General features: G+C 23.4%; 143 protein-coding genes, 3 rRNA genes, 1 other RNA gene and 1 pseudogene (2 of these 148 cut by a window edge). 83 read left to right on the forward strand and 65 right to left on the reverse strand.

Annotated features, from left to right (window positions below):
* Positions 1-145: the 3' portion of a hypothetical protein gene (locus AAHM89_RS08150; RefSeq protein ID WP_339047170.1), read on the forward strand. The gene continues 71 nt to the left of window position 1, outside the view; only the last 145 of its 216 coding nucleotides appear in the window; its start codon lies beyond the left edge, outside the window; it ends in the stop codon at positions 143-145.
* A 23-nt stretch (positions 146-168) separates the two neighbouring features.
* Complete coding sequence (locus tag AAHM89_RS08155) at positions 169-576, forward strand: transposase family protein (RefSeq protein WP_339045908.1); 408 nt, start codon at positions 169-171, stop codon at positions 574-576.
* A 201-nt stretch (positions 577-777) separates the two neighbouring features.
* On the opposite strand, the gene AAHM89_RS08160 is transcribed toward AAHM89_RS08155, so the two are convergent.
* From AAHM89_RS08160 to AAHM89_RS08240, 17 genes are all read right to left on the reverse strand, one after another.
* Positions 778-1,299 (reverse strand): hypothetical protein, encoded by a 522-nt coding sequence (locus AAHM89_RS08160; RefSeq protein ID WP_342266026.1) that lies wholly within the window; start codon positions 1,297-1,299, stop codon positions 778-780.
* 598 nt (positions 1,300-1,897) lie between these two features.
* Complete coding sequence (locus tag AAHM89_RS08165) at positions 1,898-2,452, reverse strand: hypothetical protein (protein ID WP_342266027.1); 555 nt, start codon at positions 2,450-2,452, stop codon at positions 1,898-1,900.
* Between the two features lie 152 nt (positions 2,453-2,604).
* On the reverse strand, positions 2,605-3,411 hold the full coding sequence (locus tag AAHM89_RS08170; protein WP_252320132.1) for an SDR family NAD(P)-dependent oxidoreductase: 807 nt from the start codon (positions 3,409-3,411) through the stop codon (positions 2,605-2,607).
* A 23-nt stretch (positions 3,412-3,434) separates the two neighbouring features.
* Positions 3,435-4,076 (reverse strand): CDP-diacylglycerol--glycerol-3-phosphate 3-phosphatidyltransferase, encoded by a 642-nt coding sequence (pgsA, locus tag AAHM89_RS08175; RefSeq protein ID WP_342266028.1) that lies wholly within the window; start codon positions 4,074-4,076, stop codon positions 3,435-3,437.
* 210 nt (positions 4,077-4,286) lie between these two features.
* Complete coding sequence (locus AAHM89_RS08180) at positions 4,287-6,170, reverse strand: VirD4-like conjugal transfer protein, CD1115 family (protein WP_281749401.1); 1,884 nt, start codon at positions 6,168-6,170, stop codon at positions 4,287-4,289.
* Between the two features lie 45 nt (positions 6,171-6,215).
* Entirely contained in the window at positions 6,216-6,344 is a 129-nt protein-coding gene (locus AAHM89_RS08185) for a hypothetical protein (RefSeq protein WP_255495888.1), read from the reverse strand.
* A 34-nt stretch (positions 6,345-6,378) separates the two neighbouring features.
* The gene (locus AAHM89_RS08190; protein ID WP_342257287.1) at positions 6,379-7,737 is read right to left on the reverse strand and encodes an Mbov_0396 family ICE element transmembrane protein; all 1,359 of its coding nucleotides are present in this window, start codon (positions 7,735-7,737) and stop codon (positions 6,379-6,381) included.
* A 58-nt stretch (positions 7,738-7,795) separates the two neighbouring features.
* A complete protein-coding gene (locus AAHM89_RS08195) occupies positions 7,796-8,095 on the reverse strand; it encodes a hypothetical protein (protein ID WP_342266029.1) in 300 nt (99 codons plus the stop codon).
* Positions 8,096-8,462: 367 nt separating this feature from the next.
* Positions 8,463-11,063 (reverse strand): Mbov_0397 family ICE element conjugal transfer ATPase, encoded by a 2,601-nt coding sequence (locus tag AAHM89_RS08200; RefSeq protein ID WP_342266030.1) that lies wholly within the window; start codon positions 11,061-11,063, stop codon positions 8,463-8,465.
* 67 nt (positions 11,064-11,130) lie between these two features.
* Entirely contained in the window at positions 11,131-11,382 is a 252-nt protein-coding gene (locus tag AAHM89_RS08205) for a hypothetical protein (RefSeq protein ID WP_174480064.1), read from the reverse strand.
* Between the two features lie 331 nt (positions 11,383-11,713).
* Positions 11,714-13,069, reverse strand: coding sequence for a signal recognition particle protein (gene ffh / locus AAHM89_RS08210; protein ID WP_342266031.1), 1,356 nt, complete (start codon positions 13,067-13,069; stop codon positions 11,714-11,716).
* Between the two features lie 142 nt (positions 13,070-13,211).
* Positions 13,212-14,789, reverse strand: a complete 1,578-nt coding sequence (gene rny, locus AAHM89_RS08215; protein WP_342266032.1) for a ribonuclease Y — start codon at positions 14,787-14,789, stop codon at positions 13,212-13,214.
* A gap of 153 nt (positions 14,790-14,942) precedes the next feature.
* Complete coding sequence (locus AAHM89_RS08220; protein ID WP_342267302.1) at positions 14,943-15,398, reverse strand: recombinase RecA; 456 nt, start codon at positions 15,396-15,398, stop codon at positions 14,943-14,945.
* A 4-nt stretch (positions 15,399-15,402) separates the two neighbouring features.
* Positions 15,403-15,930, reverse strand: coding sequence for an AAA family ATPase (locus AAHM89_RS08225; RefSeq protein ID WP_342266033.1), 528 nt, complete (start codon positions 15,928-15,930; stop codon positions 15,403-15,405).
* Positions 15,931-15,983: 53 nt separating this feature from the next.
* Positions 15,984-16,445 (reverse strand): CinA family protein, encoded by a 462-nt coding sequence (locus AAHM89_RS08230; protein ID WP_342266034.1) that lies wholly within the window; start codon positions 16,443-16,445, stop codon positions 15,984-15,986.
* 48 nt (positions 16,446-16,493) lie between these two features.
* An RNA gene (gene rnpB / locus AAHM89_RS08235) (RNase P RNA component class B) lies at positions 16,494-16,844 on the reverse strand.
* A gap of 29 nt (positions 16,845-16,873) precedes the next feature.
* On the reverse strand, positions 16,874-17,191 hold the full coding sequence (locus AAHM89_RS08240; protein WP_342266035.1) for a DivIVA domain-containing protein: 318 nt from the start codon (positions 17,189-17,191) through the stop codon (positions 16,874-16,876).
* Positions 17,192-17,267: 76 nt separating this feature from the next.
* Here AAHM89_RS08240 and AAHM89_RS08245 point away from each other — a divergent pair, with 76 nt between their 5' ends.
* Entirely contained in the window at positions 17,268-17,597 is a 330-nt protein-coding gene (locus AAHM89_RS08245; RefSeq protein WP_342266036.1) for a Holliday junction resolvase RecU, read from the forward strand.
* A 127-nt stretch (positions 17,598-17,724) separates the two neighbouring features.
* On the opposite strand, the gene AAHM89_RS08250 is transcribed toward AAHM89_RS08245, so the two are convergent.
* The gene (locus tag AAHM89_RS08250; RefSeq protein WP_252320859.1) at positions 17,725-18,039 is read right to left on the reverse strand and encodes an HU family DNA-binding protein; all 315 of its coding nucleotides are present in this window, start codon (positions 18,037-18,039) and stop codon (positions 17,725-17,727) included.
* Positions 18,040-18,329: 290 nt separating this feature from the next.
* On the opposite strand from AAHM89_RS08250, the gene AAHM89_RS08255 reads away from it, so the two are divergent.
* The 3 genes from AAHM89_RS08255 to AAHM89_RS08265 all read left to right on the forward strand — a co-directional run bounded on the left by AAHM89_RS08255 (position 18,330) and on the right by AAHM89_RS08265 (position 19,998).
* A complete protein-coding gene (locus AAHM89_RS08255) occupies positions 18,330-19,271 on the forward strand; it encodes a rolling circle replication-associated protein (protein ID WP_342266037.1) in 942 nt (313 codons plus the stop codon).
* A 219-nt stretch (positions 19,272-19,490) separates the two neighbouring features.
* The gene (locus tag AAHM89_RS08260) at positions 19,491-19,766 is read left to right on the forward strand and encodes a hypothetical protein (RefSeq protein WP_281748222.1); all 276 of its coding nucleotides are present in this window, start codon (positions 19,491-19,493) and stop codon (positions 19,764-19,766) included.
* 58 nt (positions 19,767-19,824) lie between these two features.
* Entirely contained in the window at positions 19,825-19,998 is a 174-nt protein-coding gene (locus AAHM89_RS08265; RefSeq protein WP_342266038.1) for a hypothetical protein, read from the forward strand.
* A gap of 4 nt (positions 19,999-20,002) precedes the next feature.
* Here the strand turns inward: AAHM89_RS08265 and AAHM89_RS08270 are convergent, their stop codons facing one another.
* Positions 20,003-20,980, reverse strand: coding sequence for an IS3 family transposase (locus AAHM89_RS08270; RefSeq protein WP_342265776.1), 978 nt, complete (start codon positions 20,978-20,980; stop codon positions 20,003-20,005).
* Positions 20,981-21,091: 111 nt separating this feature from the next.
* On the opposite strand from AAHM89_RS08270, the gene AAHM89_RS08275 reads away from it, so the two are divergent.
* The 17 genes from AAHM89_RS08275 (at position 21,092) to AAHM89_RS08355 (ending at position 27,874) form a co-directional block, all read left to right on the forward strand.
* Entirely contained in the window at positions 21,092-21,508 is a 417-nt protein-coding gene (locus AAHM89_RS08275) for a hypothetical protein (RefSeq protein ID WP_342266039.1), read from the forward strand.
* A gap of 11 nt (positions 21,509-21,519) precedes the next feature.
* Positions 21,520-22,056 carry a hypothetical protein gene (locus tag AAHM89_RS08280; RefSeq protein ID WP_342266040.1) on the forward strand — a complete coding sequence of 179 codons (537 nt, stop codon included), beginning with the start codon at positions 21,520-21,522 and terminating at the stop codon, positions 22,054-22,056.
* A gap of 465 nt (positions 22,057-22,521) precedes the next feature.
* Positions 22,522-23,013: a hypothetical protein gene (locus tag AAHM89_RS08285; RefSeq protein WP_342265952.1), complete on the forward strand. Its 492-nt coding sequence runs from the start codon at positions 22,522-22,524 to the stop codon at positions 23,011-23,013.
* 134 nt (positions 23,014-23,147) lie between these two features.
* Positions 23,148-23,306 carry a hypothetical protein gene (locus tag AAHM89_RS08290; RefSeq protein ID WP_342265953.1) on the forward strand — a complete coding sequence of 53 codons (159 nt, stop codon included), beginning with the start codon at positions 23,148-23,150 and terminating at the stop codon, positions 23,304-23,306.
* Positions 23,296-23,478, forward strand: a complete 183-nt coding sequence (locus AAHM89_RS08295; protein ID WP_342265954.1) for a hypothetical protein — start codon at positions 23,296-23,298, stop codon at positions 23,476-23,478. Before AAHM89_RS08290 ends, AAHM89_RS08295 begins: the two co-directional genes overlap by 11 nt.
* Positions 23,479-23,480: 2 nt before the next feature.
* Complete coding sequence (locus AAHM89_RS08300; RefSeq protein ID WP_342265955.1) at positions 23,481-23,690, forward strand: hypothetical protein; 210 nt, start codon at positions 23,481-23,483, stop codon at positions 23,688-23,690.
* A gap of 15 nt (positions 23,691-23,705) precedes the next feature.
* Positions 23,706-23,885, forward strand: a complete 180-nt coding sequence (locus AAHM89_RS08305; protein ID WP_342265956.1) for a hypothetical protein — start codon at positions 23,706-23,708, stop codon at positions 23,883-23,885.
* Positions 23,885-24,655, forward strand: coding sequence for an ERF family protein (locus tag AAHM89_RS08310; protein ID WP_342265957.1), 771 nt, complete (start codon positions 23,885-23,887; stop codon positions 24,653-24,655). The genes AAHM89_RS08305 and AAHM89_RS08310 overlap by 1 nt, the downstream gene beginning before the upstream one ends.
* Positions 24,656-24,759: 104 nt before the next feature.
* Positions 24,760-24,927 carry a hypothetical protein gene (locus AAHM89_RS08315; RefSeq protein WP_342265958.1) on the forward strand — a complete coding sequence of 56 codons (168 nt, stop codon included), beginning with the start codon at positions 24,760-24,762 and terminating at the stop codon, positions 24,925-24,927.
* Positions 24,920-25,198, forward strand: coding sequence for a hypothetical protein (locus tag AAHM89_RS08320; RefSeq protein WP_342265959.1), 279 nt, complete (start codon positions 24,920-24,922; stop codon positions 25,196-25,198). The genes AAHM89_RS08315 and AAHM89_RS08320 overlap by 8 nt, the downstream gene beginning before the upstream one ends.
* A 2-nt stretch (positions 25,199-25,200) precedes the next feature.
* The gene (locus AAHM89_RS08325) at positions 25,201-25,803 is read left to right on the forward strand and encodes a hypothetical protein (protein ID WP_342265960.1); all 603 of its coding nucleotides are present in this window, start codon (positions 25,201-25,203) and stop codon (positions 25,801-25,803) included.
* Entirely contained in the window at positions 25,803-25,964 is a 162-nt protein-coding gene (locus tag AAHM89_RS08330) for a hypothetical protein (RefSeq protein ID WP_342266041.1), read from the forward strand. The genes AAHM89_RS08325 and AAHM89_RS08330 overlap by 1 nt, the downstream gene beginning before the upstream one ends.
* A complete protein-coding gene (locus AAHM89_RS08335; RefSeq protein ID WP_342265961.1) occupies positions 25,964-26,134 on the forward strand; it encodes a hypothetical protein in 171 nt (56 codons plus the stop codon). Before AAHM89_RS08330 ends, AAHM89_RS08335 begins: the two co-directional genes overlap by 1 nt.
* A complete protein-coding gene (locus AAHM89_RS08340) occupies positions 26,134-26,316 on the forward strand; it encodes a hypothetical protein (RefSeq protein WP_339047164.1) in 183 nt (60 codons plus the stop codon). Before AAHM89_RS08335 ends, AAHM89_RS08340 begins: the two co-directional genes overlap by 1 nt.
* A 3-nt stretch (positions 26,317-26,319) precedes the next feature.
* Positions 26,320-26,604: a hypothetical protein gene (locus AAHM89_RS08345; protein ID WP_342265962.1), complete on the forward strand. Its 285-nt coding sequence runs from the start codon at positions 26,320-26,322 to the stop codon at positions 26,602-26,604.
* A 3-nt stretch (positions 26,605-26,607) separates the two neighbouring features.
* Positions 26,608-26,874, forward strand: coding sequence for a hypothetical protein (locus tag AAHM89_RS08350; protein WP_342265963.1), 267 nt, complete (start codon positions 26,608-26,610; stop codon positions 26,872-26,874).
* Between the two features lie 145 nt (positions 26,875-27,019).
* Positions 27,020-27,874, forward strand: coding sequence for a DUF3800 domain-containing protein (locus tag AAHM89_RS08355; RefSeq protein WP_342265964.1), 855 nt, complete (start codon positions 27,020-27,022; stop codon positions 27,872-27,874).
* A gap of 79 nt (positions 27,875-27,953) precedes the next feature.
* Here the strand turns inward: AAHM89_RS08355 and AAHM89_RS08360 are convergent, their stop codons facing one another.
* Entirely contained in the window at positions 27,954-28,403 is a 450-nt protein-coding gene (locus tag AAHM89_RS08360; RefSeq protein ID WP_342266042.1) for a hypothetical protein, read from the reverse strand.
* A 46-nt stretch (positions 28,404-28,449) separates the two neighbouring features.
* A complete protein-coding gene (locus AAHM89_RS08365) occupies positions 28,450-29,487 on the reverse strand; it encodes a hypothetical protein (protein ID WP_342266043.1) in 1,038 nt (345 codons plus the stop codon).
* A 104-nt stretch (positions 29,488-29,591) separates the two neighbouring features.
* Here AAHM89_RS08365 and AAHM89_RS08370 point away from each other — a divergent pair, with 104 nt between their 5' ends.
* A complete protein-coding gene (locus tag AAHM89_RS08370; protein ID WP_342265776.1) occupies positions 29,592-30,569 on the forward strand; it encodes an IS3 family transposase in 978 nt (325 codons plus the stop codon).
* 27 nt (positions 30,570-30,596) lie between these two features.
* Here AAHM89_RS08370 and AAHM89_RS08375 read toward each other — a convergent pair whose 3' ends face one another.
* The 12 genes from AAHM89_RS08375 to AAHM89_RS08430 form a co-directional block, all read right to left on the reverse strand.
* Positions 30,597-32,549 (reverse strand): hypothetical protein, encoded by a 1,953-nt coding sequence (locus AAHM89_RS08375; protein WP_342266044.1) that lies wholly within the window; start codon positions 32,547-32,549, stop codon positions 30,597-30,599.
* Positions 32,479-33,840 carry a hypothetical protein gene (locus AAHM89_RS08380; protein ID WP_342265966.1) on the reverse strand — a complete coding sequence of 454 codons (1,362 nt, stop codon included), beginning with the start codon at positions 33,838-33,840 and terminating at the stop codon, positions 32,479-32,481. Before AAHM89_RS08380 ends, AAHM89_RS08375 begins: the two co-directional genes overlap by 71 nt.
* Before the next feature lie 11 nt (positions 33,841-33,851).
* On the reverse strand, positions 33,852-35,312 hold the full coding sequence (locus AAHM89_RS08385) for a phage terminase large subunit (protein WP_342265967.1): 1,461 nt from the start codon (positions 35,310-35,312) through the stop codon (positions 33,852-33,854).
* A 4-nt stretch (positions 35,313-35,316) separates the two neighbouring features.
* Positions 35,317-36,984 (reverse strand): hypothetical protein, encoded by a 1,668-nt coding sequence (locus AAHM89_RS08390; RefSeq protein WP_342265968.1) that lies wholly within the window; start codon positions 36,982-36,984, stop codon positions 35,317-35,319.
* Positions 36,985-37,027: 43 nt separating this feature from the next.
* The gene (locus AAHM89_RS08395) at positions 37,028-37,378 is read right to left on the reverse strand and encodes a hypothetical protein (protein ID WP_342265969.1); all 351 of its coding nucleotides are present in this window, start codon (positions 37,376-37,378) and stop codon (positions 37,028-37,030) included.
* Positions 37,379-37,381: 3 nt separating this feature from the next.
* Positions 37,382-37,861: a hypothetical protein gene (locus AAHM89_RS08400; RefSeq protein ID WP_342265970.1), complete on the reverse strand. Its 480-nt coding sequence runs from the start codon at positions 37,859-37,861 to the stop codon at positions 37,382-37,384.
* A gap of 8 nt (positions 37,862-37,869) precedes the next feature.
* Positions 37,870-38,781: a hypothetical protein gene (locus AAHM89_RS08405; RefSeq protein ID WP_342265971.1), complete on the reverse strand. Its 912-nt coding sequence runs from the start codon at positions 38,779-38,781 to the stop codon at positions 37,870-37,872.
* Positions 38,781-39,617, reverse strand: a complete 837-nt coding sequence (locus AAHM89_RS08410; RefSeq protein WP_342265972.1) for a hypothetical protein — start codon at positions 39,615-39,617, stop codon at positions 38,781-38,783. The genes AAHM89_RS08405 and AAHM89_RS08410 overlap by 1 nt, the downstream gene beginning before the upstream one ends.
* The gene (locus AAHM89_RS08415; protein WP_342265973.1) at positions 39,580-39,873 is read right to left on the reverse strand and encodes a hypothetical protein; all 294 of its coding nucleotides are present in this window, start codon (positions 39,871-39,873) and stop codon (positions 39,580-39,582) included. Before AAHM89_RS08415 ends, AAHM89_RS08410 begins: the two co-directional genes overlap by 38 nt.
* Before the next feature lie 2 nt (positions 39,874-39,875).
* Entirely contained in the window at positions 39,876-41,192 is a 1,317-nt protein-coding gene (locus AAHM89_RS08420) for a hypothetical protein (protein WP_342266045.1), read from the reverse strand.
* A gap of 14 nt (positions 41,193-41,206) precedes the next feature.
* Positions 41,207-41,740 (reverse strand): hypothetical protein, encoded by a 534-nt coding sequence (locus tag AAHM89_RS08425; RefSeq protein ID WP_342265976.1) that lies wholly within the window; start codon positions 41,738-41,740, stop codon positions 41,207-41,209.
* Between the two features lie 147 nt (positions 41,741-41,887).
* Positions 41,888-42,268 carry a hypothetical protein gene (locus tag AAHM89_RS08430; protein WP_342266046.1) on the reverse strand — a complete coding sequence of 127 codons (381 nt, stop codon included), beginning with the start codon at positions 42,266-42,268 and terminating at the stop codon, positions 41,888-41,890.
* A 98-nt stretch (positions 42,269-42,366) separates the two neighbouring features.
* Between AAHM89_RS08430 and AAHM89_RS08435 the strand changes: the two genes are divergently transcribed.
* From AAHM89_RS08435 to AAHM89_RS08460, 6 genes and pseudogenes are all read left to right on the forward strand, one after another.
* Positions 42,367-43,554, forward strand: a complete 1,188-nt coding sequence (locus AAHM89_RS08435) for an Mbov_0401 family ICE element transposase-like protein (RefSeq protein ID WP_342266047.1) — start codon at positions 42,367-42,369, stop codon at positions 43,552-43,554.
* 171 nt (positions 43,555-43,725) lie between these two features.
* The gene (locus AAHM89_RS08440) at positions 43,726-44,157 is read left to right on the forward strand and encodes a hypothetical protein (protein ID WP_342266048.1); all 432 of its coding nucleotides are present in this window, start codon (positions 43,726-43,728) and stop codon (positions 44,155-44,157) included.
* A 414-nt stretch (positions 44,158-44,571) separates the two neighbouring features.
* Positions 44,572-44,952 carry a RidA family protein gene (locus AAHM89_RS08445; protein ID WP_252320861.1) on the forward strand — a complete coding sequence of 127 codons (381 nt, stop codon included), beginning with the start codon at positions 44,572-44,574 and terminating at the stop codon, positions 44,950-44,952.
* A 617-nt stretch (positions 44,953-45,569) separates the two neighbouring features.
* The gene (locus AAHM89_RS08450; RefSeq protein WP_342266049.1) at positions 45,570-46,067 is read left to right on the forward strand and encodes a hypothetical protein; all 498 of its coding nucleotides are present in this window, start codon (positions 45,570-45,572) and stop codon (positions 46,065-46,067) included.
* Between the two features lie 78 nt (positions 46,068-46,145).
* A complete protein-coding gene (locus tag AAHM89_RS08455; RefSeq protein WP_342266050.1) occupies positions 46,146-46,796 on the forward strand; it encodes a hypothetical protein in 651 nt (216 codons plus the stop codon).
* Positions 46,797-47,896: 1,100 nt separating this feature from the next.
* Positions 47,897-49,094 (forward strand): annotated as a pseudogene (locus tag AAHM89_RS08460) (trans-sulfuration enzyme family protein).
* Positions 49,095-49,158: 64 nt separating this feature from the next.
* Here AAHM89_RS08460 and AAHM89_RS08465 read toward each other — a convergent pair.
* From AAHM89_RS08465 to tsaB, 4 genes are all read right to left on the reverse strand, one after another.
* On the reverse strand, positions 49,159-50,106 hold the full coding sequence (locus AAHM89_RS08465) for a type I phosphomannose isomerase catalytic subunit (RefSeq protein ID WP_342266051.1): 948 nt from the start codon (positions 50,104-50,106) through the stop codon (positions 49,159-49,161).
* Positions 50,107-50,139: 33 nt separating this feature from the next.
* Entirely contained in the window at positions 50,140-52,245 is a 2,106-nt protein-coding gene (locus AAHM89_RS08470; protein ID WP_342266052.1) for a fructose-specific PTS transporter subunit EIIC, read from the reverse strand.
* An 83-nt stretch (positions 52,246-52,328) separates the two neighbouring features.
* A complete protein-coding gene (locus tag AAHM89_RS08475; RefSeq protein ID WP_252320354.1) occupies positions 52,329-53,171 on the reverse strand; it encodes a MurR/RpiR family transcriptional regulator in 843 nt (280 codons plus the stop codon).
* A gap of 50 nt (positions 53,172-53,221) precedes the next feature.
* On the reverse strand, positions 53,222-53,803 hold the full coding sequence (gene tsaB, locus AAHM89_RS08480; protein WP_252320355.1) for a tRNA (adenosine(37)-N6)-threonylcarbamoyltransferase complex dimerization subunit type 1 TsaB: 582 nt from the start codon (positions 53,801-53,803) through the stop codon (positions 53,222-53,224).
* 212 nt (positions 53,804-54,015) lie between these two features.
* On the opposite strand from tsaB, the gene AAHM89_RS08485 reads away from it, so the two are divergent.
* Positions 54,016-54,729 (forward strand): hypothetical protein, encoded by a 714-nt coding sequence (locus tag AAHM89_RS08485; protein WP_338988448.1) that lies wholly within the window; start codon positions 54,016-54,018, stop codon positions 54,727-54,729.
* A gap of 429 nt (positions 54,730-55,158) precedes the next feature.
* On the opposite strand, the gene AAHM89_RS08490 is transcribed toward AAHM89_RS08485, so the two are convergent.
* Positions 55,159-56,784 (reverse strand): hypothetical protein, encoded by a 1,626-nt coding sequence (locus AAHM89_RS08490; protein ID WP_342266053.1) that lies wholly within the window; start codon positions 56,782-56,784, stop codon positions 55,159-55,161.
* A gap of 765 nt (positions 56,785-57,549) precedes the next feature.
* On the opposite strand from AAHM89_RS08490, the gene AAHM89_RS08495 reads away from it, so the two are divergent.
* On the forward strand, positions 57,550-57,687 hold the full coding sequence (locus AAHM89_RS08495) for a hypothetical protein (protein WP_342266054.1): 138 nt from the start codon (positions 57,550-57,552) through the stop codon (positions 57,685-57,687).
* On the opposite strand, the gene AAHM89_RS08500 is transcribed toward AAHM89_RS08495, so the two are convergent.
* On the reverse strand, positions 57,684-58,661 hold the full coding sequence (locus AAHM89_RS08500; protein WP_342265776.1) for an IS3 family transposase: 978 nt from the start codon (positions 58,659-58,661) through the stop codon (positions 57,684-57,686). The genes AAHM89_RS08495 and AAHM89_RS08500 overlap by 4 nt on opposite strands.
* Positions 58,662-58,858: 197 nt before the next feature.
* Between AAHM89_RS08500 and AAHM89_RS08505 the strand changes: the two genes are divergently transcribed.
* The 12 genes from AAHM89_RS08505 to AAHM89_RS08560 all read left to right on the forward strand — a co-directional run bounded on the left by AAHM89_RS08505 (position 58,859) and on the right by AAHM89_RS08560 (position 66,515).
* Positions 58,859-59,020 carry a hypothetical protein gene (locus AAHM89_RS08505; RefSeq protein WP_338978831.1) on the forward strand — a complete coding sequence of 54 codons (162 nt, stop codon included), beginning with the start codon at positions 58,859-58,861 and terminating at the stop codon, positions 59,018-59,020.
* On the forward strand, positions 59,020-59,256 hold the full coding sequence (locus AAHM89_RS08510; RefSeq protein WP_174480108.1) for a hypothetical protein: 237 nt from the start codon (positions 59,020-59,022) through the stop codon (positions 59,254-59,256). Before AAHM89_RS08505 ends, AAHM89_RS08510 begins: the two co-directional genes overlap by 1 nt.
* Positions 59,257-59,267: 11 nt before the next feature.
* Positions 59,268-60,092 (forward strand): hypothetical protein, encoded by an 825-nt coding sequence (locus AAHM89_RS08515; protein WP_342266055.1) that lies wholly within the window; start codon positions 59,268-59,270, stop codon positions 60,090-60,092.
* A gap of 16 nt (positions 60,093-60,108) precedes the next feature.
* Positions 60,109-60,267 (forward strand): hypothetical protein, encoded by a 159-nt coding sequence (locus tag AAHM89_RS08520; protein ID WP_174480221.1) that lies wholly within the window; start codon positions 60,109-60,111, stop codon positions 60,265-60,267.
* A 35-nt stretch (positions 60,268-60,302) separates the two neighbouring features.
* Positions 60,303-60,491 (forward strand): hypothetical protein, encoded by a 189-nt coding sequence (locus tag AAHM89_RS08525; protein ID WP_174481134.1) that lies wholly within the window; start codon positions 60,303-60,305, stop codon positions 60,489-60,491.
* Between the two features lies 1 nt (position 60,492).
* The gene (locus AAHM89_RS08530; protein WP_281748210.1) at positions 60,493-60,678 is read left to right on the forward strand and encodes a hypothetical protein; all 186 of its coding nucleotides are present in this window, start codon (positions 60,493-60,495) and stop codon (positions 60,676-60,678) included.
* Positions 60,679-60,695: 17 nt separating this feature from the next.
* Entirely contained in the window at positions 60,696-61,070 is a 375-nt protein-coding gene (locus AAHM89_RS08535) for a hypothetical protein (protein ID WP_342266056.1), read from the forward strand.
* A 348-nt stretch (positions 61,071-61,418) separates the two neighbouring features.
* Positions 61,419-62,273 (forward strand): hypothetical protein, encoded by an 855-nt coding sequence (locus tag AAHM89_RS08540; RefSeq protein ID WP_342266057.1) that lies wholly within the window; start codon positions 61,419-61,421, stop codon positions 62,271-62,273.
* A 14-nt stretch (positions 62,274-62,287) separates the two neighbouring features.
* Positions 62,288-63,277 carry a hypothetical protein gene (locus tag AAHM89_RS08545; protein WP_342266058.1) on the forward strand — a complete coding sequence of 330 codons (990 nt, stop codon included), beginning with the start codon at positions 62,288-62,290 and terminating at the stop codon, positions 63,275-63,277.
* A 145-nt stretch (positions 63,278-63,422) separates the two neighbouring features.
* Positions 63,423-63,986, forward strand: coding sequence for a hypothetical protein (locus tag AAHM89_RS08550; protein ID WP_342266059.1), 564 nt, complete (start codon positions 63,423-63,425; stop codon positions 63,984-63,986).
* Between the two features lie 3 nt (positions 63,987-63,989).
* A complete protein-coding gene (locus AAHM89_RS08555) occupies positions 63,990-65,429 on the forward strand; it encodes a hypothetical protein (RefSeq protein WP_342266060.1) in 1,440 nt (479 codons plus the stop codon).
* Positions 65,430-65,537: 108 nt separating this feature from the next.
* Complete coding sequence (locus AAHM89_RS08560; protein WP_342265776.1) at positions 65,538-66,515, forward strand: IS3 family transposase; 978 nt, start codon at positions 65,538-65,540, stop codon at positions 66,513-66,515.
* A 4-nt stretch (positions 66,516-66,519) separates the two neighbouring features.
* Here the strand turns inward: AAHM89_RS08560 and AAHM89_RS08565 are convergent, their stop codons facing one another.
* Positions 66,520-67,191, reverse strand: coding sequence for a hypothetical protein (locus tag AAHM89_RS08565; protein WP_342266061.1), 672 nt, complete (start codon positions 67,189-67,191; stop codon positions 66,520-66,522).
* Between the two features lie 484 nt (positions 67,192-67,675).
* On the opposite strand from AAHM89_RS08565, the gene AAHM89_RS08570 reads away from it, so the two are divergent.
* The 7 genes from AAHM89_RS08570 (at position 67,676) to AAHM89_RS08600 (ending at position 74,421) form a co-directional block, all read left to right on the forward strand.
* Positions 67,676-67,858: a hypothetical protein gene (locus AAHM89_RS08570; RefSeq protein WP_342266062.1), complete on the forward strand. Its 183-nt coding sequence runs from the start codon at positions 67,676-67,678 to the stop codon at positions 67,856-67,858.
* Between the two features lie 87 nt (positions 67,859-67,945).
* Positions 67,946-68,923 (forward strand): IS3 family transposase, encoded by a 978-nt coding sequence (locus AAHM89_RS08575; protein ID WP_342265776.1) that lies wholly within the window; start codon positions 67,946-67,948, stop codon positions 68,921-68,923.
* 972 nt (positions 68,924-69,895) lie between these two features.
* Positions 69,896-70,018 carry a hypothetical protein gene (locus AAHM89_RS08580; RefSeq protein WP_342266063.1) on the forward strand — a complete coding sequence of 41 codons (123 nt, stop codon included), beginning with the start codon at positions 69,896-69,898 and terminating at the stop codon, positions 70,016-70,018.
* Between the two features lie 17 nt (positions 70,019-70,035).
* The gene (locus AAHM89_RS08585; RefSeq protein ID WP_342266064.1) at positions 70,036-71,277 is read left to right on the forward strand and encodes a hypothetical protein; all 1,242 of its coding nucleotides are present in this window, start codon (positions 70,036-70,038) and stop codon (positions 71,275-71,277) included.
* On the forward strand, positions 71,228-72,082 hold the full coding sequence (locus AAHM89_RS08590) for a hypothetical protein (RefSeq protein WP_342266065.1): 855 nt from the start codon (positions 71,228-71,230) through the stop codon (positions 72,080-72,082). Before AAHM89_RS08585 ends, AAHM89_RS08590 begins: the two co-directional genes overlap by 50 nt.
* 100 nt (positions 72,083-72,182) lie before the next feature.
* Complete coding sequence (locus AAHM89_RS08595; RefSeq protein WP_342265776.1) at positions 72,183-73,160, forward strand: IS3 family transposase; 978 nt, start codon at positions 72,183-72,185, stop codon at positions 73,158-73,160.
* A gap of 361 nt (positions 73,161-73,521) precedes the next feature.
* On the forward strand, positions 73,522-74,421 hold the full coding sequence (locus AAHM89_RS08600) for a hypothetical protein (protein WP_342266066.1): 900 nt from the start codon (positions 73,522-73,524) through the stop codon (positions 74,419-74,421).
* Here AAHM89_RS08600 and AAHM89_RS08605 read toward each other — a convergent pair.
* Positions 74,394-74,735, reverse strand: a complete 342-nt coding sequence (locus AAHM89_RS08605; protein WP_342266067.1) for a hypothetical protein — start codon at positions 74,733-74,735, stop codon at positions 74,394-74,396. The genes AAHM89_RS08600 and AAHM89_RS08605 overlap by 28 nt on opposite strands.
* Positions 74,736-75,212: 477 nt before the next feature.
* Between AAHM89_RS08605 and AAHM89_RS08610 the strand changes: the two genes are divergently transcribed.
* The 3 genes from AAHM89_RS08610 (at position 75,213) to AAHM89_RS08620 (ending at position 76,930) form a co-directional block, all read left to right on the forward strand.
* Positions 75,213-75,443 (forward strand): hypothetical protein, encoded by a 231-nt coding sequence (locus tag AAHM89_RS08610; protein ID WP_342266068.1) that lies wholly within the window; start codon positions 75,213-75,215, stop codon positions 75,441-75,443.
* Positions 75,398-76,114, forward strand: a complete 717-nt coding sequence (locus AAHM89_RS08615; RefSeq protein ID WP_342266069.1) for a DDE-type integrase/transposase/recombinase — start codon at positions 75,398-75,400, stop codon at positions 76,112-76,114. The genes AAHM89_RS08610 and AAHM89_RS08615 overlap by 46 nt, the downstream gene beginning before the upstream one ends.
* Positions 76,115-76,609: 495 nt before the next feature.
* Positions 76,610-76,930, forward strand: coding sequence for a hypothetical protein (locus AAHM89_RS08620; RefSeq protein ID WP_342266070.1), 321 nt, complete (start codon positions 76,610-76,612; stop codon positions 76,928-76,930).
* Between the two features lie 322 nt (positions 76,931-77,252).
* Here AAHM89_RS08620 and AAHM89_RS08625 read toward each other — a convergent pair whose 3' ends face one another.
* From AAHM89_RS08625 to AAHM89_RS08645, 5 genes are all read right to left on the reverse strand, one after another.
* On the reverse strand, positions 77,253-77,405 hold the full coding sequence (locus AAHM89_RS08625; RefSeq protein ID WP_342266071.1) for a hypothetical protein: 153 nt from the start codon (positions 77,403-77,405) through the stop codon (positions 77,253-77,255).
* 32 nt (positions 77,406-77,437) lie between these two features.
* Complete coding sequence (locus AAHM89_RS08630) at positions 77,438-77,608, reverse strand: hypothetical protein (RefSeq protein ID WP_342266072.1); 171 nt, start codon at positions 77,606-77,608, stop codon at positions 77,438-77,440.
* Positions 77,609-77,710: 102 nt separating this feature from the next.
* Positions 77,711-77,817: ribosomal RNA gene (gene rrf / locus AAHM89_RS08635) — 5S ribosomal RNA — on the reverse strand.
* A gap of 82 nt (positions 77,818-77,899) precedes the next feature.
* A 23S ribosomal RNA gene (locus AAHM89_RS08640) occupies positions 77,900-80,837 on the reverse strand.
* A gap of 192 nt (positions 80,838-81,029) precedes the next feature.
* Positions 81,030-82,551 (reverse strand): 16S ribosomal RNA (locus AAHM89_RS08645).
* Together the 16S, 23S and 5S rRNA genes form the textbook arrangement of a ribosomal RNA operon.
* 914 nt (positions 82,552-83,465) lie before the next feature.
* Between AAHM89_RS08645 and AAHM89_RS08650 the strand changes: the two genes are divergently transcribed.
* The 7 genes from AAHM89_RS08650 to AAHM89_RS08680 all read left to right on the forward strand — a co-directional run bounded on the left by AAHM89_RS08650 (position 83,466) and on the right by AAHM89_RS08680 (position 86,408).
* Positions 83,466-83,717: a hypothetical protein gene (locus tag AAHM89_RS08650; RefSeq protein WP_342266073.1), complete on the forward strand. Its 252-nt coding sequence runs from the start codon at positions 83,466-83,468 to the stop codon at positions 83,715-83,717.
* Between the two features lie 168 nt (positions 83,718-83,885).
* Positions 83,886-84,053 carry a hypothetical protein gene (locus AAHM89_RS08655; RefSeq protein ID WP_342266074.1) on the forward strand — a complete coding sequence of 56 codons (168 nt, stop codon included), beginning with the start codon at positions 83,886-83,888 and terminating at the stop codon, positions 84,051-84,053.
* A gap of 83 nt (positions 84,054-84,136) precedes the next feature.
* Positions 84,137-84,403, forward strand: coding sequence for a hypothetical protein (locus AAHM89_RS08660; protein WP_342266075.1), 267 nt, complete (start codon positions 84,137-84,139; stop codon positions 84,401-84,403).
* Positions 84,346-84,561, forward strand: coding sequence for a hypothetical protein (locus tag AAHM89_RS08665; protein WP_342266076.1), 216 nt, complete (start codon positions 84,346-84,348; stop codon positions 84,559-84,561). The genes AAHM89_RS08660 and AAHM89_RS08665 overlap by 58 nt, the downstream gene beginning before the upstream one ends.
* 23 nt (positions 84,562-84,584) lie before the next feature.
* Positions 84,585-84,878, forward strand: a complete 294-nt coding sequence (locus tag AAHM89_RS08670; RefSeq protein WP_342266077.1) for a transposase family protein — start codon at positions 84,585-84,587, stop codon at positions 84,876-84,878.
* Positions 84,879-85,188: 310 nt separating this feature from the next.
* A complete protein-coding gene (locus AAHM89_RS08675; protein ID WP_342266078.1) occupies positions 85,189-85,530 on the forward strand; it encodes a hypothetical protein in 342 nt (113 codons plus the stop codon).
* A gap of 2 nt (positions 85,531-85,532) precedes the next feature.
* Entirely contained in the window at positions 85,533-86,408 is an 876-nt protein-coding gene (locus AAHM89_RS08680; RefSeq protein ID WP_342266079.1) for a hypothetical protein, read from the forward strand.
* A gap of 148 nt (positions 86,409-86,556) precedes the next feature.
* Here AAHM89_RS08680 and AAHM89_RS08685 read toward each other — a convergent pair whose 3' ends face one another.
* The 4 genes from AAHM89_RS08685 to AAHM89_RS08700 all read right to left on the reverse strand — a co-directional run bounded on the left by AAHM89_RS08685 (position 86,557) and on the right by AAHM89_RS08700 (position 90,043).
* A complete protein-coding gene (locus AAHM89_RS08685; protein ID WP_342265776.1) occupies positions 86,557-87,534 on the reverse strand; it encodes an IS3 family transposase in 978 nt (325 codons plus the stop codon).
* 100 nt (positions 87,535-87,634) lie between these two features.
* Positions 87,635-87,784, reverse strand: a complete 150-nt coding sequence (locus tag AAHM89_RS08690) for a hypothetical protein (protein ID WP_342266080.1) — start codon at positions 87,782-87,784, stop codon at positions 87,635-87,637.
* Positions 87,785-87,903: 119 nt separating this feature from the next.
* Positions 87,904-88,185 carry a hypothetical protein gene (locus AAHM89_RS08695; RefSeq protein ID WP_342265946.1) on the reverse strand — a complete coding sequence of 94 codons (282 nt, stop codon included), beginning with the start codon at positions 88,183-88,185 and terminating at the stop codon, positions 87,904-87,906.
* Positions 88,186-88,336: 151 nt separating this feature from the next.
* Entirely contained in the window at positions 88,337-90,043 is a 1,707-nt protein-coding gene (locus AAHM89_RS08700) for a hypothetical protein (protein WP_342266081.1), read from the reverse strand.
* A gap of 65 nt (positions 90,044-90,108) precedes the next feature.
* On the opposite strand from AAHM89_RS08700, the gene AAHM89_RS08705 reads away from it, so the two are divergent.
* The 14 genes from AAHM89_RS08705 (at position 90,109) to AAHM89_RS08770 (ending at position 95,005) form a co-directional block, all read left to right on the forward strand.
* The gene (locus AAHM89_RS08705) at positions 90,109-90,381 is read left to right on the forward strand and encodes a hypothetical protein (protein ID WP_342266082.1); all 273 of its coding nucleotides are present in this window, start codon (positions 90,109-90,111) and stop codon (positions 90,379-90,381) included.
* 354 nt (positions 90,382-90,735) lie between these two features.
* Positions 90,736-90,948, forward strand: a complete 213-nt coding sequence (locus tag AAHM89_RS08710; RefSeq protein WP_174480025.1) for a hypothetical protein — start codon at positions 90,736-90,738, stop codon at positions 90,946-90,948.
* Positions 90,949-90,963: 15 nt separating this feature from the next.
* Positions 90,964-91,131, forward strand: a complete 168-nt coding sequence (locus AAHM89_RS08715) for a hypothetical protein (RefSeq protein WP_342266083.1) — start codon at positions 90,964-90,966, stop codon at positions 91,129-91,131.
* Between the two features lie 17 nt (positions 91,132-91,148).
* Positions 91,149-91,271 (forward strand): hypothetical protein, encoded by a 123-nt coding sequence (locus AAHM89_RS08720; RefSeq protein ID WP_342266084.1) that lies wholly within the window; start codon positions 91,149-91,151, stop codon positions 91,269-91,271.
* Positions 91,264-91,920, forward strand: a complete 657-nt coding sequence (locus AAHM89_RS08725) for a PD-(D/E)XK nuclease family protein (RefSeq protein ID WP_342266085.1) — start codon at positions 91,264-91,266, stop codon at positions 91,918-91,920. The genes AAHM89_RS08720 and AAHM89_RS08725 overlap by 8 nt, the downstream gene beginning before the upstream one ends.
* Positions 91,910-92,134 (forward strand): hypothetical protein, encoded by a 225-nt coding sequence (locus AAHM89_RS08730; RefSeq protein WP_174480767.1) that lies wholly within the window; start codon positions 91,910-91,912, stop codon positions 92,132-92,134. Before AAHM89_RS08725 ends, AAHM89_RS08730 begins: the two co-directional genes overlap by 11 nt.
* Positions 92,127-92,318 (forward strand): hypothetical protein, encoded by a 192-nt coding sequence (locus AAHM89_RS08735; RefSeq protein WP_338977522.1) that lies wholly within the window; start codon positions 92,127-92,129, stop codon positions 92,316-92,318. The genes AAHM89_RS08730 and AAHM89_RS08735 overlap by 8 nt, the downstream gene beginning before the upstream one ends.
* A 9-nt stretch (positions 92,319-92,327) precedes the next feature.
* Positions 92,328-92,456 (forward strand): hypothetical protein, encoded by a 129-nt coding sequence (locus AAHM89_RS08740; protein WP_255495922.1) that lies wholly within the window; start codon positions 92,328-92,330, stop codon positions 92,454-92,456.
* Entirely contained in the window at positions 92,449-93,273 is an 825-nt protein-coding gene (locus AAHM89_RS08745; RefSeq protein ID WP_342265891.1) for a RecT family recombinase, read from the forward strand. Before AAHM89_RS08740 ends, AAHM89_RS08745 begins: the two co-directional genes overlap by 8 nt.
* Before the next feature lie 15 nt (positions 93,274-93,288).
* Complete coding sequence (locus tag AAHM89_RS08750) at positions 93,289-93,471, forward strand: hypothetical protein (RefSeq protein WP_342266086.1); 183 nt, start codon at positions 93,289-93,291, stop codon at positions 93,469-93,471.
* Between the two features lie 63 nt (positions 93,472-93,534).
* Positions 93,535-93,675, forward strand: a complete 141-nt coding sequence (locus AAHM89_RS08755) for a hypothetical protein (protein ID WP_342266087.1) — start codon at positions 93,535-93,537, stop codon at positions 93,673-93,675.
* A 70-nt stretch (positions 93,676-93,745) separates the two neighbouring features.
* Positions 93,746-93,901, forward strand: a complete 156-nt coding sequence (locus tag AAHM89_RS08760) for a hypothetical protein (RefSeq protein WP_342266088.1) — start codon at positions 93,746-93,748, stop codon at positions 93,899-93,901.
* 14 nt (positions 93,902-93,915) lie between these two features.
* On the forward strand, positions 93,916-94,173 hold the full coding sequence (locus AAHM89_RS08765) for a hypothetical protein (protein ID WP_342266089.1): 258 nt from the start codon (positions 93,916-93,918) through the stop codon (positions 94,171-94,173).
* A 4-nt stretch (positions 94,174-94,177) separates the two neighbouring features.
* Complete coding sequence (locus tag AAHM89_RS08770) at positions 94,178-95,005, forward strand: hypothetical protein (protein WP_342266090.1); 828 nt, start codon at positions 94,178-94,180, stop codon at positions 95,003-95,005.
* A 37-nt stretch (positions 95,006-95,042) separates the two neighbouring features.
* On the opposite strand, the gene AAHM89_RS08775 is transcribed toward AAHM89_RS08770, so the two are convergent.
* The 12 genes from AAHM89_RS08775 to AAHM89_RS08830 form a co-directional block, all read right to left on the reverse strand.
* Complete coding sequence (locus tag AAHM89_RS08775; RefSeq protein ID WP_342265895.1) at positions 95,043-95,249, reverse strand: hypothetical protein; 207 nt, start codon at positions 95,247-95,249, stop codon at positions 95,043-95,045.
* Between the two features lie 17 nt (positions 95,250-95,266).
* Positions 95,267-95,389: a hypothetical protein gene (locus AAHM89_RS08780; RefSeq protein WP_338973392.1), complete on the reverse strand. Its 123-nt coding sequence runs from the start codon at positions 95,387-95,389 to the stop codon at positions 95,267-95,269.
* A 4-nt stretch (positions 95,390-95,393) separates the two neighbouring features.
* Complete coding sequence (locus tag AAHM89_RS08785; protein WP_342266091.1) at positions 95,394-97,139, reverse strand: hypothetical protein; 1,746 nt, start codon at positions 97,137-97,139, stop codon at positions 95,394-95,396.
* Positions 97,123-97,905, reverse strand: coding sequence for a hypothetical protein (locus tag AAHM89_RS08790; RefSeq protein WP_342265897.1), 783 nt, complete (start codon positions 97,903-97,905; stop codon positions 97,123-97,125). The genes AAHM89_RS08785 and AAHM89_RS08790 overlap by 17 nt, the downstream gene beginning before the upstream one ends.
* Positions 97,906-97,910: 5 nt before the next feature.
* On the reverse strand, positions 97,911-99,101 hold the full coding sequence (locus AAHM89_RS08795) for a hypothetical protein (protein ID WP_342265898.1): 1,191 nt from the start codon (positions 99,099-99,101) through the stop codon (positions 97,911-97,913).
* 2 nt (positions 99,102-99,103) lie between these two features.
* Complete coding sequence (locus AAHM89_RS08800; RefSeq protein WP_342265899.1) at positions 99,104-99,310, reverse strand: hypothetical protein; 207 nt, start codon at positions 99,308-99,310, stop codon at positions 99,104-99,106.
* 2 nt (positions 99,311-99,312) lie between these two features.
* Entirely contained in the window at positions 99,313-99,807 is a 495-nt protein-coding gene (locus tag AAHM89_RS08805; RefSeq protein ID WP_342266092.1) for a hypothetical protein, read from the reverse strand.
* A 16-nt stretch (positions 99,808-99,823) separates the two neighbouring features.
* Positions 99,824-102,652 carry a hypothetical protein gene (locus AAHM89_RS08810; protein ID WP_342266093.1) on the reverse strand — a complete coding sequence of 943 codons (2,829 nt, stop codon included), beginning with the start codon at positions 102,650-102,652 and terminating at the stop codon, positions 99,824-99,826.
* Complete coding sequence (locus AAHM89_RS08815; RefSeq protein ID WP_342265903.1) at positions 102,621-103,970, reverse strand: phage portal protein; 1,350 nt, start codon at positions 103,968-103,970, stop codon at positions 102,621-102,623. The genes AAHM89_RS08810 and AAHM89_RS08815 overlap by 32 nt, the downstream gene beginning before the upstream one ends.
* 3 nt (positions 103,971-103,973) lie before the next feature.
* Positions 103,974-105,326 (reverse strand): phage terminase large subunit, encoded by a 1,353-nt coding sequence (locus tag AAHM89_RS08820; protein WP_342266094.1) that lies wholly within the window; start codon positions 105,324-105,326, stop codon positions 103,974-103,976.
* On the reverse strand, positions 105,320-105,715 hold the full coding sequence (locus AAHM89_RS08825) for a terminase small subunit (protein ID WP_174480004.1): 396 nt from the start codon (positions 105,713-105,715) through the stop codon (positions 105,320-105,322). Before AAHM89_RS08825 ends, AAHM89_RS08820 begins: the two co-directional genes overlap by 7 nt.
* Positions 105,716-105,875: 160 nt before the next feature.
* A complete protein-coding gene (locus tag AAHM89_RS08830) occupies positions 105,876-106,151 on the reverse strand; it encodes a hypothetical protein (protein WP_342266095.1) in 276 nt (91 codons plus the stop codon).
* Positions 106,152-106,377: 226 nt separating this feature from the next.
* Here AAHM89_RS08830 and AAHM89_RS08835 point away from each other — a divergent pair, with 226 nt between their 5' ends.
* The 7 genes from AAHM89_RS08835 to AAHM89_RS08865 all read left to right on the forward strand — a co-directional run bounded on the left by AAHM89_RS08835 (position 106,378) and on the right by AAHM89_RS08865 (position 110,916).
* Positions 106,378-107,526 carry an Mbov_0401 family ICE element transposase-like protein gene (locus tag AAHM89_RS08835; RefSeq protein ID WP_342266096.1) on the forward strand — a complete coding sequence of 383 codons (1,149 nt, stop codon included), beginning with the start codon at positions 106,378-106,380 and terminating at the stop codon, positions 107,524-107,526.
* Positions 107,527-107,715: 189 nt separating this feature from the next.
* A complete protein-coding gene (locus AAHM89_RS08840) occupies positions 107,716-108,390 on the forward strand; it encodes an Mbov_0401 family ICE element transposase-like protein (protein ID WP_342266097.1) in 675 nt (224 codons plus the stop codon).
* 87 nt (positions 108,391-108,477) lie between these two features.
* Positions 108,478-108,627, forward strand: coding sequence for a hypothetical protein (locus AAHM89_RS08845; RefSeq protein ID WP_339047194.1), 150 nt, complete (start codon positions 108,478-108,480; stop codon positions 108,625-108,627).
* Positions 108,628-108,638: 11 nt separating this feature from the next.
* A complete protein-coding gene (locus AAHM89_RS08850; protein ID WP_342266098.1) occupies positions 108,639-108,914 on the forward strand; it encodes a hypothetical protein in 276 nt (91 codons plus the stop codon).
* Positions 108,915-108,988: 74 nt separating this feature from the next.
* Positions 108,989-109,966 carry an IS3 family transposase gene (locus tag AAHM89_RS08855; RefSeq protein ID WP_342265776.1) on the forward strand — a complete coding sequence of 326 codons (978 nt, stop codon included), beginning with the start codon at positions 108,989-108,991 and terminating at the stop codon, positions 109,964-109,966.
* Positions 109,967-110,058: 92 nt separating this feature from the next.
* Positions 110,059-110,466 (forward strand): transposase family protein, encoded by a 408-nt coding sequence (locus AAHM89_RS08860; protein ID WP_342266099.1) that lies wholly within the window; start codon positions 110,059-110,061, stop codon positions 110,464-110,466.
* Positions 110,467-110,661: 195 nt separating this feature from the next.
* Positions 110,662-110,916, forward strand: a complete 255-nt coding sequence (locus tag AAHM89_RS08865; protein WP_342266100.1) for a hypothetical protein — start codon at positions 110,662-110,664, stop codon at positions 110,914-110,916.
* Positions 110,917-111,170: 254 nt separating this feature from the next.
* Here the strand turns inward: AAHM89_RS08865 and AAHM89_RS08870 are convergent, their stop codons facing one another.
* The 3 genes from AAHM89_RS08870 to AAHM89_RS08880 all read right to left on the reverse strand — a co-directional run bounded on the left by AAHM89_RS08870 (position 111,171) and on the right by AAHM89_RS08880 (position 114,899).
* Positions 111,171-114,191 carry a DEAD/DEAH box helicase family protein gene (locus AAHM89_RS08870; protein ID WP_342266101.1) on the reverse strand — a complete coding sequence of 1,007 codons (3,021 nt, stop codon included), beginning with the start codon at positions 114,189-114,191 and terminating at the stop codon, positions 111,171-111,173.
* A gap of 172 nt (positions 114,192-114,363) precedes the next feature.
* Positions 114,364-114,573 (reverse strand): 50S ribosomal protein L32, encoded by a 210-nt coding sequence (gene rpmF, locus AAHM89_RS08875; protein ID WP_281747878.1) that lies wholly within the window; start codon positions 114,571-114,573, stop codon positions 114,364-114,366.
* Positions 114,574-114,752: 179 nt separating this feature from the next.
* Positions 114,753-114,899 (reverse strand): hypothetical protein, encoded by a 147-nt coding sequence (locus AAHM89_RS08880; RefSeq protein ID WP_338959612.1) that lies wholly within the window; start codon positions 114,897-114,899, stop codon positions 114,753-114,755.
* 337 nt (positions 114,900-115,236) lie between these two features.
* Between AAHM89_RS08880 and AAHM89_RS08885 the strand changes: the two genes are divergently transcribed.
* Positions 115,237-115,343 carry the start of a hypothetical protein gene (locus AAHM89_RS08885; RefSeq protein ID WP_338959615.1) on the forward strand. The gene runs 334 nt beyond the window's last position, so only the first 107 of its 441 coding nucleotides appear in the window; its start codon is at positions 115,237-115,239; its stop codon lies beyond the right edge, outside the window.

Genomic DNA, 115,343 nt, shown 5'->3' on the forward strand with positions numbered 1-115,343 from the left:
TAACCACAAAGATTACCAATTTTTAAAAGAAAGATATAAATTAAAAATTGATAAAAAACAAGAAAATTCAAATGAATTTCAATTTTATTTAATTGATTCAACTGAGATTGAAATTGAAAGACCAACTAAAAAAAACTACAGTTAGAATATTTTTCTGGTAAAAGTTGAATGTATTCTATAAAATTTCAAATTGTATATGATTTTTTTAATAAAAAAATTGTTGATATTTTTGCTGATAATGGTAAAGTGCATGATTTTCAAATATTAAAAAATTCAAATCTTGAATTTTCAGAAAAAACAATAATTATTGGTGATTTAGGATATCAAGGTATACAAAATATTTATAAAAATACAATAATACCAATTAAAAGAACTAAAAATAAAAAATTAACTAAACAAGAAAGAAAATACAATAAGATTGTATCTAAAATTAGAATTAAAGTTGAACATGTCTTTGCTTGATTGAAAAGATTCAAAATTTTAGTAAATAAATGTAGAAAATCTAAATTTAGACTTATGTACTTAAGATTTAACTTACTTTGTGAAATTTTTAATAAAATAAAACCATTAAAATAAAAAAAATATTAAAAATATTTTTTTAAAATTTAAATTTTTATCGAGTTAATATAAAAATATTATTAACAATTTTTTGTTTAAAATGTAAACTCATTTTTTAAACTATTTTTTCAAAAAATATTTATTTCTATATTCAATAACACTAAATAGTTTTAAAACAATTTTATTGACAATTAATTAAATTTAATTACGGAATATGTCCTAAGTATTGTCACTATAACTTACAATTTTATTATTTAAATTTAAATTTTTATTAATACCAATATTGGCAATTGTATTAAGACTTGATATTGGTAATGTTTTTACTCTAAAAGATAAATCATAAATTTCAGTTTCATTTAAGACACGAAGTTCTCCGTTGATTAAGTATTCATCACCAATTCTAAAGTTTTTAATTCAAGTTGCACGATTAAGATCAGCATAACTAATATCTTCCTCGCGAAAACTTAAAATAGAATTATTATTAGATTTTTTCAATTTAATAATAGATAAGTTATCACCTAATAAGCCTAGGCTTTGCTCATGTTGTTCAATTGAATTTCTAATAATAGGAATTATTAAACATTTTTGATCAGGAGTTTGTGTTCAAATGATAACTGTTTCAAGTTTGCAACCATTACAATATTGATAATTACAATTTATATTTTCACATCTAGTTTCGTTAGTTGTTTTTGTTAATGGCACATTAGCAAAATAAATGCCACAATTTATAATATTCTGCATTTAATAAACCTCATTTTCTAAAGTTTTAATAATACTTTTACTATAAACAAACTTAATTACCATAAAAGAGTAAATTTGACCTTAAACTTAATACTTTTAAATTATAATGATATAAATTTTAAAATGTTTTTAATTATTAGTCTGTATAAATTTTGGTTTAAGGGTAAGTGGGAATATTAATTTATGAAATTGGAATAGATATTAAATTGAGTTTTTAAACTAAATTAAAGACTCATATCAATAAATTAAAATACAAAACCCTTACATGAAAATTACTCATATAAGGGCATAAAGCCAAATTTACAATTTTAAATTAATTAAACTGATGTTTTGTCCTAAAGTTTTAGGACAAATATAATAATAACAAATTTAAACCAAATTACAATAGAATCTCATACTGTATATAATATATTTTGATTAATCATTATTATAAATTATTATTAATGCTTTAATTAATTTTATAATATAAATATTATTTATTTTATTATAATTATTTTATTTTAAAAAACAAAAAAATAAATAAAAGCAGTACTTAAATACTACTTTTATAATATAATTTCTCTAATTAAGTTAAAAAAATAATATTTTAAACTATAAATTAAAATTCATGCAAATTTAACTTTAAACTAGTAGTAAAATAACCTCTCACAAACTGAGTATCTTTTTCATTATTTGCTGTAACCGTTTCAACACTAACAAATTTAAAAATAAATGCTTTTTGATTTCAATCATAATCGTAACTAACTGTTTGCTGAACTTTATTCATATTTCCTTCATGTGAAATACTATTATCAATAAACTTTGTATCACTAGATACAATAACTGAATTCTTACTTTGATCATTATAATAATAATCTTTTCCATTTATATGAAAATCGACATGACTTTTTATATCAGTTAATTCTATATATTTTAATTTTGAAGGATCACTAAAAAGAACAATAACATTTTTTTCAAAAGTTTTAACTGTAGTTTCTCCATTATCAGCAAAAATAGGGTATTCAACAATATCAATTGGTTGTATTACATCATGTAAATTATCAACATTTATTAAATTGTAATTTTTTACATATGAATTTAATATCGAAGAAGTTGAAAATATTGATGCTGCTGATAATGCTATTGTTGTTAACATTGATAAATATTTTTTCATAAATAACACCTCTTTTTTAATAACTTTTTAAAATCTTAAGAAGTTGGATACATCATAAACCTTTCTTTTAAAGAAAACAATTAAAAAACATTTATAATAAATAAATGTTTTTTAATAATTTTTAGGATTAAAATAAAAAATGAAATTCATTATTAGCGATTTTTTTGATAATTATATACTAACTTAAGTACTGTTTTTAAAGGTAATATTCTAATAATAGTTCTTGTAATTTTATTAGAAATTCCTGTAATAATAAAACTTTTTCTTTTTGTTTTTAAGGCTGTTTGTAAAGACTTTTTAGCATAAGTTTCAGTATCTAAAACTGGTAATAATGAACTATAATGTTCTTTATTTCCTTTACCATTACTACTACGATTTCAAAATTCAGTTTTTAATGGACCTGGACAAATTGTAATTACTCTTACTTTACTTTTTGCTCTTTTTAATTCATAATTAACTGCAACACCTAAACTTCAAACATATGATTTAGAAGCATAATAACTAGCAAAAACAGGACCTGGACTAAAAGCTGCCATACTTCCAATATTAATAACACGACCATAATTATTTTTACTAAAACGTTGAACAAATAACTTTGTTAAAATATGTAAACAAGAAATATTTAAATTAATCATATTTAATTCTTGTTCTAACATACTATCTGCAAATGTTCCTCAAACACCATAACCAGCATTATTAATAACTACTGTTACATTTAATTCTTTTGATAACTCAAATAATTTATAAATATTTTTTAAATCAGATAAATCTAAATCATAATTTTTAACTTGTAAGTGTGGATACTTATCTGCTAATTCTAATATTTTTTTACTATCACGTGATACCCCTAATACGTGATAACCTTGTGCTAATAATGCTTGACAGTAATAATATCCCAATCCTTTAGACGCTCCTGTAACTACTGCTCACTGATTCAAAACAATTACTTTATTTATCATTTATATTAATACTCCTTTTATTTTTAGATATTAAACATTTTTTTACTATTTGAACTAATATAATTATAAGCACTAAAAATACTTAATACTGTAGCAACGTACATTGGTATCATTACTAATTGATTAATTAAACCATATTGATTATTATTACTATGACCATTAACACTACCATTTAAAAATCGTCAATTAATAAAAAATAAAATTGTAATTCCTAACATTTGTAATGCTGCCTTTATTCTACCATATTTATCAGCAGCCATTACTGTACCTTTAGTAGCCAAAATTTGACGAACTACATCAATAATAAAATCACGTAATACCAAAATAATTACCATTCAAACCGGAATTATAGTAGCACATGCCATTACAATTAAAACACCATTAGTTAAAAGTTTATCTGCAATTGAATCAAAAAATTTACCAAAAGTTGTTACCTGATTAAATTTTCTTGCTCATCATCCATCAATAAAATCACTAATGGCAGCAATAATAAATAAAATTGCTGCTATTAACCAACTAATCGGTAAACTATAACTATTAATATTAATACTTGTTATTCAAAGATGATAAAAATTATCATTATCTATTGGACCGATAATCATTAAACTAACAATAATTGGGACTAATATTAATCTTATTAAAGAAATAATATTGGGAACATTCATATTTAAAATCCTTTCATATAAGTTTATTTATAATATTTAACATTATTATGTACTTACCTTTTTTAACATAATTTATAAAAAGTAAAACTTATATTTTTGATCTATTCATGAAATAAGTATATCGTTATTTTCTATATCTATCAATAATATACATTTATATATTAAAATAAATATTCTTTTATATACAATTTCTTAACTATTGTTTATTTTTTATTTTTCTGATTTTTCTCTTTCGGCAGCAGCTTGTGGATTTTTTCTTTTCTCAATATAATAGAATAAACCAATATAACTTAAATAATAATCTTTATTAAAATCAATTAAACGTGAAGCATTTGTAACAGTTGCTTGTCCTGCTGGTTTACTTCCTCATTCATAAAACGGAATTAAACGTGTTTTTGCTGGATTATGTTTTGCTAAAAAAATAACAGCAGTATCAAAATCTAATTTCATTAACTCACTACCTGTAATTAATTTTTTACCTTGTAATGATGAATTAATATTATCAGCTTTTTTATCTTTATTACCAGAATGGCTATAATTAATAATTGTTTTTTCACCGAACATATCTGAATATTTATTAGCAGTTTGTAAATCCATAGTTTGCAAAAAAGTATGCAAAATACAGTTATTAAAAATAGTTTCTGCTGTTTCTTTACCATATTTTTGTGTTAATTGTTGTAAATCTTGCATAATCATCATGAAAAAAATATTACGACTTCGTGCAACAGTAATCATTTGTGCCATACTAGCAATCGTTGGTATATTACCAAACTCATCAAATAAAAAGTATAAAGGACGTGGTAATTTAATATCAGGTAAAGTACTTGCATAACGAATTGTATTTTTATATAACTGTGCAATAAACATTGATACAAAAGCATTACGTTCATTACTTTCATCAGGAACAACTAAGAAAACAGCACTTGGTTTTTTTACAATTTCATCTAAATTTATATCATTACTACAACTAATATTTCGCGTCACTGGATCAGTAAATAAACGTAATCCATTAGCAACCATTTGACTAATTGATCCCGCAGTTTCTTCAGCACCTTCTAATGCACCTAAACCAATTTGACGAGCTAAACTATGAGTTGGCATTTTTTTTAGAATTTCAACATATCGTTGACGATTAGTAGCAACAATAGCAGCATTTGACATACTAAAGTATTTTAAAGGAACATCAGGTTGATCTTCAAGTTGTTCTAGCATAAATAACATAATTGATTTGACAACTTGCATCGCTGATTGATTTCAAAATTTTTGTTTTGGATCTGATTCAGGAAATAAAGCTTCAACAATATCATTAATTCATGATAATGCCATTGATTCATAAGTAATTGATTCATTTAAAGGATTATTTTCTTTTTTTAAACGCATTGATTCTACATAAAAATCATATACTTTAACAAAAGGATTTCATGAATTAGATACTGATGTATCACGTAAATTAATAACATAAACATCGTAACCATTATCTTTTAATATTTTAGAATGATTTTGAAATAATTCTCCTTTTGGGTCAGTAATAACCATTGATGGTTTAATTTTCGATTGGGCATTTAAATATATAGTTGGAATAACTAATTTTTGAGTTTTACCACTTCCTGTTCCCCCAATTACAATATTATGAGCATCAGACTTAATATTAAATTGGACACCACCAATTTTAGTCTTTGTTGTTTGAACAACAATACCGTAATCATTTTCAACAGTTTTTGATAAAGGAAAGGTATTAGCAATTTCAGTGGGTGTTAATCAAGCAGCAGATCCATACACTTTATTTTTTGAATCACGTAAAAAGCGACTTTTATTATGAGTTTCACGATAAATTTTATATTTATGAATCATAAAGTAAGATAATAAAACTGAAAATTCAATAAGAAATAGAATTAAAAATATTAATCAATAATTAATAACATCCTGTATTAAAAATTTAAGTGTAAATGGTTGTTGATTATCTCCACTATGAGAAAACATGTTACGAACAAAGACTAAAGCATAAACTAATAAAGTATTTATTAATACTAAAAAGGGTATAACAATTATAATTACTGCTGGTAGTACTCATTTTTTTTGACGAATAAATTTCATTTTTATGTTCCTTTATTTTTTATATATTTTATAATAATTTATATTTTACCCATATTGGGAAATAACACCAGCAATACCTGATATTATTAATAATAAAATACCAATAGTTACATTACGTCTTCAACGATAACTTTTTTTCTTTTTAAATTCATTTTTTGTTTTTTTAAATTTCATGATTATTTCTCCAAGATTTTAATATTTTACTTTTTTATTCATCAGGATCTCCTCTTCTTGCATTCTTTCTAGTGTTATTTAAATTTACAAAAGGTTCAACAAAAGCACCCTTAGCCATATTATTTAATCCAACAAAAGGGCTTTTTAAATTATTTTTTGTATCTTGTCATTTAGTACCTTGATCATGAGAATTTTGAAATTTACCAATTCCTTTAGCAACTCCTTTAGTACCTTTACCTAAATAACCTGTTATACCATTTTTTAATAGTCCATTTGCTTTCTTTTGACTACCATCAGGATTTCTTCCATCTTTAGCACCACCAAATGCAATTTGTTTCCCAAGTTTTAATGCACCAGCACCACCTGCTGCAAGGCTAGCAAAAGTCCGAGCTTTACCCATAATATTTCCAGCAATAGCTGCTCCATTAGAATCAATAGCACTTTGTACACCTAAGTTTTGTGTTACTAAGTGATTAATAATTTTTTGAGTTCTTAAACAACTAATAGCACCGGCTGTACAAAATAACGTATATAAAACTTGTTTTTCAAGTCAACTAAAATTAGTATTATTAGTAATATCTAATATTGCCTTTGGTAATATTTGAAGGAAGATATAAATAGGTAACATCGTTCCTGGACCAATAATAAACTTACCTATTACCATTTCTTTTCAAACACCCAATCTTTTTCCTTGATCAACAGGCATCATAGAAGCAACAATTGGTGATATTGAAAATAAAAGTAATAAATCAATAATTCTTTCAACCAATGTCATTGATGCAACAAATAATACATATAAAGTAAATCACACCGCAATAATTTCAAGAATAAAGTTTCAATGTTTTAATTGAGAAATAGGTGGCATTGAATAAACACCAGGATCATGCTGAGCAGCATTAGCATCCGGAGCACCAATACCTCATAATAAATCAGCTAAACTAGCATTTTTTCCTAAAGCTGTAATTTGTAAAACTGCCAATAATCCTGTTATTAAATAATTTATAGTACTCATAAAAAATGGAATGAAAACAATTACTAAAAAAGCTAAAAATGTATTTTTTATAGCTTTACCTAATTTTTCTCTAATTGTATGTGTTTCAGTAAATTGAATAATAATTAATTGCATAATAAACATAATAAGTATTACGCCAATTGAAACAATTGCTAATGCTGAAAAAAATACTGGTAAATTTTTACTATTAAGTGGATCTTTAGTAAAATCTCCAAAAACTAAATTAGTTATCGCATCAGTTGTTAAATAATCAAATATGCCGCCATGACCATGATTAGGTGATCTCAATAAAATATCAATTAAATATAATGGTCCTTGAATGAAAATAAGTCAAGGTATAAATAATAAAGCTCCTAGTATAATATCTGTTAGTCAATCCATATTTTCATCTCTTTTCTCTTCATAACTTAATATTAAGTTAATATATAACTTTCTTTAGTTAGCTAGGAAGAATATTTGGATTACCATCAAAAGCTTGCACAAGAGCAATTATTATTGCTGATGCAGTAATGCCAATAATTGGTGCAATTAATGTATACATAAACGCTTTTTTAATCTCACTTCTACGTTGTGGATCATCACCAGCGGCCGCTAAATCTTTTGCCAATATAATTATTTTAAAAACACTAAATGCAATTAAAGCAGCAATTAGCAATCCTGCAACTGCCGAAACATAAGGTTTTGCTACATCAATGATTTTATTTATATCAGGTCCATCTGATAGATAATTAAAAATCATAAGTTTTTCCTCCTTAAATAATAAAAAAATAAAATTATTTACTAATCAAAATTGTTTATAAAGCATGAATTTATCTAATAATATAATAAGCCCTATTTTACTCCTTAAAGAGATAAATTAGGACTTACAGTCAAATTCATATGTTATAAATAATGTTGATACACTTTAATTATAGTTGGTTTTAAAATAAAGTAAATAAAAATTTTCAATTTTATCAACTTATTTTTTATTGTTTTATAAAATTTTTTATTTAAATAAAATCATATTAATAAAACTTATAAGTTTTATTAATATGAAAGTATCTTTATATTTAATTTAAAATAAATTAACAATTATTGATGAAATCGATAATGTATAAAAAAATATACTAATTTTCAATTTCTTTATTTTTTATATTTTTAATTGCTTGTGTTTCAGCATCACTAACATTAATATTTAAACACATACGATATAAACTAGAAATAGCAAAAAGACATTCACCAACTTTAGCACGAGCAATAAAATCAGTTTCATTAGCAGAAATGCCACCATATGAAGAATACAATTCATTTAATGCCGCTAAATCATGAGGTTGTAAGTTTAATACTTTTAAATATTGACTTGAGTTAATAATAGCAGTAGTATATTTTTTAATTTCTTCAGAACCAAGAAAATCGTTAATATTTTGTGTAATAATATTTATCATACCTGTATACTTACGAATTCTCTTAACAATTTGATACATAAATAATAATGCTGCCGGAAATTCTTTATCAATAAGTAAATGGGCTTCATCAATAGTAATTGAAATTCATTGTTGTTTATTATTAATTTCATTATCATTTTTATTTTTTCGTACTTCATTTTCAATATATTTCAAAATTAAAAACATTTGAGCGTTAACTAAACGTTTATTCCCTGATTGCGTTAAAGTATATAAATCATAAACTTGTAATAAACTACTGCTATTAATATTAGTATGAGCATTTCATAAATTAGCATCAGTACCACCAGTTGCAAATCTTGATAATATAATTAGTAAATTTTTTAATTCATTTTTACTTCTAATCTCTTCTTCTTTAACCATATCAGATTCAATAATATCATATAAATCTTGAAAAATTGGAAATTGATTTGGTTTTAATAAATGAATTTTTGTTCGAGAAGTAATACCAAATTTTTCATACATTAAATTTACATAAATCATTAATAAACTTGATTCATTTCTCGTTAATCCACCAGTAGCAACGTTTAAAAATTGTTCTAAGAATTGCATATGTGGTGCTAAAATATCACGAGTATTATTATCATTAGTATTATCATCACTCAGTGCCAATGTAATTTGAAATGGATTAATATTGCCAGAAGAACCGTCACCAACATCAATTCAACTTCCATCATGATAATTACATAAATCGTGATATTCACGTTCAGGATCAATAACAATTACTTTATGACCAAGCATAATTTGATAATTTACTTCTTTTTTAGAAGTATAAGATTTTCCTGAACCACTAGTACCAATAATTAATTGATTATGATTTTTACGAGTACTACTTTTAGTTCTTTGATCAAAAAATACTTTATTACCACTTTCATTAAATCCAAGAAACAGTCCTTGTTTATCATTTAATTCTTGATTTAAAAAAGGAAAACTAGCACCTATTGTTAAACATGGCATTTCGTGACCTGTTTCTTTAAATCAATCAGCACTATCTGGCATTACTGATAAAAAAGCTTCTAATTGACGATAATATAATTTATCAAACTTCATATTATTGTTTTTTATTTCGTATTCGGCAGTACTAATATTTTGCTTAAGTTGCTTACGATCAGCACCATTAATTAATAAATACATATTAGTATTAAATATTTTTTCACCACCACCAGCAATTTGATCTAATAATTCATTTAATGATTGATAATGATAATCATAATCTCTTCGTTCTGATAATGATTTTGTCATAAAATTTAAAGTTGCTAAATTTTGCATAGCTTTATTCAATTGTTTTTTAGCACTTTCTTCACTGATACTATTAAAAGTAAAGATTAAACTAGTATTCGGAATATTTACTAAATTTGCTAATCAGACTGCTGAAACTTCAAATGGATAATCATATATGTTATAAACAGTTTGAAAACAATTAGCAAATTCTAAATTATTCTTATGAACTAATAATTCTTTAATCGCTAAATCATTAGTTAAATCTTTACTTTTAACAGTTTCTTCTTTTTTTGTAGTAAACATTTCTTCTAACGAAGCATTTTCATTAGAATTTATTAATTTACTATAAACAACCATCATTTCAAAACAATTAATATCACTAGCTTTAACACCGCTACGACTGATATAATTTTTAAAAGCATTTACTTCTTCTTTTAATTTTTCTTGATTTGATGAATAAAAAAATAAGTAAAAAAATGGTTGCGTCATTTCATTTTGATTTTGAATTTCATTATTAGCATTAATTGCTGATATCATTTGAAATTTTCTTGCTAATTTTGCTTTTTCACTAATATTTTCTAAATCAATTTTTTCGAGTTGTTCTTTATAAAAATTAGTTTGTGCAGTTATATCTAAAGGCATATCAATCTTTATTAAAGACATAGAAATATTAATAATTTTAAAAGCTGCAGCTAAATCTTTAATTTTATTTGAGGCTTCTTCATTAGATAATAATGTAATATTAAAACCCTCCAATAATAAAGCTCTAGTATAATTTGTATTTTTCACATTTAATTGCATCACATTCTTACTAATAATTTTTTTAAATGGTACTAAAATTTGTGAATTTTTTTCAGATTTATAATAACGATTTTTACTATGAAATTTAAATCATAATAAAATAATTTCTCATCCTTTTTTTCTTGGCTGTCAATAAAAAGTAAGCGGAATAGTAGCACAACCAACTAAAATAACAGCTAATATTTTAAAAATAATATCAATTTGCAACAATAAAATAATAATTGAAGCAAATCCAACTACCATTAAAATAATTAATAAATCAATTAAACCAACACTTCTCCAAATTTGTAATTTTACAAATTTAATAGTTTTAGGAATTAAAAATTTCATTTATCTTTTCTTTTGAAATTTCATTAGAATTTAGCGCTGAATTTGGTTTACTGTTTATTTTCTCTATCTTTATACTATTAACACGCTTCTTAAAGCCACAACGACTGCAATTAACTTGAATATTTATTCCTTCTAAGTAATCAGCTATCAAAATTACTCTACCACATCGATAGCAAGCAAAAGAATTTTGTGGCTTTTGAGCTAATCGAACAGATGTATACGTATCTTTCATAATCATTGTCTCCTAACTGAATTTAATTTGTTTACTAAACACAATTCAAAGTTATCTTGTTCCCTAAATATTATTAAGCAACTGAAAAAGAAAAAATAAATTTTTGCTATATTTTTAATTTAAAATAACCCACTATTTAAACACTATTTTCTTTTTAAAATCTAGTTTTACTTTAAAAAATAAATTAAATTTTTAAAAACAAAGAAGAAAATTTAAAAAAATTTTAATAAAATAATATCTATAAAAACTCAAGAAATCAAAGTTTTATACATTTCTTGAGTTAAATAAATTTTAACAAATTAACAAAAAATAACAAATTTTTTTTATTTTTCTAACTTTTTATTAACTTATCTAATCTTGGAATATTTGGCATTTCTCCTTTTTTAATCTGACCAGCAATTTGATCCATAACTTTTTTAGTTTTTTCAAATTGGTTTAGCACTTTATTTAATTCTTTTTCTGAACGACCTGAGCCTTTTAATACTCTTGCTTTTCTAGTTGGATAACGTAAAATTTGTGGCTTTTCACGTTCTTGAGCAGTTGTTGAAGCAATAATATATTCTGCTATTTTTAAATCAGTTTCAGCATCACTAATTTTAGCATCACTAATTTTAGCAGACATACCAGGAATCATTTTTACAAGTGAGCCCAATTTACCCATTTTTTGAATTTGCTTCATTTGATTAACAAGGTCATTCAAATCAAATTGACCTAACATCATTCTATTCATAGTTTCTTCAACATCACGAGTTGAAACTATACTTTCGGCCTTCTCCATTAATGTAGTAAGATCACCCATTCCTAAAATACGTTCTGCCATTCTTTCTGGATAAAAAACCTCTAAATCAGTTACCTTTTCACCCATTCCTAAGAACTTAACAGGAATCTTTGTTAAATAAGAAATTGAAAGAGCTGAACCACCCTTAGCAGTACCATCTAATTTAGTGATTATACTTCCAGTAATAGGAATAGTATTATTAAACTCAATAGCAACATTAATTATATCTTGTCCTGCCATACCATCACAAACAAGTAAAACTTCTTTTGGTGAAGTAATTTTTCTTATTTCTGCTAGTTCTTGCATTAATTTTTCATCAATGTGTAATCTTCCAGCTGTATCAATTAATATTACATCAAACTTATTTTTATTAGCATATATTTGAGCATTTTTAACAATATTAGTAGGAGTTTCATTTTTTTGGGAAAAAACTTCAATATTCAATTGTTTTCCTAAAACTTTTAATTGTTCAACAGCAGCTGGACGATAAATATCTCCTGCAACTAGTAAACATTTTTTTTGATATTTATCTGTTAACAACTTTGCTAGTTTAGATATTGTTGTTGTTTTACCAGAACCTTGTAAACCAACTATCATAATAACAGTAGGATTAGTAGATAAATCTAATTCAACATTCTTAGTACCCATAATCTTTGTTAATTCATCATGAATAATTTTAATTAACATTTCTTTTTGATCTAAGCCTTCTTTAATAAATTCACCTTTTGCTTTATTAATAATTTCATTAGTTAAAGTTTTAACCACTCTAAAATTAACGTCAGCCTCTAACAAAATTAATCTAAATTCTTTAATTGTTGCTTCCATATTTTCCATGGTTAAAGTTTTTTTACTTAAATTTTTTTCTAATGTTTTTTGTACTTTTTTTGACATAATGTCAGCAAAACTCATATTTATATTCTCCTCTATTTTTAAGACTATATTATTTTAACACTAAAATAATAATGAAAAAATAAATTAAACATAAAAAAATAAATATTTTAATTAACAAATTATATATTTTATAAAGTTAAAAAGAGAACCTAAGGGTTCTCTAAAAATTAATTAATTCTGTTGCTCTTACTTCACGAATAACAGTAATATGAATATCGCCTGGTATTGTAATCATTTGTTCTAATTTTTGTTTTAAGTTTCTTGCTAATATATGAGCATCAAAATCATTAATAACTTTAGGATCAACAATAACTCTAATTTGTCTTCCTGCCTGAACAGCATATGCTTTTTCTACGCCTTTAACAGATTTACACAAATCTTCAATTTCTTTAATTCTAGTTATAAATTCTTCTAATGAATTATTTCTTGAACCAGGTCTAGCTGCTGATAATGTATCAGCAGCTGAAACTAAAGAAGAATAAACATTATCTTTTGCAACATCACCATGATGAGAATGAATAGCATTAATAATAATATCACTTTCACCATATTTTTTTGCTAAAATCACACCATTATAAACATGTGAACCTTCTAATTCATAATCAGCAGCTTTACCAATATCATGTAATAAACCAGCACGTTTTGCAATATTAACATCTAAACCCAATTCAGCTGCCATTGCTCCTGCAAGTTTGGCAACTTCAAAGGAATGCAATAAAACATTTTGACCATAACTTGTACGATATTTTAATCTTCCAATATAAGATACTAACTCTGGTTCAAAACCAGTTAATTTTAACTCATCAATAATTTTTTTACCATCAACTTTAAAACCTTCATTTAATTCCTGCTCATGAAATCTCAAGATTTCTTCAATTCTAATTGGATGAATTCTTCCATCTTTAACTAAATCTTCTAAAGCTCTAGTTGCAATTTCTCTTCTGATCGGATTAAATGAAGAAATTTGAATTGTTTCTGGCGTATCATCAATGATAATATCTACACCTGCTGTTAACTCAAAAGATTTAATATTTCTACCCTCTTTACCAATAATTCTGCCTTTCATTTCTTCATTAGGTAACTTAACATATGATACTGACTTATCAACAATAAAATTACTTGCATAACGTTCTATTGCTTCACTAACAATATTATTGGCTAACTCTTTAGATTGAAGTTTAATATTATATTCATGATTTTTAATAATTTTATTAAATTCTAATGATAATTTTTCTTTTAATTTACTAAACAATTCATCTTTTGCTTCATTTCGACTCATACCAGAAATTTTTTCTAATTCCATAATAATTTGATCAATTTTTTGATGATATTCTAATTTAACATTTTTTACAATTTCACGTTGATGATAAAGATTTTGTGTTTGTGTTTCAATTATTTCTTCACGTTCACTTAATTTGCGTTCTCTTTTATTTAAAAGTTTCTCATATTCTAAATTTTGTTCTTTACGATATTCAATCTCTAAATACAAATCTTTTTTCATTTTACTTATTTCAATTTTTGCATCGACTCTTGAGGATTGAATTAATTTTTGAGATTCTTTTTCTCTCTTTAAAATATTAGTAAAACTTTGTTGTTCTTTAATTTTTAAATACATTTTTCTAATTAGAAATCCAGCAATTATCCCTACTATCATTGCTAGAAAAATTGATATACCTACTCACATTCCAAACTGTTGACTACTTATATTTGATAATATAGCTAACATATTTTTTTCCATTTATATTTCTCTCCTTGCTGTAAAACACCTACAAGAAAAAGAATCCTTACACTCAAAAACTTAAATAAAATTAAAATTTTATATTTTTCTTCTTTAATATCTACAGACAAATAAGTAGGATAATAATCCTACATTAATTTTAGCATGTTTTTTTTAAAACTTGATTCGTTCCTTAATTTGTTCTAAAAGAAAAGTATTTGTTTCTAAACTTTCTTTTGCTTTTATTTTTCCTTGTCCTAATTTTACATCTTCATAAGTGTATCAGCCACCAGATTTATTAATAACTTCCTTCTCAACAACAATTGTAATGATTTCACTAATTTTTGAAAATCCTTCTTCAAAACAAAAATCAAGACTTGCTGTTTTAAATGGTGGTGCTACTTTATTTTTTACAACTTTTATTTTTATTTTATGACCAATTATTTGATTACTTTTGATTAATTGTTCACCTTTACGTACTTCTAGTCTAATTGTACTATAAAAACGTAATGCTTTTCCTCCGGGTGTTATTTCAGGATTACCATATATAATACCAACTTTTTCTCGAATTTGATTAATAAATAAAACAATACAATTAGTTTTTGCGATACTTCCACTAATTTTTCGTAATGCTTTATTTAGACATTAATCGCGCTTGAGCACCAATTGTTTGATCATTCATATCACCATCAAGTTCAATTTGTGGAACTAATGCTGCTACTGAATCAACAACAATCATATCTAAAGTTTCTGATTTAACAAGAATATCTAGTATTTCTAATGCTTGTTCTCCTGAATCTGGTTGTGTAATTAATAAACGACTAATATCAACACCTAATTTTTGACTATACTGACGATCTAATGCATGTTCAGCATCTATAAATGCTATTCTACCATTTTGTTTTTGAACTTCTGCTAAAGCCATTAATGCTAATGTAGTTTTACCTGCCGATTCTGGTCCATAAACTTCAATAATACGACCTTTTGGAAAACCTTTAACACCTAAAATATCATCTAATAATATACTTCCTGAACTAATAACTTCAATATCGCCAATACTACTATCACTTAGTAACATAATAGCACCTTTGCCAAATTCTTTTTCAATTTGCTTAATGGCCTTTTCTAATAATTGCTCTTTTTCTTTAATGTTTATTTCCATAAAATCACCCTACAAAATATTAATAACTCTGTAAGATAATTCCTTTTTAAAATTTAAAAACTTAATAAAATTTTTTTTAAAATAACTACTGCTTTTGCTACTATAGTTGTTCTAATTTCGTTTCTATTACCTGAAATATTTAACACTTCACATCAAACATTATCATTGATAACAATACCTACATATACTAAACCAACCGGTTTATTTTCTAGAGCATTAGGTCCTGCATTTCCAGTAAAACTAATAGCAATATTTGTTTTTAAAATTTTTTGTGCATTTAAAGCCATTTCTATAGCACATTGTTTACTTATTACACCATATTTTTCAATGGTTGTTTTTTTAATTTTAACAATATTGATTTTTGATTCATTAGTATACGTTATAAAACCACCACTAAAATATTTAGAAGCACCAGCAATACTAGTAATCTCTTGAGCAAAAAGTCCACCAGTAATACTTTCACAACAACTAATTCTAAAATTAAATTTATCTAATAAAACTAAAAGTTCAGTCATTTTTAAACCTTCAATCAAATAATTTACAATACAAAAAAAGAATAAAAAAATCATAAGCCACGTTCTGTTCTTGCTTCTTGCAAGTGCTAACCATTTATCTACTATTGTAAACAATAGTTCGGTTTATTATTCATTTCTAATAAACCAATGCCCCTACCTAAATTTGGGTTTCTCGCTTGTGGGGTTTATCTCGTTCCAGCTTTTAAGTTTCCTTAAAACTCGTCTCTATGACACTTTTATAGACTAGAACCTTATTTAATAAAAAACTTAGGTTTTTGTCAGCCGTCAGAATTACTGCTTAGAGTTATTGTTTTCTCTAACACAAACATTACTTTCATCACAGAAAGTGCGAGCGTGGACTTTCCTCTACATACTTAATGCAGCGATTAGCTCATTTTTTATTCTTTTAGAAAAAAATTATAACATATTTATTCTTCATGTACAATACTTTCTAATTTGCTTAACCTCGTAATAATATCAACATTTTCTACACCTTTTTCTTCTAATTTTTGTTTTTCTTGTTTTAAAACTAAAATTTGTGTTTTTAAATCATCAATTTCTTTAAGTAACTTGTAATTATTATTTTCTAAAATTGCATTTTGCTTTTTTAGTTTATTTACAAATTCTTCTAGTATTTCATAATTAGTAGCTACTAAATCAAGAAATAAATCTACTTCTTTAGAATCATAGCCTTTATAATCAACAGTAAATTCTTTATCTATAATATCCTTTTTACAAATATTCATACTTATACCTCCTTTAATTAAAAGGAAAACTATTCCAAAGTTAGTAATATTCTATATGTAAGGGGGAATTAAAATAATGTTTTATGCTAACCGTGGAATGTTTCTTGAAACTATAATTAATTATACTATTGAAATTATAAATAATGAAAAACAAGCACTAATTTTTAAACAAAATCCATCAATTTTATATCAAAGCAATAAAATTTTTAAAGAAAAAAGTAATGTTGATTATCATGGAGTTTATCATGGTAAATATTTGTGTTTTGAAGCAAAAAGTACTAAGTCTTTAACATTACCATGAAATAATTTTAAAAAACATCAACTTGAATACTTAGAAAATGCTTTTTATCTTAATGCTATTAGTTTTGTTATTATTTATTTTTCAGAACATAATGCCTTTTTTTAGTTTTTTGAGAAAAATTAAAATTTTTAAAAGTTCAAAAAAAAGCACTGACATATAAAAAAGTAGAACAAAATGGATATAAATTAGAAATTATATATCCATTTTATCTTGATTTTTTAAAATTTTTAATTTAAGAAGCTAAAGTTTCTGTTTGTTGATTAGTATGTTTTTTAAATTCAGAACTCGCTTTAAATTTAGGTGCTTTAGAAGCACTAATTACAATAGATTCACCAGTTTGGGGATTACGACCTGTTCTTGCTTCACGAATAATAGTTTCAAATATTCCAAATTTTGGTATATTAATTTTACCACCATTTGCAACTTCAACTTTTATCTCTTCAAAAAATAAATCAATAATATTAGTCGCTAAGGCAATTGTGACGTCAGACTTTTGCGCCACTATCTTAATAATTTCTGTCTTTGTTTTAGAATTACTTTTTGCCATAAAAAATTTCCTCCTAATGTTTTAAGAATTATAATTATAATGTCTATTATAGATATTATAATAACTACGTTATCTTCAAACCAATTTAAAAATGTTACTGGTCTGTAATCAAATTATATAGTAACATTTTATAAAGTGAACCATAAAATGTATTTTTTTTTCTAAAAAAATGATAAAATTATTTGAATTAAGTAACGTTTTTGTTTATGTTTGATTTTATAATTTTTTATGTTAAGATTATTTTATTAAATAAATATATGAAATTATTAATAAAGTTCGGAGTTTTATATATGCAACAAGATTTTTATATTAAAAAAATTTTCTATGCTTGTTATGTGAAAAATGTAGTATTACCTATTTCATTTTTGAATAATATTGGAAATAAGAAAGGTAAATCTTATGTTGGTAATAAACAAAAATTAAGAAATAGTACAGTTCGTACTAAAACTAATTTAATTCAAAAAGCATTACATAATTTTTATAATAGTAAGATGTTAAGTTTTGTTACTTTAACTTATAGTAATAATATGCAAGATGTTAAAAAAGCAAAGAAAGATATTCGTTTATTTTTTATTAAATTAAAGAAATGATGAAATGACCCTAAACGTTTTGAACATTTGGGAGAATTAAAATATTTTTATGTTTATGAATATCAAGAACGTGGAGCTATACATTTTCATATAATTTTTAATAGAAAGATACATAAAAGTATGTTAGCAGAATGATGAAGTCATGGTTTTAATGATTTAAGAGTTGTTCGTAAAGGTACAAATGAGTTTGTTATTAAATATTTAGGTAAATATGTTACCAAATCATTAGATGATGCTAAATCTTTAAATCAAGAGGATGTTGGTATAAAAGCATATGCTTTTAGTCGTAATTGTAAAAATCCTATTGTAGTTCGTGGTGTTAAGAAATTAACAATTGGAGATATAATTAAAGCAAGTTTTAATGCAACAAATGTGTTTTATTTTAAAACTCAAAGAGATAGTAATGGTGATACGGTTATGATTGGTGGTATTATTGAAAGTACTGTTGTAAATGATTATTTTAAAGAGTATGAAGATTATGAACGATATGTATATTTAAGTGCTTTATCATATAAGAATTATTTACGGACTAGCGAGATTGGTTATTTAATTCAAAGAGATAAAGATGTTTTGACTTGGGTTAATAAAGTTTTTGGTGATAAAGTTGAAAAAATAGATTTTAGGAAAAAAGTTTTACATTAGAAAAAAAATTAATTTTTCTATAATTTTACTTGTATATATATATATATATATATATAATGGTTAATGGATATTAGTAATTACCGAACTTTTTACTAATATCTATTTTTTTATTTTAATTGTATTTTTTAAATTTTATGTTATATTTATAATTAAGATAATTAATACCCATTATCTTAATCTAGCGTTAGTTCGCTTAAAGTTCGGAGGTTAAGTTTTTTTATGTTTAAAGTTCAATTAGTTAATATTGAAAAAGGGCGTATTATTCCCGATAAAAATAATAAAGGTCAAACATTGAAGTTTGATGTTTTGAAATTTGTAGAAATAAATAAACAAACGAGTGTACCAACTGGTCAAACACGTGATAAATGATATAATCCAGAATTTGCTAGTGATTTTAATAATTGTTTATCTACTGTTGATTTAAAAGTTGGTAATTTTTATTCACTTGAACTTGATTTAAGCGGTAATATTAAAAAACTTTCTAATTGAAAATAGTTATTTATTAAAAAGGTAATTTTAAATAATTATTAATATGTTAGGAGTTAATTAAATTATGGCTAAAAATGATAATTGTTCATGTGAACAAGCATTTCATTTAGCGATTTATATATGCAAACTTTGTGACCAAGTTATTTGTCCTAAAAAAGTTTTACAAAACTTATATACTAAAAAATATTATTGTCCAAATGGTGGTTGGCCCTTAATTACTGGACCATTTTTGATATAAAATTCTAAATTTTAATTTGTAAAATTGGTGGTTTTAGAAATTTAGAATGTATTCTTTCATAATTATAAAACATAACATATTGATTTACATCATTTATAGCTTCATTGATGGATAAATATTGATTTGATCCTTTAGGTAGTCATTCTTGAGATAAATGAGAAAATCAGTTTTCAGATAATACATTACCACCAATATCATAAGGTTGTTTTTTGCTTAAAATTATTTGTTTATCCTCTGCTCATTTTGTGATATCCTGACAATAAAATTCGTTGGCGTTATCTGAATGTAAAATAACATTTTTTACTTGATTTCAAGAAAATTGTTTGTTGATTTTTTCAAGAGCAGGAAGAATTAAATCCTGATATGATTTATTAGGAGCAATATTATAACTAACAACATTATTTGAATAAAAATCAATAATTACAAAAAGATATAATCATCCTTCTTTAGTATTTATTTGTTTAGTGTCCATTGATCAAATTTGATTTGAAGAGGTTGTACTTTTATAATCTTTGTTTACTTTATCCATTGTAGGTATTCACTTATTTGGATTTTTTTTGTTTTTAGGATAGTTATTTTTAGTTTGTTTTAATCCTTGAATATTGTGTTCTTTCATAATTTTTCGCATTTGTTTTATTGATAATTCTATATTTAAAATGATATTTTTTTCTTGTTTTAATCACTCTTTAAAAGCTGAAAAAATTCTTAAATATCCATAAATTCTGCCTTTTCTTGTAGAATGAAATTCGATTAAAAGTTGGCATATTTTTTGATATTTATGATTGCATTTAATAATATGATTTTCTTCTTTTTTAATAGGTTTTTGTTTATTTTTTAAAAAGTAATATGTTGATCTGTTTAATTGAAGATATTGACATAGGTTTCTAATTGAATATTGATTTTTACAATCATCAATAATTTTAATTTTTTCTTTGATATTTAATTTGTTAATTACTAATGCTATTTGTTTAATTTTATCCATTAATAAAAATCCTTTCAGGTTAAAATTAGTGTTAATTATATAACACAATTGTTTTTAGAATACATTCAGGTTTTTTAAATTAATGGTCTAGTAAAAAGGGCTAAGTGGCCTATGCCTATTCGTGTTCCAAATTTAAGACATTTAACAGTATTTTTTGATGTTCATGGGGAATCAACTAGACCAACTTTTTCACCACAATTAAATTTTGGTCAAATTAATATTTTTTCAAGTGAGAAAGTAACACCAGTTCCACCAAATAGTCCTTTTAACCCTGAATATGAGCGTGTTAGTTGATATGATGTTTTTGGTCATTTGCGTAATGCTTTTAGATGAGTACTTTATGGTGTTGTTGGTAAGGTTTTACCAGTTGAACCATTAAGAGAGTTTTTTACTAAACTTGATGGATTATTGAGACGTATTTTTGATGATACTATTAGTTCTGTTTTAAATGTTGATTTTACTAGTGGTTTAGAACAAGTTTTAACTTTATGAGTATTTTTAAAAGCAGTTGGATTTTTAGTTGGTTAAGAGTTGAAATAATGCCTTGATATGGTTATTTACTTTTAGGAGTTATATTATTAATAATACTTTATCCATTTTTAATAACTAGAAAAAATATAAAGATATTACAACGTGTAGGTAGTTATATTATTTCAGCACCACCACGTACTGGTAAATCTGCCCTTGCTTGTTGTTTAGCACAAAAACATAAAGGTAGAGTAGTAAGTCCTATTCCTATTAAAGTGCGTAATGAGTATAGTTATCGTTGTTCTTATGATGATGTTTTTAAATTTAATCAATTAAATAGTAATTATGCTTTTAAAGAGAATGATATGCTTGTTTTTGATGAATTAGGTTTAAAAATTAATAGTAATGATTTATCACCCGAATTTAAAGAAACACAAGAAAGTTTAGGAATGTTTTGTAAATTGATAGGTCATAATTTTAATGGAATTATGTATATGATTGAACAACACCCCGATAGAATACCAAAACAAGCACGTGAAAAAGTAGAATATATTGTTCAAGTTAAAAGAATGCGTATTTTATTATGGACGTATTGCAACCTTAGTTAGATTTAATAAAAATATAAATGAGAGATAAAACTCTCATTTTTTAATTGTTAAATAAAAAAACTTTAAAACTCTCGTAGATAGTCTAATTGTGAGTACTAAATGTAAATACTACTACATGAGTATAAAAGAGTAATTTATTTATTTTTATTGAATTGTTATTGTATGAAATTGAAATTAAATTTGTATAGAAATGCAATAACCATAAACCCTGTTCTTTAATTATTAATAAATTATTACACATAAGGGGGGTTATATATTACATACATACCTCATCAATAATATCATAACATAAATAAATTAATTATTAAATATAATTTTTTATTTACGTATATGTGCTTCACTCATCAAGAGTGAAAGCACAATATATTACGTATACGTATTAATAAAAATATATATATATAAGCCTTTTATCACTGTAGGTGATAAGGCTTATACGTAAAAATACGTATTAGAAAGGAATATTATATGCCAAATATTAGTTTAGATTTAAAAACTAAAATACAAGAATCAACTAATGGTGGAATATTATTAGAAATTGGTGAATATGAAACATGATTTCCTAAACAATATACTAGTATTGACGAAAATAATAAAAAAATAGCATTAAAAATATTTGAAAATTTTGATTATAAATTAGGTAAAAATTCAATTACAGAAAATATGAAAAGTATTAAAGGTAGTGAAGTTTTAAAATATATAAAAAATATTCCAGATATTACTACAAATGAAAATGAATTAATATCTTGTGAATTTTATGAACAATATAATGGTTATTATATTTTTACAAATGATAAAAATCAAGAATGTTTTAAATATAACATTACATGAGAACAAGATATGAAAAGTTTTAAAATAAATAATCCATATAATGATAATGATTTAGCAATAAATTATATTGTTACACCAATGAAAGATATAAATACTCATAATGAAAAAATATTTTATTTAAAGTATTAAAGGAAATTAATATGTTATTAAATGTTGAAAAAATAGAATTAATAAAAAAATTATGTAATGAAAAATTACTTAAAAATAAAAAATATATTGAAATACAAGAAATATTAAAAATTATAGAAAGAGAGTAATTAATTATGTTGAATTTAAAAGAAGATAAAAGAATATATTTAAAATATGAAGAAATTGAAAAAATATTTGGTTCATGTGATATATGTAATAAAAATTCATCATTTGCAAATAGAACTTGTAATAAATGTTTTTATAAATTAATAGGTGAAAAAAATGAAATGTAATATACATAATGAAAAATATATATGATTTTCTGAATTAGAAAAAACATATTATTGTAATAAATGTATTGATGAAATGATTGAAGAAGATATGTATTTAACATCAAATAATTGAGATTACTTATATGAATATTATATTAATGAATTACAATTAGAAAATTTTAAAGGAGTGTAAATATGAATAGATTAGAATTACAAAATGCAAGAAAATTAATAGAAAAATTTGAAGAATTACAAGAAGAATTTAATAGTAAATATGAAAATAGTTTAGATGTTAGAATTGATGATGATTATGAATTAAACATTAGTAATGATTATTTTACATATGAAGATGTAAATAAATTAGAACAAGCAATTATTGATTATAAAAGAATTTTTAAAGGTTAAAGGAGATAAATAAATATGGTAGCAGCAGCACTTAAAAAACATGAAGATAAATTATTAATTAAAAATTTAAAAATTCGTCTTACTAAAAATGATCATTATGAATTAAAAACATATTGTTATGAAAGAAATATAACTATGAATGATTTTGTAAGGGATTTAATAAAAAATGCAATAAATAGAAAGAGTGATAAATAATGAATAATTTATATAAAAAAATACTTAAATTACAATTAGAAATTGGTAGTACACCTAAAAATGGTTTTAATACTCATGGTAATTATAAATATTGATTATTAAGTGATATTTTTAATAAATTAAAAGGACTATGTAGAGAACTAAATATACTTATTTTACATTCAGATAATTCAGAAAATATGAATATAAATAAAATAGAAAATATTAAAGAATTTATGGATAAAAATAATAATAAAATACAAAATGTAACAAAAGAAATAGAAGTTTCATATCAAAAAAAATATTCAATTATTGATTTAGATAATATAGAATTTAGAGAAGATTTTAATATTTTTGCTTGTGCTAAAAATACAGATATAGCAAAAGCAAAAGGTAGTGCAGAAACTTATGCTTATAGATATTTTTTAATGAATTTACTTTTATTAAGTGAAGATGAACTTGACCCAGATAATGATAATGTTAATTTAATTCAAAATAATAAACAACAAAATAATTATATTAATAATAATGTAAAAATACAAAATGAAAAATGAGAACCAAGTGAAAAACAATTAGATTATTTTGAAAAATATATGATTACAAATACAGTTTTATTTGATGAATGTATAAGAGAAGATATGGAAAGATTAAATCCAAATAATAATAAAGATTTTTTAATATTAATGGGTGAAAATTATTTAAAAACTTTATTTGATAAATTTAAAGAAATTCGTGAAAGATTTAAAAATTTAAAAAATAATAATAAAAGTGAATATAGAAATTATGAATAAATGTAAATATTGTAATAAAAGAATTTGATTAACTAATTATTGATGTATGAATTGTTTAAAAATATTAGTTATAAATTTAAATAAAAAAAAGGAGAAAAAATAATATGAATAAAGAAAAATTAATTAGTTGACTAAATATAATTTTAGATAGTGATATAGAACAATATAATAAAGAAAAAGACATATATTATTTAAATAAATTAAGAGGTTCAATTGATTTTATTAAAATTTTAATTAATAAAATAAAATGTGGAGAGTTTGATAATGAATAAAGAAAATTACTATATATTTACATATAAAGAATGTCAATTATTAGAAGAGAAATATAAATTAGATTTTCCTTATTATGTTGGTAATAAATTAAGAAGTGAATGTGATGAGTGTAAAAGTATTACTGATAATGATGTATTAGATTGAATTAATGAAGAAATGGCAAAAGTTGAAAATTTATTAAAAAAATATAAAAATAAAAAAATGTTAAAAGGTTATTATTTAGGATTAGAAAAAGCAAAATCTTATTTTGTTTGTAGAGAGGGACAATAATAATGAATAATTATTTACTTTCAATTGACCCAAGTATTAAAAATACTGGATTTACATTATGAGAAAAACAATGATATCAAAATGATATTAAATCTTATCCTACTTATTTTAGATGAAAACCAATATTAATTAAAAGTTATAGTTTTAAAAAATATAGTACTGGAGTTGAAATTAGTAAATCAGATTATATTTATAATAATAACTTTAATTATTTAATACTTAATCAAATAGAAAAAGAATTAGATTTTCAATTAGGAAGTAAAAATTCAAAATCCAACTTTAATCTAATTATAGAACGTGGTACTTTTCATAGTAAAAATGGTATTGGTTATGAAACACAAGAACATTTAAGAGGTTTTATTGCTGGTCAATTTAATAAATTAATAACAAAAGATATGTTAATAAGTCCAAGTGAATGAAAGAAATGATATAAAGAAAATTATAAAAATATAGAAATAAATTATAATAATTGAAAAAAAGAATATTCTTTAATATTAGTTAAAGATTTAATTACTTTTAATAATTGAAATATAACAATATCAAATCATGATGAAGCAGATAGTTTATTAATTGGTTGATATTATTTAAATAAGGAGAATAAATAATGAAATGTTTACTGTGTGAAAAAAGAGCAGTAGGAAGTCGAAAAATTATGAAATTAGAAGCATATAGTAACGATAATTTTTCATTTAACTTATATTTTTGTAAAAAACATTTAGAAAAAGAATTAAATATGAATGGTATAAAAATTAAGGAGAATAAATAATGTTTATGAATTTTAAATTAAAAAAAATAACAAAAATTAATAAATTATTAGATGAAAGAGCTTCTTTTTTACATATGTATTTACTTTATAGTAATGAACAAATAAAAAAAGATGTAACTATTATTTATTTAAATAATTATTTAAATAAATTAAATAAGGAAGTAAAATAATGCAAAAACAAAAACAAGAAAAAGTATTACTTAAATGTATTGTTAAAGATTGTAATAGTAAAGTATTAGTTACTTTAAAAATTGGAAATATAGAAGATAGTGCTGTTCAATTTTTTAATATGTGTTATTTTCATAAAAAACAATTTAAAAATAAAATAAAAGAAATTAAAAATAAGGAGTAAATAATGAATTTATGAGACTTTTTAAAATATAGTGATAAATATAATGTTTTTAAAATATTTACTGAAGATAAAGAAATATATTTTTCATGAAATGGTGGAAATAGTGAATTAGATGATGACCGTACTTTATTAGGTTATGAATTAGCAGACTGAAAAGTATTATCATATAAGTTAGACCCAGATAGTTTAGAAATTGAAGTATTTGTTGCACCAGATAATCAATTAATGCAAAATTATAATCATTTTCCAAAAACAAAAGAAGAAAGATTAAATTATAATAAGGAGTAAATAATGATAATGATAAATTGTACAATAGATGAATTTTTAAATAAATGAAAAAAAGAAAAACATTATGATGTAAGTGTTGGTCATTTTTCAGGTGAAGGAGATTTTACTTTAAATTTTAAAGATTTGCATATTGACAAAAATAATATTGAAGAATTTGAAGAATTATTAAATGATTATAATATTAATAGAAAAATTTGAGAAAAAATAGAAAAATGTAAACAATGTCATCATCATAATTCTCAAATAGAAATTAATGATGATGATGAATAAAATAATTAAATAATCTATATTTAATATAGAAAATATGATATAATTAATAAAGAGAAATTACTCATTCCTAAATAATTTCTCTTTTTTATTTTTTTTGATTTATAATATTATTAACAAATAAAAAAATGGGAATGAGTTTTTATTTATGAGTAATAATAATATAAATGAATATTGATTATATTTAGATGATAGTGGTAAATTTCTTAATAAAAGCGATAAACATGTAATTTATGGTGGTATTATTTTTAATAATAAAAATAAAAGAAATAATTTTATTAAAAGTTTTATTGAAGCAAAAAAGAAAGTAACAAAAAAATCTGAAATAAAAGGAGATGATATTGCTAAAAAATATATTAAATTTAAAAAAAGTCCTTATAAAAAAGCAGATATAGAAAATTTAATTAGTAAATACAAAATAATAGATAATTTATTTTGCGTTTGAACATGCAAAAAAGATTTAATTTTACCAACTTCAGATGAAGAACATGCAAAATTAAAAAATAATGAATTAATTGCTTTATTAATAAAAAAATTAATTGAAAATAAAACTATATTACCTAATTCAAATATAAATTTATATATTGATGATATTTATACACAACCTATTCAAGAAATAGATGCAATTAATTTAAAATCATATCTAAATAAAAATTATTCAAAAAATGGAATAATTAGATTTTTAAGAACAAAAAATATAATCATTAATAAAGTAAAATACTTAGATTCTAAAATATATAATTGTATACAGGCATGTGATATTATTGCAAATTTTTGTAATAAATATTTAAATAAACATAAAGACGCAAAACAATTATTAAATATATTTGAAAATTTTGAATTTAATATAATTGCTTGTAAGTTTCCGGTAATTATATATAATAATAGTATATTAGATATAAAATGCTGTTGGTCAGAGTCTAGTCAGGTAAATACTACTGGAAATAAAGTTGCTGGTGTGTTCTTAGAGAGCAGGCAAGCTGCCCAACAAGATAAGGAATAATTTTTATTCCTTTTTCTTTTTATATAAAAAAAGTTACCTAAATGGTAACTTTTTAATTAGATTATGGGGTAATATTATTTTATGTTTTTCCCGAAAAAGAATTTACAATAATATTAAAGTAAGGAGAACCATTTTTAGAAACATTAATATTAGCGTTTTTAATAACAGTATTAGATAATTTATCTTTTATTTCTTTTTCTGTAGAATTTTCATTAAGTTTATATACATCTAAAATTTGTTTTAAATTATTATTATTGTTTATAACAAAATAAACATATTTTGCTTTTTCATAAAGAGAATTTATATCATCCGGTATAGATGTTTTTCCAATAATATTTTTTTTGTCAATTTTAAAGAAAATAAAAGGTGATTTTTTATCAAATGTTTCAATATTAATTCCTTTAATTTCACTAAAAGATATATCATATTTTTGTGGTAAAACATCTGGATTATTATTACAAGCGATTATACTAGCACCAGATGTACTTGATAAAATTATTGCTGTTAAAATTCTAATTCATTTTTTCATGAAATTACTCACCTACTTATCTTATTAATGGTTTTATTATAGCATATTATCTAGGATTAAATACTATTTTTGAAATAGTTAATTTATAGTATTTATAATATCTTATATATTGTGTTATTGGTCTTACAATATCTTTTTCACTAAAAAGTGCAAGTTCTAATTGCATGATATTTGGAAATAATTGAACAATTAAATTAAATTCTTTATCATAAAAATCACAAAATCCTAACATTGTATCTTTTTTATTTTCCATACTTTGTGCAACAATATAGTCATCAATTTTAGATTGCATATAAGTATTTTCAATACTATATAAATTATATTCGTTTCTATCAATTTCTAATCCTATCTTACCATTACCTCAGTATCCAGCATATAATCCTTGATGATATCCTTGATATGTTATTTTATTATCTTCATAATATTTTAACTTTAATGGTTTATTGTATATTGATAATTCTTTTAATTCTCTTGAAAAAACAAAAGTTTGAGATTTAGATGGATTAAAGTTTTCTGTTGTAGAACAACTACTTAATTCAAGATTAAATCATTCTTCTGTTTCATATTCATAACTTAAATATACATCTACACTTTTATAATATCTTTTTAAATCATTAAAAGTTTTAATTAATAATGTAGGGTCTAAATAATCTTTAAAATTAATATTTACTTCTAATGGTTTAATTTTAGATACTACATTTTCTACTCATTTATTATAATCTCATATTAATTTATCTTTTGTATGATTAAATATATGTGTTTGGGGTATATTAACTTCTATACTTGGATTTTTTGGAATTATTACAATTTGTTTTGCTATATTTTGTGGACTTGGTGGTAATATTTTTGCTGGATATGAAAATGTAGTTTCTTCACTTTCTTCATATTCATCATGATTTAATTTATATAAAGTTGTTCAATTAAAAGCATTACCAGTTAAATAACCCATATTATTATATCTAAACTGAGCAACTGATATTTCATTATAATCACCTTGATAAGTAAAAGGATTATCACTATAAAATGTATGTCTTTCTTCACCTTGATGTAATGATTGAGTTACAATTGTATCAATAATAGCCACTTAGCCCTTTTTACTAGACCATTAATTTAAAAAACCTGAATGTATTCTAAAAACAATTGTGTTATATAATTAACACTAATTTTAACCTGAAAGGATTTTTATTAATGGATAAAATTAAACAAATAGCATTAGTAATTAACAAATTAAATATCAAAGAAAAAATTAAAATTATTGATGATTGTAAAAATCAATATTCAATTAGAAACCTATGTCAATATCTTCAATTAAACAGATCAACATATTACTTTTTAAAAAATAAACAAAAACCTATTAAAAAAGAAGAAAATCATATTATTAAATGCAATCATAAATATCAAAAAATATGCCAACTTTTAATCGAATTTCATTCTACAAGAAAAGGCAGAATTTATGGATATTTAAGAATTTTTTCAGCTTTTAAAGAGTGATTAAAACAAGAAAAAAATATCATTTTAAATATAGAATTATCAATAAAACAAATGCGAAAAATTATGAAAGAACACAATATTCAAGGATTAAAACAAACTAAAAATAACTATCCTAAAAACAAAAAAAATCCAAATAAGTGAATACCTACAATGGATAAAGTAAACAAAGATTATAAAAGTACAACCTCTTCAAATCAAATTTGATCAATGGACACTAAACAAATAAATACTAAAGAAGGATGATTATATCTTTTTGTAATTATTGATTTTTATTCAAATAATGTTGTTAGTTATAATATTGCTCCTAATAAATCATATCAGGATTTAATTCTTCCTGCTCTTGAAAAAATCAACAAACAATTTTCTTGAAATCAAGTAAAAAATGTTATTTTACATTCAGATAACGCCAACGAATTTTATTGTCAGGATATCACAAAATGAGCAGAGGATAAACAAATAATTTTAAGCAAAAAACAACCTTATGATATTGGTGGTAATGTATTATCTGAAAACTGATTTTCTCATTTATCTCAAGAATGACTACCTAAAGGATCAAATCAATATTTATCCATCAATGAAGCTATAAATGATGTAAATCAATATGTTATGTTTTATAATTATGAAAGAATACATTCTAAATTTCTAAAACCACCAATTTTACAAATTAAAATTTAGAATTTTATATCAAAAATGGTCCAGTAATTAAGGGCCAACCACCATATAAGCATAATTTGAACCATCAATAACTCCATTTGATGTTGGATTTCATTGACAATTAGTATCTTCATTTGTAAATGGTGAAGCAATATCTAAAAACTCTGTATCTTCTGCTAAAATATAAACTTTATTATTTTTCTTTTGTGATAAATCAACTGTACTTATTTGTTCTTTTGTAGTTAATTTCTGACCAGTAGTAGGGTCTCATGGATAAACACTTACTCTATCACTTAATTTCATTGTCATAGCAGTTGTTGAAACATTTGCACCTAATAATTTACCAATAGTAAAATCATTATCATTTGTAAATGCATTTAATGGAATTAAACCACCATTACCAATAATACTTTCTAAATTACTTGTAAAAAATGCACTCATAAAACCATTAAAATATAACATTTTTTTATATTGTTGAGCATTTTGAGTAATAACTCAACTACTTCATATACCTAATGTTAAAGCATTTAATAATTTACCAATTAAAGGAATATCACTTAAAGCAAAAGGTAATCATTGTTGACTATCATAAGGCATTTGTATTAATGAACTAAATACTACACTATTAAAATTTAATATTGCAGACATATATTTTTGACTTATTTTTGAATAATCTACAGTTGGACTTCCTATAATTAAATGTGTATCTGGGTCTTTATATTTAAAATTACTACTCATATCTACATTATAATTACCAGTTAAATTATTTATATTTCATTCACTATCTCAAAAGAATTTTGCTTCTCCTACTGATGTACCATTACTTAATCTTGCTTTATCTTTATCAAATGATAACATACCTTTAAAATCTTTTGTTACAAATAAATTATCTTGAAAATTTAATGAAGTTTTTAATCATTCTGTAAAATTTTTAAAATTAGTAAATCCAGTTGGTTTTGCGTCCATTATATTATAAAATGTTGTTTCTGGATGACTACTTGTAGTTATTTTATCATTTATTCCAGCAATTAAACCACCATTATTTTTAATATTAGTTGTAGATTTTTCATTATTACCAGCAATAAATAATCTTCTTGAAGCAAATACTTTACTTTCAAATATTTCTTCATTATTTTGTTGTATTGGTTCTTGACCTTGAATTATTGGTCTTCCATAATAATAACAACTAGAAAGTAATTCTAATCCATATGATTGTCTATGACTATATCTTACTCCTATATCACGCATTAAAGTACGATTTAAAGTTACTTTTCCTTGTTGAATAGTAGGGAAAGCATAACCACTACCCGGGCTTGCATATTGTACAAAATCAAGTGTATTTTGACCAGTACTTACTACTCTATCATTTAAACTACTAAAAGTTAATACTTGCATACTAAATGCACCATTATAAGGACTATAATAATTTGTTACATTTGAAATATATAATAATTGTCTATCTTGATTTTTACCACTATTACCACCAATATTTTCATTTTCATCATTAAATACTACAAAAAATTGTAAATAATCATCAATTGTAATATGTTCTTCAAACATTACTAAAGTATATTGTCTTTTTGTTTGTACTGTTTTAAATATTTGATTATTTGGTAAATTACTAAAATCAACACCACTTGTATCATCAATTAAATAAGCATTTCAATAATCTCCAATTTTATATTGTTTTGTATAAAATTCATCTTGACCATTAACTTTATGTATTTCTTCATTAATTTTACCTTTATTTTTTTGATATATTTTTGTACTATTTTTTCAAATACATACAACTGGAGTAGTACCAGTTAATATTAATTCATATTGACCAAAATCACTAATTTTACTATTAATTGGTTTATAACCAGTTTCAGTTAAAGGAATTGCTCCATTATTAATAACAAATGGAAATATTTTTCAAAAACTACATCTTTTAATTAGCAATTGTTGTCTTTTTAATTGAAGATGTAGATGTTTCATTAATTGAATTTGTTGATGTATCATTTTGATTATCTCCTAATAATTTTATTTCTTCTTTATCTTCTTCTATTATTTCTTTATAATGTTTTTTTGCTTGTTGTTTTGTTACTTCATCTAATTCAGCAATAGCTTGTGTATATGACATTGTTCTATCTGCTAATCTTTGACTAATCATTTCTTGTTTTAATAATTGGTCAGTCATAGCAATAGGTAAAAATTTAAATGAATAAGGTCTATCTCCAATACCATCTCATAATTTTTCATGAATTAATAACATATCAAAAAATCTATAAAAATAATATGAATAATGACTTATTTTAGTTTCTGTAGTTTCCATATCATTTTTATTATTAAATAATGATTTAGTTTTATTTTCATAATTTACACCAGAAAATTCATTATAATCATAACCTGCACCATTTCATATATCTTTACCTAAATCATCTTTATCTAAAATATAATTACTTGCTTTAAAATTACCTTGTATAACTTCCATACCACCAGCACCAGATTTATTATAGCCAGCAGTACCAACATTAACTACAATATTTTTTTTAGGATTATCAATAATTTTTCCATGTTCAATCATATTTTTAACAGTTTCATTATCAAATGCACCAAATAAAGTTGTAACATTTAAATCTCTATCAACATTTCTTTGAGTATAAGATTTATGATAATATTCAATTAAATTTCAAACTGGATAAGTATCTGGATATGCATTTAAAGTTGTTGAATTACCATAAAAATTAACCATTGGTAAATTTGTTATTTCTAATATTGGTAAATAATTTCAAGGATTTTTAATTTCATAACTATATTTTGGTGTTAATTCTGGTTTTAATTTTGTATGTGCTGTTCCTAAAATAATTTCTTTTTCATTTTTATTATCATTTTTATAAGTTTCAAATCTTATTTTTCCATTTTCAGCAATTACTCAAGTTAATGTTGCACTATCTGCTTGTTCATTTATAAAAAAGAATTCTGCACATTGTTCTTCTTCATTATATTTAGCAACTCTACCAGCAAATGAATTAGGTAATACTTTTAAACTTGTACTATTATCTTTATAAATAATAGGCATTATATATACTTTTCCAAGTAAACTTTCTTGAATTCCAAATTTATATAATTTTTCAAATCATTTATCACTAATAATTTTATTAGTAAAATATTTTAAAATTTCATCTTTTTCACTATCAAATAATAAACCTTTACCTAATCATAATTTAGTTGATTTTTGAGCAATTCTCATAGGAATATCACTATATCATTCTCTTCTATTACAAGAAAGATATTCTAATGGATTATTCATTTTTATCACTCCTAAAATTTATTTTTATTAATTAATAATTCATTATTAATATTATTAATTAATCATTTCATTTTATGCATTGAAGCATACATTCTTGCGTCTCAACAATTATCATATAAATCAAGCATTTGTGGTTCATTATTTGAATTTTCTAATTTAGATTTTGCTAATCATTGCATTTTTGATAATTCTTCATGTGTATTAGGACATCTTTTTCAATTAATACTTAATATACCTTTAATCATACAAATAGTATCTCAATCAATTCTATCTCTTAAATACATTGTAGTTTTATCTACTGGAGTAAAATGTAATCAATTAATTCGTCTTTTTTCTACTTCTTTTTTTAAAATATCAATAACTGCTAATCCACCACTACCATAATCAACATAACAAGTAAAACCAAATTTCATTGCTTGAAATTTAATACTTTCATCTAAATAATAATCAATAATATTATTTGCTAATTCATATGTATTTTTAAATTGCATTATTGCATTACTATGATAAAATTCACTTTCTTGATGTATTCTTCTAGTTTTTTCATTTTCACCAATAAAACATAAAACAGCAACAGTAGGATGTGCTTGTGAACTTGTAGCAAAACCTAAATCTAAACCACCAACTATTTCATTAACATTAAAATCTAATTCAGTTTTAAGTTTATCTAAATATCTTGCAAATATAGAACCAGTTAAAACACTAGGTACACCATAATATCAACTTTGTGCTTTAATAGGGTCTAATTCTTTTAATTCTTCTAAATCATTAATTTTATCTTGTTTTAAATTATGTTCATTTAATTTTCAATTTGAATAATGAAATAATTTAAACATTTGATTTTCTTCTATTGATTTAATTTGTTCATTATTTTCTTTCATTAAATCTAAATTAAAAGGTACACGTTTATTCATATATTCAATAAAATATTGATAAATATTATCTGGATTACAACTTCTTATTTTAATAGTTTTTTTAGCATTACCTAATGCAAAAGTAATTGCTTGAAATTCTGCTTGACTAAATTCATTTGCTTCTTCACATCATTCAATTGCTAAATCAAAACCTTTTATTTCACTTCTAGAAAGCCCTTTAAGTGGTATTCTATCATTACTATTACTATATACACCCATAACTCTAATAAATGATTTACTACCTTTAAAACGAAAATCTGCTTGTTTATTTGGATATTTTAAAGTAAAATCTTTATAATCAAAACCAATATTAATTAATGCTTCATCAATTTCTTTTGTTAATTCATTAATATCTTTATTTAATTTTCTAAAACAATATATAGCAATTGATTTATTAACTTTAATTGAAATAGCAATTAATATTGCTAATTCTTCTGCAATACTATATGTTTTACTTGAATAACGACTTCCACTTAAATTATATTCACTATGAGTAAAATCACTTTTATTTAATAATCAATAACTAATTTCATGTAAATAAGTAAATTCTTTATTCATAATATTATTCCTGTAATTCTTCTAATTTTAAAAGTTGACCATATCTTGTAGGGTCACTAACAATAGCAATGGTATCATTTTGCATTTGTAAAGAAATTATTATTCTATCATTAACTTTATCTCAATATAATGTTTGAACATCAGTATTCAATTCACCGTATAAAAATTCTTTAGACATAAAAGCAAATTTCTTATTACTTGATTGACTTTCAAAATTATAATAAATTTTATATTTAGTATTTGATTTAAAAGTATATTTAATATGATTTATATTAACTTTTGTTCCTACTTCTTTTCATTGTGGAATATTTGGAGTTGGTGTTGGAGTATTTGGTAATTCAATATTAATCTCATTATTTTTTAATTCATTTATTTTTAAAGTATGACTTGTAATTTTTATAGGTTGAATAATATCTACTTTAACTGTATTTTGTAATTCTTCTAATGAAAAAATATTTGCATATTTTTCATTTCCACCTTCTAAAATTAATTGTCATTTATTAATATCTAATAATTGTAAATATAAAATACCTTTTTCATTATTAATTAAACCTTTTGTAAGAAATATTTTACTTCCATGTATTCCACCTAAATAATTACCTGTTTTAAATTCTACTGTTATTCTTGTATTTACTTGATGAAATGGTGGAGATTCCCATGTAATAATTACTCTATAAAGAGTATTAAAAGCAAGATTAAAATCACCATATTTACGATTATTTATACTTTTACCTATTACTTTTCAATTTTCTTTAACTTGTTTTTTATTTATTTCATTAATAGCACCAACAATAGTTTTATTAGTAGTTTCTAATCTATCATATCTATTATTAAGTAATAATGAAATAGCAAGAGAACTATTTGAAACATCATTTATTCATAATTGGTCTCTATCATCTTTATATGTAAAATATCCTTTCATAAAAACAGATTTTTTATAATAATCAGATAAATCTATTTTACCACCAGTAGCACTAATAACTTTCTTTTCTTGACCTTCTTTACCATCAACTAATTTCATAGTATCATTACTAAAATATTTAGTAAATAATTCAATTGTTGTTAAATTATCAAATGATTTAATACCAGTAGTATCAATTCATAATTGAGTTCCAATTAAATATTTAGGATTTTTAGGATATATTTTTACTCTTGTATCATTTGTTTTTAAATTTATTAATTCTAAATATCTTGTAAAAGGACTATCTTCACCATAATTACTATAAAAATTACTAAAAAAATCATTTCTTTTAGGTAAAACATCTAAATTAAAACCAGTAATATTTGGATATTCTTTAATTTTTCTTAAACAATTAAATACTTCTGGAACAATAAAATAAGGGTCAGTAGGATTAGTTTCACTATAAGTCATACCACCTTGACTAATACTTGATTGACCACGAATATAATTACTATCTTTTGTTAATAAAAATCTAACATAATATGCAGTTGCAGTTTGTATTTCATCAGTAAATTCTGTTAATGTAGTTTCTGGTCATTTTTTTGAAATAGAATGTCCACTTAAATAATCAATATTATTACTTGCAACTGAAATAGCAAATCAAATTTCATTATCTGGTGTTGTAGTATCATCAAATTCTAATTTATTAAAACCTTTTCAATTTTTAAATTCTTCAATTGTTATAAACATTAATGGTTCTTTAATAGCCATAATAATTTACTCCTTAATGTAAAATAAAGGGTATTTAAACCCTTTAAATTTTAAATTTAGTTACTTTTTTCTTATCTTTTTCTGATAATTCTTTTTTAGAAGCTCTTTGACTAATAATAGTATTTTTAAATACTTCTTGCTTTTCTTCATCATTATTAAAACTATCTAAAGATTTAGCAATTGATGTAGTTTCTAATTGTAATTGAGAATTTATTTGTTTAATATTTGCTTTAATAAATTCTAATTCTTTATTATTTTTTAATTCTTTTGCTAAATTTGATTGTTTTGATTTTTTAATAAATTTTGATAAAAATAATAAAACAATAGTTACAATTACTCCACTAGCAACTGCTCCACTTAATACTGCTGATATTACTGTTGTAGATAAATTCATTTTTTATTCCACCTTTTCTTTTTTTATTTTTCTTATTTCTTTTTCTATTTTTGGTAAATATCAAATAATAATTAATATTAAAATTGGTATTATTTTAATTATTAAATTTAATATAAATTTAATTCTTGATGGTGCTTTATTTGGTAAATGATGTAAACCAAATCCACCAATACTAGGTACAATTGTTAATCATATTGCATTACCTCAATTATGTTTTCAATCTACATGTTCCATACCTAATTTTGTAAATGATAATCATTTAGGTAATATTATTATTTGTGGTAATGTACTTCATAAAGTAATAATTAAAGATATTAATATAAATGATAATAAATTAATTGAATCTAATTGTTTTTTTCTTAATTTTTGAATATCATTTAATAAACTAAAATCATATATTTTTCTATCTTTAATATAATCTCTTCTACCACGAGTAAAAGGAATTAAATAACTTGTTTTTCACTCTGGTTTTTGAATTTCCATTTAACCACCTACTTTCATGTTTTATAAAAATTAGAATTTCTTTTAATTTTTATATATTTTCTTGTATGTAAAGAATTTTTTAATAATTGTTTTCTTTCATATCTTCATTGTGTACTTCCAATTTCATTTTTAGATAAATTTTTATATTCTTTTAATTTAAAAAAACCTTTTTCTAATCTATTAATAAAATGCATAGTTTTTTGAACATTAATATTATTTGGATAAATTACACTAGTATCTTGTGAACCATAATATTTACCTTTTTTTGATAATTCACTTTTAACATATTTTCTTAATTGACTTGGTAATCATTTTCTATTTCAAAATTTTCAAAATATTGTTCCAGCACCAGAACCATTTTTACCTTTTGCTTGTGTCATTAATATTCATATTTCTTGTGGAAATGTTGGATAAGTATATGGACCATATCATATTTGTCTTTTATCATTATCACTTTGAAATAATGTTGTTAAAGTTCCAATTTTTAAATTTTTATTATCAACAATAAATCTTCCTTTTTTAAATCATGAACTTGATAATACTTCTCATGCATTATTTGGTATTTCTTCTTCATTTTCTTTAAATAAATTATTAAATTTATTAACATAATTTTTAACTGTTCTAATTTCTGTTGGCATAATATAATTTTTAAAACTATTTATTGGATTTTTAAATTTATTAATTTCATTTTGTAATATAGATAATTCACTTGGTTTTAATATACTTGTTAATTTTTTAAGTATATTTGGATTAAAAACACTATATGGTTGATGTATTTCTTTTTCACTAATATTTTCACTATCAAATACTGCTTTTAATGATTGATTTTTATAATAAGTTTTTAAAGCATTTATTAATGCTAATTTAATATCATTACTTGCTAATGCATAATATATTCATTCAATAATTAAAGGTAACATTATAAACTCATGTGATTATAATCTCAATTTAATGAAACATTATCATGATTTAATGGTACTTCACTCATATTATCACTACCATATTGACTAGTTGTTTCACTATTAATAGTAAATCTATTATCATTTATTAATCTTGCAGTTTCATCATTAAATGATGTTTCTTGCATTTCTTGAATATGATTTGTAGTTTCCATAGGTAGTAAATTATGGATTATTTCACTTGCACCAGCAATAATAGTAGGTACTGCATAAGCATTATTAAAATCATTATTAATACCCATTGCAACACCACTTGAAATTAAACATCCACCAGTAGCCATATTACAAATCTTTCTTATTGTTTCAAATTTATTAGGTATTAATTCTAGAATTCCATTAATAAGATTTGATATACCATAAGCATTTAAACTAATATATGTATCTCAATCCATTAAATGATTATCAGTAGTATTTGGATTACTAAATAATAAATCTGGTGGAAATGGGTCAATAGTAGTAGTTGTTATTGGACTTTCAGTTGGATTAGGATTAATGGAAGAATTAGTAAACTTACTATAATTTGCTAATCCAATTGTTCCTAATCCTAATAAGATTTTTTTAGAACTATTAATTAATTTAGTTTTAGTATTTGGTCTTTGATTTAAATTTCAAATATCTAAACCTAATTTTTTACCAAATAATAAACTATTAATTGAACCTAATAATGGACTATCTATTACTTGACCATAATAAGCACTTGTACCTATCATTGCACAAATTGGACTTATACCAGTTCTTATTAATTTAGTTAAAGTATAGTTACTCAATTGTGTAGTCTCAGAATGTTGTTGTGGCATATTTATTTTCTCCTTTTGATAATTGATTAGTTTTTTTAATTTGAATTCTAACTGTTCCTTGACAATTTATATTATTACCAACACATATTGCAAAATTATCATGTACATCACTTACTATAAAATAATCATTTCTTAATTTAGGATATTCATCTAATAAAATTGCTCTAATATCATTACTAGTAGTTAAATCTTCTGGTTTTGGTGAATAAATAATAATATGTGCTTTTTCATTAAAATATTTATAAATATATTCCATAATTATTTTTTAGTAAATTCTAAATTTACTACTCCATAATAATCACTATTATTACCAGTCATAGTTGCACTTGTTGATTTAATATCAAATTTTGCTTTACCTTTTTCATAACCATTATTACCAGCATTTATTATTGCATTTTCTAATTCATCATTAGTAGGTTTATCACCAGCCATAGTAATTTTTCCTAAATTTCTATAATAAATAACATCTTCTAAATTTAATTTATTAATATCATCATATAAAGTTGATTGATAAGTTGCATTTTCATTTTTAGGATTAGTTAAAAAATCTTTTGCTCTTGCTTCTTTTATTTCTTCAATTGTAGGCATAGTTGGTCTAATTAAATACATTAAATTTGGTCTAATAGCACTAGGTAATGCAAATAAACATTTACCAATAATTTTAATATTATCTGTATCATTATCTAATTTTTGTCTTATTTTAGTAAATGAAATTGGCATACCTCACATATATCTATTAACTACAAAACCATGTGTATTTTTTAAACTATAATCTTTTTCTAAATGCATTGCTTTTTCAGTATCATGAATAAATTCTTGTTCTAAATAAAAACTTTCTCAAAATTCCATACCAGCAATTAAACTTGTATATCTTCTACCATATGCTAATGTATCTGCTGAAATTTGACTATAATTTAAAACAGTAAATGCTTTTGATAAACCTAAATTACTATCAATTCCAGTTGCTCCCATTAAATCTTCTCTATTAGTTCCTACAGTAATATAATTAACTAATTTAATTAATTTATTATTTCTTGCTCAAATTTTATAATAAGCTTCTTTTGCTTGTTCTGCATTCATATTAATTAAATCTAAAGGTAAGACTAATGATTTAGCAATAGCATAATCTTGAATACCATTTAAAAATATTAATTCTAAATTTTCACCTAAATTTCTCATAAATGAAGCTGTTCAATTTGAAACAATTTGTACTGCAATATCTTTTGGTGATTTCATAAATCTTTCAATATCAAATTCTGGAATTTCAAAATCAATTGTTAAATATTTATTAATTTCTAATTTAGTTGTATAAACATCACCTTTTTGTCTTTTAGTACCATTTTTTCAATCTCATGTTGATCCTCATAATACACGAACTGTAGCTCTATAAATTGCTATAGCAACTCCAGCCATTTCACCAATTTGAGTAGCACTACAAGTTCCACGCATAAACATTGTTGATTTTTCACTTGTTAATTCACCACGTACTTGTGCTTCAAGTACACTTAAAATAGCATTTTCAGTAGGATTATTACCTTTAATAAAAAATGCTTCAGGTATTTTTATAGCTCCCATAATAAAACTTCTTTCTATTTACTAATAGATTGAAAAACTTCATTTCTAGTAATTTCAACTAAATCTTCTAATTCTTTTTGATTAGTCATTCCTTGTGTTGTTGCTTTATTTTTTAAATCTTGAGCAATTTTAAAATGGTCTAATGAATTATTATGTAATTTTAAAATTAAATCAGTAGGATTAATTGAATTATCTTGTTGTTTATTTTCTTGTTTAATAGGTTCTGATTTATCAATTAAAAAATCTTTATAATCTTCATTTATTTTATTAAATGCTTCTTGTTTAGATAAAGATTTATAATTATCAGTATTCATTAAATTTTTAATTAAATTTACTTTTTTAGTATCTTTAATATTTGAAAATAATTGTTGCTCTTCAAAACTATTAATTTTATTTTCATATTCTTTTATTTTAGTTTCATATTCACTTAATTTAGGTTCAATATCTTTTTTACTTTCAGCATATACTACATTTCTATGTTGTTTTAGTAAATTTTTAACATCATCTAAACTATAATTCTCTTTTTCATCAAAAGTAAAATCACTCATACTTTTAATCTCCCTTTATTAATTTTTAATAATTCACTTGGTTAATAGGTCACTTTTATATATGTTAATTTAACATATTCACTTTATTAAATTATATCATTTTTATCCTTTAAAATAAAGAAAAAAACCTATATTTATTATAGGTTTTTAATCATTATTTTCTATTTTTCTAGGTTCACAAATATTAATAATTATATTACTTTTTGAGTTATTATCTTCTTCATTAATATCATATTCATTCGGATAACTAACTTGTCAATGTTTATAAATTATTTCTGGTTTTACTAATGATTTTTCTAACATATGAGTTGAAATTATCGCTCTTGCATTATCATAATCTTTAATAAATTTTTTACGTCATGGATTGCTTCTACGTCGGCAATCATAAACAAATTTTCTATCAATTCCAAGTGCATTATTTAATCCTTGTGGAGTTAATATAACCTTTTTAGTTCTTAAATAATTATCAATTTGAGTTTTATAATTAACACTTAATTTTTCACCATATTTTTTTTCTTTTTCTGGCATATTATATCACCTATATTCAATATTTATATACTAATTATAACATTTTAAGCAAAGTATATTACAACACTGAACAATTAATAATTGTTATACTGAAAATTATGTATTTAGAAAGGAATAATATTATGATTTTACTTCCTGAACAATTTCCTCATAATCAGTTTAAAATTAATCATGAAAAACAAATGTTATTAGATTATAAAAATAATTTAATTAATTATGATAAATATTGACATAAAAATGAATATGATAAAAATAAATATAAATATGTTAAAACTGCTAAAAGAACTTTTACATCAATGTATGGAATAGTAAAAGATTTTTATAGAAAAGTATATCAACATAAAATTACTGGTGAATATTTATATCCATTAGATACATATATTAATATTGATAAAAATAAAAAATTTACTAATCAAGTAACAAAATCAATAATTTATGAAGCAGATTTAAATAATATTACATATCCTATAATTAAACATAATTTAAAAATAAGTATATCATTATCAACTATTTGTAGAAGAGTAAAAAAAACTAATATATTTGTTCAAGAATTACCACAAGAAAAAATAAAAATATTACCAACTGATTATATTTATATTCAATCAGATGAATCATATAATAATTTAATTGATAATAATAAAAAAAGAAAATTTAGACATAGAACAGTAAGTATAAGTACAGGTTTTGATTTAAATAAATCTACTGATAATAGACATGTTTTAGAAAATAAATATATTTTTGTTTTGTCAACTAGAAAAGGTCAAAGAATTACTAAAAAAGAATTTGGTAAATCTATAATAACTAATTTAGATAATATTTTTATTGGTTATACTAATGAAAATTTAAAATTAACTGGTGATGGTGCTACTTATCTTAAATCTACTGCTAATTATTTAAAAATTGATTATGCTGTAGATAAATGACATCCATTACAAAAATTAAAACAAGTATTTATTGTAGGAAAAGGTAAAAGAACAAAAGAAAATAATAAAAAATTAAATTATGCATATTATAAATTATTTTTAAATGGTTGTTATTATAAATTATTAGATTATTTAAAAGAAAATAATGCTGATGAAAAAATATATGAATATTTTAAAAATAATAAAAAAGGTATTGAAAATCAAAATGCTATTTGAAATATTGGTTGTAGTGCTGAAAGTGATGTTTATCATTTAATAAAATCTATATCTAATAATAATGCAAAAATTTATTCAAAAGAAGCATTTTTTAATTTATTAAAATTAAAACAAGCAAGAATTAATAAATTAAAAGTATTTGTTTAAATTTATAAAATTTAATAAATCTAAACCTAAATAGTTAGGAATTTTTATTTTATAAAAGTTAATAAAATCTATAATAAGACTTGACATTTACCCTATTTAGGGTTATAATATTTATAACAATTAATAATTTATTTTATCTTTTATTTAAAGAAAATTAAATTATAACTAGACTTGAAATACGCCCTTTTATTATTTTTAGTTAAATTTAAATTAAATATTTATACTAATGTTGATGACTATAATAAAGTTGTCTTATCTAAAAGACAAACTAAGAAAATAATTAAACGTGGTGGATTACCACCTAGTTATAGTGGTGAAACTATGACTTTTAGTTTATGATTTCCTAAGTCCTATTTACAAAAATATAATAGTCGTGCTTTAAATTATATTCATTCGTTAAAGAGTGAATTAAGTACTATTAAAGACTATGAACAGTCACAAGCATTAGATTTTACTGTTGATGATATTAGAGCAGTAGGATTAGACAAGTTGGATAATATATTACAAACTGAAAAGAAAGAAATTGAAAATACTGTATGCCGTACTTGTTATTATAGAAATAAACATTCTAAGAAAAATAAGAAAAATGTTAAAATAGAATAAATCTATATTATTGGTCGGTGCCAACCAGAACCTTGGTTGGTTGGCCGCGCGGGGTTTAGCCCCGCTGGGGTGAGTTGCGAAGCAACGAGGGGCAAAGCCCCTATATACTTGATAATATTTTTTTTACACTTATAAAGGTTAAAAAATAAAAATAAAATTTAATTTTCAATACTGATAATAAAATATTAAATAAATATTTAATTAAAATTAAAATGAAAAATAATTATTAAAAAAATGAAAAGAAAAACATGTAAAATATATTTATAGTTGTTCAAGTTTTAATAATTAATGATGCTAATTTTATATTACTAATTAATTATTTAATACCACGTAAATAACTTAAAAATAACGCTACATTTTACTAATATATTCAATGATGCAAAAACATAATAATTTTAGAAAGAGTGATAAACTATGAAAAATATTATCCATACGCCTAATGCTCCTGCTGCTATTGGGCCATATAGTCAAGCAATAATTGCAGGTGACTTTTTATATATTTCTGGACAATTACCAATTAATAGTAAAACAGGTGAATTTATTGGCACTGACATTTCTTCACAAACTAAACAAAGTTTATTAAATATTAAAGCAATTTGTGAAGCTGCTAATATTACTTTAAATAATATTGTAAAAGTTAATATTTTCTTAAAAGACTTAAATCACTTTGTTGAAATGAATAAAGTTTATGAAGAAATATTTGGTACACACGCTCCAGCAAGAGCAGCAGTTCAAGTCGCTAGAATTCCCAAAGATGCATTAATTGAAATTGAAGCAATTGCTTATTTAAAATAATTTTTCCAATTTTATTTTTTTTATTGCATATCTAAATTTTTAACTATAAAATTAAGTCAAGATTTATTTAGAAAAAGTACTTTAAAATTTAAAAAGTTTTATTCATATAATAATGATATTAGTAAAATAAACTAATATCATTTTTAATGATACATTACTACACTTTCCAATTTAATATTCTTACTACAATTTCACACTTTTCTCAAAATTCTAAATATTTTATACTTAAAACAATAATAAAATACATTCTAAATAAATCTTAATTTTAAAAATAAATTATAAATTAACAAAAAATAAAATTCAATATTACTTAAACTATAAATAAAATAATAATTGAATTTAAAATATAAATTTAAAGATTACTAGTAAAAAGTAACCTTTTTTATTGACAAAACATTTTTTTGTTATAAAAACTAAAAATATTATAGTACTTTCATATAAATTAAAAAATTATAAGTAAAAAATAAAGTTTTAATTGTTTATGGCATACTAAAATTTCTAATAATAAAATTAATTTAAGATTTTATTAATATAACCTTTCATTTGTAAGTTAAAATAACTACTAGAAAAAATATTAATAAAGTCTTAAAAAATTATTAAAAGAAAGAAGACATATTATGTTAAACAAAAAAATAAAAGCAAATGCTATTTCAAATAACATTTCTTTTCAATGAAATAGTGAACAATCTATGCCAGTTTATGGATTACAAGCAATATCAAAAATTAATGATAAAATATTTTGTGTTATTATTAAAGACAATATTATTGGTTTTTATACAATTGATAAAGAGAATAATCTAATTTTATTAGCAGACTATGAACAAGACAGAGCATATCCAATTGAAAATGGTTCAGGAATTGCTTTTACTAATGAAGAAGATAATAAAAAATGGGACAAAAAAATTTATTATCAATTTTTAATAAGTGATGGAAAAAATACTGCACAAACACAATTTTTTATTTTAGACTTAAGTGATGAAGCTAAACCAGAAGTTAGTGCAACAACAGTTTATCGCTTAACTGGAAGTGATAATCCATTTTTAAATAACTATAATAATCGTCATGTATACCTATACGAACATTATATAATTGTTACTCATTCCGCAATGTGATAGAAAAGTTCAGTAGCAATTATATTAGATTTAAAAGAAGACAATGTAACAATAAAACAATCTGCTGATGATAATCTTTATATGACATTTAATGAAAAAAGTGGGTATTTATATTTTGTTGATAATTATAAACAATTTACTGCATATAAAGTTAATAATAAAAATACATTAACATTAAAAAATAAATCTGACTTAATATTTTCAAAAATGTTTACAAATGGTTCAAATAGTTATGTTATTAGTAAAAATAAAAATAATGACTATACAATTGAACAAATATTTATTACTAGTTTAGATGATATTGTAACTTTATTTCCAGTCATTAAAGATAGCAAAGCTGCTATTATACTTGATGCTTATAAAATTAAAAATAATTTTTATTTTTATGGAATAAATTATAATAAAGAAAGTTTAATTAAAACTGCATTTATTTACAAATTAATTACTAAAGAAAAGCAGTTAGAAGAAATAGGAAAATATAATTTTGTAAAAACTTATGAACATGAAATAGTATATCATAATTTTAATGAAGAATATTTATATGTTAATCGCGGAGAAGAATTTATACGTATTAATATCGTAACAAAAAACAATGAAATCTTAAATATTGGTCTTATAGAAAGTAATGAACTTTTAAGTATAGTTTATGATAAAAATAAAACTTATTTAGGAGTTAGTAAACAATCTACACCTAAAATATCAAATATCTCTTTAATTGAAAACATTTGATAGTAATTTTTCAGATATTCTTTAGTTCTAAAATAAAAAAATTTACTTTACACAATTAAAATTATAGTAAAATACAATAATATCAAAATTAACAAATAAATTAAAAAAATAATCAAGTTAAAAGATAATTATAAAATTAAACTTTCTAGGAATTAGTATAACTTAATTTTACAAAGCATTAGTTTAAAATAATTCTATCTTTAAAATTTACAAAAATGAACAACTGTAATATTTTAATTTTAAATAAACATAGTTCATTTTTGTTATATTTTCAAAATTGAAAAATTAAATGTTTTAAAACTAATGTATCATTAGATTTTTTTCTGATAAATTTTTATAATTTATTATTAAAATATATTTAAAATTTTTATAATAAAATGAAAAACTAATAATCATTTGTAAACTAATATTTAATTTTCTTTTACAATTTTTGCATTCCAATTGATAATTAAATTTTAATACATATAATATAGATTTTAATTATAATAAATTATTTTTTTAACATAAAAATATTTATTGCATATGTAAACTTTTGAATATAAAATTAAGTCAAGATTTATTTAGAAAAAGTACTTTAAAATTTAAAAAGTTATATTCATATAATAATGATATTGTAAAATAAATTAATATCATTTTTAATGATACATTACTACACTTTCCAATTTAATATTCTTACTACAATTTCACACTTTTCTCAAAATTCTAAATATTTTATACTTAAAACAATAATAAAATACATTCTAAATAAATCTTAATCTATATAAAATATCAATAATAAACTAAAATTATGTTAATTAATAAAAACTATAATAAGTATTGAATTTAAAATATGAATTTAAAGATTACTAGTAAAAAGGTAACCTTTTTTATTAAAAAAAATTTACTATAAAAATAACAAAAAGATATTGTAGTATTTTCATATAAAATTGAATATTAGATTATAACTACTTTTTTAAAACAGGATTGTTAACATTAATCTAAGATATTTATATACTTTAATATAAACTTGCTACCTTTATTTATATAAAAGGTAGTTTTAAAATACAAAATAAATGGAAAAAAACATAAAAATAAAATAAATTTATATCTATAAGGAGATAATTATGACAAAAATTAAAAAAAATAAAAATAATTACCACATTGCAACTAAATTAGTTCATTGTGGTAATTATAATGATAAATTTGGAACCGCTCTACCTCCTATTTATCTATCAACAACTTTTGCTTTTGATAGTGCCGAACAAGGTGGTAGGATATTTAATTTACAAGAAGAAGGATATGTTTATACAAGAATTGGTAATCCAACAACAACTGTTTTAGAAAAACGAATGGCACATTTAGAAGGATCAGAAAAAGCAATTGCTTTCTCATCGGGTATGGGGGCCATTGCATCTACTTTTTGAACATTATTGAATGCTACTGACCATTTATTATCATCAAAAACAATTTATGGTGGTACTCATTCACTTATTGAAAAAGGAATATCACGCTTTCAAATTGAAGTTGATTTTGCTGATTTTACTAAACTTGATGAAATTAAAAAAAATTTAAAACCAAATACTAAAGTTGTTTTTTTCGAAACACCAGCTAATCCTACTTTAGAAATTTTAGATATTAAAGCAATTAGTGATATTGTCCATCAATATAATCCGCAAATTCAAGTAATTGTTGATAATACTTTTTCTACGCCAATCATTACTAAACCATTAATTTTTGGTGCTGATATTGTTATCCATTCAGCAACAAAATATATTAACGGTCATTCTGATGTTATGGCCGGAATTGTTTGTGGTAAAAGTACTTTAATAAATAAAATTCGTTTTGAAGGATTAAAAGATTTAACAGGAGTTGTATTATCACCTCATGATGCCTTTCTTGTTTTAAGAGGACTATCAACGATTATGAAGAGCTTGCAAAAATGCAAGAATAATTGCAGCAAGATTAAAAGAACATCCTAAGATTAAAAAAGTATTTTATCCTGAACTAACTAATTTAGCAACAGAACAAGTACTTTATGAACAACAAATGAAATTACCAGGAGCAATGATTAGTTTCGAATTAAAATGTGGATATGATGGAGGAATCAAACTATTAAATAATTTAAAATTAATAATTTTGGCAGTTTCTTTAGGTGGAGTTGAGTCATTGATTGAACATCCTGCTTCAATGACACATTCTACTTATAATGCACAAGAATTAGCAGATGCAAATATTTCAGAAGGTCTTGTTCGTCTTTCAATTGGTATTGAATATGTTGAAGATTTGTGAAATGATTTGGAACAAGCATTAAAAAAACTATAATAATTATTTATATATAAAAAATAGACTCATGAGTCTATTTTTCATTTATAAATAAAACAATTTATTAGCAATATGCAACCATCAACAACATATTACCACTTAAACAAAAATCAGTATAACCATTTGGTAAAATAAATGAGTCACCTTTTTTAATACTAGTATCATCAATTATACCATTACCATCCAATACTGAGATTTGCAATCATCTAGTATTAGGATAACTATAATGCTTAATTCCTTCATTAATTAATTTAATTAACTTAAAAAACTTGTTATCAACTAAATAATTATCATGGCCATTAGCTTCACTACTATTTAAATCAGGAACTAAAACAATAGTTGATGCTTCTTTCAAATGCAAATTTCGTAAATTACCAAGTTCATCTTTACGATCATAATCATATAAACGATATGTAATATCTGATGATTGTTGTAACTCAAAAACCATAGTATGTGCCAATAAACCATGAATTTTTAGAGAAGGAACATAAATAAATTGATCTTTTTTAATTGGTATATATTTTAATAGTTTATGTCATTGTTCTTTTGCCAATCATTGATTAAACTGATCTTTGGTTTTAGCATTATGACCCAAAATAACTCTACCTTTGGGTAAACATTCTAATATATACCAACATTCAGTTTTTCCTAAACATTGATGATTTTTTTCTGCGAATTTATCATCGGGGTGAATTTGAACGCTTAAACTATCATTTGCGTCTAAAATTTTTGTTAACAATGGATATTCTTTATTAATCACACTACCTGAACTATCAAGATTAGCAAATAAACTAGGTTGCTGTTTAAACAATTCTGCTAAACTTAATCCTTTATACTCGCCATTTAAAACATAACTCATTCCATTGGGATGAGCACTAACTAATCATGCTTCACCAATTGGTGTATTTTTAGGTAAATCAAAATTAAATTTGTGTGCTAATTTTTGACTACCTCATAATTTGCGAATAAAAGCAGGTTTTAAAAAAAATATTTGTGATGTGCTATTATTCATATTCACTCTCCTAAACTTTGATTATTTGTTCAATTAAACTTTATTTTTACTATTTTTAGATTTAGTTTTTTTACTATTAAATATTTTCATGATTCTTTCATTCATTAATTTAAAAACCTTAATATTACGTGATTGAATAATTAATAATCCACCATATACTAAACAAGTAACAATACTTCCAACAATAATGGCTAAAAAGAATAAAAGAATACTTACCCAAAGCACATAATTAACTGAACTAACTGCACCTAAGATAGCAACAATAGGACCACCATGACCAGCAGCATCAGTTAATAAGAAAGCACCAGCAATACTACCAGCAACAGCACTACCAATAATATTACTAATAATAGCACGTTTTGGATCTCTTACTGCAAAAGGAATCGCACCTTCAGAAATACCAATACACCCCATTAACATTGCTGTTAAACCTAATGTACGTTCACTTTCATTAAAGAATTTACGAAAAATCAAAGTTGTTAAACCCATTCCAAGTGGTGCAACAGGAATAGCTGCAGCTACTGCTCCCATAAATAATTGTGAGCTAGGATCAGCAGTTATCGTTGTTGAAGCTGCTAAAAAAGCAACTTTGTTAATTGGACCACCCATATCAAATCCAATCATGGCTCCTAGCAACATTCCAATTGCTGCCATTGCTTCACGTGGCATGTGGGTTAACCCATTTTGAAATTGTTCCATTATTCAACCAATTGGAGCTCCAATTGCATAAATAAAAGTGAAACTAATTAAAAATGTTACTACAATAGGAATAAAGAAAATTGGCATAATTGGAGCAATAGTCTTTGGTACTTTTCAAGTAATAATTCATCTTACTAAATATCCAACACTTGGACCAATTAATAATGCTCCTAAAAATCCAGCAGAAACCTTTGGCTCTAAACCAGCAATTGGATAAACTAATCCTGCTGTATTAGCAACATATGCACTTACCATTGCCGGAACCAAGGCAGCACGTCCTGCAATTGAATTAGCGATAAAACCAGCTAAAATTGGAATCATTAATGTAAAAGCAATACTTCCAGCTTGATTCATAAAATAAAGAAAATGATTATGTGGTAACTTGGAAATATCAAAGTCAGCACCATAAACTGCTTTAGCAATACCAATTGATAATGCTAACATAATTCCACCAAAAACAACAAATGGCACCATATAGCCAACACCAGCCATAATATGTTTCATAATTCCCTGTTTATCAGTAGTAAATAAATCATTTGATTTATTTTCTTTTTCCGCTTTTTGTCCCGATTCTGACTTGTTTATTTCATAAGGTTTTGCGTTAGCAAAAGCATCATTAACAATACTTTCAGGATTTTTAATAACTTTGCTAATTTCTACTTTATATAATGGTTTATTATTAAAACGCTCTAATTTTAAATCTGCAACACCGGCCGATACTGCAATAATAACTAAATCAGCATTGGCAATATCAGTTGCTGTAAAAGCACCTTTAATACCAATACTACCATGAGTTTCAACTTTAATATTATAACCTAAATTTTTTGCAGCAATTTCTAATTTATCTTGTGCAATATAAGTATGTGCTACCCCAACTGGACAAGCAGTAATTGCTATAATATTTTTAGTTTTTTTTGAAGAAACTTTCATATCTTCACTAATAGTTTTACTACTAGTTTCAACATTAGATTTATTATTAATATTTAGTGATTGAATAATTACTTTTTTATCTTTTGAATTAAATAATATTGATTGAAATTCCGGTTTTGTTAATCTTTGTGCCACTTTTGATAAAATTTCCAAGTGCTCATTACCAGCACTTTTTAGTGGCACAATTAAAGCAATAATTGCTTTAACGGGTTGTTCATCTAGTGCTTTCCAAGGAATTGGCTGTTTAAAACGCATAATAAAAATTCCTGATTTAACAATATCTTCATTACGAGCATGTGGCACAGCAACTCCACCACCAAAACCAGTAGTTCCTTCTCCTTCTCTTTGTAGAAAACTATTAACTAGTGATTTTTCACTAATATTTTTTTTCAAAAAACCTAATTTTTTAGCAGAAGTTGCTATTTCTTGAAAAGCTTCTGCTTGTGTTTTACAATCAGATTCAAGAAAAACGTGTTCTACTGTCAAAATATCATCTTGTTTAGACAACATACTTCATCTCCTTACTTAATAAATATTCATGACATAATATTAAATTATTATTTTTAAAAAAAACAGTTTTTTTATTTAAAAAATTAATTAAATTTTTTAATTACTTTATTAGTTTTAATTCTATTTTCTAAATATCAATCTTTATGCTTTGATTTTAATAAATATGTTGTTACTAAATCATTAAAATAAGTAATAGCAAATAATGGAGAAATAAATATTTCTTGTGCTTCATAAAGTCCTGAAGAAACAATATTAAATGTTCAATCAGCATAAGTCACTAATTCAGTTTTATCTTGTGATGTAACAACTGCAATTTTAGCATTATTCTTTTTAGCAAGTTTAGCTGCTTCAACAATAGTAGCGGTTTTACCTGATAATGAAAAAAGAATTATTACATCTTCTGGAATAATTAAAGAAGCATGCATTAAAATACTATCATCATCTTTATTTAAACAGATTGATCGTAAACCAAACCGATATAATTTATTTGATAAATCCTCCGCACCTAAACCAGAATGACCAATACCTGCTAAATAAATACAAGCTTTACGATTATCATCTATTCAATTAATAAATCTTTGTAATTCCTCATAATTAATCGTTGAATCATTTAAATCCATTAGTTTTTTATAATGTTCTTTTAAAACACTACGATCACCAAAAAACTCACGATTTAAAGCTTTGAAAGTAGTTTCTTGCGCAGCTAAACTAATGATAAATTCACGATAACCTTTAAATCCTAATTTCTTAATTAAATTATAAACAACACTATAACCAACAGTATTTTCTTTAGCCAAAGAACTAATAGTAACTTGATCCATTTTTTGACTATTCTTATTAATATAGTTAATAAGAACTTTTTCTTTTTTTGTGAAATTATTTTCTTCCTTTGATACTCTAGATCAAAAATTATCATTGATAAGCATGTAAAAACTCCTTTTTAAACTAATGTAAAATATTTAAATATTATTATTTTTTAATTATGTGATGAAAATGGATCATTAATATAATATGGTTGCAAATCTTCCATGTTTTTTACTTCGATAAAATATGGTGACAACTTTTGAAAATTTTCCACAATATTACACTTTTCTAAATTTTCAATTATTTTATAATCTAGTAAATCACTAATAATACCAATTTTAGCATTTTCATCTACTAATTGCGGCTGAATAATTATTTTTCCATTATCACATACTGCCAAATAACTTTTATTATTGTATGCTGACAAAACACTTATTGATTTTATTAATCCTGCCTGTAATAATAAACTATTAATAGTAAAAACCGTTAAAAAACTATTCAAAACTTTAAGTGTTTTGACAAAAGTAATTGCTACTCTAATTCCAGTATAACTGCCAGGACCATTTGCAATAACTACTTTTGAAATATCTTTTAATTTTATTTTACATTTTACAAGTAAATTAGTAATAGTTGGAATTGCCAATTCTGTTTGTTTTTGTCAAGCAATAAATGATGAACTTGCTAAAATTTTATTAGCTTGCAAAATCACCACTGTTAATTTGTTATTTGTTGTATCTAAATATAATTGATACATAACATCACCTTATTATTTCATTTAGTTGCTATTAATAATTTTCTAATATCTTACATACTTATTATAATATCATGTATAATGTAATTAAAATAGAAAAAATATAGAATTGTGAGTTGATCCATATGGGAATAGGAAAAAATATAGGATTTAAAAGTAAATTTTCTGATTTTTTACTTTGATCTGGACTAATTATTGCTGTTATAGGTCTAATAATGCAATTTGCAATAGTTTTAATTGAGTATAAACCAATAACAGTTGGAACACCTAATCCTCATAATTTATGAACTCCAGATGGCCCATGAGTTGGTATTTGAACAATGATTTCTACCTTTACTATTCAGTCAAATTTTTTAGTTTTTCTTTTCTTTTGTTTTGTATTAACAAATCGTTTTCATGACAATCGCGCACAATTTGTTTTTGGGCGCTTTTCATTAGCAATTACTGTTTATATTACCGTAACTCTTATCGTATTTTTTGCTGTATTATTTAAACCAATGATAAATAATTTAGATAGTAGTAATAGTATTAGCATATTAAATTTTATAAATACATTTTTATTACATTTAATAGTACCAGTGATAGTGATTTTATATTTTATGTTTTCTGCTGGTAAATACTACTGAAAACTTGGAAAACAAACATATCTTTGAATACCAATTATTTCTATTTACATGTTTGTATATTTAGGTTATGCACTTGCTAAAGGAAATTTTGTTGGTTTTTTAAGAAAAGGAACAACAGAAATTGATTATTCATTTCCATATCCATTTTTAGATTTTCATAAAAGTTTAACTACTTTCTTTATTTATATCTTTGCAATTTTAATCTTATACATAATTTTGATGTTACTTTTTACTCTTTATAATAATATCCTTTATAAAAAAAATAATAAACCAATAGCGGCTTTAAGAGATACAAATTTTTAATGTAAAATAATTTATAAATAAAGTGTACTAGTTTATAAACTAGTACACTTTATTACTATTATTTATTATTTAAAAAATATTGAAAAAAAATTGTAGGGAGGAATATATATTTGTGAAAAGTAAAAATTTGAAATTGTATTATTTTTTTTAAATATTATTTTGTTATTTTTTGCCTCCTTTTTCTTAATATATTTTATTTTAAAATTATATAAAAACTCCTTGTATAGCATATATAGTATACAAGGACTTAAAGTCAAATATAAAATTAAAACCGGCATTACCTAAATATTTTCTAAACATTTATAACTGCCATTTTTATTGTAACTCACTAAAAAGAAAAAACAAGTAATAACATTTTTTACACTTATCATTTTATATTTTTATATAAAATATTGTTTTTTAACAAGTACTACTTAAAAATAACAAACTTTATTTTAAATATTTCTTTTTACGAATAATAACAACAACTATTGGAATTATAGTTAAAAAACTAATAATGAATCCACAAATGATAATAATATTTCAATTATTAACTAACATTTTAGTTGTTAATGATATATTAACATCTCAGGGACGATCTGAATTATTACTTTGTAAATAATTAACATAATTTTGTTTAGTAATATCACCTTGATATTGAATAAATCATGATAAAAACTCACCAGCAGCATTATTTTTTAAATCTTCAATTTTAATACTATTGTTAGTAGCACTAGTTAAATATTGTTGAAAACCCGCTAATAAATTATTAGTTTTTTCAAAAAAATCAGTACAATTTGGAAAATTAGGTATTTTTGTATTGCTTCTATAAACAGTAATATATTGTTCAGAAACAGCTTGACGTTGTAAGTCAGATGTATCTAAACCTATACAATAAACTTGAAAATTACTTCCTTGATTAAGAGTTAAATTATCACCATCTTTAATAGGTGTTCCCAAATCATTTTTTGCTTTTTGTAAAGTTTGTGAATCAACTTTTCATTTTAGTCAATGTTGTTGTGAATCACTAATATTTACTTTAGCTTTCTCAATAGCTTTATTCATAACTATTAATGTATTTTTATTATCTTGTGAATTATTTTGAACTAAATATTGAGGTACAATTACAGGATTTTCTTTAACTTTTTCATCACTAATAGTACTAAATTGAATATTTGAACTATTATTTGTTAACTTAATAGTTTTACTATAACCACTATCTTTAACACTAACATTAAAAATAGTTGATTTTAAATGATCACCTGGTTTATGATTTAATATTGCATAACTAATTGAACCATTATCAAAAACTTCATCATTTTTATCATTTATTAATAATTGTTCATTCTTATCATTTTTATTTTTTGCTAAAATAGCTAACATTGGTTGATTAGTATCATTGGGATTACCATTATTAAGTGGCAAAATCGCTAACCGATCTTGAACACTTTTATGACTATTTAAAAAATCATCGCTTGGTTTAATCATATAAGGAATACTAAAATAATTATTAAAATCTACCCTAGGATTTACCGTTGCAAAAATACCATTGTTAATCTGCGCTGGTAAACTATTATCATGGTAACCAACATAAACATAGCCAAAACTAGCAATATCATTAAAACTTTGTTTAGCAACACTACGACCAATAACTTTATCAGTAAAATATTTAATACCATTATCTGGCAAGATATTATTAGCTTTGTTTTTAATTTGTTTCTTAAATTTCTCATTAACATCTTTACTAAGATTATCATTTGGATTATTATTAACCTTATTAATAAGGTCTGATCAATCATTAAATTGTTCTGTTATTACTTCTTTATGCAATCTAATAAAATCTTCATAATTATTATTAATTGAATTTCAAGTATTAGCTTCACTAATTAAATTTTTATTATTTTCCTTAACAGTAATATGAAACCCAGAAAGTTTGTTACTCTCATTAACAGTACTAATATTAGATTGATGATTAGTAACTATCATTAAACTACTAGTAAGAGATAATGCCAAAGCCAAACTTATTGTTTTAAAACTTTTAGTTTTTTTAAAACTAAAAGATAAGAAATTTGTCATTATGATTACTCCTTTTTTACCTATTATTTGTGTTTATAATTATAATATTAAATTAAGCATATTTAATTAAATACTTAAAATCTTAGTTTTAATAAAATAAAACTAAGGATATATAATCAATTATTAAACTTTTTGTTAAATCAACATATATAATTTTAATACTTATATAATTACTTATATATTCATTAAAATTATAAGGATAAAAATTATATCCTTAACATTAAGGATAAACTTTATTAGCAAAAAATCAAGATTAAATAATTAATAAGTTAATTTTTTTTAACTTATTAAGTGTTTTAAATAATCAGTTAGTAAATATTAATAGTGATAAGGAAAAACTTGATATACTAAATAAGTAGCATATTCAATCATAATAAAAAAATAAATTTCCTATCAAAAATTTAATTAAATTTAATTCTAATATAAATAGGAGAAAAAATATGAATTGAAAAAATAGTAGTGAATACCGATTAAAAAAAAAGAAATCTTATTAAATTTATTTGACGTTTATTTGGCCTACTTATTATTTCTTTATTTTTAATTTTTGATTTAATAATTACTATTAATTATCCCAATGCTTTCATTGTTCCTAATGTTAATAAACCAACTGAAAGATTAGCAATTTATTATTTTTATTTTACAACTCAAACTAATTATTTAGTACTCATTTATTTATTTGCTTTTTTATTTGAAAGTAAATTTAAAGAAAACTCAAAACCAAGTTTTTATATTTTATTAAGCATTACTATTTATATTACAATTACAATGTTAGTATTTTGAATAGGTATCATTAGTAATAGCCAAGAAAGAAGTAAATATGGAACTGATATTTATTTATGATTTAAAACAATAATTCGGTGGTTGGCCCTTAATTACTGGACCATTTTTGATATAAAATTCTAAATTTTAATTTGTAAAATTGGTGGTTTTAGAAATTTAGAATGTATTCTTTCATAATTATAAAACATAACATATTGATTTACATCATTTATAGCTTCATTGATGGATAAATATTGATTTGATCCTTTAGGTAGTCATTCTTGAGATAAATGAGAAAATCAGTTTTCAGATAATACATTACCACCAATATCATAAGGTTGTTTTTTGCTTAAAATTATTTGTTTATCCTCTGCTCATTTTGTGATATCCTGACAATAAAATTCGTTGGCGTTATCTGAATGTAAAATAACATTTTTTACTTGATTTCAAGAAAATTGTTTGTTGATTTTTTCAAGAGCAGGAAGAATTAAATCCTGATATGATTTATTAGGAGCAATATTATAACTAACAACATTATTTGAATAAAAATCAATAATTACAAAAAGATATAATCATCCTTCTTTAGTATTTATTTGTTTAGTGTCCATTGATCAAATTTGATTTGAAGAGGTTGTACTTTTATAATCTTTGTTTACTTTATCCATTGTAGGTATTCACTTATTTGGATTTTTTTTGTTTTTAGGATAGTTATTTTTAGTTTGTTTTAATCCTTGAATATTGTGTTCTTTCATAATTTTTCGCATTTGTTTTATTGATAATTCTATATTTAAAATGATATTTTTTTCTTGTTTTAATCACTCTTTAAAAGCTGAAAAAATTCTTAAATATCCATAAATTCTGCCTTTTCTTGTAGAATGAAATTCGATTAAAAGTTGGCATATTTTTTGATATTTATGATTGCATTTAATAATATGATTTTCTTCTTTTTTAATAGGTTTTTGTTTATTTTTTAAAAAGTAATATGTTGATCTGTTTAATTGAAGATATTGACATAGGTTTCTAATTGAATATTGATTTTTACAATCATCAATAATTTTAATTTTTTCTTTGATATTTAATTTGTTAATTACTAATGCTATTTGTTTAATTTTATCCATTAATAAAAATCCTTTCAGGTTAAAATTAGTGTTAATTATATAACACAATTGTTTTTAGAATACATTCAGGTTTTTTAAATTAATGGTCTAGTAAAAAGGGCTAAGTGGCAAGTGGCAAGTGGCCTTTAAACATTCCTAAAAATCGTGCATTTTGTTCAATCAATGTTAAATGATTTAAAAAATGAAAAGAGTAAAAAATGATATTATGAAAAATTTTATTAATAGCACCAATATTAATAACAAGTATAACACTAATAATATTTTTAATTTATATAATTAAAGATTTAAAAAATGAATATAAAATATTGAAAATATTAAGTGAAATTTCTAATCAAATTAAAAATAAGGAGAATAATTAATGATAATATTACCTACTTTGTTTGAAAATAAAGATGAAATTGAAATATTATCACCATTTCCAAAAGCAATTCATACAAGTAATGATATTAGAGCAATTATTTTAAGACAATACCCAAATGTTAAATCAAAACACATAATTGTTTCTGACCCCGAAAGTAATGTTGCATTAATAGTTGGTGATAATGATGTTTATCAAGGTTGAATTAAAGTAACAATTAAAAAATTAGAAAATTAAAGGAGATTAAAATGCCAAATATAGAAAATCAATCAAATTATACTTTAACTAAATTAATTAGAACTGGTATAAGTCCTATTTGTGCAATGATTGGTACAAGTGCTTATTATGGTCAAGTAATTGCTAAACCAATATTAGGTTCAATTAATAGTTTATTATTTGGTAAAAAATTAGGTTTAGATATTTGAAATTTAAATCAAAGACCAAATACTAAAACTAAATTAATTAATAGTTCTAAAAAAATAGCATTAGGATTAGGAACAATTGGTTTAGCAAATTATAGTAAATGAACAGAAAATAATATTAATCCTATTATTCCAATAACACCAATTCCAATAACTACTACAACCACAACAGAAGGTCCGCCATGATTACTATTAAATAAACAAGAACATCAGTCATTAATGGATTGAGATACTTATATTTCATTAAATACTTATGGTATTTCAAATCTTATTAGTGGATTAACTGAGTTAATACCTAATAAATTTGAAACAATAAGAAAAATTTGTAATATGGCAACTGGTGGTTGTTTAATATCAAGTGGGGTTGCTATGGGTATTAATAATGATTTTATGAATGCTTATGCAGTACCTACCATAGTTGCTGGTGCAAGTGAAATAATCCATAATTTATTACCTATTGAAACTACAAATCATATTCAAGAAATGCAAGAAACATCATTTAATGATGAAACTGCAAGATTAGTAAATGATAATAGATTCACAATTAATAGTGAAACAACTAGTCAATACGGTAGTGATAATATGAGCAAAGTAGCATTAAATCACGATAATGCTTCATTAAATTGAGATTATAATCACATGAGTTTATAAAGGAGGTGAGTAATTTATGAATAAAGAAAAATTAATTGAATATTATAATCACGAAATAAAAACACATAAAGAAAGGATGGAACAATTAAATAAAGAAATTTCTTTATTAGTAACTATTATAAGTAATTCACAATCAATGATTGAAAGAATTAATGGTGGGCAATTTGATGAATAATTAAAAAAATTAAAAATTGAAAGGAAAATATTCAAATGAAAGAATTTTTACATGAATTAATAATTATTGGAACAAGTGTTGGAACATTAATATGCAGAGAAATTATTGTTTTATTAAAAAGATTTATCACAACTCCAAAACATGTTAGAGCAAATAACAAAATTATCAAACATCAAAAAAAATTAGCAAAATTAAACGAAAAAATTAATAAAGGAGAAAAATAATATGACAAAAATTGAATTTAATGAAAAATATAGAAAACAAGATATCAGTATTGATAGAGATTTTGATTTACATATTGATAATTGTTTTAAATTTTCTGATATTGATACATTAGAAAACGCAGTTAATGATTATAAAAAATTAATAAGTGAAATGCCACAATTAGTTAAAGATTGATTATTGGGATAAGATTAGGAGAATGTTAAATGTTAGAAAATGAAAATAATGTTCAACAAACAACTGAACCTTTAAATGAAAATAATGCTCAACAAGAAATAGAAAATAAAGTTAATGAAGCAGAAAATAAGTTAAATAAACTTAATTTAGAAATTAAAGAAAAAGAAATTATTAATATATTTAAAAAATATCAAGTTAAAACTGAATTTTATGATTATTTAAAATTTAAAACAAGTAATATAGAAAATTCAAAAATTGAAGAAACTATTAAAAAAATGATTAAAGAACAACCAGTATTTAAACAAACAATTAATACAGGTGGTAATAAACAAATAATTATTAATAATAAACCAAATGATAAAGAAAATTTTTTAATTAATTATAAAAAGAAAAATTATTTATAAACGAAAGGAAGAAATAAAATGTCAGTACCATTTAATCAAAATTTAGACAATACAGAGAGATTAGTAGAAGCACCATAATTTATAGAGTTTTTTAAAATTTCAAATAGTCCATGGGCAAACTTTTTTCCTACTGAAATTGTTGACTCAGTAAATATTGAATTTATTGTTAAAAAACCAAAAAAACCGGAAGTAAAAAATATTGCTTGGGATGATAAAAGTAAAAGATATGAATTACCATATGTTGATACAGATAAAATTAGTAAAAAAATAACTAAAAAATATCTTGCAGGAGAAATTATTGCAGATGTAGATTTAAAAGCAAATAATGGACAAAATTTATTAGATAGTATGCAATATGAAGTTGCAAATGATTTAGCAGATAAATTAGCAATTGATGATACACAAGCAATTGCAAAATTTGCTACTAAAATCGATATTGAAGATACAACACCAGTAGGCTATTTAAAATCAATGTTATCTGCTTGAAATACTTTGTTTCAATTTAGAAACATTGCAAATAGTAAATTTTTTATTACTAATGGTCTTTATGATAGTTTAGTTTATTTAGCAGATAATAAAGGTTTAATTACCGATAATCAGTTGGCACAACAATTACGTTTAAATGGAAATAATTTATATGTAAAAGGTGTATTATGTGAAATCGTTCTTGATGACTATATGATTTTTACTAATGATAAAAATGAACAACAATTAATGACCTTTATTTTAGCAACACCAAGAGTGATGAAAAGATACATGATAGAAAATACAGTTATTTATGTAGATTTTATTAAAGATGATAAAGCAGGAAGAGCATATAAAGTTGCTGGTGAAGTTGTTGGAGAAGCAATACCATATATTTCTAATAATGAAACAACATCAAGATGAATGTTATGTGGAGTTATTAAAACAGAAAAAAATGATTTAAAAACTAAAATTACAGTTTTAACAACAAATATTACTGCAAATGTTAATAACAATAACAATGAATTAAATACAGAAATAAAAAGTACTAATGAACTTAAATCATTAAATCCAAATTTAACAAATCCAACTATTAAATATTTTAGTGATGCACAAGGAAAAATTAATGTAAGTAATCAAAAACAAAAAGCAGGTGACTTATATATAACTATTACTGCAAATGTTAATGATTTAAATTATAAAGGTTTAACAAATCCAATTAAAATAACTCTTAAATAAAGGAAATTAATATCATGCCAATTGGTACAACTAGTACAGCAATACTTTTAAACATAAATAAACCAAAACATACTAGAACAAGTAACCAACAAGAAAATAAAAGTTTTTGATGAGAAATTTTAGAAATGATTGGTGTACAAGTTATAGCAGTAGCACTTGCTCCTTTTACTGGTGGATTAAGTGAAAGTATAGCACTTGGATTAGGTGCAAGTGATTTTATTGCAAGTACTATTAATTTTGGTATTTATGCTACAACTGATTTTACTATTAATCAAGTTTATGATTATTTAAAAGGAAATGTAACAAAATTAAATACTTTCTTAAATTTATTACCTGCATTTGCTGGACTTAATAAAATTAGTCGTGGTTATCGTACTACTAAATTTATTAAACTAGCACAAGAAACTAAAACATTAGAACAAGTTGGTATTAAAGAAGCCAAAAATTTACAAGAAGTTATTAGTCAAGTAAGTGGAAAAGAAATTTTAACAGATAAAATTATTGGTAATAAACGTTATTTAATGAATTATAGTTTTACTCCTAATCGTGAAACAGTATTACGAGATTTAGGTTATGTTGCTGAAAGACAATATAAAAATAATTTTCAAAAATTAGAAACACAAAAGTTAAAAGAACACTTATTATTACAAAATACATTAATAAAATTAAGTCCACAATTAACTCCTAAATTTAAAATTAAAGATATTGAAAAAGCAAATAACTTTTTAAAAAAATTTAATACTGATTTAAAAAAAGTACTATCTATGAACCAACATGATTGATTAAATTTAGTTCATACAATACATTCAGAAAATAGATATGGAAAAACTTTAATTTTAGATTTACAAAAAATTCGTGCTAATTCTATTAAATTTAATTTTAAAAATAATGTTATTCATCAACTTGTTTTAAAAGCAAATCAAAGTTTTAAATATTTTGATATTAGATTTTATTTAAAAAAAGGTTTAAATAAATTTTGAAAAAATAAGAGAAAGTATATATAAATTACAAGAAAAATTTGAAAAGTTAGAAAAACAAGCATTTGAAAAAATTAATAAATTAAAAGAAAAAGTAACTGATTTATTTACTAGTGCAGAAAAAAGAGCAATTAAACATGCACAATTAATTCCATTAAATTCACCAGTATTTATGGGTTGTAAAATTCAACCTTTGTCATTAGATAAATGTGCAATTACCATTTATCATCGCAATCCTAAATATAAACCAATTACAGTTGTTGATAGTATTCTTAAAGCAAAAACTTTTGTTACTCAAATACATCCATTTCATTGATATCGTTGATATAGTGGTTGATACATTGGTTATGGTGTTAATCATAATAAATGATTAAAAGCAATAGCATTTGCTCCACCAGTGGTTCAACAAGTAATTAGAGATAGTTTTAAAGTATATAGAGAAATATTTAGAACTATTAGAACTTATCATAAAGTAGTAAATGTTATTAATAATCCTATTGAAAATATTAACAAATCATTTAAAAATGTTGGTTTAAAGTTTTCAGTTAATACTTTATTTGGTACTGGATTATTACATCATTTAGAAAAGTTTGCATATAGTCAAGTTATAGCAAAAGGTAAGAAAAAATTAAAAAAAGGTAAAAATAAAATACAAAAAGAAATTGAGCATATAACACATAAAAAAACAAAAAAACATACTCATCATTATAAACAAGCATTTTTTAAGGAATGATAAATTATGATTAATAAACTTTGAACTGGTGTCAGTCTAGAAAATTATAATAACTGATATCCATTAACTGGAAAAATTATAGAAACCCCACCACAATATATCAATACATGACCAAATGTTAATGATTGATTTAAAACTTTTGCTATTCGCGCGCAAAATGATATTAATGCTTATCTTGATTTTATTTTATCTAAATTTCCTTTTGATAGTTTTAAAGATGAATTAATTAAAGAAACATTAAGAGATATGGTTTATGTAATGGTTGAACATTGAGTATTTAATCGTACACCAATTGAATTTAATGTTGATGCTACTATTCAATTTAATAATGGTAGTCAATTTAGTGCAAATAGTACTCCTACGATTAATGTTTGAGATTTAGCACCTAGTAGAATGAAAATATGAGCAAGATTAACAGAATTAAAACAAATATTTTCAAGTTATAATGATGATGAAATAGATGTTGAAAAAATTGACTTAAAAGCATTTTATACTAGAAATCAAGTTGATGAATTAATTGAACAACAAAAAGAATTTACATTATTAAAACAAATTAAATTGTATGATGATTTAGTTGATGATAATGAAAATGAAATATATAGAGGTCCTGTTAGTAAATTTGTTAATAAAGGTTATGTAGCAACTGATTATGATAAAGAAACTGAAACAATGATTTTAGATTGACCTGATGAAATTGGAACATTACCACCCGAAGCATTACAAAATAATCCACAAATTGGTGATTATACACATGCACCAACTTGTGATTTTTCTGCTAAACAACAAAAACGAATTACTACAAATGAAAATGAAATTACCAAATTAAATAATGAATTAATTAAAGCAAATGAAAATATTAATGATGTTAAAAATAATTGATTTAATATTGAAACTAGTCCCTTATGAAAAAAAGTTGAAAATAATAATATAGAAACATTTAAATGATATTTTATTAAAATCATTTATCAATATTCAACAGAAAATAATTTTATGAAATTTTATAAAGTAATTAAAATTTATTTAAATAATGTTTTTAATGAATTTGAATTGTTAAATGTTGATTCCATGACGTATAGTGAACAAATCCAAAATAAAAAAATTTTAAATACCGGAACTATTTACTATAACAATAGAAATAAAAAATTTAGTGGTGGAGGTAATTCTTACCCTGAACGTGGAAAAATTAACTTAATTGGTGATATAGAAGAAATATATCAATATATAGGAAAAGGTGCACCAACTGAATTTATAGCAGAAGAAAGTACTGAACGTGATTATTATACAAAACTAGAAACTAATAATTTATTAGATAAAAAACAAGATAAATTAATTGCTGGTACTAATATAACTATTGATGAAAATAATAAAATTAGCGCTACTGGTGGTAAAGTAGATTTATCTGATTATTATAAAAAATCTGTTTTTATGAAAGGATATTTTACATAGCCACTTAGCCCTTTTTACTAGACCATTAATTTAAAAAACCTGAATGTATTCTAAAAACAATTGTGTTATATAATTAACACTAATTTTAACCTGAAAGGATTTTTATTAATGGATAAAATTAAACAAATAGCATTAGTAATTAACAAATTAAATATCAAAGAAAAAATTAAAATTATTGATGATTGTAAAAATCAATATTCAATTAGAAACCTATGTCAATATCTTCAATTAAACAGATCAACATATTACTTTTTAAAAAATAAACAAAAACCTATTAAAAAAGAAGAAAATCATATTATTAAATGCAATCATAAATATCAAAAAATATGCCAACTTTTAATCGAATTTCATTCTACAAGAAAAGGCAGAATTTATGGATATTTAAGAATTTTTTCAGCTTTTAAAGAGTGATTAAAACAAGAAAAAAATATCATTTTAAATATAGAATTATCAATAAAACAAATGCGAAAAATTATGAAAGAACACAATATTCAAGGATTAAAACAAACTAAAAATAACTATCCTAAAAACAAAAAAAATCCAAATAAGTGAATACCTACAATGGATAAAGTAAACAAAGATTATAAAAGTACAACCTCTTCAAATCAAATTTGATCAATGGACACTAAACAAATAAATACTAAAGAAGGATGATTATATCTTTTTGTAATTATTGATTTTTATTCAAATAATGTTGTTAGTTATAATATTGCTCCTAATAAATCATATCAGGATTTAATTCTTCCTGCTCTTGAAAAAATCAACAAACAATTTTCTTGAAATCAAGTAAAAAATGTTATTTTACATTCAGATAACGCCAACGAATTTTATTGTCAGGATATCACAAAATGAGCAGAGGATAAACAAATAATTTTAAGCAAAAAACAACCTTATGATATTGGTGGTAATGTATTATCTGAAAACTGATTTTCTCATTTATCTCAAGAATGACTACCTAAAGGATCAAATCAATATTTATCCATCAATGAAGCTATAAATGATGTAAATCAATATGTTATGTTTTATAATTATGAAAGAATACATTCTAAATTTCTAAAACCACCAATTTTACAAATTAAAATTTAGAATTTTATATCAAAAATGGTCCAGTAATTAAGGGCCAACCACCATAATCTTCACCAATAATTTTAAATTTTTTAATATTTTTTTCAAAATTAATAAAAACATTACACAACTCAGCAATTTTTTCTTTTCACTCTACCGATAAAAACTGATCTAAATTTTCTTCTTGTATAATTTGTTTTCAAAAATTAATCGCATTATTGGGAAGTTTTAATTCAGGAAAAAAGTAATCAAAATTAATTCGTGCTTGTTCTTGTTTAAATTTTATAATTTCAAAATATTGTTCTGGAAATGATTCTTTAACTATATTTTTTAATTCAATAATTAAGTTATGTTCTTCATTAAAAATTTGCTTTTCTTTTTCAATTCATTGTCATGAATTTTTTAAACTTTCTAATAAAAATTCATCAAATACTAAAAACTTTTTATTATTATAAAGAAAAACTAACTCTTGATAAAGATGATGAACAATATTTAAAAAGCAAAATAATGAATCTGCTTTAATTAAACTATTAAAAAATATAGTAAGGTCATCACTATTAATTGTTTTTATTAATTGTTTGCAATATTTTTTTTCTATTTTTGCACTTGTAATCTTAGAAGTTATTTCTTTTCTAAAATCCTTAATATTTTTTTGCTTTTTATTATCAGAACCTATTTCTTGACTTTCTGTAGGCACTTTTTTACATCCTTTCAAATAAAAAACCCATTTATTTTATTAAAAATAAAACAATGGGCTTGAAAAACATATTTTTTTAAATTTTTTATTTTAAATTTTCATTAAAATAAGCAAAGGAACAATTCTAAAATAAATTAGTTATAATTTATTTGAAAAAGTTAATTAACAATTTCTAAAATCTCTTGTTAATTACCTATAATAATGCATATAGTTTATCTCAAATATTAGAGATAACTATTGCTAAATAATAGCATGTATAAAATGTATTGCAAATAATATACAAAAATCATACTTTATATTACATTAATTTTACTAATTAAAATGATAAATAAAAATCAGATTCAATTAACTTTAACACTTTTATTATGAAATAAATTTTATTTTGTAAATAAAATATTTTATAATAAAAATACTATTTATATATAGAATAGGGGTTACATAAATCCACTATTATAAATAGTACTACTTAAAGGGGGAGGAAATTATGAACAAATTATTAACATCAACACCAAAAAAAGATGGTTTTTTTGCCCCAATTGAATCAATAGAACATAAAGGCACATGAATGATTTGACCGCTTATGAAAGATAATTGACAAAAAGAATGTCAACCAGCACGAACTGTTTTTGCAAAAATAGCCAACTCGCCACTTAGCCCTTTTTACTAGACCATTAATTTAAAAAACCTGAATGTATTCTAAAAACAATTGTGTTATATAATTAACACTAATTTTAACCTGAAAGGATTTTTATTAATGGATAAAATTAAACAAATAGCATTAGTAATTAACAAATTAAATATCAAAGAAAAAATTAAAATTATTGATGATTGTAAAAATCAATATTCAATTAGAAACCTATGTCAATATCTTCAATTAAACAGATCAACATATTACTTTTTAAAAAATAAACAAAAACCTATTAAAAAAGAAGAAAATCATATTATTAAATGCAATCATAAATATCAAAAAATATGCCAACTTTTAATCGAATTTCATTCTACAAGAAAAGGCAGAATTTATGGATATTTAAGAATTTTTTCAGCTTTTAAAGAGTGATTAAAACAAGAAAAAAATATCATTTTAAATATAGAATTATCAATAAAACAAATGCGAAAAATTATGAAAGAACACAATATTCAAGGATTAAAACAAACTAAAAATAACTATCCTAAAAACAAAAAAAATCCAAATAAGTGAATACCTACAATGGATAAAGTAAACAAAGATTATAAAAGTACAACCTCTTCAAATCAAATTTGATCAATGGACACTAAACAAATAAATACTAAAGAAGGATGATTATATCTTTTTGTAATTATTGATTTTTATTCAAATAATGTTGTTAGTTATAATATTGCTCCTAATAAATCATATCAGGATTTAATTCTTCCTGCTCTTGAAAAAATCAACAAACAATTTTCTTGAAATCAAGTAAAAAATGTTATTTTACATTCAGATAACGCCAACGAATTTTATTGTCAGGATATCACAAAATGAGCAGAGGATAAACAAATAATTTTAAGCAAAAAACAACCTTATGATATTGGTGGTAATGTATTATCTGAAAACTGATTTTCTCATTTATCTCAAGAATGACTACCTAAAGGATCAAATCAATATTTATCCATCAATGAAGCTATAAATGATGTAAATCAATATGTTATGTTTTATAATTATGAAAGAATACATTCTAAATTTCTAAAACCACCAATTTTACAAATTAAAATTTAGAATTTTATATCAAAAATGGTCCAGTAATTAAGGGCCAACCACCATATAAAGATGATAGAGACCAATTATGAATAAATGATGTTTCAAATAGTTCTCTTGCTATTTCATTATTACTTAATAATAGATATGATAGATTAGAAACTACTAATAAAACTATTGTTGGTGCTGTTAATGAAATAAATAAAAAACAAGTTAAAGAAAATTGAAAAGTAATAGGTAAAAGTATAAATAATCGTAAATATGGTGATTTTAATCTTGCTTTTAATACTCTTTATAGAGTAATTATTACATGGGAATCTCCACCATTTCATCAAGTAAATACAAGAATAACAGTAGAATTTAAAACAGGTAATTATTTAGGTGGAATACATGGAAGTAAAATATTTCTTACAAAAGGTTTAATTAATAATGAAGAAGGTATTTTATATTTACAATTATTAGATATTAATAAATGACAATTAATTTTAGAAGGTGGAAATGAAAAATATGCAAATATTTTTTCATTAGAAGAATTACAAAATACAGTTAAAGTAGATATTATTCAACCTATAAAAATTACAAGTCATACTTTAAAAATAAATGAATTAAAAAATAATGAGATTAATATTGAATTACCAAATACTCCAACACCAACTCCAAATATTTCACAATGAAAAGAAGTAGGAGAAGTTATAACAGATAAAAATAATAATAATCAAAATTTTATAAAATATATATTTAAAGATAAAACACATTATAGAATATATATAAGTTATGGTGATTATACAAGTAAAGAAAATAATAAAAATTATAGTTGACAAATAATTAATTTTTATTATCAATTAGATACAAGCGTTGTAAAAAGTAGTTTATGAATAGCGAATAATAACAATAACCAACAAACTGAAATTAATATTTATAACAATAGAATAATGTGGGGTATGGGTAGAGATTATATTTTTAAAAAATTAGAAGAATTACAGGAATAAGATTATGTTTTTTAAAATTATAAAAATTATTTTAGGTTTAATTGGAGTTCTTTTATCATCAGCAATAGCAGGTTTAATTATATTTATTATAGTAAAAATTGTATTAAAAATTAATCAAATATTTTAAGAAAGGTGGTGAATATTATGTTAGGTAGATTTTTTAGAAAAGATAAAAGTAATATTAGTGATAATCAAAATGAAAAAGTAAAATTTTTAACTAATAAAAATAAAAGTACTCATGCTTCTATTTTAAATTATTTTGGTTTTAATGATTTTAATCATGAAACATATTTTACTGATTTTGTAGCAGAAAATAATGCTAATTTATATAATGCTCCATTAGAAATAAATAATGAGACTATTAAACAATATTTAATTCAACAAGAATTTTATAGAAAAAATTGAAATTCTATTTTTAAATTAAGTAAATTAGGAATTAGTGGTTATTTAATTTTTATTGCTAATGATGATTTATATTTTCAAGTCGTTGATATACAACAAAGAGTTTATGATATTACTGGTAAATTAATTCAATGTACTATTTTTTATGATAGTTATGAACAAAATGCACAAATGGTAAGATTATTTGAAATTTATACATTAAATAATGAACAAGTAACAATTAACCGTGCAATTTATAGTATTAGTGATAATAAAAAACAATTTCCATTACCTTTTAAATCATACATTAATAATCCAAATTTAGAGCAAGAGCAAACACTAAATATTAATTATATACCAATAGCAATTATGCGAAATAAAGCAAATGAATTAGCAGATTGTAATAAAGTAATGGATAAAATTAAAGCATTAGATGTTATTTATGAACAAATTGTTTTAGATACTATTTTAAACTCACCTAAATTTATTTTTAATCAAACTTATGGTAATGTTCAATCAACATTAGAAGAAGCAGTAAGAACATTAGTTACTAAAAACTACATATTTAAAAGTGGTGGAGATAATAATGAACAAAACGAAAATATCAATATGACAAATAGTAATTTTAAAGGTAAAAATTTAACTGATATATACGATTGAAATGTTAATGAAATATTTAAACGTTGTGGTATTCATATACCAAGTCAAAAGAAATCTGCACAACAATCAGTACCAGAAAGTACAGCAGTAAATATTTCAACTATTAATTATATTGAACAAAAATTATGACAATTTAATATTGATATTCTTAAATTTATTCAAATCTTAGTAAGCATAGATAAAGATTTATTAAATAGTAAAACATTTAATATTAATGATGAACAAGAAATTAATAATTTAACAGTTAAATTAAAATTATTTAACCCCGAAAATAACCAATTAATAGGAGAGAACAATGGAAAACAACAACAAACCACAAACGAAGTTTCCACAGAAACAAACTAAACTTAATCAAGCAGAAGTAGAAAATGATTATTTAATTGATAATATTCCTTATGATTTTACTAATATGATGAGTGCTACTAGTGACCCAGATATTAATAGAGCATACGATGAATTTAAAAAAAGAACTATATATATTTATGAAATTGAACGTTTATTTAAAAATAATGAAAATAATAGTTTAAGATTTTCAGCAAATACTATTAAAATAGGTTTTATTGATGTTGATAAAGTATTAAAAACTACTGCTGTTGAAACATCAGACTTTACTATGCAATTAAATCAAAGAGCAAGTACTAATATTAATGATAATACTATTGAATATAGTATGACTGATATTAAAAATTTAATTTTTCAAGAAATAAATTTATTAAATCAATTTAAGTTATATGCAGTTAGTATTAATGAACCATTAACTGAAAATAATATTGATAATTTGTATATTATTAATAATTATTCTCAACCTTATCAAAATCCAAAAACAAGAAGTACTAAAAGTATTACTATTATTAAAATTAAAGATTTTAAAACAAGAGATGGTTATCCTATAATTATTAAATTACAAAAACCATTAGATAAAGATACCAAAGTTATTGGTTTAAAAATTAAAGCCCCTAGAAGCATGATTTTTGGCAATATAAAGGTACTTGGTGAAGTTGACAATATGGAAGTATACCCAAAGTTATTTGTTAAAGATAAGATAGCATTTCCGCTATTATCAATGCCTATTGAAACTCAACCAAAAGTTAGAATATTACAACAATGATTTAGTGAACAAATATTACCTTGAAACTTAGCAGCCACTTAGCCCTTTTTACTAGACCATTAATTTAAAAAACCTGAATGTATTCTAAAAACAATTGTGTTATATAATTAACACTAATTTTAACCTGAAAGGATTTTTATTAATGGATAAAATTAAACAAATAGCATTAGTAATTAACAAATTAAATATCAAAGAAAAAATTAAAATTATTGATGATTGTAAAAATCAATATTCAATTAGAAACCTATGTCAATATCTTCAATTAAACAGATCAACATATTACTTTTTAAAAAATAAACAAAAACCTATTAAAAAAGAAGAAAATCATATTATTAAATGCAATCATAAATATCAAAAAATATGCCAACTTTTAATCGAATTTCATTCTACAAGAAAAGGCAGAATTTATGGATATTTAAGAATTTTTTCAGCTTTTAAAGAGTGATTAAAACAAGAAAAAAATATCATTTTAAATATAGAATTATCAATAAAACAAATGCGAAAAATTATGAAAGAACACAATATTCAAGGATTAAAACAAACTAAAAATAACTATCCTAAAAACAAAAAAAATCCAAATAAGTGAATACCTACAATGGATAAAGTAAACAAAGATTATAAAAGTACAACCTCTTCAAATCAAATTTGATCAATGGACACTAAACAAATAAATACTAAAGAAGGATGATTATATCTTTTTGTAATTATTGATTTTTATTCAAATAATGTTGTTAGTTATAATATTGCTCCTAATAAATCATATCAGGATTTAATTCTTCCTGCTCTTGAAAAAATCAACAAACAATTTTCTTGAAATCAAGTAAAAAATGTTATTTTACATTCAGATAACGCCAACGAATTTTATTGTCAGGATATCACAAAATGAGCAGAGGATAAACAAATAATTTTAAGCAAAAAACAACCTTATGATATTGGTGGTAATGTATTATCTGAAAACTGATTTTCTCATTTATCTCAAGAATGACTACCTAAAGGATCAAATCAATATTTATCCATCAATGAAGCTATAAATGATGTAAATCAATATGTTATGTTTTATAATTATGAAAGAATACATTCTAAATTTCTAAAACCACCAATTTTACAAATTAAAATTTAGAATTTTATATCAAAAATGGTCCAGTAATTAAGGACCAACCACCGCAAAACAATTTATAGGACAAGAAAAATCAGTTTTAGATTTAATTGCTATTGGTGGTGGTAGAGAAACAAGAAAAGAAATAATTAAAAACGCAAGAGTTACACATGCTTGATTAGGATATTTTTTAAGTTCTTATTCTTTTGGAGAATGACCATTAAAAGAAAAGAAAGAACTTAAAGATAAAGAAGTATGAAAAATTCAGAGTGGTCCAATTGGAAAAGAATATACAAGTATTGCAACATATGATAAATTTGATGATGTTGAACTTGAAATAAGTGACAAACCACCAATTGATAGTTTACAACAATTATTATTAGATATGCTAAGTTATACATATAACTACAATAGAAATTTTGAAGGTGCTACATATAATGATAAAAATGGAAAACCATTAAATGATATAGCAATTTTACGTGCAAAATTTGAAGGACAAAAACCCGATGAAGTAATTACTAATTTATTTAAACAATGAGAATTAGATTATCCAAATTATGTAAATTTACCACAAATGCAAATATTTAAACAAGTATTTATTATGTTATCAAAATATATTTATTCATCTTTATCGATAAATAAAGGATTAAATGATGATAATAAAATTTTATTACCATATTACTTTGAATTAAAATCAAGTCCAATACATGCAACCAAAGATAAAATTTGACAGTATAAGGATGTAAAAGTAATATTAAAATCTGCATATTTTGATTTTACAAATGTTAATAACATTAAATTAAAAAATAATGATATTAGTCAAAATGAATTATTTAAATTAGATGATAATCAATTTAACTGATTATCCATAACAAATGAATTAGAAAGTAATAATATACCATCATTAATTCCTGCTGATTGAACATTAGGAAATGGTGAATATGGAAAATATTTTACAAGAGCAATTATTGATAAAACAAACATTTTAAATGCTTTAAATTTATATGGTTCAAATAAATCACAATTATTTTCTAAGTTAGAATTTTATAAAGAAATTTCACAAATTGATAATGATATTGAATTCGAATTACAAATTGAAAATCCGATTAATAACTTAAATCGGATTGAAATTAGTGGTATTTTTGGTGCTGGTAATTATGATTTGATTTTAATAGTAGATAAACAAGAAATAAATTTAACTAATATTAATTTATTTGATAAATATAATGAAAATATTTCTTATATAAATTTAGAAATTTACTTATCAAAATATCCATCTGGATAAATTCCATCTCATTTTATGTCATCACTATTTTTTTCTGGTTTAATAGAAAAATATAACTCTATTTTGTGTTTATCATCATTCGTATATTTATGAGACCATATTGTTGTCCCAGCCCCCCAGTAGGCTGTATAGTCATGTCCTAAATAAAAACTTAATTTTTGTCTTCCGTCTTTACATGCAAGACCTAAGGCAGTTGCTGAAATAATAAATAATACTGTCATAAATGAAAATAAACTAATAAATATATTTCGTTGTGTTTTTCTTTGTTTTGCTATGTTTTTAGCGTAATGTAATTCTGTATTTTGTTCACTCATATTTAATTACTCCTTAATTTTATTTTTTTTATTCCGCCATGGCATGAACATGCACCTTTACCATGATTATTAGTTCAAGTACCATCATTACATTGAATAGTATGTCCTGTTAATGAACATCGATAAGTGCTTATAGAAAATGATGGTATTGATGCAAGATATAAAATCGTTGTCATAATTTTTTTCATATTAAATTACTCCTTTTTTCCTTGATTTTACTTTTAAATTGTACTATTTTTGATTATTTTTACAAGTATGCTTTTAAATGCAAAATAACGCCTAAATTAAAGGCGTTTATTTTATGAGACCTATACTATTAATTATATTGAAATTGTTTATTATATTTTAAATATGAAAGTGGTTTTTTTATTTAATTTTAAATTACACTTATATATTTATATAATAAACAAGTAAATTAATATTTTAAATTATTTACAATAAATTTTGATTTTTTTAAAATAGTTAGGAGAAGTAAATTTGAATTTTAATTATAAATGAAATTTTAGAGAACAAAATGCAAAAATTGATAAATTAGTTTTAAAACATATAACAAATAAATGAGAAAAAATAGATTGAAGAATAAAAAATACAAGAGATAAAAAGAAATATAAAATTGTTGATTATCAATATCGAATGAGAAAAACTATACATGGATTAGTAACTTGCCACTTGCCACCAGAATTTTTTCAGCTTTTAAAGAGTGATTAAAACAAGAAAAAAATATCATTTTAAATATAGAATTATCAATAAAACAAATGCGAAAAATTATGAAAGAACACAATATTCAAGGATTAAAACAAACTAAAAATAACTATCTTAAAAACAAAAAAAATCCAAATAAGTGAATACCTACAATGGATAAAGTAAACAAAGATTATAAAAGTACAACCTCTTCAAATCAAATTTGATCAATGGACACTAAACAAATAAATACTAAAGAAGGATGATTATATCTTTTTGTAATTATTGATTTTTATTCAAATAATGTTGTTAGTTATAATATTGCTCCTAATAAATCATATCAGGATTTAATTCTTCCTGCTCTTGAAAAAATCAACAAACAATTTTCTTGAAATCAAGTAAAAAATGTTATTTTACATTCAGATAACGCCAACGAATTTTATTGTCAGGATATCACAAAATGAGCAGAGGATAAACAAATAATTTTAAGCAAAAAACAACCTTATGATATTGGTGGTAATGTATTATCTGAAAACTGATTTTCTCATTTATCTCAAGAATGACTACCTAAAGGATCAAATCAATATTTATCCATCAATGAAGCTATAAATGATGTAAATCAATATGTTATGTTTTATAATTATGAAAGAATACATTCTAAATTTCTAAAACCACCAATTTTACAAATTAAAATTTAGAATTTTATATCAAAAATGGTCCAGTAATTAAGGGCCAACCACCATTATAAAAAAAGCAAATATTAGTCTTAGTTCTATTCATAGAGTTTTTAAAAATTTAGAAGTAATTGAAGCAAATCCAGTAAAAGTAAAGTTAGAAAAAAATCAGCCTATTTTTGTTGCTATTGATGATGGTCACCGAAAATTTTGAAATTTTAAACGTAAAGGTACAAAACATTCTATGCGATTAATAGTAACATATACAGATAATATTAATCATAAAGTACAAAATAAAAGAGTAAAGGCAATTATAAGACCAACAAAAACAGCAATTGGCGTTAAAAAACTGCTGAATTTGTTAAAGAACATTGTCAAAAATTTTATGAAAACATTGAACAAGCAAAAATTATTATTTGTGGTGATAGTGCAGGATGAATTAAAGAAGTTGCTGATTATTTAGGTGCACAGTTTGTTTTAGATAAATTCCATTTAATTAGAACATTATATCTTGGTATAATGGCGGGAAATAAAGGAAAATATTTAAAAGAATATAATTACTGTAAAAATTTAATTAATAATGGTCAATATGAACAATTAATTGATTATTTATATAAAGAATTAGATAATCATAAAAAATTAAAGAAAAAATATTTTAAAAATAATAAACAAGGTATTGAAAATCAAGGTGCAAAATGAAATATTGGTTGCTTTACTGAAACTAATATTTGACATGTTTTAAAAGAAATGCTTGGTAATAGAACTTATAATATTTCAATTTATATTAAAATGGTTATTTTTAAATGTAATAAGATAAATACAGAGATACAATTATTATAAATTAAAATTTAACTTTTTTTTAAAAATCAAAATAGAATAAAACTTATTAAATGTGTTTTAATAAGAATTTTTGTTGTGTATAAATATTAAATTTATTTTTTAATTTTTTAGTAATTTTTAAAAATAAGTATTTTAGTTGCATTTAAGTTAAAAAAATTATATTATTTAAATACAATTTCATAAAAATCCTAATTATTTCTTGTCTAACATAATAATAAGACTATATGAATTAATTTATTCCGGATTTTTGACAATCTCCCTTTTATAATTATGAAAGAATACATTCTAAATTTCTAAAACCACCAATTTTACAAATTAAAATTTAGAATTTTATATCAAAAATGGTCCAGTAATTAAGGGCCAACCACCCAATTCCAACAGCTAAACCACTATTAGCATTTCCTTTTAAAACGTTATTGCACATGATAATTATTGCAATTGAAAACCCAATAGCAATTAAAAGTCCAAAAATCAATCCAACAATAAATATTGTACTAACTCCTGATGTTAATGAAGTGTGTGATCATATTTTGTAAAACTGTTAAAAATAACACTACTTGCTGTAGCTAAAATAATTGTAATAATTACACTTCAAATAATACTTATAATATTTGTTATGAATCCAATTTTAGATCCAATGTATAATTTTTTATCTAATTTCTTTTCAACCTTATCCATTTTTTCTCCTTTTTTCTTAAAATCTTTTTTACATTTTAATATTCTCAATCTTAACATAAAAAAAATTTAAATTTTAAATTAAATATTAACACAATAAAAAAAATTTGGCATCGTGCTATTTTCCCATTGCTGGTATTTTCGCCGCTGGAGTGCTTAACTGCTGTGTTCGAGATGGGAACAGGTGTGACCACTCCGCCATGGACACCAAATAGTTTAGCAATTGCTCCCTAAAAACTAGAAACAGACATCTTTAAATTTGATTACTTTTGATTTGCAATAGAGAATATATTCTTCAATAAATCCTCGATCTATTAGTATCAGTAAGCTGAACATATCACTATGCTTACACACCTGACCTATCAACCTTGTAGTATTCAAGGGATCTTACTTCTTTCGAATGAGAAATCTCATCTTGGAACTGACTTCGCGCTTAGATGCTTTCAGCGCTTATTCATGCCCTACATAGCTACCCAGCTGTGCCACTGGCGTGACAACTGGTGCACCAGAGGTAGGTCCATTCCGGTCCTCTCGTACTAGGAACAGCTTTCCTCAAATTTCTTGCGCCCACGACAGATAGGGACCAAACTGTCTCACGACGTTCTGAACCCAGCTCGCGTACCGCTTTAATGGGCGAACAGCCCAACCCTTGGAAGCGACTACACCTCCAGGATGCGATGAGCCGACATCGAGGTGCCAAACCTCCCCGTCTATATGAACTATTGGGAGAGATTAGCCTGTTATCCCCGGGGTAACTTTTATCCGTTGAGCGACGGCCTTTCCACACAGCACCGCCGGATCACTAAGCCCAACTTTCGTTCCTGCTCGACTTGTATGTCTCGCAGTCAAGCACCCTTTTACCTTTGCGCTCTACATATGATTTCCATTCATATTGAGGGTACCTTTGGGCGCCTCCGTTACTTTTTAGGAGGCGACCGCCCCAGTCAAACTATCCACCAGACACTGTCCTTAGACCAGATTATGGTCTCAAGTTAGAATTTCAATATAGCAAGGGTGGTATCCCAATGGTGACTCCATGCCTACTAGCGTCTGCATATCAACGTCTCCCACCTATGCTGTACAAACTACACCAAAATTCAATATCAAGTTGTAGTAAAGCTCCACGGGGTCTTTCCGTCTAATCGCGGGTAACCTGCATCTTCACAGGTACTAAGATTTCACCGAGTCTATAGCCGAGACAGCGTCCGGATCGTTACGCCTTTCGTGCGGGTCAGAACTTACCTGACAAGGAATTTCGCTACCTTAGGACCGTTATAGTTACGGCCGCCGTTCACTGGGGCTTCAGTTCAAAGCTTCGCTTACGCTAACAAATCTCTTTAACCTTCCAGCACTGGGCAGGCGTCACCCCCTATACATCGTCTTACGACTTAGCAGAGAGCTGTGTTTTTGCTAAACAGTCGCCCGGACCTCTTCACTGCGACTCATATTGCTATGAGCTCCCCTTCTCGCTAACTTACGGGGTTATTTTGCAGAGTTCCTTAGCTATAGTTATCTCGCTTGCCTTAGGATATTCTCCTTGACCACGTGTGTCCGTTCTCGGTACAGGCACCATGGTGATGTCTTTAGAAACTTTTCTTGGAAGTATGGCATCAAATGCTTCGTTACTAAGCGAACCGTTCACTCCCCATCGTATTTCAAGGTTAACGCTGTGCGGATTTGCCTACACAACCCTCTTTGTACTTAGCCCAGCACTACCAATCACTGGGACATTTTAGCCTTCTCCGTCATTCCATCAGTCACCATGGTGGTACAGGAATATCAACCTGTTATCCATCGACTACGCCTTTCGGCCTCGCCTTAGGTCCTGACTAACCCTGGGTGGACGAACCTAGCCCAGGAAACCTTGGTCAATCGGCATGAAGGATTCTCACCTTCAATCGTTACTCACGCCGGCATTCTCACTTCTAAACGCTCCACTAGTCCTTCCGGTCTAACTTCGTCGCAGATTAGAACGCTCCCCTACCGCCCACAATATATGTAAACATATATATAGACCCATAGCTTCGGTACAATGCTTAGCCCCGGTACATTTTCCGCGCAGAATCATTCGACTAGTGAGCTGTTACGCACTCTTTAAAGGATGGCTGCTTCTAAGCCAACCTCCTAGCTGTCTGAACAATTCCACATCGTTTTCCACTTAGCATTGATTTGGGGACCTTAGCTGATGATCTGGGCTGTTTCCCTCACGTCCATGGACCTTATCACCCATAGACTGACTGCCAGATATGTAACAATGGCATTCGCAGTTTAATTGCATTCAGTACCCCGAGGTGGGGCCATCATACATTCAGAGCTTTACCTCCATTGCACTAATTCTGACGCTAGTCCTAAAACTATATCGGGGAGAACCAGCTATCTCCAGGTTCGATTGGAATTTCACCGCTAGCCACAAGTCATCCACGGTCTTTTCAACGAACGTTGGTTCGGTCCTCCATTAACTGTTACATTAACTTCAACCTGCTCATGGCTAGATCACCTGGTTTCGGGTCTACGACCACATACTAAACGCCCTATTCAGGCTCGCTTTCACTTCGGCTCCGTCTTTTCAACTTAACCTTGCATGTAATCGTAACTCGCCGGCTCATTCTACAAAAGGCACTCCGTCACCCATTAACGGGCTCCGACTTGTTGTAAGCATATGGTTTCAGAAACTATTTCACTCCCCTCTCGGGGTACTTTTCACCTTTCCCTCACGGTACTGGTTCACTATCGGTAATTGGTTAGTATTTAGCCTTACGCAGTGGTCTGCGCAAATTCCGACAAGGTTCCACGTGCCTCGCCGTACTCAGGATACTGTCAAGAGATTTATACATTTCGCATACTGGGCTTTCACCATCTATGGCGTTGCTTCCCAACAACTTCTGCTATATATAAATTTTGTAACTCTTCATAGGTCGAACCTAATAGACAGTCCTATAACCCCAGTCTGACGACTGGTTTAGGCTGCTCCCTTTTCGCTCGCCGCTACTAAGGGAATCGCATTCGCTTTCTTTTCCTCTAGGTACTAAGATGTTTCAATTCTCTAGGTATCACTCTGCACAACTATGAATTCATTGTACAGTACTATCTGATTAAAGATAGTGGGTTTCCCCATTCGGACATCTCCGGATCAAAGCTTATTTCCAGCTCCCCGAAGCTTATCGCAGGTAATCGCGTCCTTCATCGTCTTCCAATTCCAAGGCATCCACCATACGCTCTTAATAATTTATTTTTAGAATATCCTATTGCAAGATAAAAATTATCTTATTTTTTTTAAAAGATGTCTATTATCCAGTTTTTAAAGAACAATTGCTCAGAGAAAACAATCCCTGAAAACTAAACAGAACAAAAGAAGTAATCCAATAAATCATCCATCTATTTTTTCTTGTTGTCTTGGTTTCTTATTAGAAACTAAACTCCATAGAAAGGAGGTGATCCATCCCCACCTTCCGGTAGGGATACCTTGTTACGACTTAACCCCAATCATCAACCCTGCCTTTGGCAGCTCCCTCCTTACGGTTAGGACACCGACTTCTGGCATTGCCAACTCTCGTGGTTTGACGGGCGGTGTGTACAAGACCCGAGAACGTATTCACCGCGACATTGCTGATTCGCGATTACTAGCGATTCCGACTTCATGAAGTCGAGTTGCAGACTTCAATCCGGACTGAGACTGACTTTTTGAGATTTGCTTGACCTCGCGGTTTAGCGACTCTTTGTATCAGCCATTGTAGCACGTGTGTAGCCCAGGTCATAAGGGGCATGATGATTTGACGTCGTCCCCACCTTCCTCTAACTTACACTAGCAGTCTCCTTAGAGTCCCCAACTTAATGCTGGCAACTAAGGACAAGGGTTGCGTTCGTTGCTGAACTTAACCAAACATCTCACGACACGAACTGACGACAACCATGCACCACCTGTATCCTTGTTAACCTCTACTATATCTCTATAGCTTCGCAAGGTATGTCAAGACCTGGTAAGGTTCTTCGCGTTGCTTCGAATTAAACCACATGCTCCACCGCTTGTGCGGGTCCCCGTCAATTCCTTTGAGTTTCACTCTTGCGAGCATACTACTCAGGCGGAGTACTTAATGCGTTAGCTACAGCACTGCCTCATGGCAACACTTAGTACTCATCGTTTACGGCGTGGACTACTAGGGTATCTAATCCTATTTGCTCCCCACGCTTTCGTGCCACAACGTCAGTAATAGGCCAGTTAGCCGCCTTCGCCACTGGTGTTCCTTCATATATCTACGCATTCCACCGCTACACATGAAATTCCACTAACCTCTCCTATACTCTAGTAATGTAGTTTCCAAGGCGGTTAGGGGTTGAGCCCCTAAATTTAACCTCAGACTTGCAAAACCGTCTACGCACGCTTTACGCCCAATAAATCCGGATAACGCTTGCCACCTATGTATTACCGCGGCTGCTGGCACATAGTTAGCCGTGGCTTTCTGGTAAGGTATGGTCGATACTAAAATCATTTCCTATTCTAGCACTTCTTCCCTTACAACAGACCTTTACAATCCGAAGACCTTCATCAGTCACGCGGCATTGCTCCATCAGGCTTTCGCCCATTGTGAAAAATTCCCTACTGCTGCCTTCCGTAGAAGTTTGGGCCGTGTCTCAGTCCCAATGTGGCCGTTCATCCTCTCAGATCGGCTACGCATCGTTACCTTGGTAAGCCATTACCTTACCAACTAGTTAATGCGCCGCATCCCCATCAATTAGCGAAGCAAATGCTCCTTTCATTATTTATCATTGCAAATAAATAACATATGTGGTATTAGCTGTCGTTTCCAACAGTTATTCCCCACTAAATGGTAGGTTAGATACGTGTTACTCACCCGTTCGCCACTAAAGTATTGCTACTTTCGTTCGACTTGCATGTATTAGGCATGCCGCCAGCGTTAATCCTGAGCCAGGATCAAACTCTCAATAAAATTGTTTTTGTTAAAAGATGATGTCTGACTTATTTAATTTTTAATAAAAAATTGACGGATTAATTCTTGTTCTATTTAGTTTTCAAAGATCGTTTTTTCTAGTTTGTAACCCATTTATTTTTGGGACAATAACAATAGTACAACATGCCATAATTATTGTCAACCTAATTATCATAAAAAAGCATTATTTTTTTAAAATTAAAATTATTAAAATTTTTGGGAGCGTGTCGAAGATGTCGATAACTAAAAAGTTTTAAAAATAGCTCCTTTCTTTTTTAAATCCTTAAATTAAAAATAAATGACAAAAGACGAGAATAAAAATCTTGTCTTTTTTTGTGTAATTGTAAAATTTTAAAATTTTTAATAACCCTCTTTAATACTATTATCAACACGTGTTAGGGAATTAAAACAGTGAACTACAACACAGTTGTTAAAAATAGTAGCTAGCATGTGGACTTGCATGGATAAATAAAAAGTGGAGTGATACCTAATAAAATATACTAACCATTAATGGTAATTCTTGGGGTGGGAGCGAATTGGAAACTAGTATATATAGACCTGTTGTAGGGACCTATTGTATTAATTCTATTCTTTATTTAACCAACCTTGCCACCCCCCAGTGAGCAAGTGTTGGTTTTATTTTTTATTTTTTTTGAAAATTTTTTTGGGCGAGAAAATAAATTTCAAACTTTTAAAAAAAATTGAGCGGTGCCGGTTCAATTAAAATATTAATTTATTAAACATAAATTAAATAAATATTGAATCGAATGCCTCGATTTCTTTTTAAAATTTCACAATTTATTTTTGAGCCCAGCTTTCATGAAATGAATAAAACGAATAGTATTAATAATCTAAAAATCAAAATATATGTTCTTTATGCTAGAAGCAACAGAACATATTAGGAAAGGATTATTATGGCAATAGAAATTCTTGATTATGAAGCACTAAGAAAGATTGATAAAAAAATTAAAAAAAGAAGAAAAAGATGTGTTGAATGTAATGAATTATATAAAGATGACAAAATCCAAATGCTTTATTATTTTAAAACAGAATTAGAATCAGAACAACATAATATTAGAAAATTTGAAGATGATTATGATATTGCTGAACATTTAGATTATACAAACCCATATGGATATGTTTGTAATTGATGTAGAAGTGATTAATTATGCAAAAAAAGTATTTTTGTTGAACTTGTAAACAACATAAATTAGATTATTTATTCTTTAATACTAATGATATAAAAACAAGACAAAACTTTTTAAGAGACAAAAATAATAAAGCAATTTGTTATGACTGTATTTTAAATGTTAGATTAAGTAGGAGATATAAATATGAATAAACAAAAAATATTTTCTTATAAAGACCAAGAAATTATTAATAAATATAATAAAAAACGTAATCAAGAAATAACAGAAGAACATTTAAATAATATAGAAAAATTAAAAGAAGATTTTAAAAAAGAAATAATTAATGAATATAAAGACATATTCCGTAATTAAATTTTTTAAAAGTCAATTAATAATTTTAAAATTTATTTTATAATTTTGTTATTAACAATAAATTTAGAAAAGTGTTGATAAAAATGATTTTTGAAAATTTAAAAAAATTAAAAAATGAAGAATTTTACAGATATTTTGGTATAAAACGTTTTCATTTTAATGAAATGTTAGAAAAATTAATTGAAATAGAAAAATTAGAAAAAAATAAAGGTCGAAAAAATAAACTTTCAGTAGAAGAAAGATTAATGATGACTTTATTATACTGAAAAGAATATTATACTTTTTTTTTCAAATGAGTATTAAATCTAAAATGAGCCCATCAAGTTGTTTTCAAAATATTACTTGAGTAGAAAATAAACTTAGTAACCACAAAGATTACCAATTTTTAAAAGAAAGATATAAATTAAAAATTGATAAAAAACAAGAAAATTCAAATGAATTTCAATTTTATTTAATTGATTCAACTGAGATTGAAATTGAAAGACCAACTAAAAAAAACTACAGTTAGAATATTTTTCTGGTAAAAGTTGAATGTATTCTATAAAATTTCAAATTGTATATGATTTTTTTAATAAAAAAATTGTTGATATTTTTGCTAATAATGGTAAAGTGCATGATTTTCAAATATTAAAAAATTCAAATCTTGAATTTTCAGAAAAAACAATAATTATTGGTGATTTAGGATATCAAGGTATACAAAATATTTATAAAAATACAATAATACCAATTAAAAGAACTAAAAATAAAAAATTAACTAAACAAGAAAGAAAATACAATAAGATTGTATCTAAAATTAGAATTAAAGTTGAACATGTCTTTGCTTAATTGAAAAGATTCAAAATTTTAGTAAATAAATGTAGAAAATCTAAATTTAGACTTATGTACTTAAGATTTAACTTACTTTGTGAAATTTTTAATAAAATAAAACCATTAAAATAAAAAAAATATTAAAAATATTTTTTTAAAATTTAAATTTTTATCGAGTTAATATAAAAATATTATTAACAATTTTTTGTTTAAAATGTAAACTCATTTTTTAAACTATTTTTTCAAAAAATATTTATTTCTATATTCAATAACACTAAATAGTTTTAAAACAATTTTATTGACAATTAATTAAATTTAATTACGGAATATGTCCAGTGAACAAATATTACCTTGAAATTTAGCAAAACAATTTATTGGACAAGAAAAATCAGTTTTAGATTTAATTGCTATTAGTGGTGGTAAAGAAACAAGAAAAGAAATAATTAAAAATGCAAGAGTTACACACGCTTGATTAGGTTTTGAATCTGGTACTTTTTGAAATGGTCAGTGACCATTAAAAAAGAAAAAAGAATTAAAAGATAAAGAAGTTTGAACTTTTCCTGGTGAAAGTGGTTTTTTTGACTTCGTGGTACATATGATAAATTTGATGATATTGAAATTGAAATTAAAGTTTCACCAAAAATTGATAGTTTACAACGACTATTATTAGATATGCTAAGTTATACATATAACTATAATAGAAATTTTGAAGGTGCTACATATGATGATAAAAATGGTAAACCATTAAATGGTATTGCTAAATTACGTGCAAAATTTGAAGGACAAAAACCTGATGAAGTAATTACGAATTTATTTAAACAATGAGAATTAGATTATCCAAATTATGTAAATTTACCACAAATGCAAATATTTAAGCAAGTATTTATAATGTTATCAAAATATATTTATTCATCATTAGCAATTAATAAAGGTTTAAATGATGATAATAAAATTCTGTTACCCTATTATTTTGAATTAAAATCGAGTCCAATACATCCTAATGAAAATAAAATTTGAAAATATAAAGATGTAAAAGTTATATTAAAATCTGAATATTTTGATTTTACAGATATTAATAATATTAAATTCAAAAATAATGATATTAGTCAAAATAAATTATTTAAACTAGATGATAATCAATTTAACTGATTATCTATAACTAATGAATTAGAAAGTAATAATATTCCATCATTAATCCCAGCAGATTGAACATTAGCAAATGGTGAATATGGTAAGTATTTTACAAGAGCAATTATTAGTAATAATAAAATTGAAAATGCTTTAAATTTATATGGTTCAAATAAATCAGAATTATTTTCTAAACTGGAATTTTATAAAGAAATTTTAAAAATTGATAATAATAGTGAATTTGAATTACAAATAGAAAATCCTATTAATAACTTAAATAGGATTGAAATTAGTGGAATATTTGGTGTTGGTAATTATGACTTAATTTTAATAACTGATAAACAAGAAATAAGTTTAAATAATATTAATTTATTTGATAAATATAATGAAAATATTTCTTATATAAATCTAGAAATTTAATTATTTAATAAAATATCCATCAGGATATCTACCATCTCATTTTATATCTGTGCTATAGTATCAATTTTGATAAGATGTATCAAATTGTCTAGTTTTTGGTTTATCGGTGGTTGGCCCTTAATTACTGGACCATTTTTGATATAAAATTCTAAATTTTAATTTGTAAAATTGGTGGTTTTAGAAATTTAGAATGTATTCTTTCATAATTATAAAACATAACATATTGATTTACATCATTTATAGCTTCATTGATGGATAAATATTGATTTGATCCTTTAGGTAGTCATTCTTGAGATAAATGAGAAAATCAGTTTTCAGATAATACATTACCACCAATATCATAAGGTTGTTTTTTGCTTAAAATTATTTGTTTATCCTCTGCTCATTTTGTGATATCCTGACAATAAAATTCGTTGGCGTTATCTGAATGTAAAATAACATTTTTTACTTGATTTCAAGAAAATTGTTTGTTGATTTTTTCAAGAGCAGGAAGAATTAAATCCTGATATGATTTATTAGGAGCAATATTATAACTAACAACATTATTTGAATAAAAATCAATAATTACAAAAAGATATAATCATCCTTCTTTAGTATTTATTTGTTTAGTGTCCATTGATCAAATTTGATTTGAAGAGGTTGTACTTTTATAATCTTTGTTTACTTTATCCATTGTAGGTATTCACTTATTTGGATTTTTTTTGTTTTTAGGATAGTTATTTTTAGTTTGTTTTAATCCTTGAATATTGTGTTCTTTCATAATTTTTCGCATTTGTTTTATTGATAATTCTATATTTAAAATGATATTTTTTTCTTGTTTTAATCACTCTTTAAAAGCTGAAAAAATTCTTAAATATCCATAAATTCTGCCTTTTCTTGTAGAATGAAATTCGATTAAAAGTTGGCATATTTTTTGATATTTATGATTGCATTTAATAATATGATTTTCTTCTTTTTTAATAGGTTTTTGTTTATTTTTTAAAAAGTAATATGTTGATCTGTTTAATTGAAGATATTGACATAGGTTTCTAATTGAATATTGATTTTTACAATCATCAATAATTTTAATTTTTTCTTTGATATTTAATTTGTTAATTACTAATGCTATTTGTTTAATTTTATCCATTAATAAAAATCCTTTCAGGTTAAAATTAGTGTTAATTATATAACACAATTGTTTTTAGAATACATTCAGGTTTTTTAAATTAATGGTCTAGTAAAAAGGGCTAAGTGGCATCTGCAAAATATAACTCAAATTTATAATCTTCTTTTAAGGTATCATTAGGATTAGTTGTTCAAATAGTTTGAATACCCATTATAGGTTCTTTATGTGAATTTAAATAATATTTAAGTCCACTAAGATTATAGGTAAGCACCCCCCATGATTAATCCTATTGTTCCAGTTGTAGCACCAGTTAGTGCTAATGCTAATGTTATTTTACTTAAATTTGTTTTTATTCATGCTTTCATTTTAATTTTTCTCCTTTTTTAAATTTTATAAAATTGTACATGATGGGCAACATTTTTTTCCATATTGTATTTCAATAAATTGTTCTGAATTTATACTATTTATATCAAAATCACTCGTAGTAAGTATTTTTTCTAAATCTTGTTGAAATTTTAAAATTTCTTCATCAATAGAATTAATTTTCATTAATGTAGTTTCTCTATTAATATTAAAATTTTCATTAAATGGATTCATACTATGTTTTAATAATTTTTTATTTTCTTCTAATTCATTTATTTTATTTTGAATATCTTTAATTTGTTCATTCATGTTTAATTTACTCCTTTTTTCCTTGATTTTACTTTTAAATTGTACTATTTTTGATTATTTTTACAAGTATGATTTTAAACGAAAAATAACTACTAAATTAAAGGTGTTTATTTTGTGATACCTATACTATTAATTGTATTGAAATTGTTTATTATATAGCAAATGTGAAGATGCTTTTTTTCACAGTAGCGTTATTTTTACCCCTAATTACATTTTTATATGGATACAGTGCATAAAACAAAGCATCATATGGATCTTGATACATATTCTTGTCTGGAATGTTAGTTTTTGTTTCATCATAACGTAATTCTTCTAAACATTGAGTAGTTTTTGGTAAATCATCTTTATTAGCATAAAAGTTTCCATAACTCATAATATTTCTCATTCAAACTACTCTATTAGTTAATCCTGCTTCTTGATTTAAATTTGAAGCATGTTTAATAGCAGTTTGTGTTATTAAAATAGTATTATGTTCATCTATTAATTTTTGATTTAATCAATCCATTGCTGTTCGTGCTTTATCATCATAAAAATAAATCGCTTGTTCAAAATTTTCAAAATTATCCATTAATCCTAAAATTTCATTAACATAAGCATTAATTTTTTCATTTTCATTTATAAAATCATTTGGAGTAACTACTAATTCACAAATAATATAAGCATCATAATAACCACTATTATTATATTCTTTAAATCCAACTACCATAAATACAGTATGGTCTTTATGTCCAGTTGCTCAATCAACACCAACACTATAAAAATCAAATTTATACATATCTTTTTCTTGATTATAAAATTGTTTTAAATCATATGGTTGTCAATATTTTACTGTTTTTTGAAATGGAAAAATTGTTGCATCACTATCTAAAAATTCAAAACCATAAAAAACAGTATTAAATTCATCAGGATTACTTTTTTCCATTTCTAATAATTTTCTTTGTTGAATTTCAGGTAATTTTTTTCAAAATGGTTGAATAGTAAATCTTAAAATAAATAATCCTAAACCACTAAACATGTCTTTATTTTCATAATAAACTTTGCCAATTTTTTTAAGATTTTTCGTTATTTCATCATTTAATGGCAAAAATGGAGTACAGTATTTTAAATAAAATGGATGATATTTATCATAAGGATTGCATGTAAAAGTCATAAAAAAGTTTTTATAAAAATAACGAGTAATCTTTTTTTCAAAAGTAGGGCTATATATATTTTTATCAATAAAAGTTCAATTTCATTCTTTAATTGGTTCATTTGAGACTTTAATACGATTACTTCTAAACATAGAGTTTTGTAAACGTTCATATCGATATGTTAATTGTTTTTCAGTTAATGTTTCTTTTTCTTCTGCCATGATTATTTCATCTGTTCTTGAACCTAAAAAACTTGAACCACCTGCTTCTTTTCCAAAAATTTTATTACCATTAGCATAACCAATAAAGTCAATTTGTTGATTATTAGGAAAAATAATACAACCACCATCCTTAGTTATTTTTCATTTAATTCCATGTGGATTATTAGGTAATAAATTAATATTATATGTATCTAATAAAACTTGACAAACATTCATTAAAGCACCAATTGTAGTTTCACTATGAGTATTTTCATATCTTCTTACTTCTTGAACACTACTATCACTAAAATTACAACATATAAACAAATCAAATGCTAAACAGTTTCAAGTTTTTCTTATTCCACGTGCAGTTGGTATAAAACGATAAAAACAATTAGTAGTAAAATATTCTGCTCATTCATCACCAACAAATTGTTTAAAAATATCTCAACTAAAACCATAATTATTATCACTAAAATTAAGATTATATTTTTTATTCAGTTGTGCATAACTACTAATAAAAGCCATATTTTACTCCTTACTTAACATATATAAGTTAAAATTAAATTATTAAAAAGAAAGGAAAATTAAAAATGATAAAATTACCATTCCCTAATCATTTTGATTGAGAAAAACATGATTTTAATCAAGATGAATTAAGTTTAAAACAAACAGAAGAATTATTTGCAAAAATAGATGATTATTTATGAAGTATATGTGATAAATCTGAATATAAATCATATAGATTTAGAAAAAGAAAATTAAAAGCAAAAAAAGGTTTATTAAATTATAAACGACGTATTTGTACACATTATAACCCAAAAACACAAAAAAAGGAATTTTTTTCATTGTTAGGGGCGCATTAATTTAATAGATAGATTTAGAAATAACAAAGAACGATATAACTATCGTTCTTTTTTTGTTAAAAGATTAAAACTTAATACCCTGTCGGAAGAAAAATAAATTACTGTTGGTTATAGACCTATTCTTCTATCAGCATAAAAGGATTCTAATGTTAAGCAAATTAGAAAGTAACAGTATATCGCTTAATGTAATTATAGATTAATTTGAATAGCCTTATTATGGCTCAGTAAATAACCCATTAATCTATATTAATAATTACATTTGTATTATTTAAAAAAATAGGGGGTTTATATATAAATACATACCTCATTAACAATATCATAACACAATAACAAAAATAAAGGAGAAAAATAAATATGTCATACATTTATTTAGTAAAATACAAAGTTAATTATACAGATGAAACAAAATATAAAGTTTTTTGTACTTTTATAGATGCTAATAATTTTCATAGAAATTATAAACATCATTTATTAGAAAATGCTTTTATTACACATTATGAAATATTAGTATTGGAAGTTTATATTTCAAAAGAAGAATCAGACATGATAAATAAAAAACTTAATTAATGAAAGGAATTAAAAATGGAAGAAGAAATAGATGAGAAAGAATTAGAAAAGAAAATAATAAAAGAAAAAATAAAAATAGCAAAAGAACATCAAAAAAAGTTCTTGAAAATAAGAATAATTATTTTTTCAATTTCAACTTTAATTGGATTAATAGTTTTATTAATTACTATAAGTAAAAATTAATGAAAGGAAAAATATTTATGGAATATAGAGAATATAGAATGGTTGGTTCTTGTGATAAATGTAGAAAACAATCTTCTTTTGGTAATAGATTATGTAATAAATGTTTTTGAATATTAATAGGTAGAAATAAATATGAGTAAATTAATTTTTAAAAAAGAAACACATCAATATTTTTTAGAAGATAAAGAATTAATTTCAGTTTCTAGAATTATTGATAATTATTTAGGATTTGGATATAGTCATATATCACCAGAAGTATTAAAAAATGCTTCAGTTCGTGGTAAATGAGTTCATAAACTTAATGAATTATATTTACAAAATATTAATCAAGAAAATATTATTAATAATTTATTAAAAAAATTAAAACCAGTAACTAATAATATAAATTATTCTTATTGTAAAAAATCACTTATTTTTTTAAAAGAAAAATTTAAAGATAAAAATAATTATGAATTTATTATTGAAAAACCTATTAATGATAATTTAATTGCAGGAACACCAGATTTAGTTTATTTAGATAAAAAAGAAAATAAATATTATTTAGTTGATTATAAAACATATGCTTGTATTGATGAAGATAAATTAAAAAGAATTAAATTACAATTAACGGCTTATTATTGTTTGCTATTTAAAAATCAAAGGGATATATCAAATATTACATATATTTATTTAACTAATAAAAATATTCAAAAAGAAATAGTAATTGAAATAACAGAGGAATTAATAGATGAATGATTAATAGCAAAAGCAGATTATTTATTTAAAGGAGAAAATAAAAATGGAATATAAATTGGAATATTGTAAAAATAAAAAATGTAATTTTAATGAATTATTAGTTAAAAATCTTAATGCTAGAATTGAATTTTTAGAATATCAAATTGAAGAAATTAATTTAAATCAATTAAATTTATGAGAATTAGATGTTTTAAGAGGTCAAATTAAAGAATTAAATATTTTGAAAAATAATATTAAAGAATGATTAAGAAGAAATAAAAATGATTAATGAAAAAACAATTAAAGAAAAAACTATTTATTCTTGTAATTCAATTGAATTTGATAAGTTACCTAAAAAATTAGATAGTAATCTAAATAATTGAATTGAAATTAATAGTCATTTAATAGTTAATCCTAGTAAAAATATTGAAATACATTTAGATAATAGATTTAAAACAATTAAAAAATGATAGGAGAAAATTATGGATAAGAAAAGTTCTGGTATGGATAAATCAATTTTAATTTTATTAAAACATATAGGAAAAATTAATAAAAAATTAGATGAAATTTTAGAATTATTAAATAAAAAAGGAGAAGAAAATAATGAGTAATAATAGTAAAAATGAATTAAAAATTCCTAATTTTATTAAAAGTAATAAAGAAGAATTATTAAAATTTAGAAATTATTATGAAATGATTAGAAATTCTAGTAAAGATTTAAGAAATATGAATCAACAAAGTTTATTTAATGCTTTATTTAATTTATACAAATTAAATCTTTCAATTAATCCTATTAAAAAAGAATTAGCATTAATTCCTTATGGTGATGAATTACAAGTTCAAATTCAAGAAGATGGTTGATTAACATTATTACAAAGAACTGGATTAGTAGTTGATTTTCAAAGAGAAAAAATAACAACTGCACATAAATTTAATCAAGAAAATAATAAATGAGAAATAAATCCAGCATTAATTTTTGAAAGAAAAACTATTAATACAATTGGTTATTATTGTTATATTTCACTTTTAGATAAAAATGGAAAAATTAATAATTTTTATAAAGGAATGACTGTTGAAGAATGTCAAGAATGAAGAAAAAAATTTAGTAAAACTAAGCGTGAAGATAGTCCTTGAAATACTAGTTTTGACCAAATGGCATTAAAAACAGTTGTAAAAGCATTAATTCGTGAAATTAATAAAACACCAATTATAGTATTAAATAATCAAGATGATATTAATTTAGCACTTCAATTAGACCAAAGTGTAGTAATTGATGAAGAAACAATTGCTTATAAAGATAATACTGGTGATGAAGTTAAAATTATTAATTCAAATAATAATATTGATAATACTGATATAAATTCTACTTTATCTAAATTAAAAGAATTAGAAAAAGAAGAAGAAATAATAGAAAATTTTGAAGTTTAATAAGGAGAATAAATAATGGAAATTACTACTGAAGATATTATTGATGAATATAAAAACGAATATAAACAAAAATTAATTATTTGATTAAATAAACAAATTAGTATTTGTTTATGTGATTCTTTAAAAGAAGCAGGTAAACTTACTGCTTATTATAAAGTACTTGAATTTATAGAAAATGGAGAATTTGATAATGAATAAATGTGAACATGAAGATGTAAGTATTGAATTAATATTTAGATTAAAATTAGGAGATTTTGAATAATGAATAAAGAAAAATTACTTAAATATTTAAAAAATTTATTTATGGAAACTGATAATTGGGAAAAACAAATAATTATTTCAATGAATTTAATAATACGTCAAGAACTTATTAAAAAAATAGAAAATGGAGACTTTGATTAATGAATAAAGATAATTTAAAACCATGCAAACATTATATATATTATAACGTAGAATATTATTATTTTGGAGAATGTGATATGTGTGATGAAGAAAAGGATGTGAAATAATGACTAAATGAGATTTAGCAAAATGATTAATGGAACAATGATTAGAAGCCAGAAAAAATAATGATAAAGAATATATGCGAATAATACAAGATAGTTTTAATGAATTTGATTGAGAATAAAAGGATGTGAAATAATGAGAAATATTAGAACTGAATGATTTTATAATGAAAAAAGTCCAAAAGAAATAAAATGTCCAACAGTTGGATTATTAAAAAATAAAGAAGATGCTTTATGTTATTTATTAGCATTAAATTTATATCCAAAATTATATCCACAAGATATTTTTTATTCATGAATATTAGAAAATAATCAAACTGGATATTTAATTATAGTTGGTAATAATAGAGATACAGTAGGAAATATGCAATTTAAATTTATAAAAGGAGAATAAAAAAATGCCAAATACAGAAAACCAAAACTCAAATTATACTTTATTAAAATTAATAAGAACTGGAATATCACCATTATCAGCAATGATAGGTACCAGTGCTTATTATGGGCAATTAATAGGAAATCCTATTCTAGGTAGTATAAATGCTTTATTATTTTCAAAAAAATTAGGAATTGATATATGAAATTTAAATCAAATGCCAAGTTCAAAAACTAAATTATTAAATAGTTCTAAAAAAATAGCATTAGGATTAGGAACAATTGGCTTAGCAAATTATGCTAAATTTACTAATTCTTCAATTAACCCTAATCCAACTGAAAGTCCAATAACTACTACTACTATTGACCCATTTCCACCAGATTTGAGACAAAACATAATTTTTATGGGACAAAATAGTGAATTTATGGGACAAATGGATTGAGATACTTATATTTCATTAAATGCTTATGGTATATCAAATCTTATTAATGGAATTCTAGAATTAATACCTAATAAATTTGAAGCAATAAGAAAAATATGTAATATGGCAACTGGTGGTTGTTTGATTAGTAGTGGTGTTGCTATGGGGATAAATAATGATTTTAATAATGCTTATGCAGTACCTACCATAATTGCTGGTGCAAGTGAAATAATCCATAATTTACTTCCAATAGAAACAAATCATAGTAGAGAAATGCAAGAAACTTCATTTACAAATGAAACTGCAAGATTAATTAATGATAATAGATTTACTATTAATAGTGAAACAAGTAGTCAATATGGAACTAATATGAGTGATGTAATTTTAGATAATGCTTCATTAAATTGAGATTATAATCACATGAGTTTATAAATAAGTAAAAATGCCTATTAAAGGCATTTTTTTATTATTAATAAATACTTTTTACTTCTGGTTGTTTATTAATAGAATTTAATTTAGTTTGTAATTTATTAATTTTATTTTGTTTTTTAAGTGCTTTTTTATTAGGGTCTGTTAAAGATTTACCAAAAGCAATAAATGCTTTTCCTAATTTAATTAAAACATAACCCCCATTAATACATAAATTAGCAACTATAATAATTGTTGTAGTATCCATATTAAATCACCACCTTTCTAAAATATTTGATTAATTTTTAATACAATTTTTACAATAATAAATATAATTAAACCAGCAGTTGCAGAAGATAATAAAACTCCAATTAAACCTAAAATAATCTTTATAATTTTAAAAAACATAATATTATTCCTGTAATTCTTCTAATTTTAAAAGTTGTCCAAATGTAAAAGGATATGGAACAGTAGTCATGAATATACTATTTTGATTTACTTGTAATCACGTATATGAACCATCTGTATATATAAAACTATCTAAATATTCTGTATTATTATTTCCACTATATATAAATTCTTTATATATTCATGAATATTCTGTTTTATCATTAGTAGCACAATAATTGTAATAAATACGATATATTTTATTTTTAATAAAATTAAATTGAATAGTTTTATTATCTTTTTTTGTTCCTACTTCTTTTCATTGTGGAATACTTGGACTTGGTGTTGGAGTATTTGGTAATTCAATATCTCAATAATTTTCTTCTATTTCATTAGTTTCTAAACTTCTTGAATTAATTTTTAATTTTGGTGTAACATCAACTTTAACTGTATTTTGTAATTCTTCTAATGAAAAAATATTTGCATATTTTTCATTTCCACCTTCTAAAATTAATTGTCATTTATTAATATCTAATAATTGTAAATATAAAATACCTTCTTCATTATTAATTAAACCTTTTGTAAGAAATATTTTAATTCCATGATTTCCACCTAAATAATTACCTGTTTTAAATTCTACTGTTATTCTTGTATTTACTTGATGAAATGGTGGAGATTCCCATGTAATAATTACTCTATAAAGAGTATTAAAAGCAAGATTAAAATCACCATATTTACGATTATTTATACTTTTACCTATTACTTTTCAATTTTCTTTATCTTGTTTTTTATCAATATTAGTTTTATTTTCATTAATAGCACCAACAATAGTTTTATTAGTAGTTTCTAATCTTCCATAAGTATTATTAAGCAATAATGAGATAGCAAGAGAACTATTTGAACTATCATTTATTCATAATTGGTCTCTATCATCTTTATATGTAAAATATCCTTTCATAAAAACAGATTTTTTATAATAATTAGTTAAATCTGGTATTTTATTATCAACATATTCTTTGTTAGTTGCATCAGTTTCAAAAGTAGGTGTTCCAACATCAATAATTCTTTTATTATTAGCAATAATACCTTTATCATCTTTTAATTTAACAAAATTAATATTATCTTTATCAACTTCTCATAATGAATCAATATTACTATCAACATGAATTTTTAATTTAGGTATAGTATCACTAACATTATCTATTTTTATACCAGTACCTTCAATTAAACTCATTTTTTGTAAAAATGTTTTATTACCAGAATCTCAAGTAATTAGTTTAGTATCACTTTCATCAAAAATACTAGGAGTATTAAAATTATCTGTATTACATGAAATAGGATTATTAATTGCTTTTCTTGGAGTATGTAAATTTGCTTGTTGTAATAAATTATATACTTCCATTAATACATAATCTGGTTCACTTGGGGGACTAATACTACTTGATAAACCATTACCACTAATAGATACTGAACTTCTTATAAATGCCATTCCAACTGTTAAATAATAAATAGTCATTCTTGCTGTTGCTCTTTTAGTTAATTGTTTTTGAGTTTCATTTAAATTATTAAATCCAGTTTGTTCAATTAAATTACCAGTAATAGTATTAATACGTTCACTTGATATAGCAATTGCCATAATAGTAAAATCAGTTTTAGTATTATCAGTAGTAGTTTGGTCAGCATCTGGTATAAAACCATATATAGTTTTTAAATCATCTTTTGTAATATAATTTAAATTTACATTTCAATCAATATTATTTTTGTTTTCCATAATTTTTAAACCTTTCATATCCATGTACTGCTTGTGATTTATTAACTACACCAATAACTGATTTATATTTCTTTTGTTGAATTACTTTTTTACCTATATTTTTAGAATTTCTACGTGCTAAATATTCTTTATCTTCTTTATCTAATCCACCATGATAATATTGCCTTATAAGTATTGAATTAGCCCCAGTACCATAAGCACCAGTTGCTTTACACATATCAATTCACATTTCTTTTGATATCATAAAATAATCATATGATTTACTTAAATTAGTACGATATGTTAATGTCGCAATACCATAAGTACTGGACTGTTGTTGTATTACTGGAGTTCATATACCACCAGCAAGAGCAGAACTTGAAAGATTAACATAAACTCCAATCATAGAATCATAATCTTCTTGTGTTAAAGAATTCATTATTATTTCTTTACCTTTATCCATTAATGATTTACCATTTAAATATTGTTTTTGAATATGTTGTAATTTAGCAATATTATTATTAGTAATATGTGTCATTATTTTTTTATGAATTACTGGTAAATTTGTTAATTTTTGTAAAACTTGTTGAAATTCTGATAATTCTTTTTGTGATTTACCTTGTCCTAAAATTTTTGACATTAATTGATTTTTTAATATTCCTGCTGGATTTTTTAAAAAACTATTAAATAATGAATTATTTTTTTTAAATTTTTCTATTAATTCAGCAGTTTGAATATCACTAACAGCAGTTTCTAATATTATTCTTAAAAGTAAAATAATAGGCATTTAAATTACTTCTTTGTAAAAGTTACTTGTAAAGAACCATCATATAAATTTTTACCTTCAACATTAGCACTTGTTGCTGTTAAATCTGAAAAATTAGCATTACCTTTTCGATAATTAGGATTTTTAGCAATAACTGCTTTTTCTACTTCATCTGCAGTTGGTGTTGCACCAGCCATAGTAATAGCACCTAAATTAGTAAATTCAATTGCTGTTGCAATATCTATACTTGAAGTAACTGTAAATCCTTTAACTAAATCTGGTCTTAATGCTTTACCATCACTTACTAAAAACTTATGAAAGTTTTTAATATTACCATTAGTTTGTAAAATAAATGTATTATCAAGACCACGATTAAACGGAAATGCCAATGCTTCTTTATGCACTAATACAGCATCACAACCCCTAAAGTCAAATCCTTCTTGTTTATCAATAACTCCAGCTGGATAATTTCTTCCTAATCATGGACATTCTATAATTTTAATACCACCAATTTCTAATACTTTACCACTAGCTAATGCTTCACTAGAACTTTCACTACCTAAATTAGCATTTGCTAATAAAACTAACGGTTTAAAAAAACTAGATACTCATAATGTATAATCTTCTTCATTTGTACCAATATATTCATCAGTAATTCTTGCTTTTAAAGTTGCTAATGTAGTTGAGATTTTTAATCATAATAATGCTCTATAATCATCTGTTTTAGGATTAGTTGGTAATGTAATATTAATAATGCCATTTTCGTTTGCTGTTTTAACTGCTAATTGAAGTAATTTAGCAACTAAATATACTTCTACTGATTTTGCTTTTGCATCAATTCAACCAGAAACATAACTATCACCCATAGTAATTCCACCATCTTCAAATTTAGCACCTAATCTTTTTAAATCTAATGTTTCAATTTCATAATTAATTTCTTTTGATTTATTTAAAAGAATTTGTTCTGTTCTAATTGCTGTTACATCATTTTCACCAGCACCACGTTTATAATCTTGTGTAATATTACGTTTTGTAACATCATAAATAGCAGTACCAGCATCTAATTGTTCTCTATTCTCTACTGTTGCATTAATTAATGCTACTCTTTTTGATAATAAAACTTTTAAATTTTTAAGATATTTAACTGATAAATCTGCTTTACCACTAGGTGTACTAGGGTCATTAATTGTTGTTGATTGTGTTGTAATAATTGCCATATTTATTCTCCTTTAATTTGTTTTAAATCATTTAATACTTGTTTTTCAAAATTAAGTATTTTTTCTAAACAATTGATACTTTTTTCATATCCTTTAATACTTTCTAAAGTATTTATTATTTCTATACGAGTACTTCTAGTAATATTAAAAATATCAGGATAATCACTTTGAATATTTTCATATTTTTTATTAAATTCTTTAATAGTCATATTTAACCTACCATTCCGAATGTATTACTATCTACATCTTCTTTTTTACCTTCTTTAAATTTATCTTTTACATCTAAAGAATTACTAATATTTGTATCTTTATTTTTATTAAATAAATGTGGAAAATCTTTATTTAATAATGATAATTCTTCTTCAATATCATCTTTATCTCCAAGATATCTTTTTAATAAATTAATATTTTCTTGTGATAAATCATATTTTTTATAACTTTCTGAATGTCTAATTTCTCTATCTTTATCAGTTTTTTCTTTATATAAAGCATTATATTTTTCTTCTAATTCTTTATATTTATCTTCTAAAGTTGGTTCTTTAGATTCTTCAGTTTCTGGTTCTTTTGATTCAGTTTCTACTTGTTTTGATTCATTTTCTTCGGGTTTTGATTCAGTTTCTGTTGAATTTGATTCAGTTTCTTGTTCTTCATCTTTTTCTTTTTCTTCCATAGTATTACCTTCTTTCATTTCATTTTCATTTAACATAATTACCACCACCTTTCTAAGTTGAACTTTTGGGATTAATTACCAATGACGTAGTTTGAAGATTTCAATTAGCATTAGCATTAATATATCTATAAGGTGCATCATCTATAAGTGATGGAAAAGTAACTATAAATTGATATCTTAATATAATCGAGTTATTATCAATATATGCCACGATTTTAAATCAAATTGAACTTCAAATTGCTTTACCACTACTTGGAGTATCATTTGTTCATAATAAGTCATTAACGTAAGTATTATTAATATTTTTTGCTGAGTTTAAAGTTGCTTTTTGAATAGGAGGTGCTTCATTACCAACGTTAAAAATTCAATTATTATAATTATCATTATGAGAATTTCAATATTCATAACTAATATCATTAACTAAAAATAATGAATTACTATTATTAAAAATAGTCTTTACATCAGATAAATTAATTTTTATAGGATTGAGTCAATTTTTGGAATTATCAAAACTACCAGTAGGACCAATGCTATAATCTAGATGAGCTTTCATATTAAAATTAAAATTAAATGTCATACTTTCATAATCTTCTTTAAATTTATCAAAATTATCATAGCCATAATCTTTAAATGAAAATATTATCTCTTTGGAATATCCATTTAAATTTTCATTAACATTTGGCCTCATTTGATAGCCACTTGAATTAAAAAGAGTACCTTTAATACTATTATTAATACCATATTGACTTTGATTACTTAAATCAATAAATATAGGGTGTGCTCTTTCTATTAATGGTGGTGGTTGTATTGCTTGTGGATAATTAAATGGTTGGTCAAATTTAAAAGTATTATTTGCTAAAATAAATGTATTTTGAATTAATCTACTATTATTACTTGCTTTACCAACTGTTTGATAAGTACCACTTCAAATACTAAAATTATCATTAACAGCACCATTTCTATTATCTGGCATTGAATAAAATGTTATTTTAAAATTACTTTTACCAACAACTTTAATATCAATCATATCAATTGCTCATTTAACAATATTTGTATTATTAAAATTTGGAGAATTTAATAATGGAATTAAACTATTTTCTTTTGCTAATAATGAAACTGTATCTTTACCACCACTACCATTTAATTGACCTAAATTTACACTATCATAAATTCCTTGTGAAGAAATACTTCCATCATTAATATTAAAATTTTGTAAATTAATTCTATCAGTTAAATTAAATGTAAATGATGTCATATGACTTGCTGTACCTAATACTGATTGAATAGTATCTGGTGTTTCATTTCTAAATACATCTAATGGAATTAATGCTGGATTAGTACTTTGTGAACTATATAATAATGTTGTATAAAAATTATATAATTCAGCAGATATTAAGCCATTTATATACGGAAATTGTGGTATTAATAAATTACTTGATAATTTAGCACCAATATCTAAACCACCAACAAAAGCATTCATAAATGACCCAAATATAGGTATAGTATTAAGATTAATTTTAATAGTTTCTCTAACTGTTAAAGGTATTTCACTAATAGGATTATAAATAAAATAATGTAAAGCATTAATAGTATTTAATTGCTTAAATTTATTATTATTCATATTATAATGAGTATTACCAATAAATTTTTTATTATTTTTATTATAATATTGAAAATATGGATTACCAGCAGTTGCATAATTATAATCTTCTATTTCAGCACCATTTAAAAAATTATTATCTCAATAATTTACTAATCTTTCAGAAGCATCCACTTTATTAGTATTTTTAGTTTTTTCAACATTAGTTCTTAAATGACCTTCATAATGTTTAGTTGCACCATCATCATAATTTGGTGCAATTACTTTTTGTCAATCTGAATAACTATCCATAACACTCTGCCCTTGAACAGTTAATACATAATTAGTTTCTGGTAATGCTTGAAAACTTATTGGGTCATAAGTTGAACATTGATATTGTCATGGAAATAATAATTTACTTGGATATTGTCTATATTTATGATGTTTAGTATTAATAGAATTATTATCAATATCTCTACCTCATAATGCTATTGAAATAGGTTTTACTGAACCATAAAAAGATACTTGACAATGAGTAACTGGTAATGGAGTTAAATAATTATCATCTAAAACAATATTATTATTTTCATCTAATGCTGGTAATGCTACTGGGTCAGCAGGTGCACCTAATTGTACATATTGATTAATTGCTAATCCACTATGGGCTAATTTATCATTTAATGAACTAAAAGTACATTGAATATAAGCAAGTTCTTTATTTTCATTATTATAAGTTTTACTTGCAACTTCAAGAATATATCATTGTCTATCAACTTTAATAGATTTATCAGTATTTATAACTTTATTAATTTCTGGAATCATATATAACTTATATAAATTTGAAACAATATTATTAATAAAATTAAAATTCTTTTTTTCATTTGGAATATTAATAACTACATTTTTAATTGCTTGTTCTTGAATAAAAGCATTATTTGCTGGAGTTGCTGAATAAGTAATACCTAATTGGTCACTTAAAATATTTCCATAAAATACATCACCAACTTGTAATTGTTTATATGCTTCATCTGGATTATCTTTATTTTGAATAGGATAATAAGAATGGTCTCAAACTGCTTGTATTGCTTCTCTACCAGTAAAGATTTTACTAAAACTAGTATAATCATTAGGTATTGAAGTTGGTGGTTTATATCCCGTTTCTGTTGAATTTATAGCACCTAAAATAATAGTAAAAGGACATACACGAAATTGTAAATCTTTATTTTGTGTAAAATCTTTTTCAATTTCACCAGTTGATTTTCAAACTGTTTTAATTAATTGATGATTTATTTTCGGTATCATTTTTAGTTTCTCCATCAATATCTTTTACTAACTTATTATCAAAATCAATTTCTTCTTTTCTCATTCTTCTATTTTCTTCAAGAATGTTCATTGCTTCTTCTTCACTAACACCTTCTTCTTGCACAAGAATACGTTTTCTGTTAGTTAAATCTAATGCTAATTTTCTCTCATTAATTTCTAATGATTTTAATCTATCTATAATAGTATTTTCTTTAATTTCAAATGTTCATTTAGATTTATCACCATCTAATCCCATTAATATAAAACATCTTTGAAATATTTCATTTCAATCACTTTGATTTAAAGTTCTTTTAATTCTTGTAGTTTCCATATCTCTTGAATTAGTAATTAATACTTCTGCTTCTGTTTTTTGACTTGTAGTATCATTTACTGGACTATATCCACTACCCTCAAATGCTTTATCAATAATAAATTGTATAAAATCTGCATATTTATCTAATATTGGATTACCTTGTAATATTGCAATTGGTGGTGTTCCACTAGTACTTCCTAAACTTCTTAAATTTGCTTGTAAAATAAATTTACCTATTAATTTTTTTAAATCAAAAGCAGTTTTAGATTGATTTATTTCTTGTTCAGTAATATCTAAAAATACACGAGTAACATTACATTCAAGTTCATGGTTAATTGATTCAAATGTTTTATTTAATAATTCTTGTAATTTTTTAATTGGTGTCATATCTGGATAATAATCACCAATAACTCCACCAAAGAAATTCTTTTTAGGCAAATTTTGCATAAATTTAACTGGAATAATACCTAAATTATGATTTTCTATTAATGGTAATTTTAAATCATCACTTATTTTTTCTTGTAAACCATCTAATGTAATAAAATCACTAGTAAAATATCTAATTATTTGATTTTGAGTATATGTTGTTTTAACATAAATACTTTGGTCATCATATTGTAACCTTGACCATGTTGATGCACTATATTCAGTTTCTAATACTCTTGCTACTCTTGATTGAGCATATGGTTGAGCAAAATTTAATGAAATTCTACCAGTTTTACTTCTATCAATTTGAACAATACTATAACCATAACCAGATTTAATATGACAATCTTGATAAAATAATGAATCAAAATTATTTCATTCTTTTAATTTTTCAATTGCTCTTTTATAATCATCATCTTCACTTGTTAAAGTATAACCATTACCCCAAAGTAATTTAGAAGCATGATTTGCTATAATTTCTTGAAGATTTATCATACATCAATTAGGAGTTAATATTTCAGTATTATGATTATTCATGGGTGATTTAGGAGTTAATATTTCAGTATTATGATTATTCATATGTTACTTCCTTTCAAAATAAGGATTTATATTTGCACTTAAATTTCTAATATATGGTTCTATAGCATAATCAAATGCATCACGTAAATGGTCATTACCCGCTAATGGTATTTGTTTAATACTTTTAGGGTCTCATACAGCCAATCTAAATTCATCTAATAATGATTGTGCATTCATACTAATATTTAAGCGTTCTGATGCCATTAAAGCAACATTCTTACCTATTCTAAACTCAAGTCTTAATTTCACACAATCTTTAAAATATAGCCATGAATTAACTTGATATTTAATTGCTGTATCATTTAACATTTCAATAAATGTATAATTACTAAAATCACAATATACAGTTAAACCATATTCATATAACAAATTATTTTCTTTTGCTAATTTAATATAAAATTCTACTACTAATCTTGCTAATTGCTTATTATCATAACGTATTAATTTATTTTCTATTTTTAAACAATCAATAACATTAACAAATTTAAAATTATAATCAAAACCTATTAATACACATGCTAAAGCATCATCTTTAAACCCATAATCTAATCCAGCACTAAATCTATAACTTGGTTGTAATAAACGTGATATCTTATGAATAAGATGTGAATATATTCCACCAGATTCATAACCTACTAATCCATGACTTCTTACTCTTGCAGATATTGGGTCTAATTTTTCTATTTCTAATAATTGATGCTTATCACTATCTTTTAAATGAGTATTTAATTTTCAATTTTGATAATGATAAATAGTATTATCAATAATAGTAAATTGTTCATATTCATTAATAATTTGTTTTTCATTTTGTGGACAAGCATTTATAGTTTTTTTAATAAATTCATTAAGAATTGACCAAGGATTACAACTTTCAATTTCTAATAATTGATTTGCACCTCTTATTGCATCTTTTAAATCTTGATAATCATTTTCAGTAATTTCATATCTTTCATCACTTCATATAATTACATAATCATATAAATAATTACTTGCTAATCCAGTTAATTTAACATTACTATTATCTTGTGAATGTAAATATTTACAAGTTATTTTACTACCATTAAATTCAATAGTTTTTTTAGTTTCACTAATAATAAAATTAATACTAGGATAGGTTGCTCTAATAATTTGCTTTAATTCTTGTCAACTATCATTTAATTGTTTTGACATATTACGAATTAAATAAGCATGAATATTAATATTTTCTAACATTAATAAAATACCAAGAAATTCAATATCACTAAATGTTTTACCAGATTTACGACTACCTAATTGTTTAATTTTAGTAATATTTAAAGGTTGTTTTAAATACATTCTTTTAGCAATATCTAATAAATAACCAAAATTACTTAACATTTATTCTTACCTTTATTTTCTAAACTAATTGCTATAGGGGCTGTATTATCACTACTTTTTATATCAATTTTTGTAGATAAATGATATTCTTTCACAAATGCTCTTTCTAAATATCATGCAGTATTATTTGCATTTGCTTTTAAATATCTTTGTGTATTAATATGACGTATTTGTAAATATGCTCAATTAATTTGTTGTAAAAAAGTATTTCTCTTTTTTTGTTTTCAACTATAAAGAGTATTTTCTGTAATATCTAAATAAACTAACATACCAATTTTAGTTGGTACTTCTTCAGTTTGTTTACAATGATTAAAATATTCTTCTAATTTTTCTCTTAATGCTTTTGCATCATTAAAAATTGTTCTTATTTTTATTTTTTCTTCTTGCACATAAAATCTCCTTTCATATGCTTTAAAAACACAAAAATTTATGATATAATTAATATAATCTTTAAGTTAAGTTTCCTCACAATAACTTATTAACTTTATTAATTAGTTCATATATTTATTTCTTTAATTTTTATAATATAATTATAACAAAAAATAGCATTTACTTTGCTATTTTTATTTTTTTATTTCTTTTTTTAAACATTTTTTTTATTTTATTTTCAAAACTTTTTCAAAATTTAAATTCTGGATGTTGTATTTTATATATAATCATACATCCTATAAAAGTTCCAATAATATTAAATATCAGAGTTAACAATAAAACACCAAAAATATTACCACTAGAACATAATTCTAAGGCTCAAGAATATAAGTGCATAATCATTACTATTACAACTACAAGTAATGGAACCAACATAACAGTTAATAATAAAATCATTTTTATTTTCCTTTTCTTTCTATTTACATTTTCTTTTATTGTACATTATTTTATTAAAAAAGAAAAGATAACTAATAAAAGTTATCTTTTAAACGTTGCAATAGATTTGCTAGTTATTTCAATCGTTCTTTATCATTATACTTTAAAACGAAACATTTTTCAACAATATTTTAACAAATTTGTTAGAATAGTTAGGATAAAAAAATAAATAGAAAGGTGTTAAAAAATGTTTAATTATAAAAATAATCTTGAATATGAAATTAATAGAATTATAACAAATCATGTTAATAAAATCCATGCTTTTGATGAATATTTTTTTCAAAATAGAGATAAAGATAGATATAAAGTTGCTAAAAAATGTAATCGTAGTATTATTTTTGAATTTGGTAAAATGATTTTTAATCAAAGAGTTTATTGAGATAAATTAAAGAAAGAATATTATTATCCAGTTTATGAAGAGTTTAATATTGAAAAAAGAGCAAAAATTATTAGTTGATTAAAAGAAGAAATAATATCATATATTGGAAGAAAGAAACATTATCAAGATATACAAGATATTTTAAAATACACTTATGTTTCAAAAGTAACAATTAGTAAAATTCATAAAAATGCAAAAGTACAAGAAAAATTACCAGAACAAAAATTTAAAGTTAAAAATAGTGAATTTATTTATATTAATGCTGATGATTGTTATGTTCCGGTTTGAAATAAAAATCATAAAAGAGAAATGCAAAAAATTCGTAGTATTAGTTACAATACTGGTAAAAAACAAATAGGTAAAAATAGAAATAAGTTATCAAATAAAATTTATACTTTTATGGGTGATTATAAATATAGTCCTAAAGAAGATTATTTACAAGCAAATCCGACAGTTGATTTTACTTGAAATGGATTAAAAAAATATTATGAATTTGAAAATGCTAAATTAGTAGTTTCTGGTGATGGTGCTGGATGAATATATAATTTAGCAAAATATTTGGGTGCTTATTATGTATTAGATAAATATCATGCTTTTTATTATTTATGAACAGCATATAAACCTGATAAAAGAAAAAATAAAGTTAATCCAGAAAATTTGAAAAACTTTTTAAAGGCTTGAAAATATTTTTGTAATGGTCAATATGATGAATTAATAGCATTTTTAATTGAAACTAAAGTAAATAAAGAAACTTTAAGGATTTTTGAAAATAATAAAGAAGGTATTATAAATCAACCTGCTTATTGAAATATTGGTTGTAGTGCTGAAAGTGATATTCAACATTTAGTTAAATCTCAAACTAAAGGTGCAAAAATATATGCTTATCCAACGTTAATTAATATGTTAATGGCTAGAGCCAATTATTTAAATAGTAGAAATTATATTAATAGTGCTTAAAGTAATACAATTTAATATTTTTAAATTCTAATTTTAAGATTAGGATTTTTGTGTTATTTAAATGTAATTTTGTAATTATATTTTTTAATCTTTTAAAAATTTATGATATAATTTAATTAACAAATATTTAGATTTGCTAGTTTTATTGTTTGAAGTTAGAAAATCTATCCGTTATATTTATTCGTCCCATTGTTAGATAATTATCTTGGTGTTAAAAAATATAGTAAACTTGCACCTAATGTTATTAAACAAATTTTAAAATATTTTGCTGATGATAAAAAATATCGTGATGTTTGTGATACTTTTATTGAAGATTTAATAAGTAATAGTACAGTTTGTAGAACATATCAAAAATTTGAATTACCAAAAGCTAATATTCCTAAAATAGTACTACAACCAAATCAAACTTTATATATAAATATTGATGATGGACATAGAAAATTTAAGTTTAATGAAAAGCATAATACTAAAAATTGTAAAAAATGTTCTATGAGATTATTAGTATTTTGTACTGGTAAAAAGAAAAATGGAAAATTAATTAATAAAAGAGCTGTATGTAAAATAAGAGTATCAAAAACAGAAATTGGTGCAGAAAAAACAGCTAAATTTATTCAAAAATATGGTAATTTATATTTCGAAAATTTTGACCAAGCAAATTTAATAGTTTGTGGAGATAGTGCAAAATGAATTAGAAAAACTGCTACAATTTTAAATGCTAAATTTATTTTAGATAAATTTCATGCTTTTCATGTTTTATTTCTTGGAATAATGGCAGGAAGAAAAAAAGATAAAATTGCTAAATTACACTATGAAAATGCAATAAGTTTATTTTCCAAAGGTGAATATTATAGACATATTCCGTAATTAAATTTTTTAAAAGTCAATTAATAATTTTAAAATTTATTTTATAATTTTGTTATTAACAATAAATTTAGAAAAGTGTTGATAAAAATGATTTTTGAAAATTTAAAAAAATTAAAAAATGAAGAATTTTACAGATATTTTGGTATAAAACGTTTTCATTTTAATGAAATGTTAGAAAAATTAATTGAAATAGAAAAATTAGAAAAAATAAAGGTCGAAAAAATAAACTTTCAGTAGAAGAAAGATTAATGATGACTTTATTATACTGAAAAGAATATTATACTTTTTTTTTTCAAATGAGTATTAAATCTAAAATGAGCCCATCAAGTTGTTTTCAAAATATTACTTGAGTAGAAAATAAACTTAGTAACCACAAAGATTACCAATTTTTAAAAGAAAGATATAAATTAAAAATTGATAAAAAACAAGAAAATTCAAATGAATTTCAATTTTATTTAATTGATTCAACTGAGATTGAAATTGAAAGACGCCACTTAGCCCTTTTTACTAGACCATTAATTTAAAAAACCTGAATGTATTCTAAAAACAATTGTGTTATATAATTAACACTAATTTTAACCTGAAAGGATTTTTATTAATGGATAAAATTAAACAAATAGCATTAGTAATTAACAAATTAAATATCAAAGAAAAAATTAAAATTATTGATGATTGTAAAAATCAATATTCAATTAGAAACCTATGTCAATATCTTCAATTAAACAGATCAACATATTACTTTTTAAAAAATAAACAAAAACCTATTAAAAAAGAAGAAAATCATATTATTAAATGCAATCATAAATATCAAAAAATATGCCAACTTTTAATCGAATTTCATTCTACAAGAAAAGGCAGAATTTATGGATATTTAAGAATTTTTTCAGCTTTTAAAGAGTGATTAAAACAAGAAAAAAATATCATTTTAAATATAGAATTATCAATAAAACAAATGCGAAAAATTATGAAAGAACACAATATTCAAGGATTAAAACAAACTAAAAATAACTATCCTAAAAACAAAAAAAATCCAAATAAGTGAATACCTACAATGGATAAAGTAAACAAAGATTATAAAAGTACAACCTCTTCAAATCAAATTTGATCAATGGACACTAAACAAATAAATACTAAAGAAGGATGATTATATCTTTTTGTAATTATTGATTTTTATTCAAATAATGTTGTTAGTTATAATATTGCTCCTAATAAATCATATCAGGATTTAATTCTTCCTGCTCTTGAAAAAATCAACAAACAATTTTCTTGAAATCAAGTAAAAAATGTTATTTTACATTCAGATAACGCCAACGAATTTTATTGTCAGGATATCACAAAATGAGCAGAGGATAAACAAATAATTTTAAGCAAAAAACAACCTTATGATATTGGTGGTAATGTATTATCTGAAAACTGATTTTCTCATTTATCTCAAGAATGACTACCTAAAGGATCAAATCAATATTTATCCATCAATGAAGCTATAAATGATGTAAATCAATATGTTATGTTTTATAATTATGAAAGAATACATTCTAAATTTCTAAAACCACCAATTTTACAAATTAAAATTTAGAATTTTATATCAAAAATGGTCCAGTAATTAAGGGCCAACCACCGACCAACTAAAAAAAACTACAGTTAGAATATTTTTCTGGTAAAAGTTGAATGTATTCTATAAAATTTCAAATTGTATATGATTTTTTTAATAAAAAAATTGTTGATATTTTTGCTGATAATAGTAAAGTGCATGATTTTCAAATATTAAAAAATTCAAATCTTGAATTTTCAGAAAAAACAATAATTATTGGTGATTTAGGATATCAAGGTATACAAAATATTTATAAAAATACAATAATACCAATTAAAAGAACTAAAAATAAAAAATTAACTAAACAAGAAAGAAAATACAATAAGATTGTATCTAAAATTAGAATTAAAGTTGAACATGTCTTTGATTGATTGAAAAGATTCAAAATTTTAGTAAATAAATGTAGAAAATCTAAATTTAGACTTATGTACTTAAGATTTAACTTACTTTGTGAAATTTTTAATAAAATAAAACCATTAAAATAAAAAAATATTAAAAATATTTTTTTAAAATTTAAATTTTTATCGAGTTAATATAAAAATATTATTAACAATTTTTTGTTTAAAATGTAAACTCATTTTTTAAACTATTTTTTCAAAAAATATTTATTTCTATATTCAATAACACTAAATTGTTTTAAAACAATTTTATTGACAATTAATTAAATTTAATTACGGAATATGTCTTATGAATTAATTGATTTTTTACAATCATTAACTTTACAATATAAAAAATTAAAAGTTGGTTATTTTATTAATGCCAAAGATGGTGTATTAAATCAAGAATTAGTTGAAAATATTGGTTGTTTTACTGAAACTAATATTAAACAAATTTTAAAGCATATGATTGGTGATAGAACCTATAACATTGATATGTATACAAAAATGGTTAATTTTAAATGCTATCAAATAAATACTGCCATACAGTTATTATAAAATAAAATTAAAATTTTAAAAAACCAAAAATAAAATAAAACTTATTAAAGTAAACTTTAATAAGAATTTTTGAGTTATAAAAATAAGTATTATTGTTGACTAATATTTTTCAAGTGTTAAGATTAACATACAATTGCATATTGAAGTCAAAATTATTCTCGTCTAACTTTATAATTTTAAGACAAATTTGAATATTATTGACAACATCGGTACGCTCCCAAATTTTTTATAAAATTAAAAAAATAAAATATTATTTATTCTAATAAAAATTTAATAGTAATATAATCACTTTTAATTGTTAATTGATATTGACCAATACCAATAAAGTCATACAACTTTAAAGCAAGATTTTTAAATTTTTTATTACAATCATTATTTAAAAATAATATTTTTTCAATATTATTATTTTGTAAATCTTTCACTAATTTTGAATTAATCGTTTTATTTTCTGGTATTGATCAGTAATATTCTTTTGTTAATTTATTATAACTAGTTAATTTACCATAATTTGTTCCATCAATATCTGCAAAAATTACTGATTTATTTTCATTAAATGTCAAATGACCTGCTTGAAAGGCAATAATTTTTAAAGGTCCAAGTTTTTTATTAAAATTAACACGATTAATTGCACATAGTGCCTGATGCACAGTAAATGTTGATTGATAAGATAATAAAGGGTAATCTTGATTAAAATGTTCATTGAGTAATAATGTTTCATAATCTAGTTTATATTTAAGAATAATTTTTAGTTCATTAACAACTAATTTGTTATTTTCAATGAAATTTGTAACTAAACATGGTATTTCATTAAAATTTGGAAAAATACGATTAAATACTTTATTACTTGTAACCTCATATAACAATGATGCTATTAATAAATTGTCATAATGATAATTAATTAATTTAGTATCTAATTCTTGACTTAATCTTAAATAAAAATAATTAACTATTTGATAATCATTTAAAAATAAGAATTGTTTTAAGATATTTTGATTACGATTAGTATCATTATCATGGGTTTGATAATTTTTTATTTTTTTTGCTATTCGTAAATAAAAATCATTTAAAAAATTATAAAATTCTTGAATTGTCAAATCATAATCAATTAATATTTTAAAAATAGCTTTATCATTATAAAGTTGATAGTATGATTGAATTACCAAATAAATTTTTTTTCGCGATTGATATCATTGCTTTAAATTAGTTAAAATGACGTTTTGACTTCTTGGTTCTAAAGTAATAGTACATCCATAAGGTAAATTAAAACTATTAGGTAATTGTTTATTAACATTGATAATATGTGAATTTGAAAGATTTTTAATACCAATCGTTATGTCATATTTTTTATCAATATTAGCAATTAAATCATAAACCTCTAAACAATGTTTAGTTTCTGTTTTTCTCAATCCTCTTCCTAATTGCTGTAAATATACTGTTTTTGAATTAGTTGGTCGTAATAAAATAATAGTATCAATTTCAGGAATATCAATTCCTTCATTAAAAATATTTACTACACATAAATAATTAATAATTCTATTTTTAAAATCATTAATTATTTTACTACGATTAGTTTGATTTTTACTTGTTAAAAAGTCTGCTTTTAAGCCCTGATTTTGCAAAAATCTAGCAACATTTTGTGCATGAGTAATATTAATACAAAAAATTAAACAAATCCGATTACTATAAAATCCAATATAGTCATTAATTACATCTAATAATAACTTATTTCTTGCTTCAGTATTTAATTTTTTAAATAATTGTTGATCATTATTTAAATCAATACCAGTTAAATCAGCAGTAATGTCATCAATACAATAATAATCAAATGGTGATAAAAATTTTTCATTAATTGCATCTCACAATCGTAATTCATGTGCAAACTCATTATCAAAATAATTAATAATGTTTTTATTATCTTCTCGTTCTGGTGTTGCTGTTAAACCAATAATTTGTTTAGGATGAAAATAATTTAAAATTGTCTGAAAAGTTTTGGCAGCCAAATGATGAGCTTCATCAAAAATAATAATATCAAATTGTTGACGTTTAAACTTATTTAGATGTCTATGTACAGTTTGTACTGTTGCAAATAAATATTGTTCTTGAAAATTATTTTGTTTACTATTTAAAATAGTTGCAAATTTTTTATCATTTATTACTTTTCGAAAAGTAATAATTGCTTGTTCAATAATTTCTCTTTGATGTGCTAAAAATAAAATTGAAGGTTTTTGATTATTATTTTCTTTAATTTGATTTAAATAGTCAAAAGCAGATACTACTGTTTTACCAACACCTGTTGCCATGACAATTAAATGTTTTGTTTTTTTAAGTTTTCTTCTTAACTTTAATTTATTAATTAAGGCAATTTGAAAATCATAAAGAAAATAATTAGTTGCTAATCATTGTTCATCTTTTTTATTTACAAGCAATCGATTATATTCAATTCGCGATAGTAATTGTAATCGTTGTTGTTCATTATTTAAATCAACTAAATTATCATTTCATAATTTATAATACTGATTTAAAATATTTTGATATAGTTGCTTATTATCAAATTCATTAATTTTAATATTTCATTCACGACCACTAGCTAAACCTTTTTGCGTTAAATTTGATGAACCAATTATTGCTGAAGAAAAACCTGAATTTCGTTTAAAGATGGCAGCTTTAATATGAATTCTTTCACTACGTTTTTCTAAATTATTTTCAACTTTAACTTTAATATTAGGATACTTTTTTATTATTTTAACTAATGCATATAAATTAACAAATAAAGCCATATCATCAAAAGTAGTAGTAATAAAATTAATAGTAATATTATGATTTAAAGCATAAGTAAATGATGAACGTAACTTATTTATAATTGAATTTGATATAAAAGGATAAATAAAGTATACTTCATCACAAGTTCTGATTTCCTGATTTAAATGATTAATTAATACTTGTTGGTTTTCATTAGTAAATAGAAAATTGTCACTTAATCTAATATTAGAAGTTAAAGGATTATCAATTATACTATCATTTACTTGTAATAAAATGTTATTACTAAATTTATTAGTAGTAAAATTACTTATGATTTGATTTAAAAAATCAATTTTTGCTTCTGGTGATTTAATCGTTTTTAATTGTTCAATTAAAGTATTATTTAATTGTTTAACTAAATAATGATCAATGTCTTTAATTAATTCTTTTTCATCATTAATATGTGATGTTTGGAAATTATTGGTAATATCATCACTAATCTTTAATAATAAATCATAATAGCCCTTATTTTTCATACTCTACACTTCCTAATAATAAATAGTGTCTATTTTAATAAATTATAATCTATATTTTAATAAATTATTAACTATTATAAAATAATTTTGTAAAGTAAAAAACCTCTAATATTTAAAATATTATTTTAAATAAATAAGAGGAAGGTAATCTAAGATAAGATATATTCATATTTTATTTTTTTTCTGTTGATGATGTTTTTTCTGCTTGTAATGGATTAGTAATACTTACACCTTTGTATGTCTTGCATTTCATACAGGCATGATGTGGTTTAGTAATTGCTCCACAATTTAAACAGTTAGTTGTAGTTGTTGCAGATAAACTATCATGGGCACGACGTGTATTTTTACGCATTTTTGACGTTCTTCTTGCTGGTACTGCCATAGTCTGTTGCCTCCTTACTTTCGTATCTCATAAATTATATATTGATTTATCAGAAAAATCTATTTTTTTTGATAAGTTTTTCAAATTTTTGGAAATAAAATACTAATAAATCAAATATTTTATTTATTGTTATAAAATAAAAAATATTTTAATTATTTTATAATCCTAAAATAAGTTATTTATAATCGTGTTACATATTTATATTGAAAAGAATTATCTATATTTCAGTCTTTTATATCAATTTCTTTTTGAACTTCAGTTAGTTCATTATGTAAGTAATTAATTTCAGCTTTTACTTGTTCAAACATTCTTTCATAAATTTCCAAAATAACATCTTTATTTATATTTTCTATTTTTAATATTTTATTTTCATATTTGGCTAATTCTCTTTTTCTTTTTTAACATTTTTTAATTTGACTAACAGTTGTATTATCAACTTTGATAATTTTTCCTTTAACATAAAATGGAGAAATAAAATCATTCTTATTTATATTTTAAATATTATCACCTTTAATTATACTATTTTCAATTAAAAAAATTTTAATACTATATTTATTAATGTTACTTAAATAAATTTAGATAAAAAAATTGTAACTTTCATTAGTAACTTTTATTGTATATGATTTTTTTAAATTATAAAATTAACAAGGAGTAAAAACAATTATGTCACAACAAAATAAAAACGAACAAAATACTTTCAATCAAAATGAAAAGCAATATTCATCAAAATGAAAAGATGAGATTCCCAATTGTTTAGCATTTGAAGTAGA

It is taken from the genome of Spiroplasma endosymbiont of Villa modesta (assembly GCF_964030925.1).
In the GTDB taxonomy this organism is placed as follows: domain Bacteria; phylum Bacillota_I; class Bacilli_A; order Mycoplasmatales; family VBWQ01; genus Spiroplasma_E.